Below are 109,836 nucleotides of genomic sequence, written 5' to 3' on the forward strand. Positions count from 1 at the left end.
AGGCGAGTGCTGCGGCGGCCACAACATCTTGCGGAGCTACCGTGTGCCGTTCGACGCGGGCGGCGCCCGTCGTGAGCGTGCCCGTCTTGTCGAAGACCACGGTGTCGGTCTCGGCAAGGCGCTCTAGCGCGCTGCCATCCTTGAGGGTGACGCCGAGATCGAACAGCCGGCGCGCCGCCACGACCTGGACCATCGGCACGGCAAGGCCGAGCGCGCACGGGCAGGTGATGATGAGGACGGAAATCGCAATCGTAACCGATCGATGCCAGTCGCCTGTAAGCAGTATCCAGGCGGCGCAAGTCGCAAGCGCCAGCAGATGGATGACAGGGGAATAGAGCGCGGCCGCGCGGTCGGCGATGCGGCGATAGCGGGCGCGGCCGTGCTCAGCCGCCTCCATCAGCCTGACCACGTCGGCGAGGAAGGAATCCCGTGCACGCCGCTCGGCACGGACAGTGAGCGCGCCATCAAGACTTAGCGCTCCCGAAAGAACGGCGCTGCCCGGCTGCGCGCGTTCGGGCTTGGACTCACCGCTCACCACCGAAACGTCGAGGCTGCCCGCGCCCATGACAACCGTCCCGTCCACCGGAATGCGTTCTCCGGGGGCTACCAATATCATGTCGCCCGGCTCGATTTCTGTCAGGTCGCGGAACTCGCGGCTTCCGTCCGCCCCGACCACCGCCGCCCCCCTCGGCATCAAGCGGGCAAGACCGATGACGGCGTTCCGCGCCTTCCGCCTCATCGCATGGTCAAGCGTGCGCCCGACAAGCAGAAAGAAGATCAACGACGTTACCGCATCGAAATAGGCGTGAGGTCCTCCGACAGACGTGTCGTAGAGGCTCAAGCCCAGAGCCAGCAGGATTCCGACTGAGATGGGAAAGTCCATGCTGGCGGTGCGCTTCATCGCCAAATTCCACGCCGAAACGAAGAATATCCGTCCGGAATAGGCGACGGTGGGGACGGCCAGCAGCGCCGAGATCAAGTGAAATGCATTTCGAGTTCCCTGATCTGCGCCAGACCAGACGGACACCGACAGCAACATGATGTTCATGGCGGCGAATCCCGCCACGGCTGTGGCCCGCAGCAGCCGCGACAACTCGGCATCGCATGCGCCGTCTTCCGTCTCCGCGAGGCAGGCATCGTATCCGACAGCCTTCAGGGCGTCGAACATCGGAGGGACACGACCTTCATTCCTCCACTTCACGGCGACACGTCGGGACGTGAGATTCACTCGTGCCGCGATGATTCCGTCGAGACTTTGCAGCGCGCCTTCGATCGCAGCTATGCAGGCAGCGCAATGCGCTTGCGGTACCGAAAACTGGGTCTGGAAAGCGCCATCCCCCATGTCGCGGCTGGCGAGCACGATTTCGCGCTCGGCAATCTCCCGCCTTGGCGCCAGCAGCAATGCGGCTTCGGCTCCCGGCGCGCAACAACTCATGGTCTCACCCCTCTGGACGTGCGACCGCCCTGTACGCATGCCAGGTTGCGTGCCCCAGCAGAGGAAAGATGACGATCATCCCGATAAGCCCTGTGACCACGCAGACTGCGAAGAGCAGGAGCACCAAGGCGCCCCAGGCCAGCATCGGCGGAAGGTTGTTCCACACCAGTTTCGCGCTGACAGCCATAGCCGTCAGCGCGTCCACGCGCCGGTCGAGCAGCATCGGCACTGCAAAGACGCTGATGGCGAAAGCGAAGGCCGCGAAGAGGCCTCCTATCGCCGTCCCGATCGCAATCATCGCCCACCCATATGCGGTGCCGAAGAGCACTCCGACTATGCGGTCGAATCCGGGAAAGGGCGTCACGCCGAAGAAGAGCGCCCAGAGGAGCACCGCCGCACGCGTCCACAGAAGCAGGAGCAAACACAGTAGTAGGCCCGTGAAGAAGACCTGTGCGCCGCCGGTGGGGCGCACCAGGAGCATCGAGGCGAGGCCGATGGCGCGTCCTTCCTCTATTGCCCGGCTCTTTTCATACAGGCCTAGCGCCAAAAAGGGGGCCACGATCATGAACCCGGCAAGCGCCGGAAACAGAATGTAGTCACGACCGAATCCGACAAGCGTCCAAACGAAGGCGACGGACAGGAGAAAGACGACAATCCCATAGGCCAGGCTCGACGCGGGCCGGATCCAGAAATCCCGCCAGCCCGCAGAGAGCCAGCGGAGTCCCTCGAAAAGCGGCAGTCCCCGGTCGAGGCGCCGGTCGCGCGTTTCGCCAATGCCCGAGGTCTCGCTGAGCAGCCAATACGACTTGTCGGTCTCGCTCATCTCACTCCTCCTCAGCACGCTGACTTCGCCGCGCGGTAGCCTTCGCCTTCGCCCCCGGCCTTCAAGTGCTCCACGCAGTCCGGTTGCGACTGAACCGCCACATAGACAAGGTGCGCGTTCGCCCCGGCAAAAATCAGCAACCCGGCTGGAACCAGCACCCAGGCTATCCATGCTTTGCTGTGGGATATCTTTGTGGTCATGGCTGCTGCGTTCCAAGATCGTGGACATAGAGCGCGAGCGTCTTGATCTCGGCCGTCGTCAGCCTCTCGTCCCAGGTCGGCATGTGACCCTGCCGTCCGCCGTGCACGGACGCGATGATCGTGTCCAGATCTTCACCATAAATCCAGTGCGAGTCCGTGAGATTTGGAGCGCCGACATCCCGCTTCCCCTTGGCATTCTCCTCGTGGCAGGTCGCGCAGGTCGTGACGAATACCTCCCGCCCTGCTTCTATCTGCTTGATGTTTTCATGGGTAGAGTAGTCGGGGTGCGTCAGCGAATAGACGTAGGCGGCCACGGTCCGGACCTGTTCGCGGTCGAGCATCTCATCGCGCCCGAAAGCCGGCATCTGTCCGATCCGGCTTTCCGGGTGCCGCGTGTTGATGCCCACGCGCATCGTCTGCTCGATGAGTTCGGGGCCGCCGCCCCACAGCCAATCGTCGTCCGTAAGGTCGGGATAGTTCGCTCCGCCTTTGCCGTCCCTGCCGTGGCATGCCGCGCAGTTGTCGCCGAACAGCTGCCGTCCGGTGCTGCGAACCGTTTGCATCAGCGCCTCGTCGGCGAGGATCACATCGTAGCCTTCCGTCTCGATGCGATTCATCCAGTTCACCCGATCGCGCCGCGCCTCGACGAGGCGCGCCTCGACCGTCTGTCTTTGGTCAATTCCGAGAAGGCCCCTCGTATAGGTCGTTCCCAGCGGCCAGGATGGAACGAGAAACCACCAGGCGATCGCCCAGACGTGGGTTACGATCAGGAACATGAGCACGCCGCGCGGGACCGGCGTATCCAACTCCTTGATGCCGTTCCACTCGTGACCGGTGGTCTCGCGGCCGGTGACGGGGTCGCGTTCATTCACTTCCATGGCTTGTCGTCCTCGTCGAGGATGCTGTGCTTGGCCCTGTCGAAACGCTTCCTGTTCGAAGGCCAGAAGGTATAGACGAGCACGCCGAGTGCGAACGCGATCAGGTAAAAAAGGCCCCAACTCTTCGAGAATGCGACAACGGCGTTATAATCCAGGTCCATCCGATAGCCTCCGCCATTAGCCTTCCGGGTCCGGCTCTTCTTCAGGGGCCGCGGTATTCCCGTACGCTGCTGCCGTCAGTCGCCCCAGGACCTGGAGATAGGCCACCAGTGCGTCCATCTCGGTGACGTCGGTCGTCACTCCGTCGAACGCGCTTACCTGGGTCTCCTCGCCGTAACGCTCAGTGACGCCTGCGGCGAAGTCCGTGTCCGGAGTCGCCTGGCCATAGGCGTCGCGCGCCGCGTTCTCCAGCATCTCGTCCGTGTAGGGTACGCCGAGCGCCCGCTGCGCCGCCAGGTGCAAGGGCAGGTCTTCAATCTTCAGAGACGTACGGGCCAACCAGCGGTAGGCGGGCATGTTCGACTCCGGGACCACGTCACGAGGGTTCGTCAGGTGCGCGACGTGCCAGAAGTCGGAATACTTGCCGCCGACACGGGCGAGATCCGGTCCCGTCCGCTTGGACCCCCAGAGCATCGGGCGGTCATACCGGGACTCTACGGCGAGCGAGTAGGGCCCATAGCGCTCCACCTCGTCCCGGAGTGTCCGGATCATCTGGCTATGGCAGGCGTAGCAGCCCTCGCGGATATAGATGTTGCGCCCGGCGAGCTCCAGCGGGGTGTACATCCGCATGTCCGGAGCTTCTTCCACCGTCTCATCGATGGTGAACAGGGGCGCGATCTCGACGATGCCGCCGACACTCGCCGCCGCGATGATTGCGATAACGAACCAGATGGCAGAACGCTCGAGCTTGCGGTGGAAGAGTTCAGGCATCCGTCATTCCCCCGGAATGGTCGCCGGGACTACGGGCACGTCTGCTTCGCGCGGCGCAGCGAGCGGCGCGGATTGGACCGTCATCCACATATTATAGCAGCCCACTACCGCGCCCAGCAGGAAGAGCAGCCCACCGAAGGCGCGGGCGATGTAATAGGGGTACATCGCCACCAGCGAGTCGACGAAGGAATAGGCGAGCGCGCCGTCTTCCGTGTAGGTCCGCCACATCAGCCCCTGGATGATGCCTGAATTCCACATCGCGAAGGCGTAAATCAGCGTTCCGGCAATCGCCAGCCAGAAGTGCACCTCGACGAGGGTCTCCGAGTACATGCGCTCGCGCTTCCAGAGGCTGGGCACGAGCGTATAAAGCGAGCCGAAGGTGATCAGCGCGACCCAGCCAAGGGCGCCTGCGTGAACGTGCCCGACGGTCCAGTCGGTATAGTGAGACAGCGAGTTCACCGGCCGGATGGCGAGGAACGAGCCCTCGAAGGTCGAAAGGCCATAGAATACCACGGCGGCCATCATGAAGCGCAGCGTAACGTCGTCGCGCACCTTGTGCCATGCGCCATTGAGGGTCAGAAGCGCGTTGCCTGCTGAAGCCCAGGACGGCACGAGCAGCATCACCGAGAACGTCATGCCGAGCGTCTGCACCCAGTGCGGAAGCGCGGTGTAGTGCAGGTGGTGCGAACCCGCCCACATGTAGAAGAAGGTGATGCCCCAGAAGCTCAGGATCGACAGGCGATAGGAGAAGATCGGTCGCTGCGCCCTGACGGGCAGGTAGTAGTAGAGCATGCCGAGGAAGCCCGCAGTCAGGAAGAAGGCGACCGCGTTGTGGCCATACCACCACTGGACCATCGCATCCTGGACGCCCGGCCAGATCGTGTAGCTCTTGGCGTGCCCCCATGAGACGGGAACGGCGAGGTTGTTCACGATGTGGAGGATCGCGACGACCAGGATGAACGCCATGAAGTACCAGTTGGCGACGTAGATGTGCGGCTCCTTCCGTCGCGCGATCGTAGCGATGTAGAGGATGAAGTAGGTCACCCACACGATCACCAGCCACAAGTCGGCATACCACTCGGCTTCCGCGTATTCCTTCGACTGGGTCACGCCTAGCAGATAGCCGGAAATGGCCAGAACGCAGAACAGATTGAAGCCGAGAAGCACGAACCACGGGCTGATCTGCCCAGCAAGCCGTGCACGAGACGTGCGCTGGACGACGTGGAACGAGGTCGCGATTAAGGCATTTCCGCCGAACCCGAAGATGACGCCGGAGGTGTGCGCAGGCCTCAGCCGCCCGAAGCTGGACCACGCCGCATCGAAGGCAAGGTCGGGCCACGCGAGCTGTGCGGCCACCCAAACGCCCATGAACATGCCGAATACAGCCCAGGCCATCGAAAGCACAATGCCGACTTTGATCGGATCGTCGTAATACGACGCCTCCCGGTCCTCCGTCGGCTCCGGCTCGTAGAACGAGGACAGCACTCCGTAGAGCAATCCGCCTGCGAACAGCATTACGATAACGCCCTGGACACCAAGCGTGTCCGAACGTCCCAGGGCTGCCATCGCCGCTCCAGCGATCACCACGGCGAGCGCGATAGCTGCGCCGCGCTGGCGTTCCGAGGACGTAAGCTGCCGGATCATGTCCGCTCCTCTGCCTTCACGCACAGGACCATCACGGACCAAAACTGCGTAAGATGGGGAGCAGTTTCATGAGTACGGCCCTACGGCATCGGCTAAGGTACAGCCGTTCAACGAAGATGGAAATGCCTTTAGCGCTTCTTGCCAAATCTTTCGTTTGTGGCCGCGGGGAACTTGATGTGTGCTCATCGTTCAGCGTGCAACAGAAATTTGTCTTCTTTTGCCTTGCCACCGCGTTTCACGTCTTCGGGTCTTGCTCGCGCTTTGTCGTTTTGGGCTACGATTGGGAAAGTCATCGCGCAGTTATCCGCCAGTGATCATGGCTCAAGGGTGCTTTCGATGCTCAATTGGCGGTTTTCAATCGACCGGCTGATGAGGGCCGCTCTGGGTCCAGGCTGTGTAAAAACGCTTTTTTATGATAGGTTTAGGTCGGTTGGAGGAGAGCCGGACTTTGAGACGATCGCTAACTTCCGGCGTGACAACGGAGCCGCGATCAGAGCGGTGTGCGGGCAGTTCGTCGAACTGTGCCGCCGGTTGAAGCTCTTCACGCGTGCCATTGAGCGATCGACGGCAGCAAGTTCAAAGCGGTGAACAACCGCGACAAGAACTTCACCGTGGCCTAAGTCGGCAAGCGGCCGAGGCCGTGCATGGCTATTTCATCCAGCGCGAATTGTGCGGCTTGCGCAAGCACGACGCAGTGATCCGGGAATACAACATCCCCCAGGCCATGCTGGCCAGGCTCGGTGCGAAATAGATATGAGCTTTCAATAGGTTGTCCATCCGGTCCCGGGCGAGGAAGCTGAGGTTGCGAGATTTCAGTGATTCCTCGGAGGACCGGATGAACATGCACAAGAATGGCCGTCTGGCGCCTCGGTCTCAATCGGATCGCTTCGTTGGAGCCGGCCGAACCGGTGCTCGTGATGCACTGCCGTCATTCACCAAAACCCGGACTTATGCACCAAGCCACGCTGTGAGCCTTGATCTTTCGCGCACCAGGCCATCCTGATTGAAGTGGTGAATACAAAAGTGCGCCCAAGTACCTTCGAACACCATCTCCATATCGCCAGTGACCGATGTGCTGCCTAGTCCGAGTTCCGCGTAGGTAAACTCGAAGCTGCCGCTCGGACGGGCAATCGCAATATGAAACGGTTCACCATTGAACTCGTTGATCTTCGGACTCGCCCTGCTCTTGAGTATGCCAGGTATTTCGACCCTGGCGGTGCGACCTTCCAGGTCGGCCACCAGCTCGATCGGCAAGAACAAAGTCTCGCAAAACTCGGAACAGGTCGACGCGAAAACAGAGAAGAAATTGCTCAATGGCTTGCAGGCCCTGCCTGAGATTATTGTTTCTAAGGCGCTCCGCTGTGCTTCGTCCGCTCGTTCATCTATGACGATCTGACGTTTGCCGTTTCCGTCTTTGATTTCTCCAGGCCATTTGTAGAGCCCCGCCCAGTTCAATCCTGTAAGCGGCGTCTCGTTGAAATAGCCTTCGGCAATGTGGCCAATGAAGGCCGACTGACAATAGCCGTGGGTGCTCGGCAGATTGAACTGGCAACCGCAATTGATCTCGCAATTGCAGTTATCATAGGTTTCGCTTTTCAATACCCATTGGTCCGCCATTCTTTTGTGAGCCATGTATTCCTCCCTAGCTCAGCTTTTTAGAGCGCCGATGTTGGCGCAACCATCACGAAGATGGCACAAGGGAGGAGGCGAGCTCTAGTTCAGGAATTGAAGTGTCCCGGTATAGAATCTGAACTAGCCAGAAACTGCAATCTGCCGTAGCGTCAGGTGAACCTAGGGAGGAGGTTCACCATGACACAAGCCAGCTATGGACAGTTCTGTCCGGTGGCCTTGGCTGCCGAGGTGCTGTGCACGCGCTGGACGGTGGTGCTCCTGCGCGAACTGGTGGCCGGCTCGACCCGCTTCAACGATCTGCGCCGCGGCGTGCCGCTCATGTCGCCAGCGCTTCTAGTCAAGCGGCTGCGTGATTTCGAGGAGGCCGGCATCGTCCATCGTGTTGCTTCGCGGACCGAGCCGGGAATTCTGGAGTATCAACTAACGCCTGCCGGACAGGACTTAAAGCCGGTGGTCGAGGCGATCGGCAAATGGGGCCAGCGCTGGTTCGAGGCCGATGTCTCGCTGCAACATCTCGATCCGTCGCTGTTGATGTGGGATATGCACCGCAATCTTGACCCCTCACCGTTGCCGCCGCGGCGCTGCGTGATTCGTTTCCTGTACCCCGAACTGCCGGCCGCTCGCCGGCAGTGGTGGCTTCTCATCGAGCCCGGCGCTGAGGTGGATCTCTGCTCGGTGGATCTCTGCTCGGTCGATCCCGGCTTCGATGTCGACCTTTACGTCACCACCGACCTGCGCACCATGACCGCGATCTGGATGGGGCTGACGACCGTCCGTAAGGCGATGAGCGAGGGAAAGCTCCTGCTCACCGGCGATCGTCAGGTCGCCAGTCACATGCAGACCTGGCTCGGCCTGAGCCCCTTCGCGACGGAAAAGAAGCTGGTTTCTGCGTAGCGTGCAGCCTATCGCTGTGGCGCCCGTGTCAGGGAATGGGCCTTTGGCAGCCTGCTTAAGAAGTCGAGACCGTTTGCGTCAGTCGGGGAATGACTGTTTCGGGCGGCCGGATCGACTCACAAACGTCTGAACCAGGTCATTGGCGCTGATTCCTTTGAAAGTCGGCTATAGAGAGAAATGCGGAAGAGCGCTGAGAATGTCCGCTCAGGGTCCGACTTCGGCCATTTGCCGAACGTCCGCTAGACTAAGGAGGAGCGCTGCGAATATCTGGAAGTGTGAGCACACGCGCCGTCGGAGGGCTGGTGGATTAAGGTCTCCTTCCCGCCCAAAGCGGTTGCCTAACCTCGGGCACCAAGCGTCAGATTTTACCACTAGTTTGACCATGATCTTTTCCGAAAACCGGTTTCCACTTTTCGCTAATGCGGACCTTCGGTTCAGGATCATGGCCTATTCCAGCCATTCGGTGATGAAGCTGCCGTTTTCGTGGATGTCGGTGGTCTCCAGCGGACCTGGGCCGAGATTGGTGAATTTGTGCGGCGTGTTCGGCGGCACGATCAGGATCTGGCCGGCCGACGCCTCGATCTGCCGATCGCCGACGGTGAACAGGCCGGTGCCAGTGCGGATGATGAAAACCTCGCAATAGGGATGCGTGTGCAGCCGCGGGCCGCCGCCGATCTCCGGCAGATAGTTGAAGATCAGGCAGCTTCTGGAGCCGTAGGCACCGCACTGCAGTTCGCCCTGCCAATGGTCGGGGCAGCGATCGGGCGTCCTGGCCCATTTGTCGCGGTCGATGACATGCGCCATGAGCCGAGGATAGACCGAGGCTGGGTCTCCTGTCGAGGCAAACACCGGCGCCGGTTTTGTCATTGTTTTCCTGTGGTTTCGCCGTCTTCGCCACCATGCCGCCCGACGCCGAATTGCGTCCCCGCGACAATCTGCCCTTGTGCCTTCACCCGTCTGGACAAAAACGGGCTTCACGCATAAACCGAAGGCCAATTGCCGGAGGAATTCGCTAGCCTGTTCGCCATGCGCTGTCGGGTTGGCGTGAAAGAGCGGGGAACAAGCCTCGGCCACCGGCACGGAAGAGGCGAAAGGATCAGGCACCCGTGAGCGCAACCGACATCCAGGATCCCAACCGTCGTGATTTTCTCTATGTCGCCACGGGCATGGCCGCGGTGGTCGGCGCGGGTGCCGTCGCTTGGCCGTTCATCGACCAGATGCGCCCGGATGCCTCGACGCTGGCGCTGGCCTCGGTCGAGGTCGACGTCTCCTCGCTGACGCCGGGAATGTCGCTTGTCGTGAAATGGCGCGGCAAGCCGGTGGTGGTGCGCAACCGCACTGAACAAGAGATGAAGGATGGCGAGGCGGTCAATCTGGCCCAGCTCAAGGATCCGCTCGCCCGCAATGCCAATTTGCCGGCCGATGCGCCGGCGACGGACGCCAACCGCACCATGCCGGGCAAGGAGGCCTGGATGGTGATGGTCCAGGTCTGCACCCATCTCGGCTGCATACCGCTCGGCCAGGAAGGCGAGTTCGGCGGCTGGTTCTGCCCGTGCCACGGTTCGGTATACGACACCGCCGGCCGCGTCCGCGGCGGGCCGGCGCCGGAGAACATGTCGGTGCCGGTGTTCCAGTTCATTTCCGACACCAAGATCCGTATCGGCTGAGGCTAAGGGATATTTCGATGAGCGAGGGACACTCGACCTATACGCCCAAGACCGGTATCGGACGCTGGTTCGACGCCCGCATGCCGCTGCCGCGGCTGGTCTATGACAGCTTCGTCGCCTATCCGGTGCCGCGCAACCTCAATTATGCGTGGACCTTCGGCGGCATCCTGGCGACCATGCTGGCGGCGCAGATTCTGACCGGCATCGTGCTGGCCATGCACTATGCGGCGGACAGCACTCTCGCCTTCGATTCGGTCGAGAAGATCATGCGCGACGTGAATTCGGGCTGGCTGTTGCGCTACCTGCATTCGAACGGCGCGTCGTTCTTCTTCGTCGCCGTCTACATCCACATCTTCCGCGGCCTCTACTACGGTTCCTACAAGGCGCCGCGCGAGCTTCTGTGGATCCTCGGCTGCATCATCTACCTCCTGATGATGGCGACAGGTTTCATGGGCTATGTGCTGCCCTGGGGGCAGATGTCGTTCTGGGGCGCGACCGTCATCACCGGCTTCTTCAGCGCCATTCCGCTGGTCGGCGAATGGATCCAGCAGCTTCTGCTCGGCGGCTTCGCTGTCGACAACCCGACGCTTAACCGATTCTTTTCATTGCACTATCTTCTGCCGTTCATGATCGCCGGCGTCGTCGTCCTGCATATATGGGCGCTGCATGTGGTCGGCCAGTCGAACCCGACCGGCATCGAGGTCAAGTCGAAGACCGACACCGTCGCCTTCACCCCTTACGCGACCATCAAGGACGCGTTCGGGATGCTCGTTTTCCTGTTCATCTTCGCCTACTTCGTCTTCTACCTGCCGAACTTTCTCGGCCACCCGGACAACTACACAGTCGCCGACCCGCTGAAGACGCCTGCCCATATCGTGCCGGAATGGTACTTCCTGCCGTTCTACGCGATCCTGCGTGCCATCACCTTCAATATCGGGCCGATCAACTCCAAGCTCGGTGGCGTGCTCGCGATGTTCGGCTCCATCGCCATGCTGTTCCTGGTGCCGTGGCTCGACACCTCGAAGGTGCGCTCGGCGGTCTACCGGCCTTGGTACAAGCTGTTCTTCTGGCTGTTCGTGATCGATGCCGTCCTGCTTGGCTGGCTGGGTTCGCAGCCGGCCGAAGGCAGCTATGTCTTCATGGCGCAGATGGCGACATTGTTCTACTTCGCCTTCTTCCTGGTCGCGCTGCCCGTGCTTGGCCTGATCGAGACCCCGCGGCGGTTGCCGAATTCGATCACCGAGGCGGTGCTCGAGAAGAACAAGGGTGGCGGGCATCCGGCTCGCGCGACAGCCGCAGCGGAAACCAAGGGCTGAGCATGATCCCGAAAAGTGGAGACCGGTTTTCGGAAAAGATCATGCTCGAGACGACGACGGCGCGGCAGAGAATCTCAAGGGGATTTGGCATGAAGAAGATTCTCACCTCGCTGGCGCTGCTCAGCCTTGTGTTGGCAGGCACTGCGGCCGCGACCACCGGGGCGATCGCCCAGGAGGAGGCGCATAACGAAGCCCAGCCGACGCATTTCCCGATACACGAGCCGAAGGAGATGGACTGGAGCTTCGCCGGGCCGTTCGGCACCTACGACAAGGCGCAGTTGCAGCGCGGGCTGAAGGTCTACAAGGAAGTCTGCGCGGCCTGCCATTCGATGAAATTGGTGGCGTTCCGCACACTGGAAGACCTTGGCTATTCGGAAGCGCAGGTCAAGGCGCTAGCCGCCGAGTACACGATCAATGATGGTCCCAACGATGCCGGCGACATGTTCGATCGTCCCGGCATACCGTCCGACCATTTCCCGGCGCCGTTCCCCAACGATCAGGCAGCAGCGGCCGCCAATGGCGGGGCTGCCCCGCCCGACATGTCGCTGCTGGCCAAGGCGCGCGGCGTCACGCGCGGTTTTCCGCGCTTCGTCTTCGACATCTTCACGCAATACGCCCAGGGCGGTCCCGACTATATCCACTCGCTGCTGACCGGCTATGACGAGCAGCCGCCGGCGGGTATGGAGATACCGGAAGGCACGCACTACAATCCGTACTTCATAGCCGGCGTGTCGCTGAAGATGCCCAACCCGCTCTCCGACGATCAGGTGACCTATGATGACGGCTCGCCGCAGACGGTCGACCAGTATTCCCGCGACGTGTCGGCCTTCCTGATGTGGGCAGCCGAGCCGCATCTGGAAGCCCGCAAGAAGACCGGCTTTCGCGTGCTGGTCTTCCTGTTGCTGTTCGGTGCGTTGGTCTATCTGACAAAGCGCAAGGTGTGGGCCGGCGTGGCGCACTGAGTTACGCAAAGCCACGACATCGAAAGGGCGCTGAAAGGCGCCCTTTTTGTATTCCGAAGGCGGCCGGCTCAGTCTTTTGCCGGACAATTTTCTTCCAGGCGCCACATCGCGGTAGCCGTCGCCGGCCGCGCCGGGTTACGATCGGCCAGAGTTCCTTTTCATGTCTTCAAGTCGAATCGGACGAATGCCCGGAGAGCCGCCCATGAAACCTTCGCTCGAAGACACGCTGCTTGCCGCGATCCGCACCATTCCGGATTATCCCAAGCCGGGCATCCTGTTTCGCGACATCACCACGCTGCTAAGCAATGCGCGCGCCTTCCGCCGCGCCATCGACGAGCTGGTGCATCCCTATGCCGGCCAGAAAGTTGACAAGATCGCCGGCATCGAGGCGCGCGGCTTCATCCTTGGCGGCGCCGTCGCCCATCAACTCTCGGCCGGCTTCGTGCCGATCCGCAAGAAGGGCAAGCTGCCTTACGAGACGGTGCGCGTCGCCTACAGCCTCGAATACGGGCTGGACGAGATGGAGATGCACAGGGACGGCGTGTCTCCGGGCGAAAAGGTGATCCTGGTCGACGACCTGATCGCCACCGGCGGCACGGCGGCGGCGGCGGTCCAGCTGTTGCGCCAGATCGGCGCCGACATCCTCGCCGCCTGCTTCGTCATCGACCTGCCGGACCTCGGCGGCCGCGACAAGCTCGAAGCACTCGGCGTGCCGGTCAGGACGCTGATCGGGTTTGAAGGGCATTGATACGCTTTTTCCTTCTCCCCTTGTGGGAGAAGGTGGATCGGCGCGCAGCGCCGAGACGGAAGAGGGGTGTTGCACGGAGTGCCGCAGTGCCAGGCTGGAAAACCCCTTGTATCTGCACGGAAGGTTTTTTGTGCGATGGAAGCGACTGTGCCTCGGGTCGGATGGCCATCCGGCCCGAGGCACGGCGAAGTCGCCCGTTACCCCTCCGGTTACAACCGTGGATGAGCTTGGGATCTTCGCCAACGTCACGCACGACCGAATAGTCGCTTGGCTCCAATCGTACGCACAAGGCAGGTTACCGTGAACAAGACCATCTGTGGAATAGATATTTCGAAGGACTGGCTCGACGCCCATGTCGTGCCGAGCGGCGCGTGGGGCCGTTTCGGCAATGACGCGGCAGGCATAGCCGAGCTTGCCGCCTTTCTGTCGGTCTCACGGCGTCGAGCTCGTGGTCATGGAGGCGAGCGGCGGCTACGAGCGTCTTGCCTACCTGCTTCTGTGGGAGATGGATCAGCCCTGCGGCATCGTCAACGCGCGCAGCGTGCGCCGCTTCGCCGAGGCGATGGGCTATCTGGAGAAGACCGACAGGATCGACGCCGCCGTCATTGCCCATTATGCGCAGGTCAAACGGCTGCAGCCGACGCCGCCGCCGAGTGCGGCCCAGCAGCGGCTCAAGGCGCTGGTCGCCCGGCTTTGCCAGGTGACGGACGATCTCACCGTTCAGAAGCAGCGCAAGAGCGCTGCCGCCGATGCCGAGACCATTGCCAGCCTCGATGAGGTCATTGCCGTGCTCAAGCGCCAGGGCCGCCGGCTCGAGGGCGAGATCGCCTCGCTGATCGACGACGATCCACTGTGGGCATGCCTCGACCAGGCCTTCCGCTCGCTCAAGGGCGTGGCCTCCCGCACCGTGGCGCGGCTGATGGCCGAACTGCCTGAGATCGGCCTGCTCTCCAACAAGGCCATCGCCAAGCTGGCCGGCCTGGCGCCGATCGCCAACGACAGCGGCAAGCGCAGTGGCCGAAGGCCGGTGCGGGGCGGGCGCGCAGCACCGCGCTCCATCCTCTTCCTCATTGCCCGCATCGTTGCCCGCTACGATCCTCACCTCGGCGCCTTCCACCAACGGTTGCAGGCCGCCGGAAAGGAAAAGATGGTCATCCGCATCGCACTCGCCAGAAAGCTGCTCGTCATTCTCAATGCAAAAGCACGCGATGCGCGCAAAGAGTTCGCTAATGCAACTTGACATCAGAGATAGTCGCTCATCCGACCGAGCTTCGCTCGGCCACCTTCTCCCACAGGGGGAGAAGGAAGAAACTACCCCATCTTCACCAGCACGGCGCTTTCGAACTCGATGACCTTGTCGCCGGTCGAATCGAAGGCTTCCGAGCGCAGCGTCAGCAGCCGCCAGCCTGGCCGTGACATGATGGGGCGGTGGGCAAGCGCGGTGCGGGTGAAGGTTACGGTTTCTCCGGCATAGACGGGCTTCAGCCATTTGAGGTTCTTGAAACCGGGCGAGGGGCCGAATTCGGGCGCGGGTCCAGCGCCGACCCAGCGGGTGCCCCCGGCCTCCACGCCGGTCTCGAGGTTCAATTTCATCCAGGTTGCAGCTGTGTGCCAGCCCGACGCGCACAGGCCGCCGAACACGCTCTTCTTCGCCGCCTCTTCGTCGAGATGGAATATCTGCGGATCGTATTTCCTGGCGAACGCCTTGATCGCCTTGGGCTCGAATGTATGCGACCCGAGGGTGACGGTGATGCCGATGCAAAAGAACTCGTCCAATGTCATGAGCGGCCCTGTGCGGCATCACGGGCGAGGAACATGACGGTGTTCTCGAGTTCGAAGACGCCTTCGCCACGCTGGTTGAAAAGCTCGCTGCGCATGGTGACGAGGCCGAGCTGGGGCTTGGACCTGGACACGCGCTTGGCAAGGACGGTGGTGTTGCCGCTCAAGATGTCGCCGGCCAGCACCGGCTTCTTCCACCGGACCTGGTCAACGCCGGGGGCGCCTTGCGAGGTCGAGTCCAGCAGGAAGGCATCGCACAGCATGCGCATGAACATCGCGCAGGTGTGCCAGCCGGAGGCCGCCAGCCCGCCAAGGATGCTGGCCCTGCCTGCTGCCTCGTCGAGATGCATCGGCTGCGCATCGAACTCCTGCGCGAATTCGATGATCTCGGCCGCGCTCACCAGCTTCGTGCCGAGGTCGAGCGAGGCGCCCTCGACGAAATCCTCATAGGCCCAAGTCTTTCCGGTCATGGTCTGGAATTCTTTCCGGTCATGGTCTGGAATCCGGTTCAAGTTTGTACGATCGTCGCGGATCGGGGTTCCCGGATGCAGGCGGGGCGGGATTTGGTCAAGTCATTTCTGATGCGCCAGGCCATCGCGCCCAACGCGACAGCCAACGCAACAGCCAACGCGATAGAAGCTCCGAAGCCTACAACCAGCCGCGGCGGCGGAAATACCAGAAGGGCAGTATCGCCGAGAGGATCATCAAGCCAATGGCGAAAGGATAGCCGAAGTTCCAGGTCAGTTCGGGCATGACATTGAAATTCATGCCGTAGATCGAGGCGACCAGCGTCGGCGGCAGGAAGATGACCGCGGCGACAGAGAAGATCTTGATGATGGCGTTCTGCTCGATCGAGATCATGCCGAGTGTCGCGTCGAGCAGGAAGTTGATCTTCTGCGACAGGAAGGTGGCGTGGTCGGCGAGCGACAGCACATCGCGCGACAAGGTCTTGATACGGGCGCGGATATCCTTGCTCATCTTGGTCTGGGTCGAGGCGTGGGTGAGGAAGCCGGCGAGCCTCTGCAGCGAGATCAGGCTGTCGCGGATCGAGGAGGCGATGTCCTCCTTGCGGCCGATGGCCTTCAGCAATTCCTGAAAATCGCGGTTGCGCTTGGACGCCTTGGCCGAGCTTGCCTGGAAGATGTCGCGTGAGATCGTCTCGATGTCGCGGCCGGCGCGTTCCAGAATGTCGGCGAGGCGGTCGACGATCGCCTCCAGCAAGCCGATCAGGATGGTGTCGCCGCTGGTGCAGCCGGTCGCCACTTTCTCGGCACGCTGCGGAAAAGTCTTGAAAGCCTTCGGTTCGTGGTAGCGCACGGTGATCAGCCTGTTGCCGGCCAGCACGAAGGTGACCGGCGACATCAAGGGATCGTCGGCCTCGGTCTGGGCGGGCAGAATGGCGGTCATGAAATAGGCGCCGTCCTCGACATAGAGGCGGCTCGAAATCTCGATCTCCTCCATCTCTTCGCGCGTCGGAATGGCAACACCGAGCCAGGCCTCGATGGCGGCTTCCTCTTCCTTTGTCGGGCTCACAAGGTCGGCCCAGACGACCTGGTCGCTGTTTGCCAAGAGATCGTCGGCAAGGCGCAGGCGATCATTGTCCACGACGAATGCCTTGATCATCGCAGGGTCTCCCTTGCTGAGGCCAAAAGGATGGGTTCGAACGGACGCGTCGTTTCGGATTGCACCGGACGGGCGCTTTCGACGAAAGCGCGGGGCCGGGTGCAGACGCCCCTTAGACCGGGCATTGCGGGCAGTCAAGCCGCGCGGAAAGGGCTCGTGCGGCGTGCACGAGGCTGTGATCGCGCCGGCGGCCATGATGGCTGCCGGCGCGCCGTCGGTCAGCTCAGGTGTTGAACTTGAACAGCATGATGTCGCCGTCCTGGACGACATACTCCTTGCCTTCGTCGCGCGCCTTGCCGGCTTCCTTGGCCGCCACTTCGCCGCCCAGCGTGACGAAGTCGTTGTAGGCGATGGTCTGGGCGCGGATGAAGCCGCGCTCGAAATCGGTGTGGATGACGCCTGCCGCCTGCGGTGCCTTGGCGCCCTTGTGCACGGTCCAGGCGCGTGTCTCCTTCGGCCCGACGGTGAAATAGGTGATGAGCTGCAGCAGCTCGTATCCGGCGCGGATCACTTTGTTCAGGCCAGGTTCCTCGAGGCCCAGCGTCGCCAGGAATTCCATTTCCTCGTCGTCGCTGAGCTGCGCGACCTCGGCTTCGATCGCCGCCGAAATCACCACGGTGCGGGCGCCTTGCGCGGCAGCCATCTGCTCGACCGCTTTGGTGTGCGCGTTGCCGGCCGCGGCGTCGGCCTCGGCGACATTGCAGACATAGAGCACGGGGTGCGACGTCAGCAGGTTCAACCCCTGCAGGATGCGCAGATCCTCCGTGGAGATACCTTTGAGCAGGATGCGAGCGGGCTTGCCGGCCTGCAGGAGTTCAAGAGCTGCTTCCATCATCGGAAGCACGGTCAGCGCCTCCTTGTCCTTGCCGGAAGCGCGCTTGCGGAACTGCACGATGCGGCGCTCGAGGCTGTCGAGGTCGGCGAGCATCAGCTCGGTCTCGACGGTCTCGGCGTCGGCGACAGGATCGATGCGGCCCTCGACATGGGTGATGTCGTCATCCTCGAAGCAACGCAGCACATGGACGATGGCGTCGACCTCGCGGATATTGGCCAGGAACTGGTTGCCCAGACCTTCGCCCTTCGAGGCGCCGCGCACCAGGCCGGCGATGTCGACGAACGAGATGCGGGTCGGAATGATCTCCTTCGACTTGCCGATCGCCGCGATCTTTTGCAGGCGCGGGTCGGGCACCGCCACTTCGCCGGTGTTCGGTTCGATGGTGCAGAACGGATAGTTGGCGGCCTGCGCCGCCGCCGTCCTGGTCAGCGCGTTGAAAAGCGTCGACTTGCCGACGTTGGGCAAGCCAACGATGCCGCATTTGAAACCCATTTTTATCCGGTCCTATCGGGAAATCGAAATTTGATGAGGGCTATGGGCGAAAGCGCCGACGATCGTCAACCCCTTCGGCCCCGATCCGTGGCGAGGCTCATTCCTTGCCCCCAAACAGCTTTTTCAGCATGGCGGCCATCGGACCGGTTTCGGGCAGCTTGACCGCCGGCTGCTGCGGCCGCGCCTGACGGACGTGGCTTTGTGTTTTTGGCGCCTTGGGTGGCGGGCGGTCGTCGTCGCCCGTCGGCGTGAGCTTGTCGCGCAAGGCCAGCGTCACGCGATTCATGAAGGAATTGTCGTCGCCCTTGGCAAGCAGTCCGGCAGCGTCGGCGATGGTGTCGAGCAGCACGTTCAGCCACTCGCGGTCGCTTTTGGCGAAATCGCCAAGCACATGGCCATGCACCATTTCCTTGGCGCCGGGGTGGCCGACGCCAATGCGCACACGGCGGAAATCCTTTCCAATATGCTGGTCGAGCGAGCGGATACCATTGTGGCCACCGGAACCGCCGCCGACCTTGATCCGCACCTTGCCGGCGGCAAGGTCGATCTCGTCATAAAAGACGGTCAGCGCCGAGGGGGTGAGCTTGTAAAAGCGCAGGGCTTCGCCGACCGACTGCCCGGACAGATTCACGAAGGTCTGCGGCTTGATCAGGACGACCTTTTTGCCGCCAAGCGTGCCTTCGGCGATCAGGCCCTGAAACTTTTTCGACCAGGGCGAAAAGGAATGGCGGCGGGCGATTGCGTCCGCCGCCATGAAGCCGACATTGTGCCGGTTGTTGGCGTATTTCGCGCCCGGATTGCCGAGGCCTGCAAACAGCAGCATCGTCACCTCCGGGCGGAAACGGATTACTTCTCTTCGGCGGCAGGAGCCGCTTCAGGCTCAGCCGTTTCGACCGTCTCTTCCTCCGCCTCCGGCTTCATCGCCGCGGAGCCGGCAATGGTTGCGACGGTGAAGTCGCGGTCGGAGATCACCGGCTTGACGCCGGCCGGCAGCTTGACCGCCGAGATGTGGATCGAATCGCCGATATCGGTGCCGGTGAGATCGACGGTGATGAATTCCGGGATCGCATTGGCCGGGCAGTGGAACTCGACCTCGTGACGCACGATGTTGAGCACGCCGCCGCGCTTGATGCCGGGCGACTTGTCCTCATTGATGAAGTGGACCGGCACGTCGACATTGACTTCGGTGTCCTTGCCGATGCGCAGGAAGTCGACATGGACAGGGAAATCCTTGACCGGGTCGAGCTGGAAGTCCTTGGGCAGGACCTGGATCTTCTTGCCGTCGACATCGATCATGGCGATCGTGGTCAGGAACCCGCCGCCATGGATCTTGTAGTAGATGTCCTTGTAGGTCAGCGCAATCGCCAGGGGAGGCTGCTTGTCGCCGTAGATTACTGCAGGCACTTTACCGTTGCGGCGAACTGCACGGGCGGACCCCTTACCGACCTGTTCGCGCGCTTCGGCCTTGAGCTCGTAAGTATCGCTCATGGCATTTCCTTTCGCGTTGTTCTGGAGCGTTCGCGGCCGGCGAGGTGCCTGGGCCGTAAACGTCGAAAGCCGTCATGGCCTTACATGATCTGGTCCAAAATCTTTTTGGGATCACGTGAGGCCGGACAGCCTTCCGCCGCGTTGCCTCCAAGGGTGTCTACGCGGGTGGCGGCTCTATAGCGGAAGGTGGGGCGGGGTGCAAGCCAAAGGCGGGCATTGCAATGTCTGCCTTTGGCCCAGGAGCCGACATTGTCACTCCGAAAGCCCTGAAGCAACCGACTGCCGGACAGCCGGTGCATTCGATTGCGAACATCGCCGGATGGGGCCTTTTGGGAGAGTCCGAAGATGATCTATCCTTGGAAAAGCGGATGCGGCTGGCCAGGCACCAATATCGTAACAGCGGAGAACCAAGATTCCGAAGCCCACTTTCCTTGAGATAGCCCACCGCGCCGGGGTCGGCACAGCGACGGTCGAACGCGTGCTGAACGGCAGGGGCGGTGTCAGGCCCGCAACCGTCGAAAAGGTCGTCGCCGCCGCGCGCTCGCTCGACTATCCGCGCCGCCTGCCGGAAGCCCATCGGGGAGTGATCAGGATCGAGGTTATCCTGGTCCGCCCGGATGCCACCTTCTTTGCCCGCCTGTCCCGCGCCTTCGAGCGCATCGCCGCCACATTGGATCGGACAATCGCCGTACACCGGACATTTCTCGATGAGGCAAATCCCGCGGCCATCGCGCAGCGGATACTCGATCCCGACATGCGCCGTGCCGCCCTGATCCTGGCGGTTCCCGACCATCCGCTCGTCGGTGCGGCACTCAGGCGGCTGGAGGCGGAGAAGATCCCGACGGTGCAGATCGTCACGCAGATTTCGGGCACCAGCGGCGAGTATGTCGGCATCGACAATTATGCGGCTGGGCGCATGGCCGGGCTGCTGATGTCGCGCATGCAAAGGCGGCCGGGCAAGGTGGTGGTGATCTGCCATAGCCAGATCTACCGCGTGCACCGCGACCGCGTGCGCGGCTTCTTTGACTATCTGATGGAGGCCGGCGGCGAATCCGAACCGGTCGCGGCTCTGTTCGGCCATGACGAGGGCGACCGAAACGCCGGGCAACTGGTCGAGGCACTGACACGCTGGTCGGACCTTGCCGGGCTTTATAATGCCGGCGGCGCCAACGCCGCGCTGAACGACGTGCTAAGACGCCATCCGCGTGGCCGCGAGGTGTTCTTCGTCGGCCATGAACTCACCGAGCGCAGTGCCACTGCCCTTCGCCAGGGCACGATGGACGTGGTGCTCGACCAGGCGCCAGAGGCGCAGGCAAGACGCGCCATGGATCTGGCGCTGTCGAAATTGAACCTGCACGACCTACCGGTCGACAATCCGCCGATCCGCTTCGTCACTTTCACCGCCGAGAACGTTTGATCTGATTTGATCAAGGAATAAGCGGCCTTCCCGCCAGCCGCGATGTTATCCCCTCAGCAAACGGGAGGATGACAGGTGACCAGACGGCTGACGGCCTACGATCTGCAGAGCGCCAAGGGCACTCGCAAATGGCTGCAACTGCATGTCGATACGCCGGCCGAAGCGGCTGCGGCGGTTGCCTGCGACATCACCATCCTGTCCTGCGAGCCCGACCACAAACTCGAAGCCATCCGCGCCGCCGCACCTCACGCGTTCTTGTCGGTCGGCATGGCGCATGGCGCGGTTGCCTCGCCCGACGAAGCGGTACGTCTCGGCTTCGCGATGATGCGACGCGGCGCCGATGCTATCTACTGCTCGCATTCGCCGCGCTTCATCGAGGCGATGGCGGCGGAGGGCATTCCCGTCACCGGCCATGTCGGCCTGGTGCCGAACCGCGCCACCTGGACGAATTTTCGCGCTGTGGGCAGGACAGCCGAGGAGGCCCTCAAGGTCCTGCGCGCAACCAAGGATTTGGAGAATGCGGGCGCTGCCTGCATCGAGGTCGAGGTGGTGCCGGTGCGGTTGGCCGAGCACATCACCCGCTCGACGCCGCTGATCACCATGGGCATGGGCTGCGGCTCGGCTTGCGACACGCAATACCTGTTTTCCAGCGACGTGCTCGGCACCCACACCGGCCACTACCCCCGCCATGCCAAGCGTTATGCCGATTTCGTCACGCTGGAAGCCGAATTACAGGCAAAGCGCATCGCCGCTTTCCGTGCCTTCGCGACCGACGTGGCCGGTGGCACTTACCCCCAAGCAGGGCATCAGGTCGACATGGACGATGCCGTCTTCGACCGCTTCCTGACCCTCTCCCAAGCCTTGTGAGAAACGATATGGACGACCTAAAATACGGCAAGCGCAACAAGCGCGGCGACTGGGCCCCCGACGAACCGGCCGGCACCGCGCCGCTCTTCGTCTTTCCGCCGCGGCCGCTCGCGCTGCTGAAGTGGCTGCCGCACTACTTCCTGCCCTACAATCTGCTGTTCGCCCTTTCGGCGGTGGCCTGGTGGCAGTTCGTGCTGCCCGATGTCGCGGTGATGAAGACGCTCTCCTGGGGCTGGATCGTCAGGCTCGTCATCGTCAACTGCGCAGCCCTTCTATTGTTCTTCGGCGTCTTCGAGCTCAGGCTCTACATCCTGCGGGCTCAGGGCAACAGGTTCAAATACAATGGCAAATGGCCGTCCGAGCAGAAGAGCAAGGCCTTTTTCTTCGGCAGCCAGAATATCGACAACATGCTGCGCACCTTCGGCACCGGGCTGCCGATCTGGACGGCGATCGAGGTCGCCATCCTCCATGCCTATGCCAACGGCTACGTGCCGTGGCTCACCTTTGCCGAGCACCCCGTTTACCTGTTCTGCCTGGCGCTGGCGGCGCCGATCATCCACGAGACCCATTTCTTCCTGCTGCACAGGGCCATCCATTGGGGGCCGCTCTACAGATGGGTGCATTCGGTCCACCACAATTCGGTGAACCCCTCGCCATGGTCGTCGCTGTCGATGCATCCGGTCGAGCAGTTCGGCTATCTCGGGGTTGCGCTGTGGCATCTCATCATCCCGTCCAACCCGATCCTGGCGCTCTATCAACTTCACTTCGCCGGCTTCGGCGCCATCCCCGGCCATGTCGGCTTCGACAAGGTCGAACTCGGCGAGGACAAAGCCGTCGATAGCCACGCCTACATCCACTACCTCCACCACAAATATTTCGAGGTGAACTACGGCGACGGCCTCATCCCGTTCGACAGGTGGTTCGGCACTTTCCACGACGGCAGCAAGGAAGGCGAGGCCCGCATGCAGGCCCGTTACGAGAAGAAGAAGGCGCGCGCCAACGCCGCGGCCAAATAGCGCCGTCAGCGATCCCGAAAGGGCCGGTATTCCAAAAAGGAGTGAGCCGGCACTCCACGTCCAGAGGGAGGAAATCCATGAAGAAACTTCTGTGTTCGGCAGCGTTGGCGACAATGATGTCGACCGCTGCGATGGCAGAAACGATCGGCGTCAGCATCGTCAATTTCGACAACAATTTCCAGACGCTGCTGATGCACGGAATGCAGGACCGAGCCAAGGAAAAGGGCGTCGGCATCCAGGTCGAGGATGCGCAGAACGATGTCGCCAAGCAGCTCGACCAGGTGAAGAACTTCATCGCCAACGGCGTCGATGCCATCGTCGTCACGCTGGTCGACACCAACGCTTCCAAGACCATCAGCGACGAGGCCGCGGGCGCTGGTATTCCGCTCGTCTTCGTCAATCTCGAGCCCACCGACATGGCCAATCTTCCCGACAAGCAGGTCTATGTCGGTTCCAACGAGGTTGAATCCGGCACATTGGAGGCGTTCGAGGTATGCAAGCTGCTGCGCGCCAAGGGCAAGTCGGCGGGCGCCAAGGCCTACATCGTCATGGGCAGTCTCGTTCACCAGGCAGCGCTGCAGCGGACGAAAGATGTCGAACAGATCTTCGGCACCGACATGTGCAATTTCATCGAGATCGTCGATAAGCAGTCGTCCGAGTGGGCGCGCGACAATGCGCAGAACCTGATGACCAACTGGCTGACCGCCGGTCAGGCGCCGGACGCCGTCATCGCCAACAATGACGAATCCGCCATCGGCGCCATCCTGGCGCTGAAGGCGAACGGCGTCGACATGAAGGACGTCGTCGTCGGCGGCATCGATGCCACCCAGGATGGCCTGCAGTCGATGAAGGCGGGCGATCTTGCGGTGACGGTGTTCCAGAACGCCAAGGGGCAGGGCGGCGGCGGCGTCGACGCCGCACTCGCCCTTGCCAAGGGTGAGAAAGTCGATCGCGTCGTCTACGTCCCGTTCGAACTGGTCACGCCGGCCAACATGGCCGACTACCTCAACAAGAACTAGGCCGCAGCAAGCCCTCCAGGACGGCTGCACGGGCCGTCCTGGACGGTTCCCTGCGCAGTTCATTATCGAAGGAAAGCAAATGTTCAGCTGGATTACGGCCTGCAGCCTCGACGACATCGAACAGGAAGGGGCCCGCCGCTTCGACTATGGCGGCAAGACCTACGCCGTCTTCCGCTCGCCCGATGACGAGGTCTTCTGCACCGATGGCCTGTGCACGCACGAGGCCGTCCATCTCGCCGATGGGCTTGTCATGGACTACCAGGTCGAATGCCCCAAGCACGCCGGCGCCTTCGACTATCGCACCGGCGCGGCAATGCGGCTGCCGCCCTGTGTGAATCTCAGGACCTATCCGGCCAAGGTGGAAGTGGGCTCCGTCCCGGTTGCGATCAGCCAGTAACAGGAAGTGTGGCTAGGCAGTCGGCCTGAAAGCCGACCGCAATCGATCAGTGTCAGACCGGAAACAGGCGTGCCGAAAGCAACGCAGCGACATACAGCCCGACCCCGAAGGACAAATGAGTCATGAGACCGCGCAGACGCGCAGTGTTCGGATTGGGCGTTTTCGAGGCTGCAATTCCGGCTCCAAAAGCTGGCTGCATTATGAAGAATGGGGCGACAACAGTGGACATGCCGACAAGAAGGGCAGGAAGCAATGTCGGCTGTCGTGCCCAGTCGAGGCCCCATACTCCCATCAGCAATGCAGCAAAGACGATGCCGATCGCGTAATGCGCAACCCATCCGATAGGCGTTTCGCCACGAATTCGGGGCGCCTGCGCGATATTCGCATGCGCGAAACGTCCTCGCGGAAAGTGCCCGATCCAGCGGCCGACCCAGGCATAATCAAGCGATGGAATTGCGAACGCAAGCTTCAGAAACAACCCCCAAAGATCCATCACTGCCGTCGCTCCTGCTCCGATCCCGGCTGCGCGGACAACGAATTCAACCTGCTCGTTCATTTCTATGCTCCTGCCTTGTCCATGCTCCTGTCACGGCGTCAGACACTAGCCGATTAAAACCTCTCATTCAATGTATTGATTGATCGTTTGATTGATGGTAGCCATGCGATATGAAAAACGCAGACGTCCATCATCCGATCTTTGACGAAATAGCCGATCTCGCCCGAACGCTGGGACATGCACACCGGCTGGTTCTCCTCCGCCACATTGCCGACGGCGAAGTCGCGGTAGAGCAGCTGACGCAGCTTTCCGGGATCGCGTTGGCCAACACCTCGCAGCATCTTCAACACCTCAAACGGGCCGGCTTGGTGCAGACCCGGCGAGACGGGAAACGCGTGCTCTATCGTTTGGCAGATGGGCCGATCGAAGACGTGCTCGCGGCACTGCGAAGCCTTGCGAACCATAGGCGCGAGCAAATCCGCGAACTTATCAATGACACTATGAGCCGGCCGGACAGGCTGGAGAACATCTCGCGCGAGGAACTCGTGCGCCGCATGCGGGACGACGAAGTCGTGCTGCTCGACGTTCGGCCGCAGGAGGAATACGCAGCCGGGCATTTGCCGGGTGCGATCAACATTCCCGTGGCTGAGTTGGAGGATCGACTTGCGGAGCTTCCACGAGAGAAGGTCATCGTCGCCTATTGCCGTGGTGTCCAGTGCGTCCTTTCTGCCGACGCGCTGGCAATCCTGAGGTCGCGAGGCCGGGCCTCACGCCGGTTCGAAGGCGGTTTTCCCGAATGGCTGATATCAGACCTTGATGTCGACGGTATGAACTACGAAAGCGGCTGACAGAAGCCAAAGTCGGCGTCGCCGGCCCAAGCCCGAATATGAATGGAAACTGGAACCGCCACAGGGCAATGCCCGCGGCAGGCTGGGCGGCACACGCCGGAAGCGCGTTGGCGCCTGCTGGCAAGGGCATGCCAATGTCATTCACCGCGGCCTTGCCTGATGTCGGCTGGCCACCTTGCTCTGCTGGGCGCTCTCCCGGTCACAATCTCACCAGACCGAAGCAAGAGCCAAAGCGATTCCTGAAGCGATGGTTCGCGCCTGGTTCCAGAACTGCCACTGTTGTGAATAGTCCTGCCAGATCTCTCGCGCAGTCTCGATATCCTTGGGAACGGGAATTGCGGCCAACGCCTCGTTCATCGGCACGTTCACCGTCAATGTGAGGAAAAGGCCCGATGTCAGATAGACGAGCGCCGCGGCAGCGAACCAGAACGCAGGCGACTTGCGGCCATTGAAAAGCATCGCGGCAGCCGTGAGCCCCAGAACGACCGGCGTCAGAAAGAATGCCGGAAAGAATACGGCGTTGCGAACCGATGCATTCATCGCCTGCATAGCCTTGATCGCCACTCGGGGATCGGTCTGGTCGAGGCCCCACATTGTGGAGCAGACCCAGGCGTAGAAAAATCCGAAAATCGCCCCGGAAAAAACGATCGATGTGACCGACAGTCCTACCACTATGCCAGGCATCACTGCTTCCATAGAACCGTATCATTGTGTACGCTTTCACATATACGTACAAAAGTGTACGGTTTTGGTCAAGCAGTTTCGAAGATTGGCAGTTTCGAAGATTGGCAGTTTCGACGATTGGCAGCTTGGACGATTGGCAGTTTCGGAGATTGGCAGTTTCGGGGATTGGAATGCGTGAAGACACCAAGGCTGCGCGTCGGGCACAGATCGAGAGGGCAGCCTACAAGCTTCTCAAGGAGAGAGGCTACGGCGGGACTTCCATGCTTGGCATAGCCAAAGAGGCAAAGGCGTCAAATGAAACCCTCTATCGCTGGTATGGCGACAAGAAGGGCCTGTTCAAGACGATGGTCGAAAACAATGCAAGGGCGACGAAGGCGGCACTGGATGCGGCAATCAGAGACGAAGCCGATCCTCTGGTAACCCTTGAAGATGTTGCTCCGATCCTCCTTTCGATGCTGCTTGGTGAGCGGGCAATTTCCCTGAACCGCGCGGCTGCTTCTGACGAAAGTGGCGAATTGGGTGCGACGATTGCCGCAGGCGGCCGCGATTCGGTATTTCCGCTGATCGAGAAATTGATCCAGCGCGGCTTGGAGAGCGGTGCGCTGGCCGCGCCCTCTGCGCGCATTGCGGCCGATTGGTTCTTGAACCTGCTGATCGGTGATCTGCAGATCCGGCGGGTCATTCACACTCTGCCGGTTCCTTCAGACAAGGACGTCCATTCCAGAGTCGTCGCTGCGATCAGTGCGTTTAGAAAGCTTTGTGGCACGTGACGACAAAAATCGACCTGTGACCATACTCACGCGTAGGGTGAGCAGGAAGACGGCTGCTCCTGAGAGCAATGACAGCGTAGCTTAAGGCCGAAATCCAACTCAAGCTTCACCGATCGTGGTCTCTTCATCGATCTTCCTGGCTTGCCTCATGTTGGGAAGGAAAACCGTCAGCAGCCCGAGCAACGGCAGGTAGGAACAGATCTGAAAGACGAAGTCGATGCCTTTCATGTCGGCGACGACGCCGAGCACGGCGGCGGCGATGCCGCCCATGCCGAAGGCGAAGCCGAAGAAGATGCCGGCGATCATGCCAACCCGGCCGGGCACCAGCTCCTGGGCGAAGACGACGATGTTCGAGAAGGCCGAGGACAGGATCAGGCCGATCAGCACGGTCAGGATCATCGTCCATTCGAAATTGGCGTAGGGCAGGGCCAGCGTAAAGGGCAGCACGCCGACGATAGAGAACCAGATCATCGCCTTCTGTCCGTAGCGGTCGCCGAACGGGCCGCCGAGCAGGATGCCCAGCGCCGAGGCGCCCAGGAACAGGAACAGCATGACTTGCGACATCTGCACCGAAACGCCGAATTTATCGATGGCGTAGAAGGTGTAGTAGCTGGCGAGGCTGGCCATGTAGGCGTTCTTGGTCAGCACCAGCAAGGTCAGCACCGCCAGCGCGCCCATCACCCTGCGGCGCGGGAAGGGCGAGACGAAGCCGGCCGCCTTGCGGTTGGCGAGCGAGGCGCGCAGGCGGCTGTACCAGCCGCCGACCCGCCACAGTACGAGGATGCCGATCAGCGAGCCGGCGGCAAACCAGGCTATGCTGGTCTGGCCGAAGGGCACGACGATGAAGGCGGCCAGCAGCGGCCCGATGGCCTGGCCGAGATTGCCGCCGACCTGGAACAGCGATTGCGCCAGGCCGAACCTGCCGCCCGAAGCGAAGCGGGCGATGCGGGAGGATTCCGGGTGGAAGATCGCCGAGCCGATGCCAATCAGCGACGCGCCGATCAGCAGCAGCCAATAGTGTCCGGCATAGGCCAGCACGATCAGGCCGATCAGCGAGGACGCCATGCCATAGGGCAGCGAATAGGGCATCGGCCGCTTGTCGGTGACCATGCCAATCAGCGGCTGCAGCAATGACGCCGTCACCTGGAAGGTGAAGGTCAATAGACCGATCTGCCAGAAATCGAGACCGTAATTGCCCTTCAGCAGCGGATAGATGGCCGACAGCAGCGACTGCATGACGTCGTTGACACAATGGCAGAAGCTCACCGCAAGGATGACGGTGAAGGCCGTCGCTTGCGCCGAAGTGTGGCTGGCCGTCGCCGGCGTGGCGGTGGTAGCTGTCGTATCGGTCAAGGCAGGCTCCATGGTCTTTTTGGCGGACGCTCCCGCAGGCGGCCCTTATGGCCCCGCTGCCTTATAAGTCACTTGCCGGGCGACTTCTTTCGTGGTTTGGTCCAATAGTTTCGCGAGTGGGCCAATACCCAATGCCGCATGGCAACGAAATCTTCAAAGCGGGCGACACCGATCTCGGCCAGTTCACCGATCTCGGGCAGTTGCATCAGCGCCGCTGGCAGTGGCTGGAGCAGGCCGTCGGGCCGGCGGTGGCCCTGCCGACCGAATATCCCGACGGCTACCATGTGCCGCAGCACCGTCACAGTCGCAGTCAATTGCTGCATGCGCTTGTCGGCGTCGTGCTGGTTACGACGCGGCATGGGCGCTGGATGGTGCCTCCCGATCATGCGATGTGGATTCCTGCCGGCACCGAGCATTCCGTCGAGATGCTTGGCGACGTCAGCATGCGCTCGGTCTATGTGATGCCGGACGCCATTGCGGGGCTGCCGCATGGGCTGCGCGTCGTCGGCATTACAGATCTGATGCACAGCCTGATCGTGGAATCGGAAAAGCTGCCGCAGGGCGCCGAGTTGGAGGGGCGCGGCGGGCTGATCATGAGCCTCCTGCTGCATGAAATCCCGAACCTGCCGGAACGGCCGCTCGGCCTGCCTTTTCCTTCAGATCCAAGGCTTGCGGCACTCTGCCGGCGCTTCGTCGCAGCACCCTCGCCGCACGCGACAATCGACGAATGGGCCGATATCGTCGGCATGAGCCGCCGTTCCTTCACCCGTGCCTTTCATCGCCAGACCGGATTGTCGCTGTCGACATGGCGCCAGCAGGCCTGTCTGTTCGCGGCCTTGCCGAGGCTGGCCGACGGCGAGCCGATCACAAGGGTGGCGCTCGACCTCGGCTATGACAGCGTGCCGGCCTTTATCACCATGTTCAAGCGCATGCTGGGAGCGTCGCCGCGCGGCTATATGCGCGGGTCAAGGGACAACATCAGGGTGTCGACGAACGGATAGCGCATGACCCCGAACCTTCGGTTCGGAAAGGATCGTGCGCAAAATCAAAGTGCTACAGCGTCCTTTGCGCGTCCGCTGGACGCGCGGCGCTGTAGGCTGGCAGATTTCAGTCGAACAGGCTCGACACCGATTCTTCGGTCGCGGTGCGCGAGATCGCCTCACCCATCAGGTCGGCGATGGAGATGACGCGGATGTTGCTGGCGTCGAGCACCGCCTGGGTCGGCTGGATGGAATCAGTGATGACCAGTTCCTGCAGTTTCGAGGCGCCGATGCGGGCGATGGCGCCGCCCGACAAAACGCCATGGGTGGTGTAGGCGGTGACGCTGGTGGCGCCGGCGGCAAGCAGTGCATCGGCCGCATTGCACAAGGTACCGCCCGAATCGATGATGTCGTCGATCAGCAGGCAATCCTTGCCGCGCACGTCGCCGATGACGTTCATGACTTCCGATTCACCGGGGCGCTCGCGACGCTTGTCGACGATGGCAAGCTGGGCATCGATGCGCTTGGCGAGCGCGCGGGCGCGGACCACGCCCCCGACATCCGGCGACACGACCATGACATTGGCAAGCTTCTTGTATTTCGCCTTCACGTCGCGGGCCATGACCGGCACCGAGAAGAGATTGTCGGTCGGGATGTCGAAAAAGCCCTGGATCTGGCCGGCATGGAGATCCAGCGTCAAGACACGATCGACGCCCGCGCGCGTGATCATGTTGGCGACCAGCTTGGCCGAGATCGGCGTGCGGCCCGAGGCGCGGCGGTCCTGCCTGGCATAGCCGAAATAAGGAATGACCGCGGTGATGCGCTTGGCCGACGAGCGCATGAAGGCATCGATCATGATGAGCAGTTCCATCAGGTGATCGTTGGTCGGGAACGAGGTGGACTGCAGGACGAAGACATCCTCGCCGCGCACATTCTCCTGGATCTCGACGAAGATTTCCTGATCGGCGAAGCGCCTGACGCTGGCTTTGCCCAGCGGGATGTTGAGATAGCGGGCGACCGCTTCGGCCAGCACCCTGTTGGAATTGCCCGCGAAAAGCTTCATGCACCGTTCCTGGTGAAGGATGGAGACTCTGGCAGACTCTCTTGAGCCCCTTAGTCGGGGCTTTTAGCGGCCCGTGCCGGTATTGCAAGCGTCGTGATCGGGAATCCGCCGGCTAATCTCAATAAACGTCGACGGCGAGGGAAGCCGGCAACATGTCGGCCCGCCGGTCAGCCCGCTTGGCCGCCAAGCCATGTGGCGAACTGGTCGATCGTCTGATCGGCGATCGCCTGCATGGTCTCCGGCGCGACAGCAGCCCAGCCTTCGCCATCATTGACCGAGGGCGCCTTCTGCTGACCGTTGATGCGATGCAGCCGGTTGCCTGCCGGGTCATAGACGTCCCAGACATAGATAACGGTGGTATCCTTGCCTTCCGACATCGTTGAGAAATAGCCTTTCAGCACATGCGTCGGGGTCTGGCCGGCGCTGCCTGCCAAGGTGATGCCGCGTTGCTTGGCTCGCGTTTGAAGCGCCGCGGTCAGCGGTGTCGCGGCTTCCACCGAGGCGCCGACGATCGGCGCTACCTGCAGTCGGGTTCGTGCGATGACGGCGGCGCTCTTTGCGGGCGGCGCGGTCGTGGTTGCAGGCTGCGCAGGGGCGGGAGGCTCTGTTGCTGCGGAAGACTGCGCGGTCGTTGCAGGTGTGGTGGGCGTTGCAGCCGTGCCGGTTCCGGCCGTTGGCGACTGCGGGGCGATGGCCGAGGGTTCGAGAACGTCCTTCGCGTTGGTGCAGGCGGCCAGCGCCAGCGCCGCGAGCAATGACACGGTCGTCACGTGCGATCGCCTCATTCCCTCAAAACTCCCTGGCGATGAACGCCCTTTGCATCCGTACCATTATGGATTCATTGCACAATCAAGTCGAGATCATGGCGGGACAGCGGTTTCGGCTGCGATTCAGTCGTCAGATAGGTGCGGCCGAGCGTCATTGCCGTCTCGGTTTCGGAGTCCATGATGATCATGTGGGCGAACAGCGTCATGTTTGGCGCAATGGGTTCCGGATTGCCCTGATAGAACATCGGCATGTCCATCCATGATGGGGTGAAGCGGGCGCCGAGCGAATAGCCGCAGGCGTTGAGCCGGTGTTTGGTCAAGTTGTGCGCCTCGAGCGTGCGGGCATGCGCGTCAAACACATCGCCGAAGGTATTTCCGGGCGTCATCGCCTTTTCGACCGCCAGAAGTGCGGCGCGCGCAGCATCGAACAGTTCCTGGTGACGCTTCGACACTTTGCCGGTCAGCACCGTGCGCATCATCGCCGCATGGTAGTGGTGGAAGACGCCGGCCCATTCGAGCGTCAGCTGGTCGTTCTTGCCCAGCTTGCGACGGCCGGCCTTGTAACGGCAAAGCAGCGCGTCCACGCCAGAGCCGATGATGAACTCGTTGGCCGGATAATCGCCGCCGCCGGCAAAGATCGCGCCCTGCATGGCGGCAAGGATCAAGGCTTCGTCGCCACCCTGCTTGATCAGCGGCAGGGCCGCGTCCAGCGCGTCGTCGGCGAGATTTGCGGCCTTTTCCACCTTGGCGACTTCGGCCGGGCTCTTGAACAGGCGCAGCCGGTTGACGATGCCGGAAGCGTCGGCGATCTGGCCAAAGGTCTGCAATTGCTCGTCCAGGCGCCGGCCATTGTAGGCGGTCAAGCCGTGGGTGTCGTATTCGACGCCGATGCGGGCGCCGAGCAGGTCGAGATCGTTGAGCAAATTGCGCAGGTCGATCGCCGGATTGGCGCCGTCGCGATCGGTCCACAGCACGATGTTGTCGATGATCGAGGTGTGGCGCGCCTGGCGCAGATCGGCCGAGCGCGTGAGCAGGATCATCGAACCGTCTGCCTTCACCACCAGGCACTGGAAGAAGCAGAAGCCGAAAGTATCGTAGCCGGTCAGCCAGTACATGCTCTCCTGAGCAAACAGCAGGACGGCATCGAGTTTCTTCTCGGCGATCTCGATCATCAGCCGATCGCGCCGCGCGTCAAATTCCGATCGTTCGAAATGCAGCGCCATTATTCTGTCTCCAAAACGATTGCCGAAATCTGCCGCCCGTAATCCGGCTCCTTGCGATGCGTGCTGCGCCGGTAGGAATAGAACAGATCCTCCTCGGCATAGGTGCAGCGGCCGAGCCCGTCGGCGACCACGCCGGTCCGGGTAAGCCGATCGACCGTATAGAGGTTGAGGTCGAACATCGCGTGCCCTGGTTTCGCGGAAGGCGCGAAATAGCGGATATTGTCGGCGTCGGCCTCGATGAAGCGGGCGACGAATTCCGGTCCTACCTCGTATTTTTCTGGGCCGATGGAAGGACCAAGAACCGCAACGATGCGCTCGCGCCGGGCGCCGAGGCCTTCCATAGCCGCAATGGTGTTTTCCAGCACGCCTGACAAAGCGCCCTTCCAGCCGGCATGGGTTGCGCCGATGATACGTGCTTCGGCATCGGCGAACAGCACCGGTCCGCAATCGGCGGTCGAGGCGCCGACGGCGATGCCCGGCCGGTCAGTGACGACAGCGTCGGCCTTCGGCCGCTCGCCGGAAAAGGGCTCCCTGGCGATGACGACGTCGGGCGAATGGATTTGGTGGGCGGTCAAGAGATGGCTTGATGGCACGCCCATCCAGTCGGCGACGCGGCGGCGGTTCTCGGCTACTTGCGTCTGGTCGTCGCTTGAGCCGGTGCCGATGTTGAGGCCCCGATAGATGCCGCTGGAGACGCCGCCGATGCGGGTGAAATAGCCGTGGCGAATGCCTTGCGCCCGCGCCTTTTCCAGCAAGGGCGACCGAACGGGATCCGGCTTGGTCTGATTCAGCATGGCGGCGTTGTTGTCCGTGTGGGCGATTTCGTCAAGCGACAGTCCAAAGATCGCGACAGTCCACAGATGAGCTACACTCCATAGATCGGCGACAGTCGGAAATAGGGAGAGTGGGAGAGGCGGCAGTGAAAAGTCAATCCGCCGTTGCAAAGGGCGGAACGGCGATGCCGGCAGGCAGGACGGCAAGCACCTTGAACAGGTCGCCCATGGCTTGCGGGCCGGCGAGGCGTTCGACCTCGCCTGCAATCTTTTCGCGAGCCGCCTCATTGGCGTTGGCGCCGAGCTGGCCGGCGCGTTCGAGAAGGCCCATTTCCACCAGGAATTCGCCTTGCGTGGAGAGATGGGCATCGAGGCCGTGTGCCCGCACAATTGCGGCAAGGGCGGCGAAATCGACATGGGCGGTGAGATCGGCTTCGCCCGGATTGGCCAGCACATCTTCGTGATCGTGCTTGCGCAAGGCCTGCAACGTGTCGCCGATCCCTGGCTGGAGGTAGCCATAGTCGAGGAACAGGCCGGCGCCACCGAGCCCGGCCAATCGCTCGGCGATGCTCGCCATCAGCGCGGCTCGGGCCGGCGCGACCTCGACGATCTCGCCCTGTGGGGCGTTTTCGGCATCGTTCGGCAACAGCGTTGGATCGACCGAGCTGGCGCCGGCGAAGAAGTGCAATTCGTCGGCGCCATCGAGGCCGATCATCCGTTCGCGCCAGCCTGTTCCGGCGCGGACGAACTGGCGGATCGGCACTGCGTCGAACAATTCGTTGCCGACGATGAAAAGCGGGGTCTGCGGCAGCGTATCGATGCTTTCGTGCCAGCCGATCGTGGCCGGCGTGGCGGCAAGTGTTTGCCTTTGGACATCTGCCAGTCTTGGGCTGGTCTCGATCATGGCGAACGATGCGCCGGCGGTCAGCGCCGGATCGAGCCGCGAAAGCGTGCGCAGCATGTCCTTCATCAGCGTGCCGCGGCCGGGGCCGATCTCGGCGATGGTGACCGGCATCGGCCGGCCGGTCACCAGCCAGGCTTCATAGAGCCAGACAGCGATCAGCTCGCCGAACATCTGGCTGATCTCCGGCGCGGTGACGAAGTCGCCGGCAGCCCCGAACGGCTCGCGCGTCGTATAGTAGCCGTCCTGCGGGTCGAACAGGCAAAGCGCCATGTATTGGTTGACGGGGATCGGCCCCGCCGCAGCGATCAGCTTGACGATGCGGGTTTTTAGTCGGGTCATACCGGCTGTGGCTGTGTTACCGGCTTTGCCGTCGCCATCGCCCAGATGCCGGCCAGCAGCATCGGCAGCGACAGCACCATGCCCATGGTCAGCCAGCCGGTGCCGAGGAGATAGCCGAGCTGCTGGTCGGGCTCGCGGAAGAATTCGACGAAGATGCGCGAGAGACCGTAGCCGGCGATGAAGGCGCCGCCGACGAAGCGCGGCGTCTTCAGCTTGAGCCTGGAATGGGTGAGGAAGCGCAGGACCAGGAACAGCACCAGGCCTTCGAGCAGCGCCTCGTAGATCTGGCTCGGATGGCGCGCAAATGGCCCGCCATTGGGGAATTCGACCGCCCATGGTACGTCGGTCGGCCGGCCCCAGAGTTCGGAGTTGATGAAATTCGCCATGCGGACAAGGCCAAGGCCGACCGGCACGCCAGCCGCCACCACATCGAACAGCGACCATGTGCGGATGCCGCGCGACCAGGAAAACAGCGTCATGGCGAGAATGACGCCCAGCATCCCGCCATGGAACGACATGCCGCCCTGCCAGACGGCAACGATATCGAGCGGATGGGCGATGTAGCGCGGCAGGTCGTAGAACAGCACGTAGCCGGTGCGCCCGCCAAGCACCACACCGATGGCCGCCCAGACGATGAAGTCGTCGAGGTCCTCGGGCTTCATTGGCACGGTGCCGTCGGGCCAGAGCCTCGCATTGGTGACGAGCCGCTTGGCATACCACCAGGCAAAGAGAATGCCGACGATGTAGCCGACGCCATACCAGTGCACCGCCAGCGGTCCGATCTGGACGATGACCGGGTCGATGTTGGGGAAGGGCAGGGCGGCCAGCGGCAGCATAAGATATTCGCTCAACAGGATCTCCTGGTTGCGATCACGTTCGGGCGCGGACCATGCGGCAGGGTTTTGACGGGGTCAAGGCGACGTGGATGCTTGCATTCCGCGTCGCGCGCCACTACGTCAAATCGAGCAAGCGAGGATTTGCCATGTCGACCGGACCGAACCGCATTCTCGATGAATTCGCCAAGCTGATGACCGACGCTGCGGGTGCCGCGCAAGGCGTGCGCCGCGAAGTGGAAACCGCCTTCAAGGGGCAGGCCGAGCGAGTTCTCAACTCGATGGACCTGGTGCAGCGCGAAGAATTCGAAGCTGCCCGCGATATGGCGGTAAAAGCCAGGGAAGAAAATACCCGTCTCGCGACGCGCCTCGAAGCGCTCGAGGCGAAGCTCGCCGAATTGACAGGGCAGACCGCACCTGCGGCTGCGACAAAGCCCAGATCAAAAAAATAATCGTTAAACTTTTCCACAAAGCACAATCGCAAAAAGCGCTTTGTCGTGAATCGCTTACCGGCATTGCGTGAATCTTTGTGACAGCGGCTTTCCACATGCGAATGACGCAGTGCGAAAAATTGGGCTGGTCACGCGACTCCCGATCAATAGACTGAATTTGTTGCATGATTCGGAGCAGGGTCATGCGCCGGGCGGTGGGGTCCGGTCTGGGGTCTTTGCGTTGACGAAGTCCCGGCCGTCCGAGTTCTAGACAAGATTGTTCGTTGTGTGTGCCTCTCCCGCGGAGCGTGTGGTGGCGCTCACTAGAGCGACGTGCGTCCACTTGGACGCACAAAGTACGCTCTAGCACTTTGAACGTTCGCATCGTGCTTTCCGAAAATCGAACCCGATTTTCGGGCCGATGCGATGGAACGACAGGAAGCATTCCATGGAACTTCTCGAACTCGAATTCTCGCGCGAAATCCATCCGGTGGATGTTATCGAGCAGGTGGCGCACAACAACGACTGGTCCTTCGAACGGGCCGGCGACGACGAGATTTCGATTTCGGTTGCCGGAAGCTGGACCGACTACCACGTCTCATTTTCCTGGATGGAGGATTTCGAGGCGCTGCATCTGGCCTGCGCTTTCGACATCAAGGTGCCGGAGGCGCGCGCGCTCGAAGTGATGCGGCTGCTTTCGCTGATCAACGAGCAGATGCTGTTCGGCCATTTCGACCTCTGGGAGCAGGAGGGCGCGATCATGTTCCGCCAGTCGCTGCTGCTCGCCGGCGGGGTCGAGCCGTCGAGCCAGCAGGTCGAGGTGCTGTTGTCGTCGGCGCTGGAAGCCTGCGAATGCTATTTCCAGGCGTTCCAGTTCGTCGTCTGGTCGGGAACCTCGGCCAAGGATGCGCTGGCCGGCGTCCTGTTCGAGACCTACGGAAACGCCTGAGCCAGGTCCTCAATGAGTTCGAGCAGCCAGCGCAAGCCCGAGATCAGCTTCGCCGATTTCGACCGTGTCGATATCCGCGCCGGCACCATCGTCGAGGCCGAGCCGTTCCCCGAGGCGCGCAAGCCGGCATTCAAGCTGAAGATCGATTTCGGCCTTGACATCGGGGTGAAGAAATCGTCGGCGCAGATCACCAAATATTATGCGCCCGAAACGCTGATCGGCCGGCAGGTGTTCGCGGTGGTCAATTTTCCGCCGCGGCAGATCGGACCCTTCATGTCGGAAGTGCTGACGCTTGGCTTTCCCGACGAGGAGGGTGCTGTCGTCCTCGGCGCAATCGAACGCAGGGTGCCTGACGGCGGCCGATTGTTCTAGCTTCGTCATCCACGGGCGGAGGGGAGCGAAGCGGACGCGCAGATCCGGGGATCCACGCCGTAGCAGTGGTCGAAGAATAGGACGGTCCAGAATCGCGTTGTTCTTTCCTTGGCCGCTCCTGTGGAGCAAGTGCGGCTCGACGCCGCCTCAACCCAACAAGCTCTTCACCGAAAGGGCCGCTCGCAGGTCACGGAATGGATCCTCGGGTCTGCGCGTCGGCTTCGCCGCCACTTCGCCCGTGGATGACGAAAGTTGGTGTCAGTTTTCGCTGGGTGCCCAGCGCCTCTCCAACCGTTTCCAGGAACATCTCCGCGCAGGCTTTCCAGCTATAGCGCATCGCCCGTTGGCGCGCCTCGGCGCGATCGACGTGGAGCGCGGCGAGCGCGGCCTCACGCAAATCGTTCGACACAGCTCCGCCGACGCCGTCGCCGACAATGTCGATTGGTCCCGTCACCGGATAGGCTGCGACCGGCGTGCCGCTGGCTAGCGCCTCGATGATGACATTGCCGAACGTGTCGGTGCGGCTGGGGAAGACGAAGACATCGGCCGAGGCGTAGATTTCGGCCAGTTCGTCGTTCGGGCGGTGGCCAAGGAAATGGGCATCGGGGTATCTGGCCTTGAGCCTGGCCAACTCCGGCCCCTCGCCGACGATCACCTTGCTGCCGGGCAAATCCAGATCGAGGAAGGCGGCCAGGTTCTTTTCGATCGCGACGCGGCCGGCACAGAGGAAGATCGGTCGCTGGAGTCCCAGATCCTTCTTCTTGTCCGGCCGGAAATGGTCGGTGTCGACGCCGCGCGTCCATGGTCTCAGCTTGGTGAAGCCGCGCGCCGACAAATCGTCCGCCAGCGACTGGGTGGCGACCAGAGTGCCCTGTCCGGAATTGTGGAAATCGCGAAGCCAGCGATAGGCCCAGGCTTCCGGTATCGGCAGCCGCGCGCTCAGATATTCCGGAAAACGCGTGTGGTAGCTTGTCGTGAACGGCCGGCCTGTTCTGCGGCAATAGCGCCGCGCCATGATGCCGAGCGGACCTTCGGTGACGATATGGATATGATCGGCATTGCGCGCTTCGATCAGGCGCGCGATGTGGCCTGGCGTGGTCAGCGCCAGCCGGATGTCCGGGTAGGTCGGCAGGGGCAAGGTGCGAAAGATGTTCGGGGTCAGGAAGTCCGTCTCGACGTCGAGGGATTTCAGGGTTTCCGAAAGCCGTTCCAGCGTGTGGACGACGCCGTTGACTTGCGGGCGCCAGGCGTCGGTGACCATCAGGATGCGCATAGCAGCCCTTTGCTTGAAAGGTCGTCGGTTTCCTTGATGCGAGGCCGCAAGGCCGAATCAATCAGGATCACGCGCTTCATGCGGGCTCTTCAGCACGGTTTCATGACGGGCCGATGAAGGCATAGCCGATGGCCGTCTACAACCACCGGAAAGCAGCGCATCGGCCCGAAAATCGAATTCGATTTTCGGAAAGCACGATGCGTAGGTTCAAAGTGTTTAGAGCGTACTTTGTGCGTCCAATTGGACGCATGTCGCGTGGGTTCAAAGTGTAGAGCGTACTTTGTGCGTCCAATTGGACGCACGTCGCTCTAATCAGGCGGGAACCTTGATGACTGCGCGCAAGCCGCCGAGCGGGCTCTTGTCGAGCATGATGTCGCCGCCATGGCTGCGGGCGATGTCGCGTGCGATGGCAAGGCCAAGGCCAGTGCCGCTGGCGTCGAGGTTGCGGGCCTCGTCAAGCCGCACGAAAGGCTTGAACACCTCCTCGCGCTTTTCGGGTGGAATGCCCGGACCGTCGTCGTCGATGGTGACGAGCAGCGAGCCGCGGCCGTGGTTGGCGTTGATCTCAACCGTCTTGGCATAACGGAAGGCGTTGCCGACGACATTGGATAACAGCCGGGCAAAAGCGTGGGGCCGCACATGCACATTTGGATCACCGGCGAGCGCGGTCGACAGTTTGCGCTTGCGCAGCGTGGCCTCCTCGCCGAGCTTGTCGAAATAGGCTTGAAGATTGAAACGGCCGGCGTCTTCCGTCGCCTCGCCGCGGGCAAAGGCGAGATAGCCTTCCAGCATGGACTGCATGTCATCGATGTCCTGACCAAGCGCCTCGGTGTCGGCCTTGGTCCCGGTCAGCGCAAGCTGCAGCTTGAAGCGGGTGAGAATGGTCCTCAAATCGTGACTGACGCCGCTCAGCATGGCGGTGCGCTGTTCGAGCTGGCGTTCGATGCGTTCGCGCATCTGGATGAAAGCAAAGCCGGCGCGGCGAACCTCCTCGGCGCCGCGCGGACGAAAATCGAGCGGCATCGGCCGGCCCTTGCCAAAACTTTCGGCGGCCTCGGCCAACGTCAGGATCGGCCGGATCTGGTTGCGCAGGAACGGGATGGCGATCATCAGCAGCACCAGCGAGGTGCCGACCATCCAGATCAGGAAAATATGCGTGTTCGAGGCATAGGCCTGACTGCGGCGCACGAAGGCGCGCAGCACCTTGCCTTCGAGCTGGACGCGGACCTCGATGATATTGGAATTGCCGACCGTATCGATCCAGAACGGACGGTTGATCTGATGGGTGATCTCGGACGAGAGAATTTCGTCGAGGATCGAGAAGAACGGCTTTGGACCGGGCGCCGGCAGCGGATCGGGCGGAAGCAAGTCGATCTTGAGCTGCATGCGATCCTGCGCGATGCGGATGATGTTGGCGTAGTCGGCGTCGTTCGGATAGGTTTCTACCAGGTCGACGATCGCAGCAATGTCGCGGACCGTGGCCTGCGACAGGCGCTGCGTCACGGTCTGCCAGTGGCGTTCCATGAAAACAAATGCGAGGACCGATTGCAGCAGGATCATCGGTGCGATGACGATGATCAGCGAGCGGGCATAGAGCCGCTTCGGCATGTAAAGCGAAACGAGGCGCCAGAACCGTTTCCAGGCAAGCGGCACCGCCTTGAGCGCCCGCGTGGCGCGAGCGCTCAAGCCGCGATCTCCCGGCCGTTCCAGTTGCGTGGTTGCCATACGCCCTTTTTGCTCATCTGCAGCCAGTCAACAAGGGGCTGCGGGCGGCAGTCTATTCCACGCTGAGCCGATACCCAATACCGCGCACGGTCTGCAGCCAGACCGGATTGGACGGATCGCGCTCGATCTTGCGGCGCAGCCTGTTGATCTGGACGTCGATGGTGCGTTCGCCGACTTCGGACTCGTCGCCGACAAGCTCATGACGCGGTATCGTTTCGCCGGCCCGCGCCGCGAAGATCGCCAGGATCTCCTGCTCGCGGTCGGTCAGCTTCAGAGCCTCGCCGCCGCGCTTGAGCTCCCGCCTGGCGATCTGGAACGTGTAAGGGCCGAAGACCAGTTGCTCGACCTTGGGCGTCGTTGCCGGACCGCCGCGGCGCAGGATGTTGTTGATGCGCAGGATCAATTCGCGGGGATCGAAAGGCTTCGGCAAATAGTCGTCGGCGCCGGCCTCGAGCCCGGTGATCCGGCTGTCGGTCTCGGAGAGCGCGGTAAGCATCAGGATCGGCACGTTCTTGCTTGCCCGCAGCGCCTTGGCGAGATCGACGCCGGTTTCGCCCGGCATCATGATATCGAGCACGAGCAGGTCGAAATCGAGGCCGGCGAGCTTGCGCCGCGCTTCGCCGGAATTTCCGGCAACGGTGACGCGAAAGCCGTTTTCGGTCAGATATTGTTTGAGAAGATTGCGGATACGGGTATCGTCATCAATCACCAGCAGATGCGGCGCGTCGTCGTCCGGTGCTGCCGGTCGATCAACCCTTTCAATGGTCTCCATGGCTTTTCCCTGACGTTTTTGCGGGCACAATGTCGATCTGCGCCCTTAGTTCCGGATTGACCATCGCTTCCAGGAAGCGCTCGATCAAGGCGCGTTCGGTGGCTCCGGAATCTTCCAATGCAGCATGGATGCGGCGTGACTGTGGCCGTGCCAGCGCCAGTGCCAGGGCGCGGCCCTTGGCTGTCGGATAGAGCTCGCGCTGGCGGCGGTCGCGCGGACCCTGCAACTGGACGATGTGGTCGGTGTCGATCAGTTGCTTGAGCACGCGCGCCAGGCTCTGCTTGGTGATCTTCAGCACGTCGAGGAGTTCGGCGACCGTCAGGCCCGGCCTGCGATTGACGAAATGCAGAACCCGGTGATGGGCGCGGCCGAAGCCGTAGTCGGACAGGATCTGGTCCGGATCGGAGGTAAAATCGCGATAGGCGAAGAAGAACAATTCGATGATGGCAAAGTCGATGCCGTCCTCGTCGGTGATCGCCGTCCTGATCGGTTTTCCGGCTGGGTGGCTGCGATCCGTCATCTTTTCTCCGTGCGAAAGGGAAATTATGTCAGTACTATTGACGTAATTTCCCGGCAATGGTAATTTTTGACAAGCTTTTCGGCGGATTGCGAACGAAAAGGCAAGGGAAAGCCGTTTTTCCGGAACTTCCTGTGTTTGCCAGACCTTATATATCCGCCTACGCTTCGAGATACCGGCCGCCCGGTGCGGCTGACATGAAACACGCAACGACACAATATGTGCGGGCGGCCGCCCGCGGGAGGTTACCATGGCATCCGTTCCCTTTGACCAAATGGACGGCTTTATCTGGATGAACGGCGAGTTCGTCAAATGGGCCGACGCCAAGATCCACGTGCTGACCCATGGCCTGCACTACGCCAGCGCGGTGTTCGAGGGCGAGCGCGCCTATGGCGGCGAGATTTTCAAGCTGACCGACCACAGCGAGCGCCTGCACGAATCGGCACGCCTCCTCGGCTTCAAGATTCCATATTCGGTTGCCGAGATCGACGACGCCTGCCGCACGCTGTTGAAAAAGCAGGGTTTCCAGGATGCCTATGTCCGGCCGATCGCCTGGCGCGGCAGCGAACAAATGGGGGTTTCGGCGCAAAACAGCAGGATCAACTGCGCCATCGCCATCTGGCAGTGGCCGAGCTATTTCGATCCGGCACAGAAGCTGAAGGGCATCCGTCTCGATCTGGCCGAATGGCGCCGCCCCGATCCGCGCACCGCGCCGTCGAAATCGAAGGCTGCCGGCCTCTACATGATCTGCACCATGTCCAAGCATGCCGCCGAAGCCAAAGGCTATGCCGACGCCATGATGCTCGACTGGCGCGGCCAGGTTGCGGAAGCGACCGGCGCCAATATCTTCTTCGTCAAGGATGGCAAGATCCACACACCCACCCCCGATTGCTTCCTCGACGGGATCACCCGCCGTACGGTGATCGGCCTTGCCAAGGATCGCGGCTTCGAGGTGATCGAGCGCACCATCATGCCGGAAGAGCTCGAAGGCTTCCAGCAGTGCTTCCTCACCGGAACGGCGGCCGAGGTGACGCCCGTTTCAGAGATCGGTCCATACCGATTCGAGGTGGGTGAAATCGCCAAGACTCTGATGAACGACTATTCTGCAGCCGTTCAACCCAAGCATGCGATCGCCGCAGAATAACGAAAGTCACAGCTTTTTTAATAAGTAGGGGCGGTTTTCGAGCCGCCCCTTTTATTTAAGCAGTTCTGCATTTGACTTTCGTCCAATTCGGCGTCTGATGATGTTGTCGGCCCGGGAGGCTGGCAGCTATGGAGGGACTGGTAATATGGACATGAACACGCTTCTTCCGATCATTGTTCAGGTGATTACGGGTATCATCGGTGGCCAGGCGGTGGGCGCGGCGCTCAAAACAGCGGCAATGGGGCAGCTTACCAAAATCCTGGGCGGCGCGCTTGGCGGCGTCGGCGGTGCGGCCATCCTCGGCAGCCTGCTCGGCGGTGGTACGATCGATCCGGCTGCAGCCGCAGCGGCAACGAGCGGATTGGGCAGCGCGCTGAATGTGCAGAACATTGTCGGCGGTGCCGGTGGTGGCGCCATTCTGACGGCCATCATCGGCGCGGTCATGAATGCGATGAAGAAGTAAGCCTGGCGGTTTCGGGCTTTTCGCATGGGCGGCTTCGGCCGCCCATTTTTGTGTCGTGGCAGCGGTGGACGCCGTTTACATGTGTCTCTACATCAGGGGCCGACACAGCGAAAGGACGATCATGGGTCAGCTTAATGCCGGTATCGTGCCGGTCACGGCGTTCCAGCAAAACTGCACCATCCTCTTCGACATGAACGACAGACAAGGCGTTGTCGTCGATCCGGGCGGCGACATCGACAAGGTGCTGGCAGTGCTCAAGGACAATGCGATCAACGCCGGCGCAATCTGGATCACGCATGGTCATATCGACCATGCCGGCGGCGCCATGGAGCTGAAGGAGGCGCTCGGCATCGAGATCATCGGCCCGCATGAGGCCGATCGTCCGTTGCTTGCCAATCTCGAGAACCAGGCGAAACATTACGGCATCACCGATCCGGTGCGCAACTGCGTGCCCGACCGCTTTCTCAGCGAAGGCGATACCGTCTCGTTCGGCCAGCACGCGTTCGAAGTCTTTCATTGCCCCGGCCATGCGCCCGGCCATGTCGTCTACTACAATCGTGCTGCGAAGTTCGCCCATGTTGGCGACGTGTTGTTCCGCGGCTCGGTCGGGCGCACCGACCTGCCGGGCGGCGACCATGCCGCGCTGATCGCCTCGATCAAGGACAAGCTCTTGCCGCTCGGCGACGACATCGGCTTCATCTGCGGCCATGGTCCCGGCGGCCGCTTCGGCGAGGAGCGCCGGAGCAATCCATTCCTGATTTAAAGCGCGTCGCGTGTGGGGTGCCTCATGCGACGCGCTTCAATCTCTTCCCTTATGCATGCTGACAACAAAAACGCGCTGGCCTTGCGGACAGCGCTTTGTTTGGGGGCAGGAAGCCTCAGTTCGCGGTGCAGAAATGCTGTTCGCCGTCATAGCCGATGAACGTGCCGGTGCGGGCGTTGAAAGAGCGATAGCGATCCGAACAATATTCATACCAGCCACGGGTCCATGGCTCTGCGTAGCCGTCATTGTAGACGACCCGCGGTTCCGCGTAGTAGCGGCGCACCGGGGCGGGGCGTGGATAACGACCATAATCGTCGTAGCCGGGGTCGTAATAGCTGGGCTGCGGGTTGTTGAGCGCACCAACGATCAGGGCGCCGGCCGCGAGGCCAAGGACGCCTGCCGCGATCGCATCGCCATTGCCACGATGATGGTGCCGGTGGCGCCAGTCACCAGCGCTGGCCGCTGGCAAGGTCGCGAGCATGGTCGCAGCAATCGCGGCGGACAGGACGGCGGTCTTGAAAATTCGGTTCATGTCGGTCTCCTTCATGCCGGCCCGGGTAATTTGGGGGATGCGGTCCGGCTTTACCGAAGCTGATAGGCGACCGTGGCTGAACGGGGGCTGAACGAAATTGACGGGCTGGGGCCAGCCGATATTCATCGACGGCATGGCGCAAGGCACAGATATCGTACGCTCAACAAGGAGTGGACCTGCGCCACGGGACCGTCCGACGCTGTCTCGAACTCGGCTCAGCCGATCGACAGGTTGACGGCTTTCGGACCCTTGCCGCGCTTGTCCGGCTCGGTGTCGAATGTTACCTTCTGCCCATCCTCAAGACCGGGAAGACCCGACGCCTGCACGGCCGAAATATGGACGAAGACATCCTTCGCCCCATCATCCGGCGTGATGAAGCCGAAGCCTTTGGCATGATTGAAGAATTTGACGGTGCCGGTCTGCGGCATGGGAAGCTCCTTTGATCCCATCAAGTCCAGTCTCGGGCCGGCAAATGCCCGAGTGGAAATTTGTCGTTTATTTTAGCGTCATCGGCAAGAGAAAGTTTTGCGAGCCCTGGCTTGCCGCCACGCCACGAAAAAGGCGCGACGAAAACCGCCGCGCCTTCGAAAACTCGGGTCCGGCCCTGAAAGCCGGTTCAAGGCCTCTGAAGGGCCTCGGGCACATTCCTGGCACGTCCGCGCGGACGTGCGCGCGCCGACGATTCAGTCCGCGCGCAGATTGACCGCCTTCGGTCCCTTGCCCATGCGGTCGGGCTCGACGTCGAAGGTGACCTTCTGGCCATCGACGAGCGTGCGCAGGCCCGAAGCCTCGATCGCGGAGATGTGGACGAACACGTCCTTGGCGCCGTCATCTGGCGTGATGAAGCCGAAGCCTTTGGTAGCGTTGAAGAATTTAACGGTGCCGGTCTGGGCCATTGGGGAAACTCCTTCACCCGTGTCAGTCTTTGTGGTTTGCCCGCCGCCTGACGCCGTGGGCAAGTCCCGGTGGTTGCTTCGGCAGTCATGCATTGGCGCATGGTCAAAACCCCCCGCCGAAAAACGGGGCCGTCAGAGATTCACAGTATCGGGGAAAGGTCGTCCAAAACGTTCCGCTCTCCGGGTCGCAAATGCCCGAACACAAAATTTATCGCACGGAAAGGTGATCGTTGCAAGGTAGCGCCCGCGGGCCACCCAATGGGCGCATTCCGACGCATGGCATCGATAGGACGGGGTGCTCGCCCGGTCATCGGCCAGAGCCTGGCCACGCATAGTCCAGCGGGCTGGGGCAGCTTGCAAACAGGGGTTGCATTTGGCGGTGGAATGGCGAGGATCGGCTGGAGTGGAGCGCGCGCGTTTGCGCCCGAGCGGTGGCTCGAGGGAGGTATAGTCATGAAATTTCTTGCGGCAATCTTCTCTCGGCAGGGTTTTGCCATCCTGTTGCTGTCGGCAGTTCTTGCAGCCTGTACCGCGGTTGTGGTGGAGGAAGGACCGGTGTACCGCCCGCCAAGGCCCGGGCCGCAATTCTGCACCAAGCAGTATGATCCGGTCTGCGCCCGGCGCGGTGGCGACCGCCAGACCTTCGCCAATGCCTGTCTTGCCGAGCGGGCCGGGTACCGCATCATCGGCAACGGCCAGTGCCGCGACGGCGGCGGCAGTGGTGACGAGCAGACATTCTGCACGCGCGAGTATGCCCCTGTCTGCGCACGCCGCCGTGGCGAATTGCGCACCTTCCCCAACGCCTGCGAGGCCCGCGCCGCCGACTATCGCATCGTCGACGACGGTCCCTGCTGAGAGGCTGGTTTCCTCCCCGTCTCCGGACGGGGAGGGCAGCTGGCGCCTCTTGCCTCTACGCCGGCCGCCTCGCCTTATGGCAGTAGGGCGATGAACTCGACCGCGCGCATGGGCTTGGCAAACAGCCGGATGAACTTGGTGCTCATCCGTTCGCCGGATACGTTCCATCGGCCGGGCCGACATAGAGCTCGCTGCCGTCCTCGTCGGAAATGCGCAGCCGGTCCGGGATCTGCGGCATCGACAGCGTGTGGAACAGCGCGCAGGCGCCATGCAGGGCGGCGCGCAGGTTCGGCGCCTCGAGCGCCACTCTGTCGAGCATCGCTTCGTCGGCGTCGCGCGAACGATAGAACTCGACGACGAAGTTCAAGCACGCCTCCGTGTTGCGGCGCCGCAGTCCTGCAGGCGCATCGGGCCGCTGCGGTGCGCGCATGAAGACGGGTGCGCGGCTCGGAGTGCTAGCCCTTGGACTTCGGCTTCAAACCGGCTTCCGCCTGCTTGACGGCCGAGCCGAACGGCGAGGCCGGCTTTGCCGCCGTCTTGTCCTTCTTGGGCTTGCGTGTCTCGCGGTTGCTGCGCTGTTGACCCTTGGCCATTTCTTGATCCCTCGTGATTGGTGAACGTGATGGTGACGGTTGATGCGCGCCTAGGCGCTCGGATCGTCGGCCACTTCGAGATTGTCTTCCGTGGTGACCCGCTCATGGGTCTCCTCGTCGCTGCGGATACGGTATTGCGGCGAGCCGTCCTTGACCGGCAGCTTGCTCTTGATCTGGAACAGCTCAGCGGTCTTCTGGACAAGGCCGGTGCGGCTCTTCATGCGAACGGTCTGGCCGATCGCGAAAAGATGTGCGGGCGTGTCGGTGCGCGGGCGTGCGTTCTGCTGGAAGCGGATCATGCGGCATTCTCCTGGTCGCGCCTCAGCGCGGTTTCGAGTTCGGCGAAGTCGATGGCGACCAATTGGCTGGTCTGGCTTTTCACCGTCCTTGCCGGCAGATGGATGAAGGTGGCGACACGGCGCCAGGCAAGCCACGACATGCCATCGATAAGCTCCTCATCGTGGTCGATGTCGTAGTCGCCGGCCGGCAATTTTCCTTCCAGGCCGCCGAGCTTGAAGGGTGCCTCGAAATGCGCGATGGAATGGGTAGTTCGGCCAGACATTCTCGTGCCTCGAAGTCTCGTTCCCGGCTTGGATCCGATAAGGTGGTGCCCGCTTCGCGGCACCGGGACTTAAGTGTTGTGCGTCCCTGTATCGGCAATTTGGGTATCGGCGATCTGGAATGAGTTTGGCGGGTCGAGAACCTCTGACGCCGCGAGATGCCAAGCTTGGCCCAAAAAACGATCTCTATTCATTAATCCGAAATTGCGGTTTATTCAAGAAGATTCCCGCCTGTCGCCGACCTTGTCGCGAAATTACTTTTCTAGGGCTATTTGTAAAATGGTGATACGATCCGGACACTTCACAAGAATTGTTTGAGATTGTGCCGGAAAAATTCATCCCGGCATCGATTTTTATTTACATCTGAAAGGAAAAACCATGGTTTCCGTGAAAACACCTGATAGTTCGACCGTAACAATCGAGCCGATTATCAAGCAGGCCGCCGGGCCTACAAAAGTCATGTCGGCGCGGCTGACGATACGAAGTGACGAGGCAGCAAGGCGAAGGATCGCCGACACCGACGGCACGCTGCGGCGGGCCAGACAGGTTGCGGAGACCAACCGCCTGATCTGACAGCCGGCTCGCAGTAGTACTTTGATTTTGCGGATGATCCTTTCCGAACCTCCGGTTCGGGGTCATGCGCTGAGGAGTTCGATCATGACGCTCAGTTTTCCCAACCGCAGCCGCTCCTACGACGCTGCGGCCAGGCGCATTCGTTTCGTCGGTCACGACGGCATGTTCGAAGTGCCCTTCTTTGTGGAGATTGCAGCGCTTTCGGCGGCAAGTCCGGCCACGGGCGGGGCGGAAGCCGAGTATCTCAGCGCCTTCGATGCGGAGCGTTCGTCGATCCAGGATGTTGCGCGCGAAGCCTATTCGCACGGCCGCAAGAACATGTATGTATTGACCCAGGCCGATTTCCGGTAAGCTGGCCTGCGAACCCTTGAACCTGCCGCGCCGATGGCCTAGATCGCGGCAGGCGGACAAAACACGGCAGGTTTCCCATCAACAGAGATCAGAGAAGACCGGCAGGCGCGGGCGCCAATTTCGGCTCAGGCGGACAGCCGCCGCTGGGGCTCGACCAGCGCGTGCAGCAGGCACTGCAATTGCATCAGGCGGGGCGCCGGCAGGAAGCCGAGATGCTCTACCGGCAGGTGCTGGCGCAAAAGCCCAATCATGCGGCGGCAGCCCATTTCCTCGGTTTGCTGCTGCACCAGACCGGGCGCAGCGCTGAAGGACTTGATCTCCTCGAACAGTCGGTGCGCCTGCAGCCCCAGAATCCGGATTTCCTCAACAATCTCGGCACGGTGATGCGCGACCTCGGCCGTGTCAGTGCAGCCGTCGATTTCTTCCGCGGCGCGGTGGCAATCCGGCCGGACCAACTCGCGGCGCGCGACAATCTCGGCTCCTCGCTAAAGCAACTCGGCCAGTTCGAGGGCGCGGAGGAGATTTATCGCGGCACCATCGGTCGCAACCCGTTCCATGTCCGCGCCCGCATCGGGCTTGCCGAAACGCTGCAGGAGGCAGGGCGGCTGGAGGAGGCGCTCGCCGTCTTCCGCGAAGCATTGGCAATTCGGCCGAAGGACGCCGACCTGCTGCACGGTCTGGGCGTCGGGCTGATGGAGAAGGGCAACCTCAGAGAGGCGGCGGAGCATTTCCGGCTGGCGCTGGCGGTCGATCCCGGCATGGCCAGGGCCTGGCTGATGCTCACCCAGGTCAAGCGCCAGCAGGAGCGTGACGCCGAGCTTGCCGGGATGGAGGCGCAGCACGCAAAGGCGCCGGAAGGCAGCCTGGCGCGCATGCAGCTTTCGTTCGGCCTCGGCAAGGCCAATGACGATCTGAAGGATTATGGCCGTGCCTTCGATTATTTCGCCGAAGGCAATGCGATCCGCCGCACGGGCATCGACTATGATGCGGGCAAGACACGCGCCGAATTCGAGGCGATGAAGGCAGTGTTCGACAAGGCCTTCTTCGACGAGCACAGACCGAGCGGGATTGCCGACGACACGCCGATCTTCGTCGTCGGCATGCCGCGCTCCGGCACCACGCTTGTCGAGCAGATCATCGCCAGCCATCCGCAGGTCTATGGCGCGGGCGAGCTCGGCATATTGAAGACGGCGGTCGGCAAGCAGTTTCCGCCGGGTATGAAGGGCGGCTTTCCCTCGGGCATCACCGACATGCCCGACAAGGTCTATGCCGAGGCGGGGCAGGCCTATCTAGACCTGCTGCACGCCCGCTATCCGGGTTTCCGGCATGTCACCGACAAGATGCCCGGCAACTTCCTGCTGATCGGCTTCATCCATCTGATGCTGCCCAAGGCCAAGATCATCCATTGCGCGCGCGACGCGGCGGCGACCTGCCTGTCGATCTACAAGGTGCATTTCCGCGGCGACAGCCACCGCTACGGCTACGACCTCGGCGAGCTCGCCGATTTCCACAATCTCTACACCGATATCATGGCGCATTGGCGCACCGTTTTGCCTGATGTCGTACACGATGTGAGCTACGAGGATTTCGTCGCCGACCAGGAAGGGCAGTCGCGGGCATTGATCGCCCATCTCGGCCTGCCATGGGACGATGCGGTGTTGTCGTTCCACGAGACCGACCGGCCGGTGCGCACGGCGTCGGCGGCGCAGGTGCGCCAGCCGATGTACCAAGGGTCGGTCGATCTGTGGAAACGCTATGGCGACCGGCTCAAGCCGCTGCTCGACCGGCTGGCGTAATGCAGGCCTACAGCTCAATGAAGGGCTGAAAGCCGCCGAAGATCATGCGCTTGCCGTCGAACGGCATCGCCGACCAGTCGGATTTCATGCGTGGGTCGGCCATCACCTTGGCCATCACCGCATCGCGGCTCTGCCGCGATTCATAGACGGCCCATGAGAAGACGACGACCTCGTCTTCCTTGGCCTGCACGGCGCGCGGGAACGAGGTGACCTCGCCATAGGGCACGTCGTCGCCTATGCATTCGACAAAGGCGAGCGCACCATGCTCCTTCCAGACGGCGCCGGCTGTTTGCGCCAGCTTCTTGTAGGCATCGAGATTTGCCTTGGGCACGGCAAGTACGAAACCATCGACATAGGACATTGTGGTTCTCCTTGGGTTGGGTAGGGTTTTTCCTCCTCCCACAACAAGGGGAGAAGGAAAGAAGGCGCTACGCTGCCTTCACCGGCGCGTTCATCGCCCACTCCACGCCGAAGGGATCAGTCAGCTGACCCCAGCGGTCGCCCCAGAACATCACCTGCAGCGGCGTGCCGACCTTGCAGCCGGCGTCGACGGCGCGCTTCCACCAGGCGTCGATGTCATCGCTGCCGAGATGGAGCTGCATGGTGAAGCCCTGCGGCTTCACCGCGGCCATTCCGTGCTCGGGATAGAAGTCGGAGATCATCAAGGTCGAACCGTTGATGTGGAGATGGATGTGCATCGTCCGCCCCTGCTCGTCCGGCGGGTAGAAGAAGACCTGCTCGGCGCCGAAGGCCTTTTTGTAGAATTCGGCGGCTTTGAAGGCGCCATCCAACTGAAGATAGGGCGTCAAGCCGCCAAGGACTTTCGCTGCGGGCTGGGTTTGGGGCTGATCGTTCATCTTTTTGCTCCTCTCTGCGTTTGGATTGACCTTGCGGACCACAGGACGAATGAAGCGGCGGCGGTCCTACACGTCAGATACATTTTTTAATTGCCGAGACCAGATGGGCCGGGCCGTCGGCGGCTGGAGTGACCCTGGGCGACGCGCAAGGCTTATGACGGCGCCGCTGCGGTCGGCTGGTCTCTTCATCTTGCCTCGGACAAAGAGATTGCAATCCGGGGGCTGTTTTGCGCGTCGACGACGATCTCCGGCCAGCCGATGTCCTTGCGCAGTTCGATCGGCAACGAAAGGAGGGCGCGCTCGCTGCGGTAACGGGCGCGAGCCGCCGAGTAACGGGTCGCTATGCGACCTACGGATGACAGAATAGACATGATGCTCTCTCCTCGATTGGCGCCGGCATCACCGTGTCGGCAACCCAAGGACGTGGCGCGCGGCCATGATCCGACAGAGCGTCGGAATTTTTTGCCGCAAAGCTTCAACCGCCCGTTTCTGCCACCGATCGGAAGAAATCCTCCGGGCTGTCGACCTCGGCCAGCCGCCGGTTCTCGATCAGCCAGAAGCGGTTGCCGATCGCCCTGATGAAGGAGCGGTCGTGCGAGGCCAGCACGCAGCTCGCCTGATGGCCGAGCAATTCCGCCTCCAGCGCCTCCTGGCCGTCGATGTCGAGATGGTTGGTCGGCTCGTCGAGCAGGTAGAAATTGGGATTGGCGAGCCTCAGCGCCAGCATCATCAGCCGCGCCTTCTGTCCGCCCGACAGCACGCCGATCCTGCGCTCCTGCATGTCGATGCCGACGCCCGCACCGGCGAGTAGCGAGCGGGCACGCTGCTCGCCGACATCGAATCTGCGCGAGAGCATCGCCAGCGGCGTGTCGTCGCCGCTGATGCCCGACAATGCCTGGTCGCTGTAGCCGAGCACCGTCGAGGGCGTCACCTTCACGCCTTGCGCCGCCGTGTCCGGCTCGACGATGGCATTCCTGATCAGGTTGATGAGCCGCGACTTGCCGACACCGTTGCGGCCAAGCAGCACTATGCGATCGCCTTGGCAGATGTGGCGCTTGCCGGTCCTGAACAGCAGCGTGCCGTCAGGCGTTTCGACCGCCACGTCGTCGAGCGTGATCAGCACCTTGGCATGGGTGCCGCGAATGGCGAGCTTTATCGCGCCCGCCGATCTTTCGCGGTGCGCCGGCGCTGCGACCTCCTCGAGGCGCTGGGCGCGCTGGTTGAGCTGCTTGGTCTTGACCGTCAGCAGGTCGCTGCCCGAATTGATGCCGATGTTGTTGAGCTTGGCCGCCTGCCGGCGCAATTGCTGCGCCGCCTTCATGTCGCGCTGAAACTTGCGCTCGGTCGAGGCGTCGACTTCGCTCAACGCATCGCGTGCCCTGGAATAGGGCAGCGAGAATACCGGCGACTGTTCGGGGCGCAGGAACAGGGTCCGGTTGGTCGTCCCGTCGAGGAATGCCCGGTCGTGGCTGGCGATCATCACCGGCACCTCGCGCGGCAGCGCGTTCAGCCAGTTCTCGAGTTGGCTGATCTTGGCGAGGTCGAGATGGTTGGTCGGCTCGTCGAGAAGCAGGACATCGGGATCGGTGACCCAGACGCGCGCGATCAGCGCCAGCCTTTGCCAGCCGCCGCTCAAGGCCCGCATCGGCCGCTCGCGCATCGGCTGCGGTACGTCAAGTGAATCGAGAACCACGTCGACACGCCATTGCTCGCTTTCGGCCTGCTCGGCCGGCAAGGCGTCGGCCACCACCTGCTGAAAGCGCTGCTCGGCCAGTGCTGCGGGAACGGCTTGCTCGACATAGCCGACGCGCAGACCGCGCGTGCGGGTGATGTCGCCTGATGTCGGCTCCATTTCGCCGGTCAGGCACTTCAGCAAGGTGGATTTGCCGCGGCCATTGGCGGCGACGATGCCGAGGCGGTCGCCGGTGCCGATGGTGAGATCGAGGTTGGAGAAGAGCGGCGCACTCATGGTGACGCCGAGGGACTTGAGGCTGATCAGGGCCATGTGGGTTTCTCTGGTCTGGCCGGAGGGAGGTTCCGGTTCGATGCACTTTGACGGTGCGCAGGCTGGCCATCAGGCTCGGCGTTGCGGCACCACGAAGGGCAGACCAAGAAAATCGAAGCGGGAGAACCCGGACCGTCTCTGGTCAGCCCTGCAAGCAAGCTCGCAGGGCAGGGACAGGGCCGCGCTGACGGTGGTGGTCGAAAGTCACGCAGCCCCTCCTTTCAAGACGTTGAGTTATGGAAACTGGCTACACCAGGGGCAGGGCCGATGGCAAGTGGCACCGCCAATAGGGCTTCAGACAAGCGGTAGCGCCGATCTCCGGAGCAGGCACTGTCGGCGAAGCTGCCGATCTCCCCCCTTGCGGGGGAGATCGGATGTCGCTTCGGCTTCGCCAATCATCAACGCTGGAACGTGGTGAGCAGCGCAAATTTGAAGCAATTGCCTGCCCTACCGTCCCGGCCTGCCCGTCTTACCCGGCCGGCGCTTTTCGCGACGCGCGTCGGTGGGGTCTTCGTAGGACCCGATGCCGGCACGTTCGCGCTTGACTGGCTTGTCGCCCTCAACAGGCTTTTCGGTCCGGCGCACGGTCATCTCGTCGAGCGAGTTCTTCTTGAACAGCGGCTTGGTCGAGTCGCCGGGGATGCCGAAATCGGAGCCGTGCGCCTCTTCGGCCGACTGTTTCTTGAACAGCGAGCGCGACACCGCCCCGGCGGGCGTCGGCATGTCGGAGCCCGGACCCATCGCATCGAGCGAAGGCTTGGCGAATAGCGGCTTCTTGACCGGCACGGCGCCGTCGGCGCCCATCTCGTCGAGCGCGGGCTTGCGGAAGAGACCCTTGCCGTCATCGTCGACCGTGCGGTGAATGGCGCGGCCCTTGTTGTGCTTGCCCTTCTCGCGGCCCGAAACCGGGCTTTCCATATCGGCATATTTGGCCAGCGGATCGTCGGAGATGGACAGTTCCATCTCGCGCAGCCGCTTGATCTCGTCGCGGATGCGGGCCGCCTTTTCGAAGTCGAGATTGGCGGCGGCGTCGCGCATCTGCTTGTCCATCGCGTCGAGATGGGCTTTCAGATTGTTGCCCATCATGGCGCCGGCGCTGTCGGTGAACTGCGAGATGTCGGCGCGGACATGATCCTTCTCGTAGACCGAGTCCAGGATGTCGGAGATGCGCGACTTGACCGATTCCGGCGTGATGCCGTTGGCCGCGTTCCACTCCATCTGCTTTTCGCGACGGCGGTTGGTCTCGGCCATCGCCCGCTCCATCGAGCCGGTGACCTGGTCGGCGTAGAGGATGACCTTGCCGTCGACGTTTCTGGCGGCGCGGCCGATGGTCTGGATCAGCGAAGTTTCGGAGCGCAGGAAGCCCTCCTTGTCGGCATCGAGAATGGCAACGAAGCCGCATTCGGGAATGTCGAGACCTTCGCGCAAAAGGTTGATGCCGACCAGCACGTCGAAGGCGCCGAGGCGCAGGTCACGCAGGATCTCGATGCGCTCCAGCGTGTCGATGTCGGAGTGCATGTAGCGGACGCGAATGCCCTGCTCGTGCAAATATTCGGTCAGGTCCTCGGCCATGCGCTTGGTCAGCACGGTGACCAGCGTACGGTAGCCGGCCTTGGTGGTTTCGCGGATTTCGCCGACGACATCATCGACCTGGGTCTTGGCCGGGCGCACCTCGACCGGCGGATCGATCAGGCCGGTCGGGCGGATGACCTGCTCGGCAAAGACGCCGCCGGACTGCTCCATCTCCCAGGCGCCGGGCGTCGCCGAAACCGCGACGGAGAGCGGGCGCATCGCGTCCCATTCCTCGAAGCGCAACGGCCGGTTGTCCATGCAGGACGGCAGACGGAAGCCGTACTCGGCCAGCGTCGCCTTGCGGCGAAAGTCGCCGCGATACATGCCGCCGATCTGCGGCACGGTGACATGGCTTTCGTCGATGAAGACCAGCGCGTTGTCGGGGATGTACTCGAACAAGGTCGGCGGCGGATCGCCCGGCTGGCGGCCGGTGAGATAGCGCGAATAGTTCTCGATGCCAGCACAGGAACCGGTCGCCTCAAGCATCTCCAGATCAAAGCGGGTGCGCTGCTCCAGCCGCTGCGCCTCGAGCAGGCGTCCTGCCCGTTCGAGTTCGACCAGTCGGTGCTTGAGCTCTTCCTTGATCGACTTGATGGCCTGGTTCAACGTCGGGCGCGGCGTCACATAGTGCGAATTGGCGTAGATCTTGACGCTCTTCAGCTCGCCGGTCTTCTGGCCGGTCAGTGGGTCGAACTCGGTGATCGCCTCGATCTCGTCGCCGAACAGCGAAATGCGCCAGGCGCGGTCTTCCAAGTGGGCAGGGAATATCTCGATCGTGTCGCCGCGCACGCGGAATGAGCCGCGCACGAAATTGATATCCTGCCGCTTGTATTGCTGGGCGACGAGATCGGCGAGCAGCGCGCGCTGGTCGAGCCGATCACCGATCTGCATCTGGAAGGTCATCGCCGTGTAGGTCTCGACCGAGCCGATACCGTAGATGCAGGACACCGAGGCGACGATGATGACGTCGTCGCGCTCCAGCAGCGAGCGCGTCGCCGAATGGCGCATGCGGTCGATCTGCTCGTTGATCGAGGATTCCTTTTCGATGAAGGTATCCGTCCGGGGCACATAGGCTTCCGGCTGGTAATAGTCGTAGTAGGAGACGAAATACTCGACGGCGTTTTCCGGGAAGAATTTCTTGAACTCGGAATAGAGCTGCGCAGCCAGCGTCTTGTTGGGGGCGAGGATCAAAGCAGGGCGCTGCGTCTCCTCGATCACCTTGGCCATGGTGAAGGTTTTTCCCGAGCCGGTGACGCCGAGCAGCACCTGGGTGCGGTCGTTGTCGTTGACGCCTTCCACCAGATCCTTGATCGCCGTCGGCTGGTCGCCGGCCGGCTCGAAATCCGACACCATCGTGATGACGATGCCGCCTTCGGACTTTTCAGGCCGGGCAGGGCGGTGCGGCGTCCACAGCACGCCATCTTTGTGCAGCGGGTTGCCGGATTCGATCAGCGCCGACAGCGCCGCAACGGTGGCGGTGACGCCGCCGGAGGCCATGGTCTCGGCTTCCTCCAGCGAAACATCGAGGCCGGCAACTGGATTGAGACCGGCTGCGGTGCGCTCCCGCGCCGACGCCGCGCCGCCCATTGAGGTGCCCCGCGCCGTGCGGCCGGGGGAGGAGGAGCGTTCGGGGATCTTCTTTTGCTTGGCGCCTTCCCTCCCCCTCGAGGGGAGGGCGGCGGCGGAGCCGCCGGGTGGGGTCGGTGCGGCAGCGCTCGGCGATGCCTTATGTTGAGCGCTTCCTTTGCCGACCCCCTCTCTCGCCTTCGGCGACATCTCCCCCTCAAGGGGGGAGACTTGGCGCCCTTCCTTTTCGGCTTCCTGCTCGATCTGCTCGGCCCAATCGGCGATCGAGCCGGTCAGCGGCGCGCCTGAAAACTCGGTCTGCGGCGTCTCGGCAAAACCGCCCTTGCGCAGCGGCTCCGACGCATCGAGGAAATCGGTCAACGGGCTGCGCCGCTTGGGCGGCGAAGCACGATCATCACGCGCCGGCGGCGGCGTTTTTTTATCAGAAAGTTTGGCCATGCCCCGAATATGGGAGGTATCGGCCAAAATGGAAAGAGCGGAGTGACTAGGGGCGCAAGAGGAAACCAAGCTCCTGACACAAGGGTGTCAGGAGCGATGCCGAAACGCGCCCTCAGTTGAACCACAGCGCAAACGTCAAAAACCCGGCGCCGCCGAACTGGCGCTGGATCTGGTCGAACTCTTCGCCGGTGAGGATTTTTCCGCTCTCGAGATAGGGCGCGATAGCCGGGCCGGTGATCGATAGCACCAGGTCGAAGGGCTTTGGTTCGTCGAAGAAGCGCTTCATATTGATGCCTTTGTCGGCGAAGCGGAAATGCGGCAGCAAGATGCGGCCTTCGAGCAGGTCCTCGGCCATATCAAGCGCGGCGTGCCAGGCCTGGACCTGCTCCTCGCCGACTTCCAGGCCGGTGAGCGGGCTGGCGCCTTTCTGTTGCGGGCCAGGCAGCCATTCGCGGTCGTTGTCGGTCTCGGCGCGGATCGCCTTCCAGTCTTCGCGGGACAGGCGGATCATTTCCATGAGATGGCGGCGCGCCGCCTGCCGCCGCTCCGGTTCGACCACCGGCCAGTTGACCAGATGGACCAGCGAGATGAAATCGGCGATGCGCCATTCGGACGACAACATGCCGCCGCTCATGCCGCCGTCCAGCGGAACGAGCGTGTCCTGCAGAGGCAGTTTGGCGCGCGGGAACAGCATGTGGAACGAACCGTCGAAGGCGTTCCTGAAATCATGCGCGAGCCAGAAATCGGCCTGCGCCATCAGGAATTCGGCATAGCCCTGCAGCCAGTAGCCATCGGCGCGGTCGAAGCGGAAGGTGAGGGCGGGTGCGGCTGCGTCTGGCGCACCGCCGCGTGACAGGGACGCCATGATCGCGGCGGCACTTTCGTCCGGCGCGATCTGGCCGTCCTCGTTGAGGTCGATGCCGAGACGGGTGAGGTCGACCTCCATGCCGATGTCGGCATCGGCAGGCACGGATCCAAGCGTGGCGGCGGACTTTTCCAGCCGATCGCGGAAGGCGACCAGGATGGCGCGGAAGTCGTCGTAGGTCAGCGGCTCGGGATTGGGATTGTCCGGCACCGGCAGCCGCATCAGCGGCAGTATGAATGATTGCGGGCTTTCGAAACCGTGCCCGTGCAGGCCGCCGGCCAGGATCTCCAGCGCGGTGAAGAATTGGCCGGCGCCCGCGGCGTAGGCCGACGCGGGATCAGTGGGCGCGGCTTCGAGCGCTGTAAGCGTGCTGTCGCGGTCGGCCACGGTTTTTGCCTCGAACAGGGCGGCCGGTTCGGGGGCTGCGGCACCGGCAGAAGCAACCGGCAGCAGCAGAATAAGGGCGGATGCCAGCAGGCTCGAAAATCGCGTCATCTTGGTCCTCCGGTATGCTGTTCGGCGGCAAGCATACACGCAATTCGCGTGCCGCGCCTTGTCCGCACGATTCCGAACAGAGGCGCTTCGCTATATCGGGCGCATCGTCTACCGTGGCAGTTCATTCCGGTACAGGCTGCGCGTGTCGAACTATCCGCTTTCCTACAAATTGTCTTGGCTGCCGCGTTTCCTGAAGCCGACGCTTGGCGGCGACGCTAGTGGTTTTGCACCGGCGGCAGGAACGATGATCGAGCCGCCGCCGGGGCGGACGGTGCGGCTCGCCTTTGTCGGCGATATCTCGGCGGTGGCCAATCGCAGTGCGCCGCAATGCGACCCGGCGATCGCCACGTTGCTCGGCTCCGCCGATCTGGTGGTCGGCAATTGCGAAAGCCCGGTGGTGGAGCGACCGAGCGCGGCGATGGGCACGAAGCTTGGCACCCGTCACGCCATGACCGAGCGGTTTCTTGCCGAGACGCTGGCGGCCGTCGGCATCTCGCGCGAGAAACTGGTGCTGTCGCTCGCCAACAATCATGTGCTCGATCAAGGCGTCGAGGGTTTCGACGAGACCGTGGCGGCGCTGAATCGTCTCGGCATCCGCAGCGTCGGTACCGCCGCCGGCGATCCGGTCGAACGCCTTGCGGTCGGGCCGCTGACAATAGGCTTCGCCGCTTTCACGCTGTGGCGCAATGCCGGCGCGGCTGCGTTCGCGGGCCGTGTGTCGATGCAAGGCGACCCGGCACGATGGCCGCGCGGCGCCGCCGTCGACCTCACCTGTGCCGTGCCACATTGGGATTGGGAATTCCGGCATTTTCCACAGGCTGAAACGCGGGCACTGGCACGGCATTTGGCCGCGCAAGGCGTCGGGCTGATCGCTGGCCATCATGCCCATGTCGTGCAGCCGGTGGAACGGATCGGCAAGGCGCTCGTCGCCTATGGGCTCGGCGATTTTCTTGGCACCGCCTTGGCGCGACAGCCATGGCCCGGCCGCATCGGCGGCATCCTGACCGCCGATGTCAGCGCTGATGCCGACACGCGTGGCGCCATTGCCGCCTACCGGCTGCATGCCTTCATGCGGCTGCGCGCCGGCGATCATGAGCGGCTGGTTCCCATTGAGGCGCTGGAGGGCGCATTAAGGCAAAACGTTACGAACCGTTTCGTTGCGGTTTTTGGTAAGGGAATTGATGGCCACAGTTGACTGGTGGCTCGGATAAATCGTGTGGGCTCACCACCTTTCCCAACGCTGTAGTCGCGCGACTTTCCGCAAAATCGGCTATTGTCCGAGGGTGTTCGGTCTTTCGACGGTGGGATGGCGATGGAAGCGGCGGATTTCATGCCTGATGAAACCGACATCGCCGGCATCAAGAGCAATCTCGCGGCCTATGAGGCCGAAAGGGCTTCGGCCTACCGGCGAGTCCGCTGGCGGGTGCCGCTGTTCATCGGCCTGGTGCTGTTGTTCGTGGCACTCGTCGCCTGGCTTTTCAACATGATCGCCGACCCATACGAGCGATGGTTCTCGACGCCGCATGTGTTCCTTTATGTCGTCGGGTTCGTGGCGGCGATCCTGCTCTATTTCCAGGCGATCAAGCCGACGAGCACGTTGCAGCAATCGTTCCGCAAGACGCTGCTGCCGATCATCTTCGGTTTCATCGAGGACATGCGCTACCAGCATGATGTGACGCCGAATTCGTTCGACCGGCTGCCGCGCGAGACGATCGGCACTTTCAACACCAAGCGCTTCGACGACATCGTATCCGGCCGCTACGAGGGATTTCCGTTCGAGCTTTACGAAGCGGATCTCCGGCAAGGCACGGGCAAGAGCGGCACGATAGCATTCAAGGGGATCGTCGTTGCCTTCGAGACGATCGTGCCGTTCCCCGGCATATTGGTGGCCGCCCGCCGGACTGACATGGCCGTCGGGTTCTTCCGCGGCATGTTCGCCAGCAGGATGCAAGAATTGTCATGCGGCGTGCCCGAGCTCGATGCCGCCTACGACTTCCGCACCGACAATGTCGAGGCGGCGCAGCCGCTGGTGAGCGGCCGGCTGGCGCAGGCACTCACATGGCTCAGCGAGACATGGCCCGATGATCCAGCGCGGGTTGCGCTCAATGGTAGCGATGGTTTTCTACTGTTGCCGCAGACGAAGGATTTTTTCGAGCTGCCTGATATCTCGGTGCCGCTCGACTACGCCAAGCATGTCGCGCCGATGATATCAGACATCGGCGCGATGCTGGCGACGGCTGCGCTGGTGCGCAAGATCGGTGCAAAGGACGAGGCAGCGGGTTAGCCGCCGGGCATCTTGGCCGCCAGCCAATTCGCCGACCGCTTGGCCATGCCGATGGTCGCGGATGCGGCGCGGCCAAGGTCTGTCTTGACGACGCCGTAGCCGTTCTTTGTGCGATACAGCACCGGGCGTCCGCTATCGACCACAGAGTCATAGGCAACCGGTGTGGCAGCTTCTGTTTCCGTCGCCGTTGCCTGCGATCCGACAGCAACGTTGGGCCGATGGCTCAATTCCGAGGGGAGCGGGTCGGTGCCTGTCTGCGCTGCCGTCGTCAACGCGGGCATTGAGGCCGTCGCGGCAAGCTGCGATGACGGCGTTTGCGTCGTGCGACATATGCCCGAGATCAGCGGGTAGTTGAAATTGCGCGCGTGCAACGTCTGGCTTTTCATGGCCGCTTCGCAATCGGCGATGGTCGACCACTTGGCCGGCGTCTCGCCAATATATTCGCAAAGCCTGGCATCGCAGTCGCAGCCGACGATGGTCATGGCGACAAGGGCGGTCTTGATCACGGTCTTGTCCCTTCGAGTTGCTTGAAAAATACCGCCGAGGTTCTTCGCGTGACCGAACAGGATGCGCGACGCTCAGGCATCGTCAATCACCGTGGAACAAGGCGGGATTTGGCCGCGATTATGGAATGAGCGTGACGGGTACGCCACGGAACCTTTCACCATTGCTGACTGTGGCCGAAAGGTCTCACCAATCGTAGATGTGTTCGACTTGACGTCTGCTGCAAAGCTTCTGAATCAACGTCAGGAAGTTTCCGTCCGGGGCGATCGTAGTCGATCCGATGCGCGTGAGCCTGGCGGTCAAATCGCGAGAGAAGCCCAAACGACAGTCGGCGCCGGGATTTCTCCCGGCGCCTCCCTGTCAGATCAGGACACGGTCGCGGCAGCAACTTCCGTAAAGACGTCGCGCCATGCCGGCCTTGATGTTGACGGTCCTGCCAGTCACCGCCCGAGGGCAGCGTCCGTTCGGGACCTCGCCAGTTCCACCCTTGCGAGCTTCGTCCAGCGCGCCATCGAAGGTTTTTGCCGTCCTTCATGGCAGCATCGGTCCGCCGTAGGCGTTCGCACGCTTTCCGCGGCCCCGTAGGTCTCGGCATCCCTCCTCAAATCAGGCAAGCCTGCTTTCGTTCGGGGCCGTACGGGCCTCAGGAAATCCGCCGTTTCGCTTTGCCTTTCGACTTGGCGATCGGTAGCCGCCTGAGATGGGTTTAACATACGGGGGATAAGCGTTTGGCGAAACAGCCACGAGCCTGTGGATAGCGGGATTATCGGGGACTGAACTCGGCGGCCGAGCGTTTTTTTTCGACGAGATGCAGGGGCGGATCACGCCCTCATCTGCGGCGAGCAGCAAGATCGAACATTCGGCCCTTGCCCCACGGAGCGGCGCGGGCTTCAATGCCGGCAAAGGATTTTAGGACAGCAGTGTCGTTGCCGTCCTTTGGGGAGGGCGTTCTTGAAGGTCGGGGTGGTTCTCAATCCGATTGCCGGTGGCGGCCGGCTCAAACGGCATTGGCCTGAGGTCAGTGCTTCGCTCAGGAAATATTTCGGCGATTTCGAGCTGCGCGAAACGCAGGCGACCGGCGATGCCGAACGGCTGGCGCTCGTCCTTGCCGCCAGCGGCTTCGACCTGGTGATCGCGGCGGGCGGCGACGGCACCGCCAGCGAAGTGGCCGACGGGCTGCTGCAGGCGTTTGCAGAAAGCGGCCGGACGGCCGAGCTCGGCCTGCTGCCTTGCGGCGCCGGCATCGATTTCGCCCGCGGGCTCGGTCTTTCGGACGAGGTCGACTTGACGCTGAAGCGCATCGCCGAGGCCAAGGCTCGCAGGGTCGATGCGGGCCGCATCTCCTATGTTGATGACCATGGCGCGCTGGCCAGCCGTCATTTCATCAACATTGCCAGCCTCGGTCTTTCGGGCGCTACCGACCGGGCGGTCAACGCCGACAAGCGCAAGGGCAAGGTGTCGGCCAAGGCGCTGTTCTACTGGCGCACCGTGTGGGAATTCATGCGCTACCGGTTCCAGGACGTTGTGATCACCGTCGATGACGGCGTCCCGGTCGAGGCGCGCGTGGCGCTGGTGGCGGTGGCCAACGGAAAGTTCTTCGGCGGCGGCATGATGATCGCGCCGGATGCCGAACTGGACGACGGGCAGTTCGACATCGTCATCCTGCGGGCGGCGGGCAAGTTGAAACTGATCTGGGATATCCGTCTGCTCTATGGCGGGCGGCATCGCAACCATCCGGCGATCACCATTTTGCGCGGCAAGAAAGTGGTTGTCGAACCGTTGGGCGATGTCCAGAAGAACGGCGCGCTGGTCGACGTAGACGGTGAATCGCCGGGGCGCATACCGGCGACCTTCGAGATCCTGCCGGGCGCGCTTACGCTGAGGTATTGAATCAACGCGCTGAGAGACTGATTCAGGTCGTTACGGGCGTGATTTCGGCGATCCAGTCAATGTACTGAAATCGCGTGACAATTACCTGATGTCAGACGTCGACTTTGGCGGGGAAACCAGGCGCACGAAGGTCGGTCCCGACCGCATCTTCCAGAAGCTTGACGATCATGGTCGACCAGGCGCTGCCGCCATAGGTGTTCTTGCCTTGTTCGAATATGGCGTTGACGCGCGAGGCAAGCTCGAGCGGCACGCCGAATTTCTCGGCCATGTCCAGTGCGAAGCCCAGGTCCTTCAATGCGAGGTCCATGGTGAAACCGATATCGTAGGAGCCGTTCAGCACCAGCTGACTCTCGGTCTCGTGGACGAAGCTGTTGCCGGACGAGGCTGATATGGCGTGGTAGGACTGGGCAAGATCCAGCCCGCCCTTCCTGGCCAGCATGAGCGCTTCGCCGGCGGCGACGAGATGGATGAAGGCCAGCATGTTGGTGATGACCTTGATCACCGCCGCCGAACCGATCGGCCCCATCAGGAAAGACCTTGCGCACATCGCGTCGATGGCCGGACGGTGGCGCTTATAGAGTGCCGGATCGCCGCCGACCAGTGCAGTGATCTTGCCGACGGCCGCCAGATGCACGCCGCCAGTAACTGGACATTCGAGCGTCTCGACGCCGCTTGCCGAAGCCAGGAATGCAAGGCGCACAATCTCGTCTTGGCCATTGGTCGACATCTCGATCCAGCTTCCGCCCTTGGGCAGGCCTTCGAGCAATCCGCCGGGACCGGCCAACACCGCCTCGCTGATATCAGGCGACGGCAGGCATGTGATGGCGTTGCCGGCCAGGGCGGCCGCCTCGGCTGGGCTCTTTGCGGCGGTCGCGCCGAGCGTCAAAAGGCGCTCGACAGCCGCGGGATCGCGGTCGAAGACGGTGATGGTGAAACCATTGCGGATCAGGCTGGCGACGAGATGAGCGCCGAGATGGCCAAGGCCGATGAAGGCGTACCGCTCGCGCGCGCTCACGGCATCAACGGCGTCTGCATCATCTGCAGATGCAGGTCCGTACCGGTCCAGGGATGCGCCTCGCAGACGGCTTCGTCGAGCTCGACACCAAGGCCCGGTTCCTTCGACGGAATGACGTTGCCGTCCTGCCACTCGATCTTCTTCTTCAGCAGCTTTTCGTGAAAACCGTCCCACTGCTTCAGCGATTCCAGGATGAGGAAGTTGGGCAAGGTCACGGCTAGCTGGATGTTGGCCGCACCGACGATCGGCCCGCAATAGCAGTGCGGTGCGATCTGGATGTGATAGGCCTCGGCCATGGCGGCGATCTTCTTGGTTTCGAGAATGCCGCCGGAGCGGCCGAGGTCAGGTTGCAAAATGGTCGCCGCGCGGTTCTCGATAACACGGGCGAATTCGAACTTGGTCGTCAGCCGTTCGCCGGTGGCGATCGGGATCGGCGTGCCGCGCGCCACCTGTGCCATCACTTCCGGCATGTCGGGCGGCACCGGTTCCTCGAACCACAGCGGGTCGTAAGGTTCGATGGCGCGGGCCATGCGCAGCGCGCCCGATGCGGTGAACTGGCCATGCGTGCCGAACAGGATGTCGGCCCTTGTGCCGACCGCCTCGCGTATCGCCTTGATCATGCGGGCGGAGAGATCGATGTCGACGAGACGCGGCTGGTGACCGTCAAAGGCGGTGTAGGGGCCGGCCGGATCGAGCTTGACGGCATTAAAACCCTGCTCGACATATTCGAGCGCGCATTCGGCCGCCAGATCGGGATCGTTGTAGACGTTCTTGCCGCGCGCATCCTCCGAGTGGACGCTGCCGCTGTGCGGATAGAGGTAGGTATAGGAACGCAGCGTTTCGTGCACCTGCCCGCCGAGCAGCTTGTAGACCGGCTTGTCGGCCTCCTTGCCGATAATGTCCCAGCATGCCATTTCGAGCGCCGAGAAACAGCCCATGCCGGAAACGTCTGGGCGCTGGGTGAAGCCGGACGAATAGGCGCGGCGGAAGAAGTTCTCGATGTCGTGCGGATCGCGGCCGACGAGATAGCGTTCGGCCATGTCCTCGACCATTTTCGCGGTGACATGAGCCGAGAAGGTGGCGTTGTAGGCCTCGCCATAGCCGACCACGCCGCCGTCGGTGGCGAGCTTGACGAAGATGAAATACTTGCCGCCGATGCCGGGCGGCGGATTGCCGACAACCCAGGTCTTCACCTCGGTGATTTTCATTTTTGATCCTCCAGAACCAGTTCGGCGCCCTTCCATCCGGTCATGATCGAGGCGGCGTTGGTGTTGCCGGTGATGTTGTCGGGAAAGATCGAGGCGTCGATGACGCGCAAGCCGGCGAGGCCGTGAACTGTCAGGCGCGGGTCGACAACGGCGCGCGCAGCGTCCGGTCCCATGCGACATGTCGAGACCGGGTGGTAGACGGTGCCCGAACGTTTCCTGAAATCCTGAATGAGATCCGTGTCCGAGGTGATTGATGGGCCCGGCAAAACCTCTTCCTCGATGATCTCGGCCATCGCCGGCATGGCGGCGATCTTCCGGATGAACTTCACCGCCGCCAGCATTTCGGCGATATCAGCCTCGGTCGAAAAGGCATTGGCGACGATCTTCGGATAATCGCGCGGATTGGCGGAGCGGATCATGATCTCGCCACGGCTCGATGGACGGCAGTTGGACAGGCCGATGGAAAAGCCCGGCCAAGGATCTGGGGTCAGGATCGGGCGTTCTCCGCTCTTCGGGATGACGGTCGAGAACGCCTGGAAATAAAGCTGCATGTTGGGCCGTGAAAGAGCCGGGTCGGTGCGGAAAAAGCCGCCGGCATTGTTCATCGACAGCGACAGCGGGCCGGAGCGCAAGAGGACATATTGCATGCCGACCATGAGCTTGCCCCACCACGGGCGTAGAATCTGGTTGAGCGTCGGCAGCCGACCCTTGAAGGTGTAGTTGATGCCGACATGGTCCTGCAGGTTCGCCCCGACATTCTCTTTGGCGTGGACGACGGGAATGCCGAGCGCGCCAAGAAGCGCCGACGGGCCGACCCCGGAAAGCTGAAGCAATTGAGGCGAGTTGATCGAGCCGCCCGACAGGATGACCTCGCGGCCGGCGCGGGCGGTTTTCGTCTCACCGTCCTGCAGGTACTCGATGCCAACGGCGCGCTTGCCCTCGAACAGGATCCTGGTCGCCAGCGCATTGATCTCGACGCGGACATTGTTTCTCTTCATCGCCGGCCGCAGGAAGGCGCGGGCAGCCGACATGCGGCGGCCGTTTTTGGTGGTGATCTGATAGATGCCGGCGCCTTCCTGGGAGGCGCCGTTGAAATCCGGATTGAACCGCAGGCCGGCCTGGTTGGCGGCCGCCAGATAGCGCTTGGTGAGCGGATGGACTGAGGTCGAGCAGTCGGTGATATGCAACGGGCCGCCAACGCCGCGCCACTGGTCGGCGCCGGCCTGATTGTCCTCGAGCGCCTTGAAGACGGGCAGCAGGTCATCGAAGCCCCAGCCGGGGTTGCCGGCCGCTGCCCAAGCGTCGAAATCCTCGCGCGCGCCGCGGATCCAGACCATGGCGTTGATCGAACTCGAGCCGCCGAGCAGCTTGCCGCGCGGCCAGTGGTCGACATTGCCGGCGAGCCCCGGGTCCGGCTCGGTCTTGTAGTTCCAGTTGACCGCCGGGTCGAAGAAGGTCTTGCCGTAGCCGAGCGGCATCTGCACGTAGAAACGCCGGTCGGTGCCGCCGGCTTCGATCACCAACACCGAGAAGCGGCCGGAAGCCGACAGTCTTTCGGCCAGAACCGAACCGGCCGAGCCGGAGCCGACGATGATAAAATCATAGGTCTGCATGGTGGCTGCGGTCGGCTCCGAATTCTCGCTCAACCTAGACGCCGCAAGCCGCCGCGATCCGCGGAGCTTGCGGCATCGCCTGTGAAAAAAGCGACCGGCACTTCGTTTGCATTCGGTGTCCTGCCCGAAGCGGCCCCTGCCTCGTGGGCAAGCGGTCCAAGCATCATACGCCATCATCAGAATTTTGCTTGAAATCATAACGCATGATCGGGCGGGCTGGCACCCTGCGAGCGACGACCCTGAACCCGGCGCGAGCGAAGGTGGAGGCGTATCCACTGCCGGAAGCGCTCGGCGAAACGTCGGCATCAAAAGGATAGGCTTCAAGCGCGGGGGCGTTTGCGCGCCTTGCAGCTTCCAGCGCCGCTGCGATCAGGTGAGATGTGATGCCTTGCCGGCGGTATTTTTTTCGCACGTAGAGGCAGGACAAGGACCAGACCGGCGCGTCATCCACTCGCTTCAACTGCCACAGCCGATCGAGCCAGGGCACGGCATTTCGGGGCGTCACCTGGCACCAGCCGACAGCAGTACCGCCGTCGAAAGCAAGTACGCCTGGAGGCGGACCATGCTCGACGGCTTGCCGGAACGCAGCCTTGTTTTCCTCGCCTGGTCGCTTTCGATAAGAACTGCCGATCCGCCCGTACATACACCAACAGCGACTGCAGACGGCGCTCTCCCTGAACAGGTCCTCGAGCGCGGCCCATAGATCTGGCGTCAGAGGGCGAGAGGTAAGTTTCATGTCAGCTGCCTTTCTCAACTCACCGTGCGCAGTTTAGCACCTGGCTGTGCGCGTTGACGCATCGGTGCCATCCCGATACGGGATCGGGAGAAGATCGATATCGAGGGGATTTGGCGCATGGTGCATTACGCGGACGGCCGGCCGATTGGCGATCTGACGCTCAGGACGCTGGCCATGCCTTCGGACGCCAATGCAGCGGGCGACATTTTTGGCGGCTGGGTGATGGCACAGATGGACCTTGCCTGTGGCATCCGCGCCGCCGAGCGCGCCAAGGGCCGCGTGGTGACGGCGGCGGTGAAGGAAATGTCGTTCGCCAAAGCGATGAAGATCGGGGACACGCTGTGCATCTATACGCATGTCGAGCGCGTCGGCCGCACCTCGATGACGCTCAAGGTCGAGGCATGGGCGCAGCGCTACCTCTCCGACCTGATGGAGAAGGTCACTCATGCCGATTTTGTCATGGTGGCGCTGGACGGCGAAGGCAAGCCGAAGGCCGTTCCGGCGGAAAGCTGATCGGCTGGATGCAGTCAGCTTAATCGGCAACGCCGCTGCCAGCCTCTCGCAGGAAGCTGTGTGATGCTTTTCATATTCGCGTTCGCGCATTTTCGTGACTATGTACGGCAATGGGGAAAAGACAATGCGTCAACGATTGCTGAACGGAGCGTTGGCAGGCGCGCTTGCAGCCTGGTTCTGCCTGATGGCCGCGACCGCCTAAACCGGGGTCAACGAGACGAGGCCGCAGCCAGTTGCGGCTCCGAAAACCGCACCCTCAAGCGGCAAGTGACCAAGAGCGGAATCTGCGTTGCAACGGCGCGCTGAGCGTGAGCAATTGCAGCAAAGGGGCGGCCTGCGCCATCGACGGCAAGGTGGTCAATCGGGCCCGAAATCGAAGCGGATCGAAAGCCGTCTGCGGGCCGGAATGCAGATGCAGCCGTAGAATTCGTCTACGCTACGCGCCGTGCGCAAAACCCTTGCAGCGCAAGAGTTTCAGGCATAAATCCCATCGAACCTCGCCCGCGCGGCTTTGACCCGCTCGGTGTTCTTGCGCGCCCATTCGCCGAGCGCACCGACCGGCACAAGAAGCTCGTAACCAAGGTCGGTCAGTTCGTAGTCGACGCGCGGCGGAATGGTCGGGAACACGGTGCGGGTGACGAAGCCGTCGCGCTCCAGCCCGCGCAATGTGGTGGTCAGCATCTTCTGCGAGATGCCGCCGACGGCGCTGCGCAATTCGTTGAAGCGCAGCGGCCCGTCACCGAGCTTGCCGACGACGAGTACGGTCCATTTGTCGCCGACGCGCTGCAGGATTTCCGAGATGGCGCGGCAGTCCTCGGTGCGGTGCGGGTGCCTTGGTAACAAAAAGGTGCCTCCTTGCGCGTCGCGCTGGCAGTATCTCATATAGCTCAGGTATCCAAACGATACCAGTGTTTCCCGCAAGGAGAGCCCCTCTATGTCCAAACCCAAAATCGCCATTATCGTCGGTTCGACCCGCGCCGCACGATTTGCCGACGTTCCGACCCAGTGGATCGCCAAGATCGCCAGGTCGCATGCCGACATCGACGTCGAAGTGGTCGATCTGCGCGACTTCCCGCTGCCGTTTTTCGACGAGGTCGCATCGTCCGCCTGGGCGCCGTCGCAAAATGAGGTGGCGCAGCGCTGGCAGAAGAAGGTCGCCGAGTTCGATGGCTTCATCTTCACCGCCGCCGAATACAACCATGGCCCGACCGCCGTGCTGAAGAACGCGATCGACTACGCCGCCAATGAATGGAACAAGAAGCCGGCCGGCTTCGTCGGCTATGGCAGCGTCGGTGGCGCGCGTGCCGTCGAGCAGCTCAGGCTGCATGCGGTCGAGCTGCAGATGGCGCCGGTCAAGTCCGCCGTCCATATTGCCTGGGGCGATTTCCTTGCCGTCCGGCAAGGTGAAAAGAAGCTCGAGGAGCTCGAGCACCTGAACCAGGCGGCGACTGCACTGGTCAACGACGTTGCATGGTGGGCCAAAGTGCTGAAGGCGGCGCGTCAGGCCGACGTGGTGGCCGAGGAAGTCAAGGCGGCCTGAACCGCAGACCGGAACAATCCTCCCAAGGATTCCGGGGCGGCGCTTGCGTCGCCCCTTTTTTATTCAGGCGATGGCTGGCTGGCGCGCCTGCCGAGGCCTGATGATGCAGTCGGCAAGGCGGTCCAACTCGTTCAGCTCATCCGCATGATGCTGGCCCCATTCACAGAGCGCCAGAAGGATAGGCTCGAGACTGAGACCGAGGCGCGTCGCCGAATATTCGACGCGCGAGGGAATCTCGGCAAAGATCTCGCGTCTGATAAGGCCGTGTTCTTCCATTTCGCGAAGCTGCTGGATCAGCACTTTCTGCGTGATATCAGGCACCAGCGTCTTCAGCACCGACAGCCGCCGGGGGCCGTCGAAGAGATGGTAGAGAATGACAGCCTTCCATCGGCCCGAGATCACTTTCAGCGCGCGTTCCGCCGGCAGCAGCGGCAGTCTTTTGGTTGGCAGCCTTTTGGTCGGCCCCATTTTGGTCGGCATCGCCATGGTCACCTCTTGGTCAGCAGGGGACAAATGAGTGTGTAGTCGCGATCAGGCAGATAGTGTGAAACAGCAGCCGATGCCATAGCGACGGGTGCATGCCATGAGAGCCATTCAACTGAACCGTTTCGGCGGTCCCGACGTCCTGGAGATCGTCGAGATGCCGAAGCCGCTGCCGCAAGCAGGCGAGGTGCTGATCCGCGTTCATGCGGCCGGCGTGAATTTCTTCGAAGTGCTGATGCGCGGGGATCGCTACGCGGTGACGCCGCAATTGCCGATGGTTCTCGGCGTCGAGACTGCCGGCACAGTGGAGGCGCTTGGTCAAGGCGCGGACACCTCGCTGGCAGGGACACGCGTCGCGGCGCCGCTGTTCGCTTCGAAGCGCCCGTTTGGCGGCTATGCCGACTATGTGACGATCGACGCAAAGCTGGCCGTGCCTTTGCCCGACGCGCTCTCGTTTGAAGACGCGACGGCCTTGATGGTTCAGGGGCTGACGGCTTTTCATCTGCTGCGGCAAAGCCCGCCCGCCGGCAAGTCCGTGGTGGTCACTGCAGCTGCAGGCGGTGTCGGGTCCCTGCTGGTCCAACTCGCCAAGCGCCAAAGAGCCAGCCTCGTGATCGCGGTCGCCGGCAGCAGGGCCAAGCTCGATCTTGCCCTGTCGCTTGGAGCCGATGCTGCGGTCGACTACGGCATGTCGGATTGGCCCATGCGTGTACGGGAAGCGGCAGGCGGCGCCGGCGTTGATATCATCTACGACATTGTCGGCGGCTCGATGACGGCGGCATCGCTGCAGGCTCTCGCGCCTGGCGGAGAGCTGGTTTTTGCAGCGCTGGGCAAATACGCGATCGGCGCCTCGGAACTGGAAGCGATGATCACCCGGAACCAGTCCCTGCGAGGTTTTGCCCTGCTTCCGCTGCTCTCTGCCGATGGCCTCAGGGCCAGCCTGTCGGAGCTTTTCCACCTGGCCGCCAGCGGCCAGGTTGCCGTGACACAAGGCGGCCGCTACCCGCTCGACCAGGCCAACGAAGCGCACCGCTCGCTGGAGGAGCGCCGGTCGACCGGCAAGGTCGTGCTGATACCTTGAGTGGTGTGGTCGATTAACTGCGCACAGGCCAATCGTGGAACCCGTCCGCTTTGCGCCTGATATCGGCCATTGAAGCTAGCTCGGCCACTGCCTTAAAGCGGACGTTACCGGCGACCGCGCGGGAGGTCGCGGTCGCACCAGAGGCGGACATTCCGGACACTTCTTCGCAGAGGACATTCACGTCGCCGAAATCGAACCGTTACAACAGTTGGGACGTAGTAACCACTCAGCTATCGCTGGATGCGTCTGCCATTATGGACGGGACGAACCGCAGCTTTTCACCCGACCGGACCTTCCCGAGCCTCATCCGACCATCCGAAGTCTGAGCGACCCCAACCGACCACGTACGCCCATAAACGGACAACGACTCTACAACCTCAAGAGCCAAGCTTCTACTTTCCCTTTGCCCTTGACTTCTATAGCGCCGCGCGGCTCGAAAACGAACTGGTCCTTGAGTTGCTCGTAGACCGCGCGCGTCACCTGGACCGCGTCGGGGACGCTGCCTGATTCCATTCGGCTCGCGAGGTTCACCGTATCGCCCCACAGGTCATAGATGTACTTGCTCTTGCCGATGACGCCGGCCACCACCGGCCCACTATTGACGCCAACCCTGAGCTTCATCGAGACGTTGTGCTCCATAGCGTGCTCGCGGGTAATATGGACCATGCGGATGGCCATGCGGACCATGCGCTCGGCGTGGTTGGCCACCGGCACGGGCAGGCCACACACCGCCATGTAGGCGTCGCCCACCGTCTTGATCTTCTCGATGCCGAGATCATTGGCGGCGACATCGAAACGCGTGAATAGCCCGTTGAGAAACGTCACCACTTCTTGCGGCGGCATCTCCGCTGTCAGCGCCGTGAAGCCGACCAGGTCCGCGAAGGCGACCGTTACTTCAGCGAAGCCGTCGGCAATACTATGTTCGCCACCGCGCAGCCGGTTGGCGATCGGCGCCGGCAGGACGTTCAGCAACAGCTCCTCGTTCTCCCGGTTCTTGTTCTCGATCACGACATTCTTCTGGCTGAGATCCGCGACCATGCCGTTGAAGGCCAAGCAGAGCTGGCCGATCTCGTCACGCGTGCGAACTGGCACGCTGGCCCCGTAGTCGCCGGCAGCGAAGCGTCTCACGCCGGCGGTGAGCTCGCGCAGCGGTCCGAGCAGCGCACGCGAAAGCCACGCGGCGGTGGCGGCCACCGCCAGCAGCGCCAGCCCCCCGACGATCAGCAGATCCTGGCGGAGCCGGGCGATCGGCGCGAAGGCCTCTGCGGTGTCGATCTTGGCGACCAGGCTCCACTTGACGCCGGGGATCTCGAGCGGTCCCCAAGAGGCGAGCGTCGGCACACCCCGATATCCGATAATCTCGCCGGTGCCCTCGACACCGGCGAGTGCAGCCCGGGTCGCCTTGGTGTCGACGCGCTGATGCAGCACCGGCGTTCCGTAACGCTGAATGGCAGCGATCTCCTCGTCCGATGTGCCGACGGACTTGAGTTCGGCGAAGTAGCCCTCCTGATTCTCGTAGAATGCCCGCGGGCCGGAGCGAACCAGATGATCGGGTCCTACGAGATAGGCCTCACCCGTGTCGCCGAACCCTTCCTGCCGCCAGCGGCGACCGCCGGTGACGACGTTGTCGATCTCCTCGTTCGACAATTGTGCGACAAGCACGCCGATGACGACCCCCTCGTCGATCACCGGTGCTCCCATGAAGGCGATAGGTGCGCCGCCCGATGGCGCATAAGGAGCGAAATCCTCGAGACAGACGGCCGATCGATCGGCGGTCTCCGCGCAGCGGGCGACGGCGGCGGCTACGTTGGAGCGACGGTAGGGGCCGAATTGGAGGGACGTGGTGAAGTCGACTTCCTTCTGGACAGTGTAGATCAGGCGACCCGACTTCGGGTCGGCCATCATGAAGTCGAAGAAACCAACCGTTGTAGCTGCGGCCCGCATCAGGGGATGATAAATGGCGTGCAGCTTGGTGTATTCGCTGCCGTCGTTGGCGTCGTCGAGAAGCTTGCGGCGCTCCCCCGGATTCGGATTTGCCGCGATGTAGTGATACTGCAGATAGTAGGGCGCGCCGCCGACCGGCAGATAATCTGACAGGGCCGGTTCCCTCCCCAGAATTCGCGTCATTTCGGGGATAAAGTTCTCGGCGTACCAATCGCCGACCTTCTGGCGCAGTTCAGGCGGCGCGCCAGCCCGATCGAGCTTGTCTATCGCGATCCGGAACTCGCGCGTTGCCTCTACGACCATCTTTGACGTGGCAAGAAGCCGTAACTCGCCATGGATCGTGCGGAAGTAGGTTTCGACTTGGCGCGCCTTGATCTGGCGCGCGGCCGTAAGCTGGTCGAAGACTGCTTTTTCGAGGGCATCGCGGGCGCGGAAGTAACCGAGCACCCCGGTCACCATCACTGCGGTAGCGCCAAGCAAGACGAGGGTTGTAAACAGCTTTACAGCCAAGCCCCAGCGACCGGGTCGGGATGAGCTAGTCACGCCGGAAGAAGACATGAATCAACTCGAACCGACAACGCGAAGTGCTTGGCACATATTGCCGACGATGATGATAATGCTCCCCGCTGTTCAAGGCAGTTCAATCTGAACGCCAGATGCTAATGCATTCGCCGTCAGATGGGCAGCGTAATCTGCGAGAAGAACACAGCGGCTATCTTGGTCCGAAATGAGTCGACCGCCAGCGTCCGCTTGAAGGTAATCAGTGCCGGTTGCCGCGAATGTCGACTATCGGGCAGGAAATGCGCTGATGAAGGGCGACGCAGGGTCGGATCACGTCGATGCCAGCGGCGAGCCTGAGGGTCCGCTTCTTAAAATCCAAGCCTCCAAGCTGCCAGTCCGCTCACGGCCCCAAGGCTGCCGGCGGCAATGTGCCTCAACTCGGTCAGTAGTCGCTCTGCCGTCGTTGCCCAAAAGCTGCCATTGTCGGAACTATGGCGCGCTTGGGCTGGCACTGGATCCTCGGGCAGCGAGTTGGCGCGACTTTCTCATCAGTCGCAGCGAGCAATTTCAAATCGAAACCTTCAGCCTCCTCAACCTTCGCGGCACCTCTAGGCATCAAAGCACCGTGTGCTATAGCCCCCAGATTGCGGCATTTGGTAGATATTGCTTCTCGGATGGTTGCCGCTGCGCACATTACCCCCTGTGAAGCACATCAGGATTAGTCGATAACCTGCGCAGTTACGGGTCGCGTTATTGAACTGAGCTGGATAGGTGGCTGTCGGGCAACGTTTTTGTGGCTCAAGTTGAACGTTGACCTTTCGTCGAGCGCGACCATGATCGCTAACCGTTTCATCCCGTGAGTACAGCGTTGCAATATGACTGAGCCTTTCCAACCCTTTTTGCAGCGTTGCGTTTCGGTCGATCTGGAAGTGGATCCTGCAACCGCTACCATCTTCGCTTTTGCGGCGGTGCGTGATGACGCTCGTCCCTCAATCCTCGCAAAGAAACGCGATCTCGATGCGGCCCTTGACCGTCTGGAAGCAGAGTCAGCCGCGGCCGAGCATCTGCTCGGCCACAACATCATTCGACATGACTTGCCTCATCTGGTCGCATTGCGGCCTGCACTCGCGAATATTTTTCGATCGCCGATCGACACCCTATGGCTAAATCCGCTCGCATTTCCGCGCAATCCCTACCACTACCTGGTCAAGCATTACCATGACGGGCGCCTGCAAGCGGGCCATGTCAACGATCCGGAAATGGATGCGCGACTGGTGTTTCAGGTGCTGCGCAATCAACTGGCGGCTTTGACGCAGCAGAATGCCGACCAGCCCGATGCCGTAGCAGCCTTTCATTTCCTTTCGACGAGAATGGAAAACCCAGGTGGGTTCGACGCAGTGTTCCAGGAGGTTAGGGGAGCTCCTGCGCCGGGTTCTCTTGCGGCGAGAGAAGCGATTTCCCGGCTGCTGGCGGGGCGTGCCTGCGAGAGGCGGGTCGAGCAGACACTGAGCCGCCTTTCGAACCCGCAGCTCGGATGGCCCATGGCCTATGCTTTGTCCTGGATCCTGGTCGCGGGCGGGGATTCCGTCATGCCGCCCTGGGTGCGGGCGCAATTCCGCGAGGCTGCACTGATCGTGCGGCACCTGCGCGATACCAATTGCGATAGCCCGGATTGCGCCTGGTGCAGCGACAAAAACGACCCGGTCCGCGCGCTGTCGCGCTGGTTCGGGTTCAATGCCTTCCGCGCGCAGCCGGTGGACGATATGGGCCGCCCGCTGCAGGAGCGAATCGTCGATGAGGCGATGCGCGGGGCGAGCGTCCTCGGGATTCTGCCGACCGGCACCGGCAAATCGGTCTGCTACCAGATCCCCGCCCTGTCGAAATTCGACAAGACTGGGGCGCTGACAGTAGTGATCTCTCCGCTGGTCGCGCTGATGGCCGATCAGGTGCAGGGCATGGCGCGGGCGGGCATTTCCTCGGCCGTAACCGTCAACGGAATGCTGTCGATGCCCGAGCGGCAGGATGCGCTGGACCGTGTGCGTATGGGCGAGGCGGCAATGCTGCTGATCTCGCCCGAGCAATTGCGCAGCAACTCGGTCCGCTCGGTTCTGGCACAGCGTGAAATCGGACTCTGGGTGCTGGACGAGGCGCATTGCGTGTCGAAATGGGGCCACGATTTTCGGCCCGACTACCGCTATATCAGCCGCTTCATCAAGGAATCCGTAGGGCATGAAGCTGCTGCCCCGGTGCTTTGTCTGACCGCCACCGCCAAGCCCGAAGTGGTGCGCGACATCCGCGACCATTTCCAATCACGTTTAGAGCGCGAACTGATGCTGCTGGACGGCGGCGCGGTGCGCACCAATCTCAGCTTCGAGGTCCGGCCGACGCAGCCCGGCACCAAGCTGGCCGATATCCTCGACGTGATCGAGGCCAAGCTGCCACAGGACGGCGCTTCGGGTGCGGTGGTCTACTGTGCCACCCGCAGCGAGACGCAACGCGTCGCCGATTTCCTCAAACAGCAGGGTCTGTTGGCGGAACGGTTCCACGCCGGTCTGACGCCCGAGGAAAAGCGCGACATTCAGGAACGCTTCCGCATCGGCGAACTGCGCATTATCGCCGCGACCAACGCTTTCGGCATGGGGATCGACAAGCCCGATATCCGGCTGGTGGTGCATGGCGATATTCCCGGGTCATTGGAGAATTACCTGCAGGAAGCCGGCCGAGCGGGCCGCGATCGCGCGCATGCCAATTGCGTCCTGCTGTTCGCCGTCGAGGATGTCGAGCGCCAGTTCTCGCTTTCGGCGCGCTCGCGCCTGGCTCGGCACGAAATCGGTGCCATCCTCAAGGCCCTGCGGCGGCTGGACGACCGGACGAAGAAGACCGGCACCGTGGTCGCCACCCCGGGCGAAGTTGTGCGAGCCGAACGCGATCAGGAGTTCGAGCGCGACAGCGCCACCGACGACACGAGGGTGAAAACCGCGGTGTCCTGGCTGGAAGAGGCCACGCCGCGACGAAAACCGAGTTCAGGTCTTTCCCTCATCCCTTAGAATCCGCAACCTGGAAGAAGTCGAGGCGATCCTGGCCAAGGGCGCGATCACCGGCACCCGTCGCAGGCAGCTTCTGGACATTACCCGCCACCTGATGAACGCGCCTCCCGATCATGGCATTTCCACCGATGAGCTGGCCGGGGTCAGCGGATTGACAGGCGGTATGCTGATCAAGGCAATGGCCGATCTCGAGGCGCTCGGGGTCGCCCGCAATGACGTGACGGTCACAGTCTTTGTCCATGTCGCCGTCGAGGGGCATTCGCAGCAGCGGCTGGCGCAGGCCGCACGGCTTGAAACCGCGCTGATCACCCTGATGCGCGAGGCCGCCCCCGATGCCGAAGGTGCCGGAGGCACTCCCCTGCATCTGGCCGAAACCTCTCAGGCGCTCCGCAATCAGGGGCACAGCGCAGTGCGACCAGACATCGTGGAAAAGCTGCTGCGCAGCATGGGCCGTGACGGGCGCGATCAGGATGGTGGCAAGGGCAATCTGCGGCTGCGCAAGGCTTCGCGCAACACATTGATGGTGACGTTGCAACGGACCTGGCAGGCACTGGAACAGACGGCAAGCCTGCGGCAGCAGGGCGCCGAACGGTTGCTGGGGCATCTTTTGGGCAAGTTGCCGAATGGCAGCCGCGGCAAGGACATCCAGGTCGAAACCACAATGGGCGATCTGCTCGCCACCCTGACCGGAGACGCCCTGCTGCGTAGCGGCGGCATTCAGGACATAACCAAGCTGATGGACCGCGCACTTCTGTGGCTGCACGAGCAGGAGGTGGTGACGCTAGGCAAGGGGCTGACGATCTTTCGGCCGGCAATGACGGTCCATCTGAACCCTTCGGGCGGCCAGTTCACCGCGAAGGATTTTGTACCCCTCGAGGAACACTACGCCGAGCAGACGATCCAGACCCATGTGATGGCGGCCTATGCCGAAAAGGGCCTTGCCGCGATGGATCAGGCGCTGCGGCTGTCCGAGGACTACTTCGTGCTCGAGCGCGACGCCTTCCTGCGCCGCTGGATGCCCGGCAAAGGCGGCGAGATCCGGCGTCAAACCACCGGCACCTCCTGGAAAGCGATCGTTGAGGCACTGAAGAACCCATTTCAGCAAGAGATCGTCGCCGACGACCGCGAACAGACCAGCGTCCTGGTCCTGGCAGGACCGGGTTCGGGTAAGACGCGCGTTCTGGTGCACCGCATCGCCTATCTCATCCGGGTCCGTCGCGAGGATCCGCGCGGCATCCTCGTGCTGACTTACAACCGTCATGCCGCCGCCGAGATACGCATCCGGCTCCGCCACCTGATCGGCGATGACGCGAATGCGGTGACCATATCCACATGCCACGCCCTCGCCATGCGGCTGGTGGGGGCGAGCTTTGCCGGAAGTGCGAACGAGACGACGCACGACTTCGACGGGATCGTCATGGAGGCCGTGCGCCAGTTGAACGGCGAAGGGCTCAGCAAGCCCGAGGCGGAGGCACGACGCGACGCCCTGATCCAGGGTTATCGCTGGATTCTGGTGGACGAGTATCAGGACATCGGCCCTGAGGAATACGCGCTGATCTCCGCCGTTGCGGGCCGCTCCCTGGACGATCCGGAGCTTCGGCTCAGCCTTTTTGCGGTGGGCGATGACGATCAGAACATCTACGCCTTCGCCGGTGCGTCCATCCGCTTCATCCGGCAGTTCGAGGCCGACTATCGTGCACGACCGCAATTCCTGGTCGAGAATTACCGTTCGACCGGACATATCATTGCGGCGGCCAACGCAGTCATTGCGCCCGCCGCTGACCGCATGAAAGCGGGACACGACATTGCCATAGATCGCAAGCGCAGCGTAGCGCCGCCCGGCGGAGACATGGCGGCGCTCGATCCGGTTGTGCAAGGGCGAGTGCATGTGCTGGACTGCCGGGCCGGTGACGTGGCGCAGGCCATGGCCGCGATGGATGAACTCGTCCGGCTTTCGCGCCTTGATCCGGAGTGGAGCTGGTCGCGCGCCGCGATCATCGCGCGCGACTGGCGGCGGCTGGCTTCGGTGCGGGCCTATGCCGAGACGCTTGGCATCCCAGTGGAGATGGCAAACGAGAGCCTGCCCAGCATCTGGCGCCTGCGCGAGATGCAGCAGTTCATCGACACACTGCGCCGCGATAATACGCGTCTGCTGGCCGTCCGTGATCTGGTGGATATGCTGAACGCGATACCGTCCAACCGCTGGACGGATCTGATCGCCGAAGGCATCGCGGCGCTTGCAAAGGAGCTTGCGAACAAGACCATGCCCGTGCCGGACCTTGTCGAGTGGTTCGCTGAGTGGGCCAATGATGCCCGCAGCGATCAGCGCGCGCTGCTGCTGCTGACGGCGCATCGATCGAAAGGCCTGGAATTCGAGGATGTCGTCATCCTGAATGGCGGTTGGGACAAGCCTTCCCAAGGCGAGGACCCTGATGCGCCGCGCCGCCTGTTTTATGTCGCCATGACCCGGGCGCGACGCAGCCTCGCGATCATTGCTCAAGGTCAGCATCCGTTCGTCCAGCAGGACAAAGAGCATGTGCTGCGCCGAGCCGCGCCGGCTGTCGCCGACGGCGTCGCTCTTCCGACCGCGCTGTACCAGGTGCCGAACCTTAAGACCGTGGACCTGTCATGGGCCGGGCGTCTCAGGCCGGGCGATCCCTCCCTCGCCGCCATCTCGGCGGCGAAAGTAGGAGATCCGATTCAGATCGTGCGCGATGGCTCGCTCTGGATGATACAGGACAAACAAGGACAGGCCCTCGGACGCATGGCCAGAAGCTGGTCGCCTCCCGAAGGCCTCAGCTTCCTGCGCGGCGAGGCCGGCGCCTTCGTGCGCTGGCGCAAGTCCGATAATCTGGAAGAGTTCCGGGTGCACCTTCACCGAGATGTCTGGGAAGCGGTTCTGCCGGAGCTTGTATTCGGCTGACGGTTTGCCCGCAGGGACGGTGGGTCGACTAGGACAGCTTCACCCAGGTGCTTAACAATGTGCGATGGGTTGTTATCGCGCATTGCTCGTGGAAAAATGGCAAAATCTCTTGTCTGAGCCAGTTTGAGACGTCACCAGCGGCAGCAGGTTAGCTCCTTGATGGAGCTTGTCGTTGGGACTGGAGCAAGATGAGATCCTCCGCCGCCGAGTATGACCGCGGGCTGGAAGAGCCGAGCGATGTCAGGCGAGCTTCCTGAGAAGGAAAACATCGTTGCTCGCCATGTCGTTCAGTGAGCACCTCAATACTAACTGAAGTTCCAGCTCTTGAACATTGCGGACGCTGACAGAAAGTCCATCCATAGACAGCCGCTCCAGAATATCCATTCCGTAACGGCGAAGGTGGTCTTCCTGATAGTAGACCCGCACGCGTTCGGAAGTTGGGAGGTCGCCTTCGATGGTTTTAGATCCCCAAAGAGGTACCTGAATCACGGCGATGCCGTTTGGGGCGAGGATACGGCGGATTTCGCTCAGAGCCCTTCGGTCATCAGGGACGTGTTCAAGAACGTGCGAGCACCAGATGAGATCGTAGGTGTTGTCCTCAAACGGCAAGTCCTGAATGTCAACCTTATGCATAACTTGCGGATCCATAAGATCGGCAGTGTGGTACTCAGTGCAACTTCGCTGGAGCCATTTCTGGATCTCTGGTTCGGGAGCGAAGTGCAGGATTTTATCTATCTTGGCCGGGAGGGAATCCTTCAGAAGGATGTAAGCTAGCCTGTGACGCTCCGCGGACCAGCATGATGGGCATCGAGCGTCAAACCGGAAGAATGGGCCAGGTTTACCGGCAGAAAATTGGAATCCCGTCCACCCACACAAGGGGCAATGCCTGTGTTCACGAACCTTGCTCAATCCTCTCAGCGTCGCAGCATATGTCCGATTAAGGGCCACGATTTGAATCCGTCTCAACGTCGATTGAAGACTTCTCATGAGGACCTCCCGCAAGCTACGCGGCTCGCACTTTGACACTGGAGTCGGCGACAATAAAGGAATTGCTTGCAGCGTTTTGCTGAGATTTCACGCCAATCCCGCTAACCATCAGTGATGATGTGGTTGCGCCATTCCGGACCTACACGGTGGGCGGTCGTATCTTGCCCCTAACGGTTCCGGCAGACCTGCACCGATCTTAGGACGGACACATGTGTGTGGCGGATAACGGCTTCGGGTCATGGGCGTGAGTTCGACCGAGGGCGAGCGAGTTCCGCAAAGGGGTCGGAGAACGAACCCGATGCGCGGGATGGGCGCGCGCGGTGAGGTAGAGGCCAAGAGCCGCCACGGCTTACGCCATGATGGCCAAAGCGTCCGCGAAGAAGCTTTCGTCGCCGAAATTTCCAGATTTAAGAGCCAACACCATGTCGCCGTGGCGACCTCCGATACTGTGCAAGACAGGCACGCCCGCAACGATCTCCTGCCCGAGTTGAAATGCGGGAATTGCAAGCCGGTCAACCACCGCGCCGGATGTCTCTCCGCCCGCTATGATCAGCCGACGCACGCCCCGTTCCACCAGGCCTTCGGCAATCGCCGCGAGGGAGCGTTCAATGACCTGGCCGACCGCGTCGCGTCCGTAGCGGGTTTGCAGCCTTGATACATCATCCGGATTGGAGCTGCTGGCGATGATGACTGGAGTTTGGGCCATCCGCTCGGCCGCCCAATCGAGGGCAAGCTGGGCCTCCTCCCGCCCGTTCATAAGCTTTTCCGGATCGAGCCGCAGGACGGGCATCGTCTGCTCGGCTTTGGCGATCTGTTCCAAAGTCGCCTGTGAACAGCTTCCGGCAAGAATAGCTGCTGGTCCTGCGACCGGTCTGCCGTAAACAGCAGTCCTCTCGTGGCGACGTACGGTGCCCGCCGCGATCAGGCCGCGGGCAAGACCTAATCCCAAACCGGAGGCTCCGATCGACAATCGCTGACGAAGCGCCGCCGCGCCAATTGCTTCGAGGTCGCTCTCGAACACGGCATCGGTGATGGCCGCTCCGTTCCCATCGGAGGCAAGCCGTGCCAGCCGCTCGACGATCGCCTCGGCGCCGCGCGCAACGATTGCGAGATCGACCAGTCCAACCGCCGCAGCACTCTGCCGAGCCAGAACGCGGACCAGGTTGGCATCGTGCATGGGGTTGAGCGGATGATCCTTCAGTGGGCTTTCGTTGAGCGGCGCCGCTCCGACGAAGAGATTGCCCTGATAGACGGTGCGACCGGTCTGCGGAAAGGCCGGCGTCACCAGCACCGTTGTTTCACCGGCATCGGCGCGCAGGGAATCGAGTACCGGGCCGATATTGCCCTTGTCGGTCGAATCGAAGGTGGAACAGATCTTGTACATGACATGATCGGCGCCGCGCTCGCGCAGCCAGCGATCAGAGGCACGGGCACGTTCGACCGCCTCAGATGCGGCGATCGACCGGATCTTCAGCGAAACGACAATCGCATCGACTTCGGGCAAAGCCAGGTCGTCCGTGGGAATTCCGATGGTCTGGATCGTACGCAGACCCTCTTTGGCCAGCGTGTTCGCCAGGTCCGAGGCACCGGTGTAGTCGTCCGCGATGCAGCCGAGCGAGAGCGTCATGTTAGAGCTCCACCCTTGGCACCTGAAATTGGGCGCTGGTGCTCGCCGCTATAGGGAGCGAGCCAGCTGAGCCCGTCGAGCGTTTTGCTGCTCGGCCGGTATTCGCAGCCGACAAAGCCGGCATATCCTAGCCGGTCCAGCTCGTCGAAAATGAAGTGATCATTGAGTTCCCCGGTCGCCGGTTCATGCCGCGAAGGCACGCTGGCGATCTGGATGTGACCAATGAGCGGCATCATCCGCCGAAGCGCCATGGTGACGTCACCATGCATGATCTGGCGATGGTAGACGTCGAATTGCAACTTGAGATTGGGTAGCGCCAGATCGCCGACAAGAGCTTCTGCGAAGCCGAAGTCGTTGAGGAAGTAACCCGGCATGTCACGGCTGTTGATCGGCTCGATCAGGAGATCGATGCCTCGATCGGCGAGTTTTCCGGCCGTCCAGACGATGGCCTTCCGGTAGGCATCGACAGCTTCCTTGTCGTCGCGAGAGGCAATCCCCGACATGAGATGGAGGCGCTTGACGCCGGTCGCCTCTTCGTAAGAGAGCGCTGCTTCAACGCCGACCCGGAGCTCGTCGAACCGTCCCGGCAGGGAGGCCAGTCCACGCTCGCCGCCAGCCCAGTTACCGGGCGGCAGGTTGAACAGGACCTGGCATAGACTGTTCTTTGCGAGGCGTTCGGCGATCGCATCGGGTCTATGCTCGTAAGGGAAAAGGAACTCGACCGCTTCGAAGCCGGCATCGGCGGCGGCAGCGAACCGGTCGAGAAACGGCCATTCGTTGAACATCATGGTGAGATTGGCGGCGAAGCGGGGCATTGGCTGGGTCCGGTCCTGGTCAGGTTTGCGGTTCGCCGGGCAAGTCGGTGCCCGTGATCCTTGCGTAGAGGCGGGCGACCGAGGCATCGTCATCGCGCCCCATACCGGCCGCCGAGGTCATCAGGAACATCTGCAGCGCTGCGGCAGCCACCGGCACGGGGAACTTGGCGCTGCGCGCCATGTCCTGGACGATACCGAGATCCTTGACAAAAATGTCGACGGCGCTGCGAGGGGCATAGTCGCCGTCGAGCACGTGCGGAACGCGGTTCTCGAACATCCATGAATTGCCGGCCGAGGCGGTGATGACCTCATAGACCTTGCGAATATCGAGCCCTTGCCGAGCGGCAAAGGCGACGGCTTCGCTCGCTGCCGCGATATGCACACCGGCGAGCAACTGGTTTATCATCTTGAATGCCGCGCCGACGCCCGGTTCATCTCCAAGCTCATAAAGCTTGGCTGCCATTGCGTCGAGTGCGGGCCGCGCCTTGGCAAAGGCGGCAGCGCTGCCGGAGGCCAGCACGGTGAGGGCACCTTCCGCCGCGCGGACCGACCCACCACTGATCGGGGCGTCAAGATAGAGCCGTCCGGTGGTTTCCAGCCGGGCGGCCAGATTGCGTGCAACGTCAGGATCCATGGTGGCTGAGGAGACGAACACCGCGCCGCCTGGCAGGGTTTCGGCCACTCCATCGGCGCCAAAGAGGATCGCTTCGGTCTGCGCCGCATTGACGACGACGCAAACCACGACGTCCGCGGCTTGGGCGGCCTCGGCGGGGGTTTGTGCCCCCCGCCCGCCGTTGGCGACAAAGCGCGCCACCATCTGGTCGTTGACGTCGAAGCCGGTCACCTCGAACCCGGCGCGGCGAAGCGACGTCGCCATCCCGAACCCCATCGAACCGAGGCCGATAACCGCGACCCGCAGTGTGGCTGCAGCTGGGATATCCTTCTGCTCGTCGTTCATGGTCATAATGGAAACTCCTTGCATGAGGCGGTTCGGCTAGCGGTTGACCAGTTTGGGCGGGACTGTCAGCACCAGGATCGCGCCGACCACCAGGATTGCGGCCAGGGCGTACATGCCGACCTGGGTCGTGCCGGTCAGATCCTTGAGGTAGCCAACGAGATAGGGGCTGACGAAGCCGGCAAGATTTCCGACCGAATTGATGAGCGCAATACCAGCCGCAGCACCAGTTCCGCCGAGGAACGCTGTGGGCAGTGACCAGAACAGCGGCGCACAAGTGATCGCACCTGCTGCGGCCAGCGACAGAAAGGCAATTGCGATGGTGGGATCGGGCGAGGTGGCTGCGATCACGAAGCCGATGGCTCCAAAGAGAGCGGGAACCACCAGGTGCCAGCGGCGCTCGCGATATCTGTCGGCGCTGCGGCCAAAAAAGTTCATGGCGATCACAGCGCAGATAAACGGGATTGCGCTGATCAGTCCGATATTGAGGTTGCCGGCGACCCCCGTCGCCTTGACCAGCGTGGGCATCCAGAACGTCAATCCGTACTGGCCCATCACGAAGCAGAAATAGATGAGACACATCAGCCAGATCCGGGGATCGCGGAAAATGCCGGCGACGGAGTGTGAGCGTTCCTTGCCGCGCTCTTCTTGGGCGATCTCTCGCTCGATTGCCTGCTTCTCCGCTTCACTCAGCCACTTGGCGTGACGGATGCCGTTGTCAAGGAAGAAAAAGACTGCGATGCCAAGCAGGATTGCGGGAACCGCTTCGATCAGGAACATCCACTGCCAGCCGGCAAGGCCGTTGCTGCCATGGAACGAATCCATGATCCAGCCGGAAAGCGGATTGCCGAAAATCCCGGAGATGGGGATCGCGGACATGAATATCGCGATGATCTTGGCGCGCCGGTGCGAGGGATACCAATAGGTGAGGAAGAGGATGATGCCGGGGTAGAAACCAGCCTCGGCGACACCGAGCAGGAAGCGCAGCAGGTAGAACATCGGGGCAGATGCAGTGAACATGAAACCGGCCGAAATCAGGCCCCAGGTGATCATTATGCGGGCGATCCAGACGCGTGCCCCTACTTTGTGCAGGATGACGTTGCTCGGGATCTCAAACAGGAAATAGCCGATGAAGAAGATGCCGGCGCCAAGGCCGTAGACGGTTTCACTGAAGGCAAGGTCGGTCGACATCTGCAGCTTGGCAAAGCCGACATTGACCCGATCGAGGTACGCAACGACATAGCACAACATCAGAAACGGCACGATGCGCCAGAAGACCTTGCCGTAGGCCTTCCTTTTGATGTCGTCTTCTGCTCCGGCCTCCGCCGGAAGCGTCGAGGTCTGTATCGTCATCTGTTTCCTCCCAAGTGTAAGGGGTGGTCCCTCAGGCCTCACGCGCCTCTGGCTGGATTTTGGCAGCGCTTGCATAATCCGATATACGAGAATGGCAGCGCTGCCAAACGAAAAGTGGCAGCGCTGCCAAAGTTTGTTGAGTGCGGCGCCTGAATGTGACAAAAGAAGCGCCAGAAACTAGCGTCGTACCGACGCATCGAGCCGAGAAACTGGAATGCAGAGCGAAGCAGAAGACGGTACGCAAACCGGCGCGATGATAACCCTCACCGACGTTGCGCGCGCGGCGGGCGTCGGCGAAAGCACTGCTTCGCGCGTGTTGCGCGGGCATGGTTCCTTCTCAACCAAGACACGCGAGAGTGTACTCACTGCCGCGCGGAGCCTCGGTTATGTGCCAAATCGGATCGCGGGAACCCTGGCCTCCATGGGGTCCAAGCTCGTCGGTGTTGTCATTCCTTCGCTAAGCAATATCGTCTTTCCGGATGTGCTGCGCGGCGCCAATACAGTACTGGTCGGAGCCGGCTTCCAACCTGTCGTCGCAGTGACAGACTACGATCCGGAGCGAGAGGAGAGCGTCATCGAGTCACTCCTCAGCTGGCGTCCAGCCGGGATGATGGTAGCGGGGCTCGAGCATACCGAGCGCACCGGCGCCATGCTGCGGAACGCCCGCATCAGAGTGGCCGAATTGCTCGATACCGATGGCGAGGGCATCGACATCGTCGTGGGCTTTTCCAACCGCAAGGCGGGCCGGGTGAGCGCTCGGCATTTGATATCGCGTGGCTATCGCTGCATCGGTTACGTTGGCCACGACCTCAGCCTGGACCTTCGCGCAGCCAAGCGCTTCGTAGCATTTCGCGCGGCCCTGGGCGAAGCCGGGCTCAGCGTCATCGGAGAAGAAATCATTCCTGCCGCATCCTCGATCGAAGCCGGGCGCGACGGGCTGGCTCGATTGCTGGAGCGTTGTCCCGATCTGGATGCGGTTTATTTCTCCAACGACGACATGGCGATCGGCGGCTATTTCCACTGTCTCGCCCACGGCATCACCATACCGGACCGGCTGGCGATCTTCGGCTACAACGGTCTCGATGTAGCCAGGAGTGCGCCGCAGCCACTTTCGACCATCCTGACGCCGCGCGTGACCGTCGGTGAGATCGGAGCACGGCTCGTCTGCTCCGACGGACCATCCGCAGTGGTCGATATCGGGTTCGAGCTGATTGAAGGAGCGACGACGTGACTGAAACCAAGCTGAGGGACGATATCTGCCGCTTCGGACGTTCGTTGTTCGAGCGCGGGCTGACGCCGGGATCATCAGGCAATATCAGCCTGCGGCTCGATGATGGCGGCTGGCTGGTCACACCCACCAATGCCTCGCTGGGATTCCTGGATCCTGGCCGAATTTCACGCCTTGATGCGCAAGGCCGGCTGACCTCTGGCGATGCGCCGACCAAGGAAATTCCGTTGCATACTGCGCTCTATCAGACGAGGGCAGAGGCGCGCGCCATCGTGCACCTGCACTCGACCCACGCAGTTGCCCTTTCCATGCTGCCGGAAATCGATCCTAAGGCGGTGCTGCCGCCGATGACGCCCTACTATCTGATGCGCGCCGGACAAACCGCGCTGGTGTCCTACCATCGGCCAGGCGACCCGGCGGTTGTCGCTGCGATCAAGGGCCTTGCCGGACGCTACTCCTCAGTGCTGCTGGCAAATCACGGTCCCGTCGTCGCGGGCGAAACGCTCGAGGCCGCAGTATTCGCTACCGAGGAGCTGGAAGAAACCGCAAGGCTCTATCTGCTTTTACGCGGCCTCAACCCCCGCTACCTGTCGCCGGAACAGGTCGCCGATTTGGTGCGGGTTTTCGGGATATCCTTGCCGGAGCAAGACGAGCACCACCATTAGCATAGCCTCAGCGCGTGCGTGACGTTATCTCACGGTATGAGAGTAGTGCGTAGATAAAGGTCAATGTCCCGGCAAGTTCGAGACCTTCTTCGATGTTCGCCAGAATGCGATAGCGCAAGGATTCCATACCTTCCGCCTCTGCAACGCTGCCGCCGACCATTTCAAACCCGACCGCTCCGCCAAGAAACAGCGCCGCCGAAACCGCCAACAGCACGGCGAGCGATGTCGGGAAAGAGCGGATGAATGGAACAAATGCAGCTAGCCCCACTAAGCTAAGAATGCCTGCCGGCGCTGCCCATGCAAAATACAGCAGGCCCGTATTGGTTGACCTCGCAGCCAACGCAGCGGATAGCTTCTCATGAAGGCCCGTGAATTCATCGAAAGAAAGAAGCAGGAACAGGAAGCCTAAGAAGTACCAATGCCAGGTGAACCGACTGCTACGGCCCGCCGCATCGTCTCCGCACTGAAATAGAAGACGGCTACAGAAAAAAAGCACCAGCACGGAGACCCAAGTGAACGCGCTCCGTTCCACATCGACATCAAGGAGCCATATTTTTCTCGAAAGGTCCGGCTCCTGTCCAGCGTACAAGCTTAAATCTTGTGCGAAACTTGCACAAAGAATCAGTAGAGATAATACTGTAACTAGGGCGAGTATCGGTCTCCATTCGCTGAACAGAAGCGGGGCTTCCTTTTCCACCCTTGCAATTGTCACAAAAGTGTCACATAAAGATTAGCAACTTGTCAACCATTGGCGTTCCAATGCGCAGCGACGGAAACAAGTTCGAGTCATTACTCGGCGCAGGCTTGCTTGCTCTCCTATTGGCGTTGGCCGGGCTCATCGTTTTCTACGAGGTCGAGGTGGTATTCCCGTTGGGGTGACGCGTTGCCAACGATGGCGCCGACCGCCGTCACGAAGGGCATAAGTGCCCTCTCGGCTCCTCCAGAAGCCGCTTGAACTGCTTGTTGTCCAAGAGCCCGCGCAACGTCCAGATGCAGGCTCTTTCAGTTGAGATCAGCGCTCGATCGAGGCGAAACGGACCGTTCCGTGGTGCCTCTTCACCTCGACACGCTTGTCACCGCACGATTTCGCGGTGACCGCCGGGCAGGCGGGTAGCGATGAGCTTGTCGATGCGGCGGCCGTCGAGGTCGACGACCTCGAAGCGCCAGCCCTGCGCATCCACGCATTCGCCGGTCGTCGGCAGATGGTGCATGTGCGACAGCACGTAACCGGCGACGGTCTCGTAGTCGCGGTTCTCGGGCAGGTCGATGCCGAGAACGTCCGCCATCTCGTCGGCCTGCATGTAGCCGGCGAGCAGCCATGAGCCGTCCTCGCGCTTGACGGCGTTTTCCTCATCACCGGCGTCGAGGTCCGCCCGGAAGACGCCGGTGATGGCTTCCAATATGTCCGCAGGGGTGACGATGCCTTCGAAATGGCCGTATTCGTCATGGACCAGCGCCATCGGCACGTTGGACTCCTTGAGTGTCGAAAGGACATCCAGCGCGTCGGCCTGGTCATGGACAATGGGAGCGGTGCGCACGTGCCGGCGCGGGTCGAGTGCGCGACCGCCAAGCATCGCGGCCAGCACGTCGCGGGTCTGGACGACGCCGATCATGGCGTCGACACTGCCATCGCCGGCTGGCAGGCGCGAATGCTGGGTCTCCATCAGGAGTTTGCGGATCGCCGTGTCGTCGGACTCCAGGTTGATCCAGTCGACCTCGGTGCGCGGCGTCATCACCGCGCGGACGGCGCGGTCGCCGAGCCGCATGACGCCGGCGATCATGCGCCGCTCGTCGGATTCGATGGTGCCGTGATGCTCGGCCTCGGCGACCAGCATCTTGATCTCCTCGTCGGTGACCTTCTCCTCGCTTTCACCGCGTTGGCCGAGCAGCCACAGCATAGCGCGGCCGGAAATGTCGAGCAGGAAGACCAGCGGCGCCGAGACGGTGGCGAGGATGATCATCGCCGGAGCAACCTTGGCGGCGACGCGTTCGGGATCGCGCAGCGCGATCTGCTTGGGCACCAGTTCGCCGATGACGAGTGAGAAGTAGGTGATGAGGGCGACGACGATGCCGACGCCGATCGGGTCGGCAAGGCTTTCGCGGACGCCGGCCGATGCCAGGAACACGGACAGCCGCTCGCCGAGCGTGGCGCCGGAAAAGGCGCCGGATAAAACACCGACCAGAGTGATGCCGATCTGCACCGACGACAGGAATTTGCCGGGATTGGAGCCGAGCGCCAAGGCGCGGCCGGCGCCCTTGACATCGCGGTCGATCATCGCCCTGAGGCGGGCCGGCCGTGACGAGACGATGGCAAGTTCGGACATTGCCAGAAGGCCGTTCACGCAGATGAGGGCGGCCACGATGGCGATTTCAGCATAGAGCATGCGGGGTCAATAGCATTGCGGCGCGGTCTTCGAAAATAGATCGCCATCATTTTTCATGCCGGTTTCATGCAGCATCCCATGGCGGCGACGAAAAATGATGATCAAGGCGTCGACGCGACGCCGACCTTTGGCGTCAGGCTGCGCGTCACCGGCCAGATGGCGTGCACGACGATGTCTTCGACGAGACACTCCGACAGGACCGTCTCGAGTTCGCTGCTCTGTTTCGACCAGGTGTCGCAGACGTTCAAGCATCTGGAGATAGAACCGTTTCGTCTTGCGCCTACGGCAACTGCAGCAGCACGCCCACTACCGCCTTGCCGTCGGTGAAATAGTGGTCGCCACCGCCATTGCGCCCGGTCTTTGTCGCGCCGATGCCTGCGATTTCGTCGGTCGAGATCAGCATGCCTGCGGCAGACAGGTCGCGGATCAGGAAATCGCGCTCGGCGTCGATGTCGGGAGCGATATGGTGAGTGATCGCGCCGGTGTCGTGGCTGAGGCCAACGCCGCGATCGAAGCTTGCCGACCCCAGCCAGAGCGGCCGGCCATCGTCTCCGGTCGCCTCGGTCTGCCAAAAGCGGACGTGATGACGCCGGTCGGCACTGTCGCCGACCGGCTTCTCGAAGGCCAGATCCTGTGCACGGCCTTCGAATAACAACCGGCTGACCGGCGCGTCGGGATAGGGCCGATCGAACAGCACGCTTTCGCCGATCTCAATGGCGGTCTTCAGCGTGAGGGCGTCGGCCGTGTCCCACCCGGCGACGGCGAAGGCGTGGACCAGCTCTTTTTTGGTGCCGACGAGGCCGACATTGATCGGGTCGCCCGCAATACCCTGCGGCGTGTGCGTCAGCATCGCGAAGCGCTGCGTACGGAAATTGCGGTCCCTCAGGGTCCAGAATTCCGGCGCGGCGAAATAGGCGAGCACGAGATAGCCGGCACAGAACGCCACCAGCCAGATCGTTGCGCGTCGTCGAAGGCTTCGTCGGCTCACGAGATACCACCCAGGCGATACGGCATCACCTTATATGGCGTCATTCTACGCGGCGGCGCAGACCTTGGGCAGTGGGCATGCGCTCGGGTTCAGCGGCAGGCGCGGTAGCCGTTCCTGCGGTTCTTGATGTCGAAATGGAAGTGGTTGCGGTGGTCGTAATTGTAGCCGGGGCCGAGCACAGTGGTGAAATACTGGCAGCCGTCAGCACGCACAGTGTTGAGGAAGCCGCGCGTGCGGAAGGCGAACAGGCCGGGCTTGCGCACGTCGATATCTTTGCCATTGCCGAGCTCGATGCTCATGACGTCCAGCGCGTTGCCCTTGCCGTGCTCCGACAGCACGCCTTCGCCGGCGATCCTGCGGCAGGAATAGCTCGATCCCTGGCGAATGGTCTTGACGCCGGAGAAATAACGCCAGCGGGCGGAGGGGACCAGTTCATTCCTGGTCCAGCCGGCGAAGGTGGCGGCCATGTCGCAGGTCAGCGTCGCGGCAGGCTTCATTCCGACGCTGCCGATGGCCGAGATCTTGACCGGATAGTCGATGCCGCACTGGCCTTCGCGGATCGGCGCAAGATCGGTGTAGACGACGCCCAGGCGTTTCAGTTCGTTGCGGCAGTCGACCTCGCTGGCCGGCATCTGTTCGGTCGGCGCCATCGGCTCGTCCATGCGCGGATAGGCGGCGGTCATGTATGGGTTGGACGGGACGAGGCGCTGCATCCCCGCGTAGTTCGGAACGGCCGATGTCTGGCTGCCGACATCGACGGCCGGTTCAAGCGAAAGCACGCTGCCGGTGGTGCAGGCCGAGATCGCTGTGATGGCAAGGCCGCCGGCAATCATGCGCGCGCGTCTGGTTTGCCGCACGGCGACGAACGCGGCGCGAATTATCCCGGCCATCGACAAGATCCCTGTCCCCAAGCCTGATCCCGATCAGGCTCTGTCTCATCGTTTGATCATGATCTTTCTCCGAAAACCGGATCCGGCTTTTCGGGATCATGATCAGACGAGACGGAGATTAACCGCCAAGAGTAAAGGAAAAATCAGCGGCCGCGTTTACGGCTGCGGCCAAATTGCGGCGCGCGGCGGTCTGGGACCATATCACTGGCAGAAGGTGCCGCCGTTGCGGCGCGGTGCGAGATCGAGATGGAGATGCAGTGAATGATCCGCATCGCTGCCCGGGCCGAGCACGGTCTTGAACGGTCCGCAGGCTGCCTTGCGTACTGCGTTCAGGAATTTCGCCTCCTTTTCCGGCGGCGCCGGGCCGATGTCGATCCTCCTGCCGTCCGAAAGCGTGAAGCTGGCGATGTCAAGCGCGTTGCCGAAGGCGTGCTCCGACAATTTCCCTCCGCCATTGCGTCGTCGGCAGACGAAGGCGGATGCCTGGCCGACCGACTTGAGATTGGCGCCGAGCTCGGCCTTGGCCGCCGGCTGGATGATATTCGCAGCGAAGCGCGCGGCGGCCTCGGCCATCTGGCAGTTCAGCTCGGCTTCGGGGTTGATATCCAATGACTTGCCCAGCGTCTTCAGCGCGATCGGATAGGGGATAGAGCAGCCGACCGCCGCATCGTGCTCGGCTTTGCGTTCCTCGAAGTCGACGCCCATCGACTTCAGCCGCCTGCGGCAGGCAAGTTCCTCGTCCGGCATTTTTTCCTGCGGGACAAAGGTCGAGCGCGGGTCGGGAGGGATCTCTTTCTGCTGCGCTTGCGCCGGCTTCTCCGGTGGTTTCGGGGCGGTGGCCGGCGGTTCCGCCTCGGCGGGCTTTTCGCTCGGCGTTGGAGCGATTGCCGGCGGCTCCGGCCGGGCTTCCTGATGCTGGTCCGACTTCTGCTGGTCCATTTTGTCGGTGGCGGGTTGATCAGCCTCTGGCGCATCCGCAGGGCGCGGCTCGGGGATCGGCACGTCGGCAGGTGCGGCTCCTTGCGCTGATTGCGAGCGATTGAGCTCCGGGACGGGCACGGTATCAGGCAATTCCGGAGCTTGGGCCAGGGCCGCTCCTGCCGACAGCATCGCCGCCGCCAAGGGCAGCGCCAATTTGGTCAATCCGGCCAATCTGGTCAATCCGGCCAATCTGATAAATCCGGCCATCTGATGAATAAGAGAGGGGTCAGCGCCGCCATTTGCCGTAAACGGCGGGCGAATGCGGAAGTTGCCTGAACGAGGGTTTTGGCCGATCACGAACGGTAACCGCCGCGTTACGCACCGATCGCTTCCAGCCCTTCCTCCAGCCAGTCGGCCAAGAGCGGCATGCCGAGCAGATATTTCGCCGTGCGCTTGTTGGCGCGCTCGCGCGCGGCCGTCAGCGCGTCCGCCCATTCCGAGGCGTCATAGTCACCGCGTCCGACCCAGGCGAGGGCGACGAGTTCGGCCGCCTCGTCGACATTGAGGTCGTTGATCAGTTCGCGCAGTTCTTCTTCGGTGAGGTCTTCGGAACTTTCCTCGACGAGACCGTCATGATGATGGTTGTCATGCGCCTCGCCATCGAGTTCTACCTCGTGCTCGGCGCCATCGGCATAGTCTTCGTTGACGGCAGCGCTCAACGCCTTCGCCTTGAGGATGAATAGGCGCACCGTGTCGGGACCGATCGAAAGCTCCCATTCCTTTTCAAGGCGCCGCTGCACTGGCCGTCTCCGCATACTCCGTTGCCGTTTGCTGGATGATAGCGAATTTGCAGCGCTCGTCACGTCATGTTCGGCGCTTCTATTTTCCGCTGGCGCGGATCGTTAAAAAAGCTTTCAGTGGCCATGACTTTTTTCCGGGATGAAATGGCTTTTGCCCGGCGTTTATCTTGCATTGTCATGCTTCAAGGAGGGTTCGATGCGCAGACGATTGCTGATCCAGGTTCTGGCGGTTGCCGCCCTGCCGCTGTTTGCTGTTCCAGTGTTTTCGGCCGGTGAAGGTGGAGGCGGTGGCGATGGCAGCCAGACGACACAGTGCAAGAAAGGCATGGTCTGGGACAAGAAGCTGAAGAAATGCGTGGCACCCAAGCAAGGCATGCTGGACGACGACAACATCTATGAAGCCGGCCGCGCGCTGGCGATGGCCGGACGTTATGACGAGGCGATCGTCGTACTCAGCCTGGCTGCGGACAAGAAAGACCCTCGCATCCTCAACTATCTCGGCTACTCGCATCGCCATTCCGGACGTGTCACCGTCGGCCTCGGCTATTACGAGGAAGCGCTGCGCATCGATCCTGATTACACGCTGGTACGTGAATATCTCGGCGAGGCGCATCTGCAGATCGGCGATCTCGACGGTGCCCAGGAACAGCTCCGCGAGATCGAGAAGCGCACCGGCAAGGGATCTCGTGAATACGGCATGCTGTCTGAGCAGATAGACCGTTTCACGAAGAGCTGATTTGAAGCCCAAACACTCCTCACACCGGCTGTGAGCAATCGCAGCCGGTTTTTTGTTTGCCGCTCGCCCTGCCTGCCGCGCGGCCGTTACGGCATTTCTACAAATGGCGCGTGAATTTTTCAAAACTGATTTTTTGGCGTGAAAAACCCACGAAGATTGCTATATTGGGGGAAATTGCGGTGACACGGTTCCGTTAGCCCGAGGCTGCCGGACCGTTTTCTTTTTGTACCCATCGACAAGGTCGCTCCCGGAATGCGGGGGCGGCGGCAGGAAAGGTCAGGCATCATGAACAAGGTCCCGATGACAGGCGAGGGGTTCGCGTCATTGAAGGAAGAACTGCGCTGGCGCCAGCAGGAAGAGCGGCCGCGCATCATCGAAGCGATCTCCGAAGCGCGCTCGCATGGCGATCTTTCCGAAAATGCCGAGTACCACGCGGCGAAAGAGGCGCACAGCCTCAATGAGGGCCGCGTCAACGAGCTTGAGGACTTCATCGCCCGGGCCGAAGTGATCGACATCACCAAGCTCAGCGGCGAAAAGGTCAAGTTCGGCGCGACCGTGGTGCTGGTCGACGAGGACACGGAAGAGAAGAAGACCTACCAGATCGTCGGCGACCAGGAAGCGGACGTGAAGTCCGGCCGCATCTCGATCTCCTCGCCGATCGCGCGGGCGCTGATCGGCAAGGAAGTCGGCGATGCGATCGAGGTCAACGCGCCAGGCGGTGCACGGGGCTATGAGATCGTCCAGGTGCAGTTCATTTAGGGTAAAGCGGGCAGGATTGTTCCTGAATCGCGCTGTTTTAACCCGACGATTGCGCTGCCCCTCATCGCCCTGCCGGGCACTTCTCCCCGTATAGTGACGGGGAGAAGGACGCCGTCACCGACGGTTTCGCCAATTGTCAGCGTTGCAGATAGGCGCCGAGTTCGCGTCCAGCCCCCTTCTCCCCGTCACTATACGGGGAGAAGGTGCCGGCAGGCGGATGAGGGGCGGCGCCGGCCTTTCCATTTGGATTGATTCAATAAATCAACGCCTTCCGGCTGCCAGATCATGCACGTGGCGCTCCAGCAACTTCTCTGCCTCAGCCAACACCTCCTCAGGCGTAACGCGGCCGCCGGGCGCGGCCAGCAGCGTTGACGAGAACGGTCCGCGCGGGCCGGTCAGGCCGGGTTCTGTCGCCAGAAACACGGCGACCGTCGGCAGGCCGAAGGCGCTGGCGAGGTGGGTGAGGCCGGTGTCGGCGCCGATGACCAGCGCCGACCGGCCGATGATCGCGGCGATCTCAGAAAGCAGTGATTTCGGCACCAGCACGGTTTGCGGGACGGCCTCGGCGATCGCCTCGGCAACCGCCTTTTCACTGTCGTTAGACCAGGTGGTGACCGGCGTCATTCCTCTTTCCACGAGAAGCCGGGCAGTTTCGATCCAGTCGCTGACCGGCCATTTCTTGTCCTCGCGGCTGGTGCCGTGCAGCAGGAAGGCGGTTTTTTCGCCGACAAAGGTCGAACCGCCGGCCGGCGGCACGATGCCGGACTCGAGCCCGGAAAAATCCGTTTCATAGCCGAGCGCCAGCCCGAACAGCCGCCTGGTGCGTTCGATGGCGTGCAGATCGCGCGGCACAGCATAGCGCCGGTCGTAGAACAAAGTCGCCGAAGGCTCGCGGGCGCTCGACCGGTCGAAGCCGGCGATCGGCGCCGCAGCCAGTTTTGCCACCAGGGCCGACTTCAGCAATCCTTGCGCTTCGATGACGAGATCGTAGCGGCAATCTCGCAAGGCGCTGCGCAGTGGCGCCGCCTCGCGCCATGTGCTGCGGCCGAGCGGGCTTGTGCGCCAGCGCCGGATCGCCACGGTGTGAATGGTTGCGATCGCCGGATGCAGCGCCACGATGCCGGCAAAAGCCTCTTCCACACACCAGTCGAACGACACATCCGGCTGGTTGCGGCGCGCATCCTCGACGGCCGGAAAGGTGTGGATTACGTCACCCATCGAGGATGTCTTGACGATGAGCACCTTCATGCGGCGGCCGGCAGTTCCAGCAGCCGTTCCGCTGCTGCCGCGACCTGTGCCACCTCAAGCGTGTTCAGGCAGTTGAGATGGCCGAGCGGACAGATCTTCCGGTGGCAGGGCGAACAGGACAGGCCGAGCCAGACCAGTTCGCGCTGCTCGGTGAGTGGCGGCGTATTCTGCGGCGAGGTTGAGCCGTAGACGGCTACGATCGGCGTGCCGACCGCGGCGGCGACATGCATCAGCCCACTATCGTTCGACACCGCAAGCCTGGCCGCGGCGATCAGGTCGATGGCGTCCTCCAGCCGCGTCTGGCCGGCGAGGTCGACAACGCCTGGGGCAAGCGTGGCGATTTCCGCCGTAACGTCGGCGTCGTTCTTCGATCCGAACAGCGCGACCTCAAAACCTTTCGCCATCATGTCGAGGGCAAGGCTGGCATAGCGTTCGCTCGGCCAGCGCTTGGCCGGGCCGAATTCGGCGCCGGGCATCAGCGCGACGAATTTTTCCGCCTCCAGCCCGAAGCGACCCAGCAATGCCGCCTGGTTTTTCGTGTCGACAGCGAGCTTGGGAGCACGGAACGTGCCCCCTTGCGCGAGGCCGAAATAGGCCTGCGCCGTGCGCCGTTTCACATTGTCGGGCAAGGGGACGATATCGGTCAGCAGCCCGTAGCGCATTTCCTTGAGATGGCCGACGCGGCGCGGAATGCGGGCAAAGAACGGGACAAGCGCCGACTTCCAGCTTCCAGGCATGACATAGGCGATGTCGTAGTGGCCGCGCAGCCGTCGGCCGAAGCGCCTGCGGATGCGGAATTCCAGCGCGCCGGATTTCAGCGGCAGATCGATCTGCTGGCGTATTTCGGGCATGCGCTTGACCAGTGGCGCCGCCCATGCCGGGGCCAGCACGTCGATCGCGGCGTTCGGGTGAAGCTCTCTCAGCGCCGAGAACAGGCACTGCGCCATCACCATGTCGCCCACCCAGCGTGGGCCGATCACGAGGATCGCTGGGCTTTCAGCCATTCGACATAGTCTCTGACGCCGGTTTCCACTGTGCGGAACTGACCATTGTAACCGGCGGCGCGCAACCGGGACATATCAGCTTGCGTAAAACTCTGGTAGCTGCCCTTGAGGTGGTCTGGGAAGTCGATGAACTCGATCTCGCCTTTGCCCAGCGTGCCGATCACCGTTTCGGCAATGGCGCGGAACGGCTGGGCACGGCCGGTGCCGCAGTTGAAGATGCCGCTTGAGCCCCGTTTCCACAACCACAGGTTGACGTCGGCAACGTCGCCGACATGGATGAAATCGCGGCTCTGCTCGCCAGGTCCAAAACCGTCATAGGCGCCGAACAGTTTCGGGTTCTGGCCTTGCTCGACTTGGTTGAACAGGTGGAAGGCGACCGAGGCCATGGTGCCCTTGTGCGCCTCGCGTGGCCCATAGACGTTGAAATAGCGCAGGCCCGCCACCGGCGAATGGTCGGTATCGAAGACGGTGCGGCGGACGTAGTCGTCGAACAGCTTCTTTGAATAGGCATAGACATTGAGCGGGCGTTCGCATTCCGGCTCCTCGCGAAACTCGGCTCCGCCGCCATAGACCGAGGCTGAGGAGGCATAGAGGAAAGGCACCCGCAGCGCCAGGCAGGCATGCAGCAGCCGCTTCGAATAAGCGTAGTTCACCTCCATCATGAACTTGCCGTTCCATTCGGTGGTGGTCGAGCAGGCGCCCTGGTGGAAGACGGCCTCGATGCGGCCGAGGTCTCCGGCCTCCATCCGCGGCAGGAAATCGTCCTTGTCGAGGTAATCGGCGATCTGCAGGTCGGCGAGATTGGTGATCTTGTGGCCGTCGGTCAGGTCGTCGACGACGAGGATGTCGCTGATCCCTTCGGCGTTAAGGGCGGCGACGATGTTGGAGCCGATCATGCCGGCGCCGCCCGTGACGATGATCATGAAAGCCTCTGGTATCTTGTGCCGATTCCGGCCCTTATAGGGGAGGCTGGCGGGGCTGTCGATAAAGCAGGTCGCAATCCGGCGGCTGGGTGAGCGTCACAGTGCCGCCGCAAAGCTTTCGCTTCAGTCGGCGATCCACCGGCGAAGCGCGACAGGAGCAAGGATAATGCCGTCGACCGAACTGCTTATCGCCTTCTTCGCCACCACGGCGATCTTCGCCTACATTCCCGGTCCGGCGATGCTTTACGCTGCTGCGCAAACCATGGCGCGCGGCCGCTGGTCCGGCCTGACGGCGGCGTTGGGGATCCATCTTGGCGGCTATGTGCACGTCGTCGCCGCCGCTGCCGGGTTGTCCGTGCTTTTCCACGCCGTACCGACGCTCTACATCGCAGTCAAGCTGGCTGGCGCGCTCTATCTGATCTGGCTGGGTGTGTCGCTGTTCCGCGCCAGGGCGCAAGACGATACTGTTATCTCAGGCATTGAGCCGAAATCCGCCAGCCGCGCCTTTTTCGAGAGTATCACCGTCGAGGTGCTCAATCCCAAGACTGCAATCTTCTTCATGGCGTTCCTGCCGCAATTCATCGACGCGTCGGCGACGTTTCCCGTCTGGCTCCAATTCCTCGTCCTCGGGACGATCGTCAATCTGATGTTCTCCTCGGCGGATGTCATGTGCGTGGTGCTGGCGGGTGCGCTGATCACCAGGCTACGGCGTTCGAGCCACGCACAGCGCCTCATGCGGCGTGCGGGCGGTGCGGTGCTCGTCGGATTGGGCGTCCATGTGGCTTTGCAGAAAAGCTGATCCGCCAACCGGCGATGGCTGTGGGCCGTTCGGTGGCTGCCGTTGCGCTGAGCCGAATTGCGGTATATCGGCTTCGCCATGAACGATCAGCCCTGCCAGTCCAGCGTTTTCACAGCATCGGGACCGGCTCTCATTGCACGTCGCGGATGACATGAGCGAGCAATACCTGCCTTCTCCCGAACCCCTTCACCGCGCCATCTCGCGGTTCGGCAACGTCACGGTGCTGGTGGTCGGCGACTTCATCCGCGACCGTTTCGTCAACGGCGTCATCGAGCGGATTTCGCCGGAAGCGCCCATTCCGGTGCTGCGCGGGCGTGGCGAAACGTCGGCGATGGGCGGCGCCGGCAATGTCGTCGCCAACATCGTCTCGCTCGGCGCTGCCGCGATACCGGTCTCGGTGATCGGCGCCGATCAGGCCGGCGACAATCTCATGCGCATGCTCGCCGAGTTTGGTGTCGACACTGGCGGCCTCGCGCAGGATGCGAACCGCATGACGTCGTCGAAAAGCCGGTTCAGTGCGCTCAACCAGCAGGTGCTGCGCTTCGACGAAGAGGAAATCAAGCCGCTGGGCGACGCTGAGCGGGCAACGCTGGTCCGGCATTTCCGCGCCGCGCTCGCGCAAGCCGACATCGTTATCCTGTCCGACTACGGCAAGGGCATATTGCTCGACGGCATCGCCGGCGAGCTGATCTCGATCTGCCGCGAGGCGGGAAGGCCGGTTCTGGTCGATCCCAAGGGTCGCGACTATGCTTGCTATGCCGGGGCGACGGCGATCACGCCCAATCGCAAGGAACTTGGCGAGGCGGTTGGACGCGTGGTGTTTGCCGATGACGAGATCGTGGCCGCGGCGCGTGAGCTGATCTCGGCACACGGCTTCGATTTCGTGGTCGCGACGCGCAGCGAAAAGGGCATGAGCGTCGTCGGCGCGGACGATGCCCGCCACATTGCCACGCAGGCGCGGGAAGTGTTCGACGTTTCCGGCGCCGGCGACACTGTCATTGCGACGTTTGCGTTAGCTCTTGCCGCGGGCGCCGACCGCATCATGGCCGCCGCCATCGCCAACGCGGCGGGCGGCGTGGTGGTGGGAAAGCGCGGTACCGCGCGGCTGACGGTCGAAGAGCTTACCGGGGCGCTGTTTCGCTCGCATGGACCGATTGCCCACAAGGATGCAATTCTCGATGCCGCTGCCGCTGCACGGCTGGTGGCGACGTGGAAGGACGAAGGCCTGAGCGTCGGTTTCACCAATGGCTGCTTCGATATCCTTCACGCCGGCCATGTCAGCCTTTTGCATGCGGCGCGCAGCCAATGCGACCGGCTGGTTCTCGGCCTCAACAGCGATGCCTCGGTGCGCCGGCTGAAAGGGCCAGGGCGCCCGGTCAACGACGAGCATGACCGGGCCTGCGTGCTGGCGGCGCTTGCCTCGGTCGATGCCGTCGTCGTCTTCGAGGAGGACACGCCGCTCGCGCTGATCGAGGCGCTCAAGCCCGACATACTGGTCAAGGGCGCCGACTACACGATCGATCAGGTGGTCGGCGCCGAAATCGTGCAAAAGGCGGGCGGCCGCGTCGTGCTGGTCGATCTCGTCGCCGGCAAGAGCACCACCGGCACCATCGGCAAGTTGCGCGCCGGCAGTACAAACTGAGGGTTTCATGTCCGAACTGAACGAATACCTGGTCCGCTCGGCGGCCGCGATCACCGCGATGGTCGAGCGCGACCTCACCGGCGAGATGGAGCGGGCGGTTACCGCCGTCGTCGCCGCGCTTTCGCACGGCAAGGCGCTGCTGATCTGCGGCAATGGCGGCTCGGCCAGCGATGCCATCCATATCGCCGGTGAACTGGTCGGCCGCTTCCTGAAGGAGCGCAAGGCCTACAACGTCATCGCGCTGCCGGCCAATGCGGCGGTGCTGACCGCGTGGGGCAATGATTACGGCTTCGACACGGTGTTTTCACGCCAGGTCGAGGCGCATGGCTCTGCTGGTGCCGTGCTGCTCGCCATCTCGACCAGCGGCAACTCGGCCAGCATCCTTGCCGCTGCCGAGCAGGCGCGCACGATGGACATGACGGTGATCAGCCTGACCGGCGACACCGGCGGCAAGCTCAAGCCGCTCTCCGACATCCTGCTCAACGTGCCCTCGACCTCGACGCCGATCATCCAGCAGGGGCATCTGTGCCTCTATCATCATCTGTGCGAAATGGTCGAAGCGCGCCTCTGTGATGGCTGATAGGGACGCTGTCAGGACCTCGCAGCCGTACCCGCTCGAAGAGCCGGGCCTGTGGGTCGAGCGGATTGGTACCTCGGTTTTTGCAGCTGGCAGGCCGGCGCTGTTTCTCGACCGGGACGGCACCATGAATGTCGATAGCGGTTATCCCAGCGATCCGGCTGACATCGTGCTGCGGCCGGCGATGCTGCCGGTGATCCGAACGGCCAACATCGTAGGCCTTCCTGCGATCGTGGTCTCCAACCAATCAGGTATAGCCCGCGGCTATTTCGGCTGGCCGGAGTTCGCCGCAGTCAATGCTCGGCTGCTGACACTTCTCGAAGCACAGAATTGCCGGATCGATCTGGTGCTCGCCTGCGCCTACCATTCGAGCGGGACGGGTGAACTGGCAGTAGGCGATCATCCGATGCGCAAGCCCAATCCGGGCATGCTTCTGCGCGCCCGCGATCTGCTGGGCGTGGATATCAGCCGGTCAATCATCGTCGGCGACAAGGCCGATGACATGGAGGCCGGACGGCGAGCCGGGCTATGGGAGGGCTGGTTGGTGCACGGCAGATCCAATCGGACTTCTAGCGATGGCATGTTCACGACGCGCAAACTGACGACCGGTAACGATCACAGCAAACTCTGCGACGCCATCGCCGAATTCGGCCGGGATTAGATTCTCACTTCGCTGAAAGCCACCAGGCCCTCGTCCTTGACGCGACGGATGGTCAGTGCCGTCCGCACCGTGTCGACATTCGGCGCCGAGGCCAGTTCCTCGATGACGAAGGTCTGGAAGGCGCCGAGGTCGCTCGCCACGCAATGCAGCAAAAAGTCGGATTCGCCCGACACCATCCAGGCGTCGCGAACGATCGGCCAACCGCGGGTGCGTTCGGCGAAGGTTTTCAGCTCCGCGTCGGCCTGGTGATGCAGGCCGATAAGGCAGAAGGCGACGACATCCAGGCCGAGCGCCGGCGCATTGAGCAAGGCGCGATAGCCGCGGATGATGCCGGTCTCTTCCAACCGCCTGACGCGACGCAGGCATGGCGGCGCCGAAATGCCGACGCGGCCGGACAGCTCGACATTGGTCATGCGCCCGTCTTGCTGCAGCTCGCGCAGGATTTTCCAGTCGATGGCATCGAGATCGGCTTTGAGCGGCATGGATACCTTCGGCGCTTCACGCAAGAATCTTTCGTAATTTTGTAATTAAACGACTTTGGTGTCCATTCCATCCCTTCAGTCGCTGATTTTCGGACAGTCGCCGCGCAAGATGTTCATGGATCGTCTGTTTGCGGGCAAGCTTTCCGGGGACGAAGGCCAGGTCGTCTTGCTGGCGTCGCCTGCAACACCTAGATTAGGGCCGATATCGAACCCTGTGCCGGACGCTTCATTCGCGTCCGGTTTTGTGAAAGCCCGTCCATGATCACCAAGCACGCACCCGTTCTCATCATCGGTTCCGGCCCCGCCGGCTATACGGCGGCAATCTACGCCGCCCGCGCCATGCTGAAGCCGATGCTGGTCGCCGGGCTGCAGCAGGGCGGCCAGCTGGTGATCACCACCGACGTCGAAAACTATCCGGGCTTCGCCGATCCGATCCAGGGTCCGTGGCTGATGGAACAAATGTTGAAGCAGGCCGAGCATGTCGGCACCGACGTCATCAATGACATCATCACCGAAGTCGACCTCAATGTGCGGCCGTTCCGTGCCAAGGGCGATTCCGGCACCACCTATACCGCCGACGCGCTGATCATCGCCACCGGTGCGCAGGCGAAATGGCTGGGCATCCCGAGCGAACAGACCTTCATGGGCTTCGGCGTATCGGCCTGCGCCACCTGCGACGGCTTCTTCTATCGCGGCAAGGATGTCGCGGTGATCGGCGGCGGCAATTCGGCGGTGGAGGAGGCGCTCTACCTTTCCAACCTGGCAAAGAGCGTGACGGTCATCCACCGGCGCAGCGACTTCCGCGCCGAGCGCATCCTTAGCGAGCGGCTGTTCAAGAAGGACAATATCCGCGTCATCTGGGACACCGTCGTCGACGAGATCACCGGCCAGTCCGGCAAGACGCCGCTGCCGCCGTCGGTGGAAGGGCTGAAGCTGCGCAATGTGGTGACCGGCCAGGAGATGCATCTGACGGTCGACGGCGTGTTCGTGGCGATCGGCCATGCGCCGGCAGTCGAGCTGTTCGCCGGCAAGCTGAAGCAGAGGCCGAACGGCTATCTGTGGACGGCGCCGGATTCGACCTGCACCGACGTGCCGGGCGTGTTCGCCGCCGGCGACGTGACCGACGACATCTACCGCCAGGCGGTGACGGCGGCGGGGCTCGGCTGCATGGCCGCGCTCGAGGCGGAAAAGTACCTCGCCGGGATCGAAGTTCACCGCGAAGCGGCGGAGTAAGGAAGCGGCCGAGAAAAGCCGCGCAAAAGCCTGATTTTTCATTCAGACGCCAGAAAACAGAACGGGGGCATCATGGCGTTGGACTGGGACAAGCTACGCGTGTTTCACGCTGCGGCGGAAGCTGGGTCGTTCACCCATGCCGCCGAGACACTGCATCTGTCGCAATCGGCGATCTCGCGGCAGGTCAGCGCGCTCGAACATGACGTCGGCGTGCCGCTGTTCAATCGCCATGCCCGCGGCCTGGTGTTGACCGAGCAGGGTGAGATGCTGTTCCGCACGGCGCATGACGTGCTGATGAAGCTGGAGACGATCAAATCGCGGCTGACCGAGGCCAAGGACCGGCCCTCCGGCGTGCTCAGGGTGACGACCACGGTGGGGCTCGGTGCCGGCTGGCTGACCGAGCGCGTGCAGGAATTCATCGAGCTCTATCCTGAGATTAGCCTGCAGTTGATCCTGGCGAACGAGGAACTCGACCTCACCATGCGCCGAGCGGATTGCGCGATCCGGCTGCGCCAGCCGCAGCAGCCCGATCTCATCCAGCGCCGCCTGTTCACCGTGCATTTCCATCTCTACGCCGCTCCTTCTTACGTCAACAAGTATGGCAAGCCGGCGTCGATCGCCGAGTTGAAGAGCCATCGCATCGTCACCTTCGGCGTGCCGGTGCCGGCGCATTTGTCGGAATTGAACTGGCTGGAAACGGTCGGCGATTTCGAAGGCGGGCAAAGGGTGCCGACGCTGCAGATCAACGACATATTGTCGATCAAGCGCGCGGTTCAGGGTGGTGCCGGCATCGCCATGCTGCCCGACTATGTGGTCAGCAAGGACTCAGGGCTGGTGCAGTTGCTGCCGGAGACCGAAGTGCCGTCCTTCGACACCTATTTCGCTTATCCCGATGCGATGAAGAACCAGGCGAAACTGCACGTCTTCCGCGATTTTATCATCGCCAAGGCGCGCAGCTGGTCGTTCTAAAGCGCGTCGCGTTTGAACGGATACATGCGACGCGCTTAGGTTCTTGTCATTATGCATGTCGTTATCCCAAAACCGCTGCGCCCCTCGGGTCAAGCCCTGGGTCAAGCCCGAGGGCAAGCTTTTGGGCGACACGCATTAGGGTATGTCGATATTCAGGTGATGCCGGCCTGCGAACGGCTGATACCTGCGCTTCCGGTACTTACGGACCCTTGTCCGCTCCGTTCCGTTTCTCGGAACCCACCATTCTCGACTCGGCCTGACCTGAACACACCCTGAAACGGCGCCATCTCCGCTTTCCGGCTCACCCGCGCCATGGCGTCAGGCGGGGCAGCCAGCCGGGGACGGCGCGGCGGTAGGCCTCGTAGTCGGCGCCATAGCGCCGAGCAAGCGTCGGTTCCTCATAGAACTTCACGAAGGAGACCATGGCGATGGCGGCGATAGCGGCATAGGCGACGAGAGCCCAGCTCGAAAACAGCAGCGCCTGGCCAAGGATGATCGCCAGCACCGCCACATACATCGGGTTGCGGACATGGCGGTAGATGCCGCCGACAACCAGTCGCTCGGTTGGCGCGACCGGGGCGGGCGTGCCCCGGCCTTCGAGGGAAAAACGGGCGAAAGCATGAAACAGCAAGGCCGCTGCGACGACAATCAGGACCCAGCCGACGGGGACCAAGCCGGGCAGTGTCGACCATGGCAGACGATAGCGATCGGTCAACAGCCAGGGCAGCAATCCCGCGACCACGCCGGGCGCTGCGATGAAGAATAGCGCGCTGCCGGCGATCGCCTGACGTGTCCTCATCGAGGCTTCCTTCTAAAGCGCGTCGCGTCTGGAGGATTCAAAGGGATTCATGCGACGCGCTTTCAGTTCTTGTTTTTATGCATGTCGTTGTCCCAAAACCGCTGCGCACCCTCGGGTCGGGCCCCAGGGTCGGGCGCCAGGGTCGGGCCCGAGGGCATGCTTTTGGGCGACATGCATTAGAGCGGCGTGCGCCCGCTTGGACGCACAAATACGCTTTAGCACTTTGGATCTGCGCACCGTGCTTTCCGAACATCGATGCCAATTTTCGGGCCGATGCGCGGCTGCTGCAAAAATAAACGCGTGCTGCCTGATTCGACGTCATTCGTTGTTTCTGCATTCCGGGCCGAGAATTGGCTCTGATCCGCTATTTCGCGATGGTTTTTGCCTGGCTGTGCACCGCATTTCGACGATTCTGCTGGTCCTACGGGGCCAAGGAATGGGTTAGACCACAGCCTGTGTCATTTTGCATGCGTGTGTTGCAAAATAGATGCTTGTTTCTTGGGCATGATGAGCACATATATAGGTCATCTCCTGGGCGCGTTCTCCTCCCATTAGCGCCCTCGAGTGTTCCCCTCTGGAGGTTAGCCTTAACAGGCACTTCCAATCAAACTCAGCCGGATCTTCATTGATCCGGCTTTTTTGTTGCCTGAAATCTGCTGGTGCCCAGGGAAAGCCGACCGAAATTGTCACGTAACAGTGACATGTAACCTCAGGTAACATATCCCAGGCGCCCAACATCGACTAAGCAGATCATAGGACGCGGTGTGGTTCGTGCGGGAGATGGGGGCATCACTCGGACGATCCGGGCTCAGGCGGCTACCGCGTCCGAACCATTCTTCCGCTGAGGCCGTCAGGCGGCTGGCGGCATGTGCGGCGGACCTGCCGTTTTCGCCTCCCACGAAGACGGTCCGCAAGGAAACGGCGTCCGGATCACTCCGGACGCCGTTTCCCTGTGTTCTGCAGCCTGCGATACTGGCGTCAAAATCCAGTATCAGGCGGCCTTGCCATTGGCGTTCAACGCCTCATCGGCCAGGCGACCGGTGAGTTCGGCCATATGGTCGAAGGTGGCACGATAGCTGGCAACGCCCGCGGTGGCCGAACGCAACTCGATGATCAGGTCGCCGATCTCGGCCTGCGGCATGGTCGCCTCGACGACATCCCATCCCGGCCAGCCGGGCCGCGCATCGTAGCCGAGGATCTGGCCGCGCCGCTGCGGGATCAGGGCGATGATCCTCGACGTGGCGTCGGACGGCGTGACGATCTCGACCTTCATGATAGGTTCGAGCAGCACTGGCGAGCAGGCGGCCATGCCTTCCTTCATCGCCAGCTTCGCCGCCATCTGGAAGGCCATGTCCGACGAATCGACGGCATGATAGGAGCCGTCGGACAGGTTGACCGCGACATCGACCACCGGAAAGCCGAGCGGGCCGGATTTCAGATAATCACGCACGCCGGTCTCGACCGACTGGATATAGGTTTTCGGCACGGCGCCGCCGGTGATGGTGTCGGTGAACTGGAAGCCGGAGCCGCGCGGCAGCGGCTTGATCTCGATGACCACGTCGCCGAACTGGCCATGGCCGCCCGACTGCTTCTTGTGGCGGCCACGCTGCTGCGCCGTTTTGCGGATCGTCTCGCGATAAGGCACGGCCGGCGGATGGCCTTCGACCGGGATCTGGTTCTTGCCTTCCAGCCGCTCGCGCACGACGCGCAGATGCATCTCGCCATGGCCCGACAGCACGGTTTCGGCCGAATCCTGATTGTGGCGCAGGCTGAGCGAGGGATCTTCTTCGGCAAGGCGCTGGATGGCCGCGGACATCTTCACCTCGTCCTTGCGTTCCTTCGGCCGCAGCGCGAAGGCGAAGACCGGTTGCGGCGGCGCCAGCGTCACCAGCGGCTTGATGCCGCCCTTGGCCGAGCTCAGCGTCTGACCGGTCGTGACGTCGTCCAGCTTGCCGAGCGCGACCGTGTCGCCGACCTTGGCCGAGGTGAGCTTGGTCTGGTCCTTGCCGAGCATCCTGTAGATGCCGGAGACCTTTGCCGTGGCGCCATTCGAAAGGAACAGCTCGGAGGCGTCGGCAAGCTGGCCGGACAGGATGCGCGAGACCGACAGCTTGCCGCCATGCGCAGTATGGATGGTCTTCATCACCTGGACTACGGTCGTATTGCCGTCAGGTGCACCGAGGCGCTTGCGCGTTGCTTCAACATCAGGCGCGTCGTGGCGGATCGTCTTTAGAAGCCGCAGCACACCATTGCCCTTCTCGGCGGTGCCGATCAGCACCGGCGTCACCGCGCCGTCACGCAGGTCGGCGGCGAGGTCGTCGAAGATCGCGTCCTTCGGCGGCTCGATCTCTTCGAGGAGCTGCTCCATCAACTGGTCGTCATGGTCGGCAAGTGTCTCCAGCATGGAAAAGCGCGCCTCCAGCTCGCGCGCCTTGTCGTCGCTGGGAATCTGGGCGGCCTCGCTTTCGGCATATTCGCGATAGATGTAGGCGCGCTCCAGAGCGAGATCGATCGAGCCGATGACGACACCGTTCTTGCGCAGCGGAATCTGGCGAAGCAGCAACGGCGCCGAGCTTGCCGGCTGCAGCATCTTCAGCGTGTCGCGCACGCCTGATATCGCCTTATCGACCTTGTTGAGGAACATGATGCGCGGCACGCCGAGATCGTCGAGCTTGCGCATGATCAGCTGCAGGGCAGGGATCTTCTTCGCGTCGGCTTCAGCGACGACCACGGCGATGTCGCAGGCGGCAAGCACCGGCTCTGCCTCGAAAGAGAATTCGATGGAACCGGGACAATCGACGAAGGTGAGTTGCTCGTCCATGAATTCGGTGGTCGCAAAGGTCGCCTCGACGCTCATGGCGTGGGCGCGTGCCTCGGGCGAATGATCGGAAACGGTATTTCCCGAGGAAACGGGATTCTGGCGGGGAATGGCGCCCGTGCGGGCCAATATGGCTTCGAGAAGTGTCGTCTTACCGCTTGCAAAGGGACCGACTATGGCAATGCATTTCGGTCCCGTGCGTCGTCCTCCGGCGCGAGTTCCCATGACTGACCTCCACTCAGGCGTTTCCCTGGGAGCGGCGGCCGGCCTGTCGACCGTCGCGGGCGGGGCTTTTTTCAGTTTGCCACCTACCCAAAGGCATCGTCCCACGGGTTAGCCGGGAGGGCAAGTGATTTGAGAATCGGAGGATCGCCTGATGTCGCGGATGTTGAGCCGTGATCGGCGAAGCCGTTGGATGCGAGCCTAGCCTCCTATCAAATCCCGCGACAGAGCCCGTCGCCGAACAGCCGCAAAAGCGGTTGCGCCATGATGGTTATCGGACGAAAGTGCCTGCTTCTTGCGACAAAAAGGAACGGCCGTCGCCGACCGATCCGCCATCAGCTTGAGGACTCGCGACGATGAAAATCATTGCCTGCGGCAGCGTGCCGACCGTCATTGCGCCGGAAAAGTACTTCACCGGACGTGTGTGGCAGACGCCGATCATCGAGAAGGAAGCGCCAGCGCGCCTGCGCGCCATCATCGTCAGTTTCGAGCCCGGCGCGCGTACCCATTGGCATACGCATCCGCTGGGCCAGACGCTCTATGTCATATCAGGCGCCGGCCTCGCGCAAAGCTGGGGCGAGCCGGTACAGGCGATCAGGGCCGGCGACGTCATTTCGTTCGCGCCTGATGAAAAGCACTGGCATGGCGCCGGCCCGAAATCGGCGATGGCGCATATCGCCATGCAGGAGGCGCTCGACGGCGTCCATGCCGACTGGCTGGAGACGGTGACAGACGAGCAGTATGGCGGCGTTGATCGGACCTAAAAGCGCGTGGCGTCCGATCATTAGAGGATTTTCCATACTCAGGTTTGGAGTCGACATGTCGAAGCGTCGCTTGCCTCTTGTTGCCGCCGTCTATCTCGGCACATTCGTCGCACTGCTCGACATCAGCATCGTCAACGTCGCCCTGCCGACGATCCAGCTTGCGCTCGGCATCGATTTCGCAGGGCTGCAATGGGTGATCGACGCCTACACGCTTTGCCTGTCGGCCTTCATGCTGTCGGCAGGCCTGATCGCTGACCGCTACGGGCGCAAGCGCTCCTGGCTGGCAGGGATCGGCATTTTCGTGGCCGGTTCCGCCATATGTGCAATCGCGCCCAACCTGCCGGTGCTGCTGGTGGGCCGGGTGGTGCAAGGGATAGCCGGATCGCTGATCATTCCGGGTGCGCTGTCGATTCTGACGCAGGCGTTTCCCGACGGTCGCGAGCGTGCCGGCGTTATCGGAGGCTGGGCGTCGTTCGCAGCTGTCTCGCTGCTCGCCGGCCCGGTCCTCGGCGGCATCCTGGTCGAAACCGCCGGATGGCAGAGCATTTTCCTGATCAACCTGCCGCTCGGCCTGGCCACGATCGTGCTCGGTGCGGCTTCGATCGTAGAGACTTCACACCCCGAGCATGCCCATCTCGACCTTGTCGGCCTGGCGCTTAGCATTCTGTGGCTGGGCGCCTTGACCTTCGGCCTGATCTCGGCAGGCGAAAAAGGTTGGGGCGATCGAGAGGCTGTTATCGCCCTTGTCGTCGGCTTCGCTGGCCTAGTGGCATTCCTTGTCTTCGAGGCACGCACGCCGCGGCCGATGCTGCCGCTTGGCCTGTTCCGCGACATTCGCTTTGCCGTCGCCAATGTCGCCTCGTTCGCGCTCGGCCTCACCTCCTACACCGGCGTCTTCCTCTATTCGATGTTCCTGCAGCAGGCACAGGGCTGGTCGCCGACACAGACCGGCCTGCGCATGGCGCCGCTGTTCCTTGTCCAAATGGTCGTGTCGCCGGCGATCGGCAGGCTTAGTCAGCGCTACGGACACTCGGCGCTGATGACATCTGGCTATCTTGCGAGCGGTCTTTCCATGCTGGGCATGTGCTGGGCTGGACCCTCGACACCCTATGTGACGATCGGCCTGCTGTTTGCCGTCGGCGGCCTCGGCAATGCGCTGTCCATCCCGACCGGCAGCGCTGCCGCGATGTCGTTTGCGCCGCGCGAGCGTTCGGGCATGGTGTCGGCGGTGATCAACGCAACCCGCCAGGGCGGCACCGCTATCGGCATCGCCCTGCTCGGCGCCTTGATGAGCATGCGGGCAACAGCCCTGCTGACGGCGCATCTTGAAAATGCCGGTGTCGCCAATGCCGGAGCGGTGGCCCGCGCCGCCGTTTCAAGGTACGATTTCGCAGCCGATGCGGCGATGGGCAAGGACGGCCTGCGCGATCTGTTCGCAGCCGCCTATGCCGGCGGTTTCCATGCGGCGATGCTGACGGCGGCCATCGTTTCGTTTGTCACGGCCGGGCTTCTGGTCGCCGTTCTGGCGCCGGCCGAGGCACGTTCGGCACGCGAAACCAACCAGCAGGGATGAGGCTGGTGCCTATCGCCACCAAAACCCGGCTCGCGGCCGGGTTTTGGTATTCGGGAACGATACGGCTGATCAGGTCAGCGAGGCGGTGAAGCGCTGGATGCGCGTGCAGGCCTCTTCGAGCAACGCCTCCGATGTGGCGTAGGAGATGCGGAAGTTCGGGCCGAGGCCGAAGGCCGAGCCGAACACGACCGCCACGCCTTCGGCCTCGAGCAGCTCCGAGCAGAAGGCTTCGTCGTTGTCGATCACCTTGCCG

Annotated in this window: 110 protein-coding genes and 4 pseudogenes (2 of these 114 running past the window's edge); 45 read left to right on the forward strand and 69 right to left on the reverse strand. The window is 62.4% G+C overall.

Annotated features, from left to right (window positions below; all coding sequences use genetic code 11):
- The 7 genes in view from AC0L3I_RS17430 to ccoN are tightly spaced (at most 16 nt apart) and all read right to left on the reverse strand, a layout consistent with a single transcriptional unit that may run on beyond the window.
- A protein-coding gene (locus AC0L3I_RS17430; RefSeq protein ID WP_473527702.1) for a heavy metal translocating P-type ATPase crosses the window boundary here: on the reverse strand, positions 1-1,435 show its 5' portion. The gene continues 812 nt to the left of window position 1, outside the view; 1,435 of the gene's 2,247 nt are visible here — the first part of the coding sequence; it begins with the start codon at positions 1,433-1,435; the stop codon falls past the left edge of the window.
- Between the two features lie 4 nt (positions 1,436-1,439).
- Positions 1,440-2,258: a DUF2189 domain-containing protein gene (locus AC0L3I_RS17435; RefSeq protein WP_473527703.1), complete on the reverse strand. Its 819-nt coding sequence runs from the start codon at positions 2,256-2,258 to the stop codon at positions 1,440-1,442.
- A gap of 11 nt (positions 2,259-2,269) precedes the next feature.
- A complete protein-coding gene (locus AC0L3I_RS17440; RefSeq protein WP_123148492.1) occupies positions 2,270-2,458 on the reverse strand; it encodes a hypothetical protein in 189 nt (62 codons plus the stop codon).
- A complete protein-coding gene (gene ccoP, locus AC0L3I_RS17445; protein ID WP_258117717.1) occupies positions 2,455-3,336 on the reverse strand; it encodes a cytochrome-c oxidase, cbb3-type subunit III in 882 nt (293 codons plus the stop codon). The genes AC0L3I_RS17440 and ccoP overlap by 4 nt, the downstream gene beginning before the upstream one ends.
- Positions 3,327-3,497, reverse strand: a complete 171-nt coding sequence (locus tag AC0L3I_RS17450) for a cbb3-type cytochrome c oxidase subunit 3 (protein WP_123148490.1) — start codon at positions 3,495-3,497, stop codon at positions 3,327-3,329. Before AC0L3I_RS17450 ends, ccoP begins: the two co-directional genes overlap by 10 nt.
- A 16-nt stretch (positions 3,498-3,513) precedes the next feature.
- Positions 3,514-4,266, reverse strand: coding sequence for a cytochrome-c oxidase, cbb3-type subunit II (ccoO, locus tag AC0L3I_RS17455; RefSeq protein ID WP_123148489.1), 753 nt, complete (start codon positions 4,264-4,266; stop codon positions 3,514-3,516).
- A gap of 3 nt (positions 4,267-4,269) precedes the next feature.
- On the reverse strand, positions 4,270-5,907 hold the full coding sequence (gene ccoN / locus AC0L3I_RS17460; protein ID WP_473527764.1) for a cytochrome-c oxidase, cbb3-type subunit I: 1,638 nt from the start codon (positions 5,905-5,907) through the stop codon (positions 4,270-4,272).
- A 444-nt stretch (positions 5,908-6,351) separates the two neighbouring features.
- On the opposite strand from ccoN, the pseudogene AC0L3I_RS17465 reads away from it, so the two are divergent.
- Together AC0L3I_RS17465 and AC0L3I_RS17470 are read left to right on the forward strand one after the other, a co-directional pair.
- A pseudogene (locus AC0L3I_RS17465) lies at positions 6,352-6,527 on the forward strand (IS5/IS1182 family transposase); the annotation flags it as partial.
- Between the two features lie 5 nt (positions 6,528-6,532).
- Positions 6,533-6,661 (forward strand): annotated as a pseudogene (locus AC0L3I_RS17470) (DUF6665 family protein); the annotation flags it as partial.
- Positions 6,662-6,858: 197 nt separating this feature from the next.
- Here the strand turns inward: AC0L3I_RS17470 and AC0L3I_RS17475 are convergent.
- Positions 6,859-7,542 (reverse strand): DUF1326 domain-containing protein, encoded by a 684-nt coding sequence (locus AC0L3I_RS17475; RefSeq protein ID WP_473527704.1) that lies wholly within the window; start codon positions 7,540-7,542, stop codon positions 6,859-6,861.
- Between the two features lie 177 nt (positions 7,543-7,719).
- On the opposite strand from AC0L3I_RS17475, the gene AC0L3I_RS17480 reads away from it, so the two are divergent.
- Positions 7,720-8,436 carry a winged helix-turn-helix transcriptional regulator gene (locus AC0L3I_RS17480; RefSeq protein WP_473527705.1) on the forward strand — a complete coding sequence of 239 codons (717 nt, stop codon included), beginning with the start codon at positions 7,720-7,722 and terminating at the stop codon, positions 8,434-8,436.
- Positions 8,437-8,883: 447 nt separating this feature from the next.
- Here the strand turns inward: AC0L3I_RS17480 and AC0L3I_RS17485 are convergent, their stop codons facing one another.
- A complete protein-coding gene (locus tag AC0L3I_RS17485) occupies positions 8,884-9,240 on the reverse strand; it encodes a cupin domain-containing protein (RefSeq protein WP_473527765.1) in 357 nt (118 codons plus the stop codon).
- Between the two features lie 302 nt (positions 9,241-9,542).
- Between AC0L3I_RS17485 and petA the strand changes: the two genes are divergently transcribed.
- The 5 genes and pseudogenes from petA to AC0L3I_RS17510 all read left to right on the forward strand — a co-directional run bounded on the left by petA (position 9,543) and on the right by AC0L3I_RS17510 (position 14,369).
- Positions 9,543-10,103: a ubiquinol-cytochrome c reductase iron-sulfur subunit gene (gene petA / locus AC0L3I_RS17490; protein WP_473490014.1), complete on the forward strand. Its 561-nt coding sequence runs from the start codon at positions 9,543-9,545 to the stop codon at positions 10,101-10,103.
- 17 nt (positions 10,104-10,120) lie between these two features.
- The gene (locus AC0L3I_RS17495) at positions 10,121-11,419 is read left to right on the forward strand and encodes a cytochrome b (protein WP_473490013.1); all 1,299 of its coding nucleotides are present in this window, start codon (positions 10,121-10,123) and stop codon (positions 11,417-11,419) included.
- Between the two features lie 89 nt (positions 11,420-11,508).
- Positions 11,509-12,381 (forward strand): cytochrome c1, encoded by an 873-nt coding sequence (locus AC0L3I_RS17500; protein ID WP_473527706.1) that lies wholly within the window; start codon positions 11,509-11,511, stop codon positions 12,379-12,381.
- A 202-nt stretch (positions 12,382-12,583) separates the two neighbouring features.
- The gene (locus AC0L3I_RS17505; protein WP_095491616.1) at positions 12,584-13,129 is read left to right on the forward strand and encodes an adenine phosphoribosyltransferase; all 546 of its coding nucleotides are present in this window, start codon (positions 12,584-12,586) and stop codon (positions 13,127-13,129) included.
- Positions 13,130-13,429: 300 nt separating this feature from the next.
- A pseudogene (locus tag AC0L3I_RS17510) lies at positions 13,430-14,369 on the forward strand (IS110 family RNA-guided transposase).
- A 71-nt stretch (positions 14,370-14,440) separates the two neighbouring features.
- On the opposite strand, the gene AC0L3I_RS17515 reads toward AC0L3I_RS17510, so the two are convergent.
- The 6 genes from AC0L3I_RS17515 to AC0L3I_RS17540 all read right to left on the reverse strand — a co-directional run bounded on the left by AC0L3I_RS17515 (position 14,441) and on the right by AC0L3I_RS17540 (position 19,346).
- Positions 14,441-14,911 carry a MaoC family dehydratase gene (locus tag AC0L3I_RS17515; RefSeq protein ID WP_473527707.1) on the reverse strand — a complete coding sequence of 157 codons (471 nt, stop codon included), beginning with the start codon at positions 14,909-14,911 and terminating at the stop codon, positions 14,441-14,443.
- A complete protein-coding gene (locus AC0L3I_RS17520) occupies positions 14,908-15,378 on the reverse strand; it encodes a MaoC family dehydratase (protein WP_473527708.1) in 471 nt (156 codons plus the stop codon). The genes AC0L3I_RS17515 and AC0L3I_RS17520 overlap by 4 nt, the downstream gene beginning before the upstream one ends.
- 178 nt (positions 15,379-15,556) lie before the next feature.
- Positions 15,557-16,531, reverse strand: a complete 975-nt coding sequence (gene corA / locus AC0L3I_RS17525) for a magnesium/cobalt transporter CorA (protein WP_473527709.1) — start codon at positions 16,529-16,531, stop codon at positions 15,557-15,559.
- Positions 16,532-16,754: 223 nt separating this feature from the next.
- The gene (gene ychF / locus AC0L3I_RS17530; protein WP_473527710.1) at positions 16,755-17,858 is read right to left on the reverse strand and encodes a redox-regulated ATPase YchF; all 1,104 of its coding nucleotides are present in this window, start codon (positions 17,856-17,858) and stop codon (positions 16,755-16,757) included.
- Between the two features lie 97 nt (positions 17,859-17,955).
- Positions 17,956-18,681, reverse strand: a complete 726-nt coding sequence (pth, locus tag AC0L3I_RS17535; RefSeq protein ID WP_473527711.1) for an aminoacyl-tRNA hydrolase — start codon at positions 18,679-18,681, stop codon at positions 17,956-17,958.
- Between the two features lie 23 nt (positions 18,682-18,704).
- The gene (locus AC0L3I_RS17540; RefSeq protein ID WP_473527712.1) at positions 18,705-19,346 is read right to left on the reverse strand and encodes a 50S ribosomal protein L25/general stress protein Ctc; all 642 of its coding nucleotides are present in this window, start codon (positions 19,344-19,346) and stop codon (positions 18,705-18,707) included.
- Between the two features lie 412 nt (positions 19,347-19,758).
- On the opposite strand from AC0L3I_RS17540, the gene AC0L3I_RS17545 reads away from it, so the two are divergent.
- From AC0L3I_RS17545 to AC0L3I_RS17565, 5 genes are all read left to right on the forward strand, one after another.
- The gene (locus AC0L3I_RS17545; protein ID WP_473527766.1) at positions 19,759-20,763 is read left to right on the forward strand and encodes a LacI family DNA-binding transcriptional regulator; all 1,005 of its coding nucleotides are present in this window, start codon (positions 19,759-19,761) and stop codon (positions 20,761-20,763) included.
- A 75-nt stretch (positions 20,764-20,838) separates the two neighbouring features.
- Complete coding sequence (locus tag AC0L3I_RS17550) at positions 20,839-21,630, forward strand: 3-methyl-2-oxobutanoate hydroxymethyltransferase (RefSeq protein ID WP_473527713.1); 792 nt, start codon at positions 20,839-20,841, stop codon at positions 21,628-21,630.
- 8 nt (positions 21,631-21,638) lie between these two features.
- On the forward strand, positions 21,639-22,646 hold the full coding sequence (locus tag AC0L3I_RS17555; protein WP_473527714.1) for a sterol desaturase family protein: 1,008 nt from the start codon (positions 21,639-21,641) through the stop codon (positions 22,644-22,646).
- 77 nt (positions 22,647-22,723) lie between these two features.
- On the forward strand, positions 22,724-23,665 hold the full coding sequence (locus tag AC0L3I_RS17560; RefSeq protein ID WP_473527715.1) for a substrate-binding domain-containing protein: 942 nt from the start codon (positions 22,724-22,726) through the stop codon (positions 23,663-23,665).
- A gap of 79 nt (positions 23,666-23,744) precedes the next feature.
- Entirely contained in the window at positions 23,745-24,062 is a 318-nt protein-coding gene (locus AC0L3I_RS17565) for a MocE family 2Fe-2S type ferredoxin (protein WP_473527716.1), read from the forward strand.
- 52 nt (positions 24,063-24,114) lie between these two features.
- On the opposite strand, the gene AC0L3I_RS17570 is transcribed toward AC0L3I_RS17565, so the two are convergent.
- Positions 24,115-24,618, reverse strand: coding sequence for a DUF2938 domain-containing protein (locus AC0L3I_RS17570; RefSeq protein WP_473527717.1), 504 nt, complete (start codon positions 24,616-24,618; stop codon positions 24,115-24,117).
- A gap of 110 nt (positions 24,619-24,728) precedes the next feature.
- On the opposite strand from AC0L3I_RS17570, the gene AC0L3I_RS17575 reads away from it, so the two are divergent.
- Positions 24,729-25,406: an ArsR/SmtB family transcription factor gene (locus AC0L3I_RS17575; RefSeq protein ID WP_473488748.1), complete on the forward strand. Its 678-nt coding sequence runs from the start codon at positions 24,729-24,731 to the stop codon at positions 25,404-25,406.
- A gap of 207 nt (positions 25,407-25,613) precedes the next feature.
- On the opposite strand, the gene AC0L3I_RS17580 is transcribed toward AC0L3I_RS17575, so the two are convergent.
- Positions 25,614-26,090, reverse strand: coding sequence for an anthrone oxygenase family protein (locus AC0L3I_RS17580; RefSeq protein ID WP_473527718.1), 477 nt, complete (start codon positions 26,088-26,090; stop codon positions 25,614-25,616).
- A gap of 170 nt (positions 26,091-26,260) precedes the next feature.
- Here AC0L3I_RS17580 and AC0L3I_RS17585 point away from each other — a divergent pair, with 170 nt between their 5' ends.
- Positions 26,261-26,860, forward strand: coding sequence for a TetR/AcrR family transcriptional regulator (locus AC0L3I_RS17585; protein ID WP_473527719.1), 600 nt, complete (start codon positions 26,261-26,263; stop codon positions 26,858-26,860).
- 99 nt (positions 26,861-26,959) lie between these two features.
- Here the strand turns inward: AC0L3I_RS17585 and AC0L3I_RS17590 are convergent, their stop codons facing one another.
- Positions 26,960-28,213 carry an MFS transporter gene (locus AC0L3I_RS17590; protein WP_473527720.1) on the reverse strand — a complete coding sequence of 418 codons (1,254 nt, stop codon included), beginning with the start codon at positions 28,211-28,213 and terminating at the stop codon, positions 26,960-26,962.
- 131 nt (positions 28,214-28,344) lie between these two features.
- Between AC0L3I_RS17590 and AC0L3I_RS17595 the strand changes: the two genes are divergently transcribed.
- Positions 28,345-29,214: an AraC family transcriptional regulator gene (locus AC0L3I_RS17595; protein WP_473527721.1), complete on the forward strand. Its 870-nt coding sequence runs from the start codon at positions 28,345-28,347 to the stop codon at positions 29,212-29,214.
- Between the two features lie 106 nt (positions 29,215-29,320).
- On the opposite strand, the gene AC0L3I_RS17600 is transcribed toward AC0L3I_RS17595, so the two are convergent.
- The 6 genes from AC0L3I_RS17600 to lgt all read right to left on the reverse strand — a co-directional run bounded on the left by AC0L3I_RS17600 (position 29,321) and on the right by lgt (position 35,113).
- A complete protein-coding gene (locus AC0L3I_RS17600) occupies positions 29,321-30,256 on the reverse strand; it encodes a ribose-phosphate pyrophosphokinase (RefSeq protein ID WP_123148470.1) in 936 nt (311 codons plus the stop codon).
- Positions 30,257-30,423: 167 nt separating this feature from the next.
- Complete coding sequence (locus AC0L3I_RS17605; RefSeq protein ID WP_473488743.1) at positions 30,424-31,041, reverse strand: hypothetical protein; 618 nt, start codon at positions 31,039-31,041, stop codon at positions 30,424-30,426.
- 53 nt (positions 31,042-31,094) lie between these two features.
- Positions 31,095-32,246 carry a M24 family metallopeptidase gene (locus AC0L3I_RS17610; RefSeq protein WP_473488742.1) on the reverse strand — a complete coding sequence of 384 codons (1,152 nt, stop codon included), beginning with the start codon at positions 32,244-32,246 and terminating at the stop codon, positions 31,095-31,097.
- Positions 32,246-33,040 carry a peptidoglycan editing factor PgeF gene (gene pgeF / locus AC0L3I_RS17615; RefSeq protein WP_473488741.1) on the reverse strand — a complete coding sequence of 265 codons (795 nt, stop codon included), beginning with the start codon at positions 33,038-33,040 and terminating at the stop codon, positions 32,246-32,248. Before pgeF ends, AC0L3I_RS17610 begins: the two co-directional genes overlap by 1 nt.
- Positions 33,041-33,173: 133 nt before the next feature.
- The gene (locus AC0L3I_RS17620; RefSeq protein WP_473527722.1) at positions 33,174-34,262 is read right to left on the reverse strand and encodes a class I SAM-dependent methyltransferase; all 1,089 of its coding nucleotides are present in this window, start codon (positions 34,260-34,262) and stop codon (positions 33,174-33,176) included.
- Positions 34,259-35,113: a prolipoprotein diacylglyceryl transferase gene (gene lgt, locus AC0L3I_RS17625; RefSeq protein ID WP_473488739.1), complete on the reverse strand. Its 855-nt coding sequence runs from the start codon at positions 35,111-35,113 to the stop codon at positions 34,259-34,261. Before lgt ends, AC0L3I_RS17620 begins: the two co-directional genes overlap by 4 nt.
- A gap of 131 nt (positions 35,114-35,244) precedes the next feature.
- Between lgt and AC0L3I_RS17630 the strand changes: the two genes are divergently transcribed.
- The 3 genes from AC0L3I_RS17630 to AC0L3I_RS17640 all read left to right on the forward strand — a co-directional run bounded on the left by AC0L3I_RS17630 (position 35,245) and on the right by AC0L3I_RS17640 (position 36,847).
- Positions 35,245-35,547, forward strand: a complete 303-nt coding sequence (locus AC0L3I_RS17630) for an accessory factor UbiK family protein (RefSeq protein ID WP_473488760.1) — start codon at positions 35,245-35,247, stop codon at positions 35,545-35,547.
- Positions 35,548-35,974: 427 nt separating this feature from the next.
- On the forward strand, positions 35,975-36,475 hold the full coding sequence (locus AC0L3I_RS17635) for a type III secretion system chaperone family protein (protein ID WP_006202532.1): 501 nt from the start codon (positions 35,975-35,977) through the stop codon (positions 36,473-36,475).
- Between the two features lie 12 nt (positions 36,476-36,487).
- Entirely contained in the window at positions 36,488-36,847 is a 360-nt protein-coding gene (locus tag AC0L3I_RS17640) for a tRNA-binding protein (RefSeq protein ID WP_473527723.1), read from the forward strand.
- Between the two features lie 187 nt (positions 36,848-37,034).
- Here the strand turns inward: AC0L3I_RS17640 and AC0L3I_RS17645 are convergent, their stop codons facing one another.
- The 4 genes from AC0L3I_RS17645 to AC0L3I_RS17660 form a co-directional block, all read right to left on the reverse strand.
- Positions 37,035-38,120, reverse strand: a complete 1,086-nt coding sequence (locus tag AC0L3I_RS17645) for a glycosyltransferase family 4 protein (protein ID WP_473527724.1) — start codon at positions 38,118-38,120, stop codon at positions 37,035-37,037.
- A 312-nt stretch (positions 38,121-38,432) separates the two neighbouring features.
- Positions 38,433-39,845, reverse strand: a complete 1,413-nt coding sequence (locus AC0L3I_RS17650; RefSeq protein ID WP_473488737.1) for an ATP-binding protein — start codon at positions 39,843-39,845, stop codon at positions 38,433-38,435.
- Positions 39,846-39,897: 52 nt separating this feature from the next.
- Positions 39,898-40,617, reverse strand: coding sequence for a response regulator (locus AC0L3I_RS17655; RefSeq protein ID WP_095491594.1), 720 nt, complete (start codon positions 40,615-40,617; stop codon positions 39,898-39,900).
- Positions 40,604-41,137 (reverse strand): MarR family winged helix-turn-helix transcriptional regulator, encoded by a 534-nt coding sequence (locus AC0L3I_RS17660; protein ID WP_031255243.1) that lies wholly within the window; start codon positions 41,135-41,137, stop codon positions 40,604-40,606. Before AC0L3I_RS17660 ends, AC0L3I_RS17655 begins: the two co-directional genes overlap by 14 nt.
- A 247-nt stretch (positions 41,138-41,384) precedes the next feature.
- Here AC0L3I_RS17660 and AC0L3I_RS17665 point away from each other — a divergent pair, with 247 nt between their 5' ends.
- The 3 genes from AC0L3I_RS17665 (at position 41,385) to AC0L3I_RS17675 (ending at position 43,504) form a co-directional block, all read left to right on the forward strand.
- Positions 41,385-42,278 (forward strand): branched-chain amino acid aminotransferase, encoded by an 894-nt coding sequence (locus AC0L3I_RS17665; protein WP_029349987.1) that lies wholly within the window; start codon positions 41,385-41,387, stop codon positions 42,276-42,278.
- Between the two features lie 145 nt (positions 42,279-42,423).
- Positions 42,424-42,741 (forward strand): hypothetical protein, encoded by a 318-nt coding sequence (locus tag AC0L3I_RS17670; protein ID WP_095491592.1) that lies wholly within the window; start codon positions 42,424-42,426, stop codon positions 42,739-42,741.
- Positions 42,742-42,862: 121 nt separating this feature from the next.
- Positions 42,863-43,504 carry an MBL fold metallo-hydrolase gene (locus AC0L3I_RS17675; RefSeq protein WP_473527725.1) on the forward strand — a complete coding sequence of 214 codons (642 nt, stop codon included), beginning with the start codon at positions 42,863-42,865 and terminating at the stop codon, positions 43,502-43,504.
- Between the two features lie 115 nt (positions 43,505-43,619).
- Here the strand turns inward: AC0L3I_RS17675 and AC0L3I_RS17680 are convergent, their stop codons facing one another.
- The 3 genes from AC0L3I_RS17680 to AC0L3I_RS17690 all read right to left on the reverse strand — a co-directional run bounded on the left by AC0L3I_RS17680 (position 43,620) and on the right by AC0L3I_RS17690 (position 44,932).
- The gene (locus tag AC0L3I_RS17680) at positions 43,620-44,036 is read right to left on the reverse strand and encodes a BA14K family protein (RefSeq protein WP_123148558.1); all 417 of its coding nucleotides are present in this window, start codon (positions 44,034-44,036) and stop codon (positions 43,620-43,622) included.
- A gap of 215 nt (positions 44,037-44,251) precedes the next feature.
- A complete protein-coding gene (locus tag AC0L3I_RS17685; protein ID WP_006202521.1) occupies positions 44,252-44,464 on the reverse strand; it encodes a cold-shock protein in 213 nt (70 codons plus the stop codon).
- A 255-nt stretch (positions 44,465-44,719) separates the two neighbouring features.
- Complete coding sequence (locus AC0L3I_RS17690) at positions 44,720-44,932, reverse strand: cold-shock protein (protein ID WP_023799871.1); 213 nt, start codon at positions 44,930-44,932, stop codon at positions 44,720-44,722.
- A 453-nt stretch (positions 44,933-45,385) separates the two neighbouring features.
- On the opposite strand from AC0L3I_RS17690, the gene AC0L3I_RS17695 reads away from it, so the two are divergent.
- Positions 45,386-45,787, forward strand: coding sequence for a Kazal-type serine protease inhibitor domain-containing protein (locus tag AC0L3I_RS17695; RefSeq protein WP_473527726.1), 402 nt, complete (start codon positions 45,386-45,388; stop codon positions 45,785-45,787).
- Positions 45,788-45,929: 142 nt separating this feature from the next.
- Here the strand turns inward: AC0L3I_RS17695 and AC0L3I_RS17700 are convergent, their stop codons facing one another.
- The 4 genes from AC0L3I_RS17700 to AC0L3I_RS17715 form a co-directional block, all read right to left on the reverse strand.
- Positions 45,930-46,154, reverse strand: coding sequence for a hypothetical protein (locus AC0L3I_RS17700; protein WP_473527727.1), 225 nt, complete (start codon positions 46,152-46,154; stop codon positions 45,930-45,932).
- Positions 46,155-46,242: 88 nt separating this feature from the next.
- Positions 46,243-46,380, reverse strand: coding sequence for a hypothetical protein (locus AC0L3I_RS17705; RefSeq protein WP_023799867.1), 138 nt, complete (start codon positions 46,378-46,380; stop codon positions 46,243-46,245).
- A 50-nt stretch (positions 46,381-46,430) separates the two neighbouring features.
- Positions 46,431-46,679: a hypothetical protein gene (locus AC0L3I_RS17710; RefSeq protein WP_258122639.1), complete on the reverse strand. Its 249-nt coding sequence runs from the start codon at positions 46,677-46,679 to the stop codon at positions 46,431-46,433.
- Positions 46,676-46,942 carry a hypothetical protein gene (locus AC0L3I_RS17715; protein ID WP_473527728.1) on the reverse strand — a complete coding sequence of 89 codons (267 nt, stop codon included), beginning with the start codon at positions 46,940-46,942 and terminating at the stop codon, positions 46,676-46,678. The genes AC0L3I_RS17710 and AC0L3I_RS17715 overlap by 4 nt, the downstream gene beginning before the upstream one ends.
- Positions 46,943-47,318: 376 nt before the next feature.
- On the opposite strand from AC0L3I_RS17715, the gene AC0L3I_RS17720 reads away from it, so the two are divergent.
- The 3 genes from AC0L3I_RS17720 (at position 47,319) to AC0L3I_RS17730 (ending at position 49,660) form a co-directional block, all read left to right on the forward strand.
- Positions 47,319-47,513 carry a hypothetical protein gene (locus AC0L3I_RS17720; protein ID WP_473488732.1) on the forward strand — a complete coding sequence of 65 codons (195 nt, stop codon included), beginning with the start codon at positions 47,319-47,321 and terminating at the stop codon, positions 47,511-47,513.
- Positions 47,514-47,597: 84 nt separating this feature from the next.
- Positions 47,598-47,864 carry a DUF1488 family protein gene (locus AC0L3I_RS17725; protein WP_473527729.1) on the forward strand — a complete coding sequence of 89 codons (267 nt, stop codon included), beginning with the start codon at positions 47,598-47,600 and terminating at the stop codon, positions 47,862-47,864.
- A gap of 212 nt (positions 47,865-48,076) precedes the next feature.
- Positions 48,077-49,660, forward strand: a complete 1,584-nt coding sequence (locus AC0L3I_RS17730) for a tetratricopeptide repeat-containing sulfotransferase family protein (RefSeq protein WP_473527730.1) — start codon at positions 48,077-48,079, stop codon at positions 49,658-49,660.
- 7 nt (positions 49,661-49,667) lie between these two features.
- On the opposite strand, the gene AC0L3I_RS17735 is transcribed toward AC0L3I_RS17730, so the two are convergent.
- The 6 genes from AC0L3I_RS17735 to AC0L3I_RS17760 all read right to left on the reverse strand — a co-directional run bounded on the left by AC0L3I_RS17735 (position 49,668) and on the right by AC0L3I_RS17760 (position 57,479).
- Complete coding sequence (locus AC0L3I_RS17735) at positions 49,668-50,021, reverse strand: DUF1428 domain-containing protein (RefSeq protein ID WP_473527731.1); 354 nt, start codon at positions 50,019-50,021, stop codon at positions 49,668-49,670.
- Between the two features lie 67 nt (positions 50,022-50,088).
- Positions 50,089-50,517, reverse strand: a complete 429-nt coding sequence (locus tag AC0L3I_RS17740) for a VOC family protein (RefSeq protein ID WP_473527732.1) — start codon at positions 50,515-50,517, stop codon at positions 50,089-50,091.
- A 185-nt stretch (positions 50,518-50,702) separates the two neighbouring features.
- On the reverse strand, positions 50,703-50,888 hold the full coding sequence (locus tag AC0L3I_RS17745) for a hypothetical protein (protein ID WP_473527733.1): 186 nt from the start codon (positions 50,886-50,888) through the stop codon (positions 50,703-50,705).
- A gap of 104 nt (positions 50,889-50,992) precedes the next feature.
- Positions 50,993-52,522 carry an ABC-F family ATP-binding cassette domain-containing protein gene (locus AC0L3I_RS17750; RefSeq protein WP_473527734.1) on the reverse strand — a complete coding sequence of 510 codons (1,530 nt, stop codon included), beginning with the start codon at positions 52,520-52,522 and terminating at the stop codon, positions 50,993-50,995.
- Positions 52,523-52,969: 447 nt separating this feature from the next.
- Complete coding sequence (gene uvrB, locus AC0L3I_RS17755) at positions 52,970-56,119, reverse strand: excinuclease ABC subunit UvrB (RefSeq protein ID WP_473527735.1); 3,150 nt, start codon at positions 56,117-56,119, stop codon at positions 52,970-52,972.
- Between the two features lie 112 nt (positions 56,120-56,231).
- On the reverse strand, positions 56,232-57,479 hold the full coding sequence (locus tag AC0L3I_RS17760; protein ID WP_473527736.1) for a hypothetical protein: 1,248 nt from the start codon (positions 57,477-57,479) through the stop codon (positions 56,232-56,234).
- Between the two features lie 142 nt (positions 57,480-57,621).
- On the opposite strand from AC0L3I_RS17760, the gene AC0L3I_RS17765 reads away from it, so the two are divergent.
- Entirely contained in the window at positions 57,622-58,674 is a 1,053-nt protein-coding gene (locus AC0L3I_RS17765) for a CapA family protein (protein ID WP_473527767.1), read from the forward strand.
- A 117-nt stretch (positions 58,675-58,791) separates the two neighbouring features.
- Positions 58,792-59,763: a hypothetical protein gene (locus tag AC0L3I_RS17770; RefSeq protein WP_473488757.1), complete on the forward strand. Its 972-nt coding sequence runs from the start codon at positions 58,792-58,794 to the stop codon at positions 59,761-59,763.
- Here the strand turns inward: AC0L3I_RS17770 and AC0L3I_RS17775 are convergent.
- Entirely contained in the window at positions 59,760-60,269 is a 510-nt protein-coding gene (locus AC0L3I_RS17775; protein ID WP_473527737.1) for a hypothetical protein, read from the reverse strand. The genes AC0L3I_RS17770 and AC0L3I_RS17775 overlap by 4 nt on opposite strands.
- Before the next feature lie 949 nt (positions 60,270-61,218).
- On the opposite strand from AC0L3I_RS17775, the gene AC0L3I_RS17780 reads away from it, so the two are divergent.
- On the forward strand, positions 61,219-62,157 hold the full coding sequence (locus AC0L3I_RS17780) for a diacylglycerol/lipid kinase family protein (RefSeq protein WP_473488722.1): 939 nt from the start codon (positions 61,219-61,221) through the stop codon (positions 62,155-62,157).
- Between the two features lie 91 nt (positions 62,158-62,248).
- Here AC0L3I_RS17780 and AC0L3I_RS17785 read toward each other — a convergent pair whose 3' ends face one another.
- The 4 genes from AC0L3I_RS17785 to AC0L3I_RS17800 all read right to left on the reverse strand — a co-directional run bounded on the left by AC0L3I_RS17785 (position 62,249) and on the right by AC0L3I_RS17800 (position 66,729).
- Positions 62,249-63,172, reverse strand: coding sequence for an NAD(P)-dependent oxidoreductase (locus AC0L3I_RS17785; RefSeq protein WP_473527738.1), 924 nt, complete (start codon positions 63,170-63,172; stop codon positions 62,249-62,251).
- Positions 63,169-64,380, reverse strand: coding sequence for a mandelate racemase/muconate lactonizing enzyme family protein (locus AC0L3I_RS17790; RefSeq protein WP_473527739.1), 1,212 nt, complete (start codon positions 64,378-64,380; stop codon positions 63,169-63,171). Before AC0L3I_RS17790 ends, AC0L3I_RS17785 begins: the two co-directional genes overlap by 4 nt.
- Entirely contained in the window at positions 64,377-65,993 is a 1,617-nt protein-coding gene (locus AC0L3I_RS17795) for a GMC family oxidoreductase (protein ID WP_473527768.1), read from the reverse strand. The genes AC0L3I_RS17790 and AC0L3I_RS17795 overlap by 4 nt, the downstream gene beginning before the upstream one ends.
- Positions 65,994-66,156: 163 nt before the next feature.
- Entirely contained in the window at positions 66,157-66,729 is a 573-nt protein-coding gene (locus tag AC0L3I_RS17800) for a GNAT family N-acetyltransferase (RefSeq protein WP_473527740.1), read from the reverse strand.
- Between the two features lie 117 nt (positions 66,730-66,846).
- On the opposite strand from AC0L3I_RS17800, the gene AC0L3I_RS17805 reads away from it, so the two are divergent.
- Positions 66,847-67,242, forward strand: a complete 396-nt coding sequence (locus tag AC0L3I_RS17805) for an acyl-CoA thioesterase (RefSeq protein WP_027151084.1) — start codon at positions 66,847-66,849, stop codon at positions 67,240-67,242.
- 474 nt (positions 67,243-67,716) lie between these two features.
- Here the strand turns inward: AC0L3I_RS17805 and AC0L3I_RS17810 are convergent, their stop codons facing one another.
- Complete coding sequence (locus AC0L3I_RS17810) at positions 67,717-68,085, reverse strand: winged helix-turn-helix transcriptional regulator (RefSeq protein ID WP_292624045.1); 369 nt, start codon at positions 68,083-68,085, stop codon at positions 67,717-67,719.
- Positions 68,086-68,176: 91 nt separating this feature from the next.
- Between AC0L3I_RS17810 and AC0L3I_RS17815 the strand changes: the two genes are divergently transcribed.
- Positions 68,177-68,782, forward strand: a complete 606-nt coding sequence (locus AC0L3I_RS17815) for an NADPH-dependent FMN reductase (RefSeq protein WP_473527741.1) — start codon at positions 68,177-68,179, stop codon at positions 68,780-68,782.
- Between the two features lie 63 nt (positions 68,783-68,845).
- Here AC0L3I_RS17815 and AC0L3I_RS17820 read toward each other — a convergent pair whose 3' ends face one another.
- Complete coding sequence (locus AC0L3I_RS17820) at positions 68,846-69,268, reverse strand: winged helix-turn-helix transcriptional regulator (RefSeq protein WP_473527742.1); 423 nt, start codon at positions 69,266-69,268, stop codon at positions 68,846-68,848.
- Between the two features lie 97 nt (positions 69,269-69,365).
- Here AC0L3I_RS17820 and AC0L3I_RS17825 point away from each other — a divergent pair, with 97 nt between their 5' ends.
- Positions 69,366-70,346, forward strand: coding sequence for a quinone oxidoreductase family protein (locus AC0L3I_RS17825; protein ID WP_473527743.1), 981 nt, complete (start codon positions 69,366-69,368; stop codon positions 70,344-70,346).
- A 369-nt stretch (positions 70,347-70,715) separates the two neighbouring features.
- Here the strand turns inward: AC0L3I_RS17825 and AC0L3I_RS17830 are convergent, their stop codons facing one another.
- Positions 70,716-72,800: an adenylate/guanylate cyclase domain-containing protein gene (locus tag AC0L3I_RS17830; protein WP_473527744.1), complete on the reverse strand. Its 2,085-nt coding sequence runs from the start codon at positions 72,798-72,800 to the stop codon at positions 70,716-70,718.
- Positions 72,801-73,954: 1,154 nt separating this feature from the next.
- Positions 73,955-74,146, reverse strand: a complete 192-nt coding sequence (locus tag AC0L3I_RS17835; protein ID WP_473527745.1) for a hypothetical protein — start codon at positions 74,144-74,146, stop codon at positions 73,955-73,957.
- Positions 74,147-74,188: 42 nt separating this feature from the next.
- On the opposite strand from AC0L3I_RS17835, the pseudogene AC0L3I_RS17840 reads away from it, so the two are divergent.
- A pseudogene (locus AC0L3I_RS17840) lies at positions 74,189-78,761 on the forward strand (RecQ family ATP-dependent DNA helicase).
- Between the two features lie 240 nt (positions 78,762-79,001).
- Here AC0L3I_RS17840 and AC0L3I_RS17845 read toward each other — a convergent pair.
- The 5 genes from AC0L3I_RS17845 to AC0L3I_RS17865 form a co-directional block, all read right to left on the reverse strand.
- Positions 79,002-79,748, reverse strand: coding sequence for a class I SAM-dependent methyltransferase (locus AC0L3I_RS17845; protein ID WP_473527746.1), 747 nt, complete (start codon positions 79,746-79,748; stop codon positions 79,002-79,004).
- Positions 79,749-80,097: 349 nt separating this feature from the next.
- Positions 80,098-81,375: a 3-oxo-tetronate kinase gene (otnK, locus tag AC0L3I_RS17850; RefSeq protein WP_473527747.1), complete on the reverse strand. Its 1,278-nt coding sequence runs from the start codon at positions 81,373-81,375 to the stop codon at positions 80,098-80,100.
- On the reverse strand, positions 81,372-82,190 hold the full coding sequence (otnI, locus tag AC0L3I_RS17855) for a 2-oxo-tetronate isomerase (protein ID WP_473527748.1): 819 nt from the start codon (positions 82,188-82,190) through the stop codon (positions 81,372-81,374). Before otnI ends, otnK begins: the two co-directional genes overlap by 4 nt.
- A gap of 19 nt (positions 82,191-82,209) precedes the next feature.
- Positions 82,210-83,154, reverse strand: coding sequence for an L-threonate dehydrogenase (ltnD, locus tag AC0L3I_RS17860; RefSeq protein ID WP_473489042.1), 945 nt, complete (start codon positions 83,152-83,154; stop codon positions 82,210-82,212).
- A 30-nt stretch (positions 83,155-83,184) separates the two neighbouring features.
- Positions 83,185-84,498 carry an MFS transporter gene (locus AC0L3I_RS17865; RefSeq protein ID WP_473489041.1) on the reverse strand — a complete coding sequence of 438 codons (1,314 nt, stop codon included), beginning with the start codon at positions 84,496-84,498 and terminating at the stop codon, positions 83,185-83,187.
- Positions 84,499-84,712: 214 nt separating this feature from the next.
- Between AC0L3I_RS17865 and AC0L3I_RS17870 the strand changes: the two genes are divergently transcribed.
- Positions 84,713-85,729, forward strand: a complete 1,017-nt coding sequence (locus AC0L3I_RS17870) for a LacI family DNA-binding transcriptional regulator (RefSeq protein ID WP_473489040.1) — start codon at positions 84,713-84,715, stop codon at positions 85,727-85,729.
- Positions 85,726-86,391: a 3-oxo-tetronate 4-phosphate decarboxylase gene (gene otnC, locus AC0L3I_RS17875; RefSeq protein WP_123148408.1), complete on the forward strand. Its 666-nt coding sequence runs from the start codon at positions 85,726-85,728 to the stop codon at positions 86,389-86,391. Before AC0L3I_RS17870 ends, otnC begins: the two co-directional genes overlap by 4 nt.
- 7 nt (positions 86,392-86,398) lie before the next feature.
- On the opposite strand, the gene AC0L3I_RS17880 is transcribed toward otnC, so the two are convergent.
- From AC0L3I_RS17880 to AC0L3I_RS17910, 7 genes are all read right to left on the reverse strand, one after another.
- A complete protein-coding gene (locus tag AC0L3I_RS17880; protein WP_473489039.1) occupies positions 86,399-87,088 on the reverse strand; it encodes a hypothetical protein in 690 nt (229 codons plus the stop codon).
- Between the two features lie 376 nt (positions 87,089-87,464).
- Positions 87,465-88,775, reverse strand: a complete 1,311-nt coding sequence (locus tag AC0L3I_RS17885; protein ID WP_473489038.1) for a hemolysin family protein — start codon at positions 88,773-88,775, stop codon at positions 87,465-87,467.
- Between the two features lie 101 nt (positions 88,776-88,876).
- On the reverse strand, positions 88,877-89,023 hold the full coding sequence (locus AC0L3I_RS17890; RefSeq protein WP_473489036.1) for a hypothetical protein: 147 nt from the start codon (positions 89,021-89,023) through the stop codon (positions 88,877-88,879).
- A gap of 32 nt (positions 89,024-89,055) precedes the next feature.
- Complete coding sequence (locus AC0L3I_RS17895) at positions 89,056-89,763, reverse strand: LssY C-terminal domain-containing protein (protein ID WP_473489035.1); 708 nt, start codon at positions 89,761-89,763, stop codon at positions 89,056-89,058.
- Positions 89,764-89,852: 89 nt separating this feature from the next.
- Complete coding sequence (locus AC0L3I_RS17900; protein WP_473489034.1) at positions 89,853-90,653, reverse strand: extensin-like domain-containing protein; 801 nt, start codon at positions 90,651-90,653, stop codon at positions 89,853-89,855.
- Positions 90,654-90,854: 201 nt separating this feature from the next.
- Entirely contained in the window at positions 90,855-91,823 is a 969-nt protein-coding gene (locus tag AC0L3I_RS17905; protein ID WP_473489033.1) for an extensin-like domain-containing protein, read from the reverse strand.
- A gap of 125 nt (positions 91,824-91,948) precedes the next feature.
- Entirely contained in the window at positions 91,949-92,374 is a 426-nt protein-coding gene (locus tag AC0L3I_RS17910; protein ID WP_095491539.1) for a DUF3775 domain-containing protein, read from the reverse strand.
- A 196-nt stretch (positions 92,375-92,570) separates the two neighbouring features.
- Here AC0L3I_RS17910 and AC0L3I_RS17915 point away from each other — a divergent pair, with 196 nt between their 5' ends.
- Together AC0L3I_RS17915 and greA are read left to right on the forward strand one after the other, a co-directional pair.
- Positions 92,571-93,110 (forward strand): tetratricopeptide repeat protein, encoded by a 540-nt coding sequence (locus AC0L3I_RS17915; RefSeq protein WP_473489032.1) that lies wholly within the window; start codon positions 92,571-92,573, stop codon positions 93,108-93,110.
- Positions 93,111-93,395: 285 nt separating this feature from the next.
- Positions 93,396-93,869 carry a transcription elongation factor GreA gene (gene greA / locus AC0L3I_RS17920; RefSeq protein ID WP_095491538.1) on the forward strand — a complete coding sequence of 158 codons (474 nt, stop codon included), beginning with the start codon at positions 93,396-93,398 and terminating at the stop codon, positions 93,867-93,869.
- 261 nt (positions 93,870-94,130) lie between these two features.
- On the opposite strand, the gene waaC is transcribed toward greA, so the two are convergent.
- The 3 genes from waaC to rfaD are packed head-to-tail and all read right to left on the reverse strand — an operon-like array spanning position 94,131 to position 97,044.
- On the reverse strand, positions 94,131-95,117 hold the full coding sequence (gene waaC / locus AC0L3I_RS17925) for a lipopolysaccharide heptosyltransferase I (RefSeq protein ID WP_473527749.1): 987 nt from the start codon (positions 95,115-95,117) through the stop codon (positions 94,131-94,133).
- Positions 95,114-96,121: a lipopolysaccharide heptosyltransferase II gene (waaF, locus tag AC0L3I_RS17930; RefSeq protein ID WP_473489030.1), complete on the reverse strand. Its 1,008-nt coding sequence runs from the start codon at positions 96,119-96,121 to the stop codon at positions 95,114-95,116. The genes waaC and waaF overlap by 4 nt, the downstream gene beginning before the upstream one ends.
- Positions 96,094-97,044, reverse strand: coding sequence for an ADP-glyceromanno-heptose 6-epimerase (rfaD, locus tag AC0L3I_RS17935; RefSeq protein WP_473527750.1), 951 nt, complete (start codon positions 97,042-97,044; stop codon positions 96,094-96,096). Before rfaD ends, waaF begins: the two co-directional genes overlap by 28 nt.
- 166 nt (positions 97,045-97,210) lie before the next feature.
- On the opposite strand from rfaD, the gene AC0L3I_RS17940 reads away from it, so the two are divergent.
- From AC0L3I_RS17940 to AC0L3I_RS17955, 4 genes are all read left to right on the forward strand, one after another.
- Positions 97,211-97,843 (forward strand): LysE family translocator, encoded by a 633-nt coding sequence (locus tag AC0L3I_RS17940; protein ID WP_123148399.1) that lies wholly within the window; start codon positions 97,211-97,213, stop codon positions 97,841-97,843.
- A gap of 151 nt (positions 97,844-97,994) precedes the next feature.
- Complete coding sequence (gene rfaE1 / locus AC0L3I_RS17945; protein ID WP_473489028.1) at positions 97,995-99,485, forward strand: D-glycero-beta-D-manno-heptose-7-phosphate kinase; 1,491 nt, start codon at positions 97,995-97,997, stop codon at positions 99,483-99,485.
- Positions 99,486-99,492: 7 nt separating this feature from the next.
- Positions 99,493-100,065, forward strand: a complete 573-nt coding sequence (locus AC0L3I_RS17950) for a D-sedoheptulose-7-phosphate isomerase (protein ID WP_095491532.1) — start codon at positions 99,493-99,495, stop codon at positions 100,063-100,065.
- The gene (locus AC0L3I_RS17955) at positions 100,058-100,723 is read left to right on the forward strand and encodes a D-glycero-alpha-D-manno-heptose-1,7-bisphosphate 7-phosphatase (RefSeq protein ID WP_473527751.1); all 666 of its coding nucleotides are present in this window, start codon (positions 100,058-100,060) and stop codon (positions 100,721-100,723) included. The genes AC0L3I_RS17950 and AC0L3I_RS17955 overlap by 8 nt, the downstream gene beginning before the upstream one ends.
- On the opposite strand, the gene AC0L3I_RS17960 is transcribed toward AC0L3I_RS17955, so the two are convergent.
- Positions 100,720-101,205, reverse strand: coding sequence for an Lrp/AsnC family transcriptional regulator (locus tag AC0L3I_RS17960; RefSeq protein ID WP_095491530.1), 486 nt, complete (start codon positions 101,203-101,205; stop codon positions 100,720-100,722). The two genes, AC0L3I_RS17955 and AC0L3I_RS17960, sit on opposite strands and share 4 nt — an antisense overlap.
- Positions 101,206-101,463: 258 nt before the next feature.
- Between AC0L3I_RS17960 and trxB the strand changes: the two genes are divergently transcribed.
- The gene (trxB, locus tag AC0L3I_RS17965) at positions 101,464-102,438 is read left to right on the forward strand and encodes a thioredoxin-disulfide reductase (protein WP_473527752.1); all 975 of its coding nucleotides are present in this window, start codon (positions 101,464-101,466) and stop codon (positions 102,436-102,438) included.
- Positions 102,439-102,510: 72 nt separating this feature from the next.
- On the forward strand, positions 102,511-103,407 hold the full coding sequence (locus AC0L3I_RS17970; RefSeq protein WP_023799796.1) for a LysR family transcriptional regulator: 897 nt from the start codon (positions 102,511-102,513) through the stop codon (positions 103,405-103,407).
- A 301-nt stretch (positions 103,408-103,708) separates the two neighbouring features.
- Here AC0L3I_RS17970 and AC0L3I_RS17975 read toward each other — a convergent pair whose 3' ends face one another.
- Both AC0L3I_RS17975 and AC0L3I_RS17980 read right to left on the reverse strand, forming a co-directional pair.
- The gene (locus tag AC0L3I_RS17975; RefSeq protein ID WP_473527753.1) at positions 103,709-104,206 is read right to left on the reverse strand and encodes a methyltransferase family protein; all 498 of its coding nucleotides are present in this window, start codon (positions 104,204-104,206) and stop codon (positions 103,709-103,711) included.
- A gap of 991 nt (positions 104,207-105,197) precedes the next feature.
- The gene (locus AC0L3I_RS17980; RefSeq protein WP_473489025.1) at positions 105,198-107,249 is read right to left on the reverse strand and encodes an elongation factor G; all 2,052 of its coding nucleotides are present in this window, start codon (positions 107,247-107,249) and stop codon (positions 105,198-105,200) included.
- A 353-nt stretch (positions 107,250-107,602) separates the two neighbouring features.
- Between AC0L3I_RS17980 and AC0L3I_RS17985 the strand changes: the two genes are divergently transcribed.
- Positions 107,603-108,010, forward strand: a complete 408-nt coding sequence (locus AC0L3I_RS17985; RefSeq protein WP_292180536.1) for a (R)-mandelonitrile lyase — start codon at positions 107,603-107,605, stop codon at positions 108,008-108,010.
- A gap of 55 nt (positions 108,011-108,065) precedes the next feature.
- Positions 108,066-109,583, forward strand: coding sequence for a DHA2 family efflux MFS transporter permease subunit (locus AC0L3I_RS17990; protein WP_473489023.1), 1,518 nt, complete (start codon positions 108,066-108,068; stop codon positions 109,581-109,583).
- A gap of 69 nt (positions 109,584-109,652) precedes the next feature.
- Here AC0L3I_RS17990 and AC0L3I_RS17995 read toward each other — a convergent pair whose 3' ends face one another.
- A protein-coding gene (locus tag AC0L3I_RS17995) for a pyridoxal phosphate-dependent aminotransferase (RefSeq protein WP_473489022.1) crosses the window boundary here: on the reverse strand, positions 109,653-109,836 show its final stretch. The gene runs 1,019 nt beyond the window's last position; the window shows 184 of its 1,203 coding nt (coding positions 1,020-1,203); its start codon lies beyond the right edge, outside the window — the gene reads right to left on this strand; its stop codon occupies positions 109,653-109,655.

The sequence above is a fragment of the Mesorhizobium sp. WSM4840 genome (assembly GCF_055811755.1).

Excerpts from the sequence above, each read along its gene's own strand:
- AC0L3I_RS17435 (WP_473527703.1), bottom strand. The coding sequence starts at position 2,258 with ATGAGCGAGACCGACAAGTCGTATTGGCTGCTCAGCGAGACCTCGGGC.
- AC0L3I_RS17440 (WP_123148492.1), bottom strand. The coding sequence starts at position 2,458 with ATGACCACAAAGATATCCCACAGCAAAGCATGGATAGCCTGGGTGCTG.
- ccoP (WP_258117717.1), bottom strand. The coding sequence starts at position 3,336 with ATGGAAGTGAATGAACGCGACCCCGTCACCGGCCGCGAGACCACCGGT.
- AC0L3I_RS17450 (WP_123148490.1), bottom strand. The coding sequence starts at position 3,497 with ATGGACCTGGATTATAACGCCGTTGTCGCATTCTCGAAGAGTTGGGGC.
- ccoO (WP_123148489.1), bottom strand. The coding sequence starts at position 4,266 with ATGCCTGAACTCTTCCACCGCAAGCTCGAGCGTTCTGCCATCTGGTTC.
- AC0L3I_RS17475 (WP_473527704.1), bottom strand. The coding sequence starts at position 7,542 with ATGGCTCACAAAAGAATGGCGGACCAATGGGTATTGAAAAGCGAAACC.
- AC0L3I_RS17480 (WP_473527705.1), top strand. The coding sequence starts at position 7,720 with ATGACACAAGCCAGCTATGGACAGTTCTGTCCGGTGGCCTTGGCTGCC.
- AC0L3I_RS17485 (WP_473527765.1), bottom strand. The coding sequence starts at position 9,240 with ATGGCGCATGTCATCGACCGCGACAAATGGGCCAGGACGCCCGATCGC.
- AC0L3I_RS17495 (WP_473490013.1), top strand. The coding sequence starts at position 10,121 with ATGAGCGAGGGACACTCGACCTATACGCCCAAGACCGGTATCGGACGC.
- AC0L3I_RS17500 (WP_473527706.1), top strand. The coding sequence starts at position 11,509 with ATGAAGAAGATTCTCACCTCGCTGGCGCTGCTCAGCCTTGTGTTGGCA.
- AC0L3I_RS17505 (WP_095491616.1), top strand. The coding sequence starts at position 12,584 with ATGAAACCTTCGCTCGAAGACACGCTGCTTGCCGCGATCCGCACCATT.
- AC0L3I_RS17515 (WP_473527707.1), bottom strand. The coding sequence starts at position 14,911 with ATGACATTGGACGAGTTCTTTTGCATCGGCATCACCGTCACCCTCGGG.
- AC0L3I_RS17520 (WP_473527708.1), bottom strand. The coding sequence starts at position 15,378 with ATGACCGGAAAGACTTGGGCCTATGAGGATTTCGTCGAGGGCGCCTCG.
- corA (WP_473527709.1), bottom strand. The coding sequence starts at position 16,531 with ATGATCAAGGCATTCGTCGTGGACAATGATCGCCTGCGCCTTGCCGAC.
- ychF (WP_473527710.1), bottom strand. The coding sequence starts at position 17,858 with ATGGGTTTCAAATGCGGCATCGTTGGCTTGCCCAACGTCGGCAAGTCG.
- pth (WP_473527711.1), bottom strand. The coding sequence starts at position 18,681 with ATGCTGCTGTTTGCAGGCCTCGGCAATCCGGGCGCGAAATACGCCAAC.
- AC0L3I_RS17540 (WP_473527712.1), bottom strand. The coding sequence starts at position 19,346 with ATGAGCGATACTTACGAGCTCAAGGCCGAAGCGCGCGAACAGGTCGGT.
- AC0L3I_RS17555 (WP_473527714.1), top strand. The coding sequence starts at position 21,639 with ATGGACGACCTAAAATACGGCAAGCGCAACAAGCGCGGCGACTGGGCC.
- AC0L3I_RS17560 (WP_473527715.1), top strand. The coding sequence starts at position 22,724 with ATGAAGAAACTTCTGTGTTCGGCAGCGTTGGCGACAATGATGTCGACC.
- AC0L3I_RS17565 (WP_473527716.1), top strand. The coding sequence starts at position 23,745 with ATGTTCAGCTGGATTACGGCCTGCAGCCTCGACGACATCGAACAGGAA.
- AC0L3I_RS17570 (WP_473527717.1), bottom strand. The coding sequence starts at position 24,618 with ATGAACGAGCAGGTTGAATTCGTTGTCCGCGCAGCCGGGATCGGAGCA.
- AC0L3I_RS17575 (WP_473488748.1), top strand. The coding sequence starts at position 24,729 with ATGAAAAACGCAGACGTCCATCATCCGATCTTTGACGAAATAGCCGAT.
- AC0L3I_RS17580 (WP_473527718.1), bottom strand. The coding sequence starts at position 26,090 with ATGCCTGGCATAGTGGTAGGACTGTCGGTCACATCGATCGTTTTTTCC.
- AC0L3I_RS17585 (WP_473527719.1), top strand. The coding sequence starts at position 26,261 with ATGCGTGAAGACACCAAGGCTGCGCGTCGGGCACAGATCGAGAGGGCA.
- AC0L3I_RS17595 (WP_473527721.1), top strand. The coding sequence starts at position 28,345 with ATGCCGCATGGCAACGAAATCTTCAAAGCGGGCGACACCGATCTCGGC.
- AC0L3I_RS17600 (WP_123148470.1), bottom strand. The coding sequence starts at position 30,256 with ATGAAGCTTTTCGCGGGCAATTCCAACAGGGTGCTGGCCGAAGCGGTC.
- AC0L3I_RS17605 (WP_473488743.1), bottom strand. The coding sequence starts at position 31,041 with ATGAGGCGATCGCACGTGACGACCGTGTCATTGCTCGCGGCGCTGGCG.
- AC0L3I_RS17610 (WP_473488742.1), bottom strand. The coding sequence starts at position 32,246 with ATGGCGCTGCATTTCGAACGATCGGAATTTGACGCGCGGCGCGATCGG.
- pgeF (WP_473488741.1), bottom strand. The coding sequence starts at position 33,040 with ATGCTGAATCAGACCAAGCCGGATCCCGTTCGGTCGCCCTTGCTGGAA.
- AC0L3I_RS17620 (WP_473527722.1), bottom strand. The coding sequence starts at position 34,262 with ATGACCCGACTAAAAACCCGCATCGTCAAGCTGATCGCTGCGGCGGGG.
- AC0L3I_RS17630 (WP_473488760.1), top strand. The coding sequence starts at position 35,245 with ATGTCGACCGGACCGAACCGCATTCTCGATGAATTCGCCAAGCTGATG.
- AC0L3I_RS17635 (WP_006202532.1), top strand. The coding sequence starts at position 35,975 with ATGGAACTTCTCGAACTCGAATTCTCGCGCGAAATCCATCCGGTGGAT.
- AC0L3I_RS17640 (WP_473527723.1), top strand. The coding sequence starts at position 36,488 with ATGAGTTCGAGCAGCCAGCGCAAGCCCGAGATCAGCTTCGCCGATTTC.
- AC0L3I_RS17645 (WP_473527724.1), bottom strand. The coding sequence starts at position 38,120 with ATGCGCATCCTGATGGTCACCGACGCCTGGCGCCCGCAAGTCAACGGC.
- AC0L3I_RS17650 (WP_473488737.1), bottom strand. The coding sequence starts at position 39,845 with ATGGCAACCACGCAACTGGAACGGCCGGGAGATCGCGGCTTGAGCGCT.
- AC0L3I_RS17655 (WP_095491594.1), bottom strand. The coding sequence starts at position 40,617 with ATGGAGACCATTGAAAGGGTTGATCGACCGGCAGCACCGGACGACGAC.
- AC0L3I_RS17660 (WP_031255243.1), bottom strand. The coding sequence starts at position 41,137 with ATGACGGATCGCAGCCACCCAGCCGGAAAACCGATCAGGACGGCGATC.
- AC0L3I_RS17665 (WP_029349987.1), top strand. The coding sequence starts at position 41,385 with ATGGCATCCGTTCCCTTTGACCAAATGGACGGCTTTATCTGGATGAAC.
- AC0L3I_RS17670 (WP_095491592.1), top strand. The coding sequence starts at position 42,424 with ATGGACATGAACACGCTTCTTCCGATCATTGTTCAGGTGATTACGGGT.
- AC0L3I_RS17675 (WP_473527725.1), top strand. The coding sequence starts at position 42,863 with ATGGGTCAGCTTAATGCCGGTATCGTGCCGGTCACGGCGTTCCAGCAA.
- AC0L3I_RS17680 (WP_123148558.1), bottom strand. The coding sequence starts at position 44,036 with ATGAACCGAATTTTCAAGACCGCCGTCCTGTCCGCCGCGATTGCTGCG.
- AC0L3I_RS17685 (WP_006202521.1), bottom strand. The coding sequence starts at position 44,464 with ATGCCGCAGACCGGCACCGTCAAATTCTTCAATCATGCCAAAGGCTTC.
- AC0L3I_RS17690 (WP_023799871.1), bottom strand. The coding sequence starts at position 44,932 with ATGGCCCAGACCGGCACCGTTAAATTCTTCAACGCTACCAAAGGCTTC.
- AC0L3I_RS17695 (WP_473527726.1), top strand. The coding sequence starts at position 45,386 with ATGAAATTTCTTGCGGCAATCTTCTCTCGGCAGGGTTTTGCCATCCTG.
- AC0L3I_RS17705 (WP_023799867.1), bottom strand. The coding sequence starts at position 46,380 with ATGGCCAAGGGTCAACAGCGCAGCAACCGCGAGACACGCAAGCCCAAG.
- AC0L3I_RS17710 (WP_258122639.1), bottom strand. The coding sequence starts at position 46,679 with ATGATCCGCTTCCAGCAGAACGCACGCCCGCGCACCGACACGCCCGCA.
- AC0L3I_RS17715 (WP_473527728.1), bottom strand. The coding sequence starts at position 46,942 with ATGTCTGGCCGAACTACCCATTCCATCGCGCATTTCGAGGCACCCTTC.
- AC0L3I_RS17720 (WP_473488732.1), top strand. The coding sequence starts at position 47,319 with ATGGTTTCCGTGAAAACACCTGATAGTTCGACCGTAACAATCGAGCCG.
- AC0L3I_RS17725 (WP_473527729.1), top strand. The coding sequence starts at position 47,598 with ATGACGCTCAGTTTTCCCAACCGCAGCCGCTCCTACGACGCTGCGGCC.
- AC0L3I_RS17730 (WP_473527730.1), top strand. The coding sequence starts at position 48,077 with ATGCTCTACCGGCAGGTGCTGGCGCAAAAGCCCAATCATGCGGCGGCA.
- AC0L3I_RS17735 (WP_473527731.1), bottom strand. The coding sequence starts at position 50,021 with ATGTCCTATGTCGATGGTTTCGTACTTGCCGTGCCCAAGGCAAATCTC.
- AC0L3I_RS17740 (WP_473527732.1), bottom strand. The coding sequence starts at position 50,517 with ATGAACGATCAGCCCCAAACCCAGCCCGCAGCGAAAGTCCTTGGCGGC.
- AC0L3I_RS17745 (WP_473527733.1), bottom strand. The coding sequence starts at position 50,888 with ATGTCTATTCTGTCATCCGTAGGTCGCATAGCGACCCGTTACTCGGCG.
- AC0L3I_RS17750 (WP_473527734.1), bottom strand. The coding sequence starts at position 52,522 with ATGGCCCTGATCAGCCTCAAGTCCCTCGGCGTCACCATGAGTGCGCCG.
- uvrB (WP_473527735.1), bottom strand. The coding sequence starts at position 56,119 with ATGGCCAAACTTTCTGATAAAAAAACGCCGCCGCCGGCGCGTGATGAT.
- AC0L3I_RS17760 (WP_473527736.1), bottom strand. The coding sequence starts at position 57,479 with ATGACGCGATTTTCGAGCCTGCTGGCATCCGCCCTTATTCTGCTGCTG.
- AC0L3I_RS17770 (WP_473488757.1), top strand. The coding sequence starts at position 58,792 with ATGGAAGCGGCGGATTTCATGCCTGATGAAACCGACATCGCCGGCATC.
- AC0L3I_RS17790 (WP_473527739.1), bottom strand. The coding sequence starts at position 64,380 with ATGAAAATCACCGAGGTGAAGACCTGGGTTGTCGGCAATCCGCCGCCC.
- AC0L3I_RS17795 (WP_473527768.1), bottom strand. The coding sequence starts at position 65,993 with ATGCAGACCTATGATTTTATCATCGTCGGCTCCGGCTCGGCCGGTTCG.
- AC0L3I_RS17800 (WP_473527740.1), bottom strand. The coding sequence starts at position 66,729 with ATGAAACTTACCTCTCGCCCTCTGACGCCAGATCTATGGGCCGCGCTC.
- AC0L3I_RS17805 (WP_027151084.1), top strand. The coding sequence starts at position 66,847 with ATGGTGCATTACGCGGACGGCCGGCCGATTGGCGATCTGACGCTCAGG.
- AC0L3I_RS17815 (WP_473527741.1), top strand. The coding sequence starts at position 68,177 with ATGTCCAAACCCAAAATCGCCATTATCGTCGGTTCGACCCGCGCCGCA.
- AC0L3I_RS17820 (WP_473527742.1), bottom strand. The coding sequence starts at position 69,268 with ATGGCGATGCCGACCAAAATGGGGCCGACCAAAAGGCTGCCAACCAAA.
- AC0L3I_RS17825 (WP_473527743.1), top strand. The coding sequence starts at position 69,366 with ATGAGAGCCATTCAACTGAACCGTTTCGGCGGTCCCGACGTCCTGGAG.
- AC0L3I_RS17835 (WP_473527745.1), bottom strand. The coding sequence starts at position 74,146 with ATGAAAGGCTGCTACGGCATCGGGCTGGTCGGCATTCTGCTGCGTCAA.
- AC0L3I_RS17845 (WP_473527746.1), bottom strand. The coding sequence starts at position 79,748 with ATGAGAAGTCTTCAATCGACGTTGAGACGGATTCAAATCGTGGCCCTT.
- otnK (WP_473527747.1), bottom strand. The coding sequence starts at position 81,375 with ATGACGCTCTCGCTCGGCTGCATCGCGGACGACTACACCGGTGCCTCG.
- otnI (WP_473527748.1), bottom strand. The coding sequence starts at position 82,190 with ATGCCCCGCTTCGCCGCCAATCTCACCATGATGTTCAACGAATGGCCG.
- ltnD (WP_473489042.1), bottom strand. The coding sequence starts at position 83,154 with ATGACCATGAACGACGAGCAGAAGGATATCCCAGCTGCAGCCACACTG.
- AC0L3I_RS17865 (WP_473489041.1), bottom strand. The coding sequence starts at position 84,498 with ATGACGATACAGACCTCGACGCTTCCGGCGGAGGCCGGAGCAGAAGAC.
- AC0L3I_RS17870 (WP_473489040.1), top strand. The coding sequence starts at position 84,713 with ATGCAGAGCGAAGCAGAAGACGGTACGCAAACCGGCGCGATGATAACC.
- AC0L3I_RS17885 (WP_473489038.1), bottom strand. The coding sequence starts at position 88,775 with ATGCTCTATGCTGAAATCGCCATCGTGGCCGCCCTCATCTGCGTGAAC.
- AC0L3I_RS17900 (WP_473489034.1), bottom strand. The coding sequence starts at position 90,653 with ATGGCCGGGATAATTCGCGCCGCGTTCGTCGCCGTGCGGCAAACCAGA.
- AC0L3I_RS17915 (WP_473489032.1), top strand. The coding sequence starts at position 92,571 with ATGCGCAGACGATTGCTGATCCAGGTTCTGGCGGTTGCCGCCCTGCCG.
- greA (WP_095491538.1), top strand. The coding sequence starts at position 93,396 with ATGAACAAGGTCCCGATGACAGGCGAGGGGTTCGCGTCATTGAAGGAA.
- waaC (WP_473527749.1), bottom strand. The coding sequence starts at position 95,117 with ATGAAGGTGCTCATCGTCAAGACATCCTCGATGGGTGACGTAATCCAC.
- waaF (WP_473489030.1), bottom strand. The coding sequence starts at position 96,121 with ATGGCTGAAAGCCCAGCGATCCTCGTGATCGGCCCACGCTGGGTGGGC.
- rfaD (WP_473527750.1), bottom strand. The coding sequence starts at position 97,044 with ATGATCATCGTCACGGGCGGCGCCGGCATGATCGGCTCCAACATCGTC.
- AC0L3I_RS17940 (WP_123148399.1), top strand. The coding sequence starts at position 97,211 with ATGCCGTCGACCGAACTGCTTATCGCCTTCTTCGCCACCACGGCGATC.
- rfaE1 (WP_473489028.1), top strand. The coding sequence starts at position 97,995 with ATGAGCGAGCAATACCTGCCTTCTCCCGAACCCCTTCACCGCGCCATC.
- AC0L3I_RS17950 (WP_095491532.1), top strand. The coding sequence starts at position 99,493 with ATGTCCGAACTGAACGAATACCTGGTCCGCTCGGCGGCCGCGATCACC.
- AC0L3I_RS17955 (WP_473527751.1), top strand. The coding sequence starts at position 100,058 with ATGGCTGATAGGGACGCTGTCAGGACCTCGCAGCCGTACCCGCTCGAA.
- AC0L3I_RS17960 (WP_095491530.1), bottom strand. The coding sequence starts at position 101,205 with ATGCCGCTCAAAGCCGATCTCGATGCCATCGACTGGAAAATCCTGCGC.
- trxB (WP_473527752.1), top strand. The coding sequence starts at position 101,464 with ATGATCACCAAGCACGCACCCGTTCTCATCATCGGTTCCGGCCCCGCC.
- AC0L3I_RS17970 (WP_023799796.1), top strand. The coding sequence starts at position 102,511 with ATGGCGTTGGACTGGGACAAGCTACGCGTGTTTCACGCTGCGGCGGAA.
- AC0L3I_RS17975 (WP_473527753.1), bottom strand. The coding sequence starts at position 104,206 with ATGAGGACACGTCAGGCGATCGCCGGCAGCGCGCTATTCTTCATCGCA.
- AC0L3I_RS17980 (WP_473489025.1), bottom strand. The coding sequence starts at position 107,249 with ATGGGAACTCGCGCCGGAGGACGACGCACGGGACCGAAATGCATTGCC.
- AC0L3I_RS17985 (WP_292180536.1), top strand. The coding sequence starts at position 107,603 with ATGAAAATCATTGCCTGCGGCAGCGTGCCGACCGTCATTGCGCCGGAA.
- AC0L3I_RS17990 (WP_473489023.1), top strand. The coding sequence starts at position 108,066 with ATGTCGAAGCGTCGCTTGCCTCTTGTTGCCGCCGTCTATCTCGGCACA.